Below are 115,343 nucleotides of genomic sequence, written 5' to 3'. Positions count from 1 at the left end.
GGTGACGGTGTTGTCGTTCGCGTGGTAGGAGGCGGCGAGCCCTGTGGGCGCGTTGATGGTGTGAGTGCGGGCGGTGGCGGTGTAGGTGGCGGTGACGTGCTGGGCGAAATTGAAGGTACCGCCGGGGTTGTAGTTGTTGTAGTTGATGGTCCACCCGTCGAAGACGGTGTGCGCGGGGCAGGACGGCGTGCCGGCGAGGGTGGTGTTGCTGTAGTTGCCGCTGTCGGCGGTCTGGTTGCCGGGCATGCTGCAGCCGGAGCCGTTGTCTTGGTAGTGTATCGTGACCGTGTCTGGGCGTACGTGCCATCGCGCGGTGACGGTGTGGGTGCTCTCGTCGTGGATGCCGACGCTGTAGGTCTGGCCGGGGGTCATGTTATTCCAACCGTCGACGGTCCATCCGTCGAAGATCTGCCAGTCAGGATGCGAGGGCGGGTAGGCCAGGGTGATCGAGCCGCCGTTGTTGGTGGTATTGACCTGCTGGGAGCCGGGCGTGCTGCCGGACATGCCGTTGAGGTTGTAATTGAATTTGACGCTGGTGGGCTTGACATGCCAACGAGGCGTAACCGTATATATGCCGTCGGTGCCAGCAGGGAAGGTTATGGCTTGACCGGCATTGTAGTTGGTGCCTTTGAGGGACCAACCGTCAAAGATCTGCCATGAAGGGTGACTCGGTTCGCTAGCAAAAGTGGTGCTGAAGTCGAAGTAGCTGGTGTCCTTTTCCTGTGATCCAGGTGTTGACGCGTTAGGCATACCTGACATATCGTAGGTGAGTGTGACTCTTTTTCTTCCTGATTGAGAGCAGTAGTAGTCATTAGATGCATCTGCAAAATCATAGTGATTCCAGTTGGCGTCAGTGTTATAAATCCAGATGTCATAAGCATGAGAATGGTCAGGGGTGGTTTTGAAATCGCTGTCTCGAGTGGTCCAAATGGGGTCGCGACCTACGCTGCCAGGACCCCAATTTAAGGTGCCTCCATCTCCATAACCACCAGTATGACCGTCGGTGTAGGTCTCGATATCGGTGCATCGGCTATCGACGTGGCCTGGGCGGCCTGTGACGGCCTTGTCTCTGACCTCTCTGGGGCAGACGACTATGTGGACCCAGGTCTTGGGATGGTAGAGTTGCTCGTTGTGGCCTTCGATTTGGATGTGTCCGTCATCGTTGGGGTCGACGTAGAAGCGGGTTACGTTTTCATTGTTAATGTACTGTGGACCGACCGTAGGTTTGCTTCGTGTCAATGGAGAGCTGGTTTTGGGGCCGATCGTGCTCTGCTTGGCAGGCAGCGTGGCAGTGACGTTAGGCAGTGTGACTGCGGCGCGTGGCAAGCTGCCTGCAGGTGTGGTCTGTTGGTTATTGTCGCTGGTGTGGGGTGCCGATTTTATTCTTTGCAGGAAGACGGCGAGAGTCTTAGGCGCGTCGGTGAAGTCTTTTGCTGCGAGGGTGCGTAGGGTCTTTGGTTTGGCTGTGGGGGTGGCGGCGGCGTTGGTGTGGGTGAGGGCAGTCGCGGGCGTGGTTTTGGCGTCTTTGCCTGCGGTGCGCTTGCTGTTTTGGGTGTTTTTGAGTTGGTCTGCGGTTGTGTTGGGGGTGCCTGGGGCGTGGCCGGCGGCGTTGCCGGTTTGGCCGTTGGCGGCCGGGGCGGAAAGTGCCTTGGGCGCGGCGGTCGAGGGAGCTGAAAGCGAAGAAGTGGCGGGAGCGGTAGTAGCGGAAGTGGAAAGTGCGGGGGAATTGGATACGGAGGAACCGTGGGCCTGGACGGTGGACGGAGTCGATACGGAAACGGGGACGGCCGGTGCGGTCTGGCTGGAGGCGGCGGCCGGGGAGGAATTGTTCGGATTGTTTAATGACGGTTCATTTTGCGGGGGGGGGGTACGATTCCCGTGGCTATGCACAACGCGAGTGCAACGAGACTGTGAACGACACTCATAAGGTACCCACCCTTTTACTTCAAAACTTCTGACTCTTCTAAACGCGACTCTATGTAATACGCCGCAGTTTCACACAACACCTAAACTATTGATTAAACATTAGGGGCACTTCCGACCAAATTCAAACCGGGGTTGTATGGCGAATCGGGGTTTCCGTCGTCGTTGCCGGGGGCGTGTGGAACGTTTGCCGTCCTACTTTGCCTTACATTTTGTGGGCCTTTGGAAGGATTTGACGTGGCCTCAAAACACAGCGAAACCGCACCATCCTTCGGCGTGTCGCGGTTCGTGCACCGTCTTCCGTCCGCGTGAGCCGATCCGTGAGTGTCAGGTTTGCCCTTGCTCGGTGCTTTCTTCCATGCGGACGGTTGGTGGATGACGTTGGCGGCGGAAGGTTTCGTAAGCGTCCTGTACGGCTGGCGGATGACGCAAGCAAGCGACCAAGTAGCCGCATGAATTGCGAACTTGGCAGGTACTTTGCATAAGTTGCACAAGTAAGTGACCAAGTTGCCAAGTAATTGCCAAGTAAATGACTAAGCTTCATTAAACCTTCACATATGGTGTCAGTCGCTTATGTGGTCAGTCATCGTACCGTACTTCGGGTCAGTACTCAGTTTTTGATAACGCGATAGGCGCGTTTCGGACTGTTTTTTGCCCCAATCGCTTCTACAAGCCCTTCCTTGCGCAGGTCGTTGAGGTGCTGCGCTGCCGTCCTTCTGGAGATATCGAATCTTGATGCCACCTCCGCCGTGCCCGCACTGGATTGGTTGGCAAGGAAAGTGAGGATCTGATGCTTCATGTCGGTGGCGGAATCCGTTGCCCCGTCTTGTGTTTGCCGCCTTCGAAATACGATTCTGAATTCATCCAAATCGCTTTCGACGAACGGTGGAGCCATGTTGGCCTGGGCCAGCGAACCGGCGATGATCGGATAGCCGGTGCCGCGGTTCTCCACCACTTTCCCCTCGGAGCCGTCCGTGTCCGTGTATGGCGTGTCTTCGAGGATGCGGGCAAGGAACTGGTTGCGCGATTGGGTGCGCTCCTTGCGTTCGAGCGCCTCGACGGTAAGCGGCCCGAAAAGCCCTCCGGGGTTGATGATTTCAAGCCGATCCGGATACAGCTCCACCCTTACCGGCGCGCCTTGGGCCTCCGGTGAATAATCCCTGTGCATGAGGGCGTTCGCGATGGCTTCGCGCACTGCCGGCAATGGGTAATCCGGAATGTCTTTGCGCAACGCGCCCACCACCACGGCGCCGGTTCTGGTGTTGCGGGAGACGGCTCGCAGCGCGCCGGAGATCATGGCAGGAATCGGGCCGTCGATGTTTTCGGCGTCGAGATAGCGCTGTGTCGCCAGAATGTCGCCCTTGCGGGAGGTCGGGAACGAGGTGAAGACCACATTGAGGCGCGGGAAGAATTTCTGCGGGAAGCTGCCAAGTGCGCAGATGCCGGCGATGGTGGGGCGCGGCGTGCCGTTGCCGTCGTCTGCCAACACCCTGCGATTGATGAGAATCTGCTCGTCGCTCATCGCGGTGGAGCGTTCAAATGAGCCCGCGCGTTGCATCCGCATCCATTGGTGCAGCAGATCGGGGTCTAGGTCGTCGATGGTGGCATCGGGCACGGCCACGAGATCGTTGCGGGCCACGCGGTATTGGTTCTCCATGAACCGGTCGATCTCGTAGAGCGTCAGCAGATGGTCGCCGTCGCCGGTACGCAGATAGGACCCGTCCATCTTGCCTCGTTTTTTGACATAACAGGGCTTCTGCATGATGTCCAGCTCTGGCACGTTGGCTACCAGAACGGGTGATTGCCGGTAATGCAGCACTTGTATGTCGATCTGCACCGCGGGCTGGAGGCGTTCCCGCGCCGCTTGGGCCAGCTGCGATTGCAGTTTTCTCACATCGAGGTCCGTCACCGGGGCAAACGTTTTTTCATTGATGCCGAGTATGACGACGCCACCGTTGGTGTTGGCAAAGGCGGCGATTGACTCGACCGCCGATGACGGGAAACCGCCTTTGGCTTCCTTAAGCTCGTAATCCTTCAGGTCGGTGCCGGCCTCTCGCATGAGAGCGATGGCGTCTGCAAGTTCTTGATCGGTGGTGATGCTTTCGGCCATTGCAGTCCCTCCTATTTCCTGATTTCCGTGCCGGCTCCGGCAGTTGCGGGATCAGTCACCGCCCCTCGAGATACGTGAATACGTGTGTGCTAGGCCTTTGCCAGGTTGCGGATAAGTATTGTTAGTGTAACAGTTCATGCCATATTTGCACAAGTAGTCGCATAAATTGCCAAGTTGGCAAGTACTTTGCACAAGTTGCACAAGTAAACGACTAAGTTGCCGAGTAATTGCACAAGTAAATGACTAAGCTTCATGGAACCTTCACATATTGGGATAGTGAAGGCGAAGCGGGGAACTTGATGTGGGGCACGGTTTCCCGCCACTTTGCCGCCGCGTCAATCTAAACGGTATCTGTTATTCCCAGCCCTGTAATTTGCGATATAAATCATCGGTCGAGAAGAACAGCAGGCCGGGGGCGTCCCTTCCGATTTTCGTGCGGACGGTTTTCGCGACGGGCCTCTTGCTGAACAGCGCCAGACGTGTCGATGCGGGCTTGAACCCGGGCACCAGGCCGACCCGTCCCTGCAGTTTGTCGATCGCCTCGGTGACGTCGAAGGTGTTGCGCCATTTGCATTCGCCGATCAGAAGCTGCCCGCGCCCGTTGGCCGCCACCACGTCGATGTCGGTTTGCTCGTGCGCGACGGGGTTGTTGCCCCACCATTTGCCGAATCTCGTCACGGGGAACGGCAGGTCGAGGGCCCCGCTGTGCCTCGCCACCCACTGCAGGCAGATGTTTTCGAACTGCTGGCCCACATACGTCGAGAACGCTTCGCCGGAAGTCGTCTCCTCCGCCGTTTCGAGGCCCTTTCCGTTTTCGATCACGTCCACGTTCGTGCCCACGAAGCGGAACCAGAAGGCGAAGAAGGGGTCCGCGATGACGTACATGCCCTTATGTGATTTCTGCGGGTTGTCGCCGAACGGAAGCTTGCGCTCCACCAGCCCCAGGTCGACGAGCGAGTTGAGGTATCTGGCGACGCTCGAGGCCTCGACGCCCGCGTGTTCGGCGATGCGCTTCGGCGTGGAGCTGCCGTTCGCCACGGCCTGCAACACGGAAAAGTACGAGGCCGGCTCGCGCGTCTCCTCGCGCAGGAGCATCATCGGTTCCTCGTACAGCAGTCCGGACTTGCGGAACATCAGGTCCGCCACGTTGCGCTTGAACCCCCGTGAGGGCCGCAACCGCGCCAGATAGTACGGCGTCCCGCCGAACGTCGCGTAATATTGCACGCGTTCCTCGTCGGAGACGTCCGGGAGGAATTTCGCGGCGTCGTAGTAATCGAACGGCTCGAGCCTGATCTGCCCGGTCCTCCTTCCGTACAGCGGGCTTTTGCCGCCCAGCACCTCGCTTTCCATGAACCCCTGATTGCTGCCGGACAGGATCATCATGACGCTGGTGTCTTTGAAGCCGTGGTCGATGGCCGTCTGCAGGGTCGAGGGCAGCGTCGGGTCGGCCTGGGCGGCGTACGGGAATTCATCGAAGACGAACACGAAATGCCCGTTGCCGGTGCTTTGGCTGTTGCGCGTCAGGCCGACGAAAAATTCAAATGCGTTCCGCCAGTCTGTGAACGCGGGCAATTCCGGCATGTTGAAAAAGCTGGACATCTGCCTCGAGAAGACCTCGAGGTTCAGCTTGGTGCTCTTTTGCGAGGCGGTGAAATAGAAGGTCCGCTTGTCTTTGGAGAACTCGTCGATCAGTGACGTCTTGCCCACGCGGCGACGGCCGTAGAGCACCATCATCTCGAACCGGCCGCTGCTGTACATGTCTTCCAGGGCCTCGAGTTCTTCTGTGCGTCCTACGAACATCGCGTGCCTCCTTTTGGGTTGCGTTTTTGGGTTGGCGTCGCCTTTTTGCGGTTCCGGTTGCGCTTTTGGGGTCGGCGTCGCCGTTCTGCGGTTTTGTTGCTTCTGCGCTGCGGTTCTGGGCTGCATTTTTGGGGCCGCCGGTTCCGTGTTGCCGTTCTGTGCCGCAGTTCCGGGCGTTTGGTTCCGTGCGTTCGGGATTCCGAGCGTTCGGCGACGTGCGTTCAGTGACAAGCGTTCGGTGACGGACGAGTTTCCATCTTGATTATAGCAACTTTGATATACCAAGCTTACTCATACCGAACTTCGGTATACCGAAGTTCTTCATACCGAAGTTTTGGAATCGGGCTATGGTGCCCGTTCTCATATTTTGGTTGTTGGTGGGGTGTGGGTGCCGGCGCGGGGTTGGTTGTTGGTGTGTTGGTCCCGTGCCGGCACCCTGTTGGTTCCCGTCCTTGGCCGGTTGGTTGGATGCGGCCGGGCGGGAAGTCTTTGTTTATTGATGGTGCCAGCGTCTGCGGTTGCGTGCGAGCTGGCTTCCTGCGGTGAGGATGACGCCGAGCAGGGCGAGGGCGATGATCAGCATGGTGCGTTGCCCGCCGGTCAGCGGCAGGGCGTGCTGGTGGTGGCCGGGGACGCGTAGCCCGGGGCCCGGGTCCGTGTCGGGGCTGGTGACCGTGCGGGGCGATGGGGATCCGCGCCAGGCGCCGTCCTCGCCGGTGGCGAGCGTGGCCACGATCTGGTAGCGTCCGCCTTGGGGCAGTCCGGCGGCGGGTATGGTGAGCGTCCAGTGGTGGGCGGTCAGGCCGTCCCAGCTGTTGGATGTGTCGCCGATTGTGGCCGTCAGGGGTGTGCCCAGGGAGGTGCCGGCCTGCCCGTCGAGGGCGGTGACGGCGACGCTGAGGGTGTCCGTGGCCGTCTGTGGGACCGTGGTGCCGGTGATGGTGACGGTGTTGTCGGTCGCGGCGCGCGTCATGCCGGTGACCGTGGGCGCGGCCGGCTGTTTCCATACGGCGTACAGGGTGAGGGGGGTCTCGGTGTCGGTGCCGTGCTGGGTGACCGTGATGGCGCGGCTGGCGGGGTCGCCCATGCCGGTGTCCGGGCTGGTGGCCATGGCGGTGGAGGCCCATCCGGTGAACGCGGCGTGCGCGGGTTTCATCGTGTTCCCGGGCAGGGGCAGGGTGGTGTGCGCCTTGCCGTCCGTGGTGTCGATGAGCCGTTTGATTTCGGCGGGCGGGGTGCCGTCTCCGCCGTACGCGTTGTTGGCGTCGAAGGTGAGGGTCGCGTAGGGCAGGGTGCCGGCCAGTTGTGTGGCGTGGCCGGGGTTGGGAGTGACGGTGTTGCCGGTGGCGGTGTCGGCGGCGTCGGGGTCGGTGTAGGCGGCGTCGATGGTGTATGCCTGGCCGCAGGAGGCCTGCAGGACCGTGACTGGTTGCCCGGTGAGGGATGCGTCGCCTCCGGTGCCGTCGGACGTGTAAGTGTGGACAGGGGCGGTCCACCGGTTGGTGGTGATGGCGAGCTTGCCGCCGGTCTTGTACGTGGCGGGGTTGCCGACCTTGAGATCCACGGTGGGCGTGGCCCCGGCTGCGGCATGCACGACGGGCGCGGAAAGCGTCGGCGCGGGCGAGTCGAGGGCGGCCCACTTGGCGGTGAGCTTGATGGCGCCGGCGGCGCCTTTGGGAGCGTCGACTAGTCCCGCGTTCAGGGTGGGTTTGCCGGCGGAGGTCACTTCGGTGGTGTCGAGGGCCCAGCCGTTGAACAGGCTGTGGGCTTTGTTGGCGGTGATGGCCTTGGGGTCGGCTGTCAGGGTGCCGTCGGTAAAGGTGGTGTCGATGGCCGCGTTGGGTGTGGTCCCGGGCCCGATGCCGGTGGGGAACGTGGCGGCGGGCCCGGAACCGCCGGCAAGATCGTAGGCGACGTCGACCCATGTGGGGGTGACGTCCGAGCGAATGTACACGCCCGCCGGGTTGTTGGCGGCTCGTGCCCTTAGCGTGGCGGGGGTGCCGTCGCCGCGTGTTGTGGTGTTCGGGCCGACGAGGCCGAGGTTGCTGGGGTGTTGGCCTTTGGGCCAGTCCCATTCGTGCCAGGTGTGGGTGGCGTCGAGATTGACGAAGGGGTCGTCGTAGCCGCTGCCGGAGGCGAGTTTGGTGTCGGGGCCCAGGCGGAGGCGTTTGAGGTTGGCTGGGATGATCTGGGCTATGCCGTAGTTGTTGAGCTGGCTGGTCTTCCAATGGCTGAGGTCAAGGTCGACCAGGCTGTCGCAGTTCTTGAACACGTAGATCATGTTGTTCGCGTGGCCGGTGTCCCAGTTCTCCGTGCCGGCGGCGTTTTCCAGGCTGGTGTCGCCTTGGAAGATGCGGGACATGTCGTCGATTTGGCTGGTGTCCCAGTGTTCCAGTCCGGTGACCTCCTTGAGGCCGGTGTCGTAGCTGAACATGCTGCTGATGGTGGTGGCGGCGGTCATGTCGAAGCGGCTGGCGTCGAGGCGTTCCAGCGACGGGTTGTTGCTGAACAGGTCTCCGGCGGTGTTGTAGGCGGGGCGGAGCTTTCCCTCCGGGGCGATGTCGACGTGTCCGAGATGGGGCATGTAGTTGAAAGGTGTGCTGCTGTAGTTGGCGATGGCGAGGGTGAGGTTGCCCTCGATGTGGATGTCGGTGATGGCGCTCTTGCTGGCGTTCCAGGGGAAGTTGTTTTGGTAGACGGGGCTGGTGCCGCCGGTCAGGCGCAGGGTCGAGCCCTCGACGGCCCAGCACACTGCCCCGGTGTCTTGGCCTGTGACGCCGCTGAGCGCGCCGGCGCTGGTGCCCCACTGGGCCCAGCCGGTTACGCTCGCGCACGGCTGCCCGCGGGCCGGCGCCTGAGTGGTCGGCTTCCAGCGGGCGTACAGGGTCAGCAGGATGGTGCCGTCGCTTCCGACCACGCCCATGCTGGTGGGGATGGCGGTGTCGCCGGAGTTGTAGGAGTTGCCCGAACCATCCGCGCGGACGGTCCACCCGCCCGATGACTGGAAGGCCATGCCTGCGGGCGCGGTGCCCACACCGGCGGGCAGGCTCACATACCCTTTGCGTTCGGCCTGGTCGACCAAGCCCTTGGCTTGTGCCGATGCGGTGTCGCCGGGCTGTTGGTCGCCTGGTTTGAGGGTGATGTCCATGTACGGCAGGATGCCGGACGAGCTGGCGCTCCACTCGCTCGACAGGTGGCCTGGGTAGATGGCGTAGGCGCGGGCCTGCCATGTGGCGCCCGGTGTGAAGTCTGAGACCGTGTAATAGTAGGAGCGGCCGCGCGTCGACGTGCTTGACGTGTATTGCCAGTCTCCTGTTCCGGCGGGTTTGACCTGTACGCTCCAGCCGGTGGCGTTGGGGTCCAGGCCGGTCACGTCCAGGTAGATTCGGCTGTCCGCATGGCTGTACCAGGCGGTCACGCCGGTCGGCGCGACGGTGTCCTTGTAGACGGCGTACAGGGCGAATGTGGTGTGCTGGCCCTGTACGAACGTGACCGTGGCGCCGAGCGCGCGGCGGTCGCCGGTGCCGGATGCGCTGGTGTCCCAGCCGATGAGCACCTTGCCTGTCGGCGGTGTCACGCCCGTGCCGTCCGACAGGGTGACCGACGCGGCGCCGTATGTCGTATCCACACTCCGCGAACCTGGCGCCGTGCCCGTCCCGCCGTTGAGGTTGTAGGTGACTGTCGAGTATGTGTTGCCCACGTGCCATCGTGCGGTGGCGGTGTGCGAGCCCGACGCGTGGATCGCGACCGCGTAGCTGCTGCCGGGGGCCTGTGTGCCGCCGCCGTCGACGCTCCACCCGTCGAACACCTGCCAGGAGGGGTGGGATGGGGGCGAGGCGAGGGTGAATGTCCCGGCGTAGTTGGTCGTGTCGATGGTCTGTGTGGCCGGCGCCGTGCCGTCCATGCCGTTCATGTTGTAGGCCATCGACACGCTGGTGGGCAGGGCGTGGTAGCGGGGCGTGACGGTGTATGTGCCCGTGGCTCGCCAGGGTAGCTGAGCGGTCGCGCCCGCGTTGTAGTTCCTGCCGTTGAAGGTCCATCCGTCGAACATGGCCCATGAGGGGCCGCTGGGTGTGCCGGCCAGGATTACCGACGTGTCGCTGGCGCTTGTGTCCACGCGTGAAGAAGCGGGTGTGGACCAGCCCGCAGGCATGTTGTACGATATTGTCGCTTGCGTGGAGGGCGCGTGGCTGCAGTAGTAGTAGGAGCGGATGATGTTGCCTTGGTATTGGGCCCAGCCATAGCTTCTGTTGTAGGCCCAGATGTTGTAGTAGCCGGGCCCGGTCTTGAAGTCGCTGTCTTGGGTGGTCCAGGTGTGGTCGTTGCGACTTTCGTTGCCGTCCCAGTGGAACGTGCCTCCGTCTCTGTAGCCGCCAATGTCTCCGTTGGTGTAAGTCTCGATATTGGTGCACCGGTTGTCGAAATAGCCATCATAGTTGCCGGAGCCGGTGACGGGGACGGATACGTTGACGGGGCAGATTTCCACGTGGACCCAGTTGTCGGAATAGACCTGGTCGGCTTCGCCGCTGATTTGGAGGTGTCCGTCGTCGTTTGGGTCGGCGTAGAGGCGGGTGAGTCGCGGGTTGTTGGACTGCGGGCCGACCATGGGTTCGTCCTGTGTGCTCACTGATGGTGCTTCGCGTGTCAGTGGGGATGGGGTTTGGGGGCCGACCGGGCTCTGCTTGACGGTCAGTGTGGCGGCGTCATGTGGCAGTGTGCCGATTGCCGATGATTGGGAGTCAATGGTGTCGGCCGGTGTAGTCTGACGGCTATTTGCGGTATGGGATGTCGATTTTTTCATCCGTTGCAGGAACGTGGCGAGGGTCTTGGACGCGTCGGAGAAGTCTTTTGTCGCGAGGGCACTGAGGGTTTTGGGTTTGGCTGTGGGGGTGGCGGCGGCGTTAGTGTGGGTGAGGCCGGTCGCGTGCGTGGTTTTGGCGTCTTTGCCTGTGGTGCGTTTACTGTTTTGGGTGTTTTTGTGTTGATTTGCGTTTGTGTTGGAGGTGCCGGCGACGTTGCCGGTGGGAGCGGAAGTGGAAAATGTTGTGGACGAGGATGCGGAGGAGCCGTGGGTCTGGATCGTCGATGATGCGGAGACGGCGGCGGAGGTGGCCGATACGGTCTGGCTGGAGGCGGCCGGGTTGAGATTGTTTGACTGGTTTACTGAAGGTTCATTTTGCGGGGGGGTACGATTCCCGTGGCTATGCACAACACAAGTGCAGCGAGACTGTTGATGACGCTCATAAGGTACCCACCCTTTATTACTTCAGACTCTTCTAAATTTCAAAACGCAACGCCGTGTAATACGTCGCGTTTCCACACAACACCTAAACTATTGATTAAACATTAGGGTGTCTTACGCCCAAATTCAACACGGGGCTGTATGGCGAATCATGCTTCTCGGCGTCGTTGCCGGGGGTCGTGTGGAACGTTTGCCGTCCTCTTTTGCCTTACAATTCGTGGGCTTGTGGAGGGATTTGACGCTGCTTTAAAACGTAGTGAAACCGCGGTGTCTTTCGGCGTGTCGCGATTTGGGCATAAAAGCTTGGCCCCTTGTGCCTGTATTAGGGGTTTGGATTTGCGTGTGGCCCGGTCGATCGGGATGAGTAGCGGCGTTCGCTGGCTGGGTGTGGCCGGGTTTGTGATGCCGGCGGTCGGGTGGGTGCCGCTGTCCGTTCGTCCGATGACATGGGCTGTGGTGACGGCTGGTGCGGCCGGCCTTCGCGGAGTTGTGGGGTTTGCTGTCTGGCGGTTCCTTTCATGGGGTGGTTGGTGTTGGTTGTGAGTTGTTTGGTGGTCTTTTGCTTTTCTGGCGTCTCCTTTAATGAAGTGGTTGTTTTGCTCGTTGGTTGTGTTGGTGGGTGTGGGTGCCGGCGCGGGGTTGGTTGTTGGTGTGTTGGTCCCGTGCCGGCACCCGGTTTGTTGTTCCCGCCCTGGCCGGTTGGTTGGGTACGGCATGGGCGGGAAGTCTTATTGGTTGGCGTGGGCAGTGCTGTCGCCGCTGGCCCGTGCGGGTTGTTACGTGTGTGTTTGTTTGTTGCTGTTCATTGGTTTGCCTGTGCTTTCTATTGGTATTGGTGGTGCCAGCGTCTGCGGTTGCGGGCGACCTGGCTTCCTGCGGTGAACAGTACGCCTAGGAGGGCCAGAGCGATAATGAGCATGGTGCGTTGCCCGCCGGTGAGGGGCAGGGCGTGCTGGTGGTGTCCGGGGAGGTTGGATTGTGTACTGGCGACGGCGCTGTGCGGGTGGAGGTCGGCGTTGGTGTCGCGCCATTGGTAATCGTGGGCCTCGAGCTTGGCGTCGGTGCGGTATCGGCCTCGTGTGGGCAGCTCGTTCTCCGGCAGGGTGAGCGTCCATGGGTGTTCGGTGTGCCCGTCGTAGGCGAGCGCGTGTCCTTGGCCGTCGGTGGTGCTGATGGTCGCGTGGCGTGTGCCTGCGGGTGTGAGGCCTGTTTGCCCGTCGAGGGGTGTGAGGTCGACGGTGATGTCGTCCTCGCCGGTCCAGGGGATTGCGGTGCCGGTGATGGTGACGGTGTTGGCCAGGGCGCTGCGTTTGATGCCGGTGACGGTGGGCGCGCCTAGCTTGTGCCAGACGGCGTAGAGGGTGGTCCGGGTCTCGGTGGCTCCCGTGGTGGCGGGCAGCTGGACGTTGCGATTGGCGTGGTCGCCCATGCCGGCGTCGGGGTCGGTGGCGCTCGCGGTGGTGGCCCAGCCGGCGAAGACGGCGTTGCCGGGTTTCATGGTGCCGGTGGCGTTGGGCAGGGAGGCCCAGGCCTTGCCGGTGGCGGTGTCGACGAACGACTGGAGCGCTGTGGGTGGGGTGCCGTTGCCGCCGTGGGTGTCGTTGGTGTCGAAGGTCAGGTTGAGCCATGGCAGGGTGCCGGTGGCGATCCCGCCGCCGTTCTGGGAGGCCAGGGATTCGATCTGGTTGCGGGTCTGTGGGTCGTGGGTGGTGTAGGTGGCGGCCAGTGTGTACTCCTCGCCGGGTGCGGGGAAGGTGGTGTCTTGTCCTCCGGTCAGGGAACCGGGCAGTGTGAACGGGTCGGGGGTGATGGTCTGGCTGCCGGCGGTGGTGCTTGTCTTGGCCTGGCATTGGCCGGGCGTGTAGTCGGCGGTCTGGCTGCTGGGTTTGACGCATACGTTCATGGTGCCTCCGGCCGCTATGGCGGGCTTGGCCGGGTCGGTGATCGCGTCCATGGCCGTGTTGAACGTGGCGGTGGCGCCTACGCCGGCGGAACCCTGGTCCGTGGTGCGCGGGGTGACCGTCACTTGGGGTGTGCCGGGTGTGGCTTCCGGGACGGGGGTCCATTGCGCGGTGACGGTGGCGGTGCCGCCGGCGCCCTTGGATGCGGTGATGGTGTGGTTGCTGATGGTGGCTGTGCCGCCGGTCATGCCGCTGGTGTCGATGGTCCATCCGTTGAACAGCTGGTAGGGCTTGTTGCCCGTGATGTGGGTGGGGGCGGCGGTGGTGTAAGCACCGTCTTTGAAGGTGGTGTCGATGGCGAGCCCGTCGCGCTTGGGCTGTCCGCTGTTGGCGGCCTGGCCTATCTGGGCGGGCAGGCTGGTGTCGCCGGTGCCGCCGTTGAGGTTGTAGGTGAGGTCGGTCCAGGTGGGGTTGACGTCGTCGCGGATGTAGACGCCTTCGGGGTGGTTGTCGGCTCGTGTCTTGAGGGTGGCCAGAGTGCCGTCGCCGGGTGTCCCTGACGTTGGGCCGACGGGTCCGAGGTCGCTGGGGTGGTGGCCTTTAGCCCAGTCCCATTCGCGCCAGGTGTGGGTGGCGTCCACGTTTGTGAAGGGGTCGTCGGAGTCTTTGGTGAAGAGCCTGGCGTTGGGGCCGAGGCGGAGGCGTTTGACGTTGCGGGGCAGCAGGCCGCCCATGCCGCCATAGTAGGAGTCGTGGAGCGTTTGGGTGTTCCAGCCGGTCAGGTCGATGTCCGCCATGGAGTCGCAGCCTTCGAACATGTAGCTCATCTCGGTGACGTGGCTGGTGTCCCAGCCGCTGAGATCCAGGTCCGTGAGCCGGCCGTCGTAGTCGAACATGTTCCATGTGCTGGTGACGTGGCTGGTGTCCCAGTGGTCAAGGCCGGTCAGGGTCTTGAGGCCGGAGCAGCCCGAGAACATGTTGGCCATGGTGGTGGCGGTGCCGGTCTTCCAGCCGGACAGGTAGAGGCTGGTGAGCCGTGAGTCGTTCCAGAAGAGGCTTCCGGCGGCTGTTTTGTCGAGGGTGACGGTGTGGTGGTTGTCGGTGAGGCTGGTGAGGTTGCCCATCAGTTCGAAGGGTCCGTCGTTGCCGTAGTTGTTGCTGATGAGGGTGAGGTCGCCTTCAATGGAGATCTTGGCGATGGTGTCCTTCTGTGTGGTCCAGGGGAAGGTTCTGCTGGTGTATTGGGGGCTGGTGCCGCCGGAGAGGCGGAGGGTGTCGCCGTTGTCGATGGTCCAGCACACGGCACGCGAGTCGGCCGGGGTCAGTCCCGGTGTTGGGGTGCCGGGTGCGCCCCAGGTGTTCCATCCGCCGGCGGTGCAGTTGCCTGGTGTGGCGGTGGGGGTGCTTTGTTTCCACTGGGCGTAGAGTGTCACGTTGGTGGCTTGTCCGTTTGGGGTGCCGAGGCTGGTGGGGATGGCGGCCTGCCCCATGGGGTAGGCGGTGCCGGTGCCGTCGGCGCGGGTGTCCCAACGGTCGAAGTTCATGGCCGCCGGCGGGCTGATGCCCTGGTCGGTGGCCTTGGGCAGGGTGAGGTAGGCGTTGTGGTCGCTTGAGTCGACGAGGCCTTTGGTGTGCGCGTCGGCGCCGGTGCCGTCGCCGGGTTTCAGCGTGACGTCCATGTAGGGCAGGACACCGGTGTATTCGGTGCTCCAGTCGCTGCTGACGGTATGGCCGGAGGAATCGGTGTAGATGGCGCGGGCTCGGGCCATCCATGTGTCGCCGGGCGTGAAATCTGAACCGTCATAGTAGGACTGGCCGGTCGTGGACGTGTTCCACGCGGACCGGTAGTAGCTGGTGGCGGTGGGTTTGACCTGGATATCCCAGTCGGTGATGCCGGCTTGGAGGCCGGTGGCGGTCAGATAGACGCGGTTGTAGTCCGCGTGGCTGTAGCGTGCGGTGATGCCAGTGGGTGCGGTGACGGTGCGCCATTGGGCGGTGAGGGTGAGGGTGGTGTGCTCGTCGGGTCCTGTGGTGGCGCCGTCGGTGTTGGTGGGGATGTCCCTGCTGCCGGGCTGCCAGACGGGGCCGCCGGTGGTGTTCTGCCAGCCGGTGAGCCACATGTGGGGGTGGGTGAGTCCGTCGGGGCCGGGGATGGTGATGGTGGCTTTGCCGGTGGCCGTGTCGGTCAGGGCGTTGGTGTCGGGTGTGGTGCCAGTGGCACCTTCGCCATGCTGGTAGCTGATGGTCATCCAGGGCAGAGTGCCTTGCAGATCGGTGGTGGCGCTGTCGGCGTTGTTTTCGGTGAGTTTGGCGGTGAAGTGGTGTTGGTGGCCGTAGCCGTACCTGTCGGTGTACTCGTTGGACGGGAAGGTGACGGTCCACTGCCATGCGCTGTTGGTGCCGGGTGCAGTGATGGCTGGCTGGCAGGCGGTGTCGCCGGTGCCTTCGGTCATGCAGGCGGTGATCTTGTCGCCGGAGGCGACGTCGGATGTGCCGGTGAGGACGATCTTGTCGTCGGTGTGCCGGTAGACGGCCGTGAGGCCGGTGGGCGCGGTGACGGTGTGCCATTGGGCGGTGAGGGTGAGGGTGGTGTGCCCGTCGGGTCCGGTGGTGGCGCCGTCAACGTTGGTGGGGATGTCGGTGGGGCCGGGCTGCCAGGTGAGGGTGCCTGTTTTGTTCTTCCAGCCGGTGAAGTCAGGCCAGGCATGGTTGGGTGCAGTCATGCTTCCTTGGCCGGGGATGGTGAGTGTGGCCTTGTTGGTGGATGTGTCGACCAGGGCGTTTTTGTCGCTAGGGGCTGTACCGGTGGCGGTGCCTTTGTCGAAGCTGACGGTCATCCATGGCAGGGTGCCGGTAAAGTCACTGCTCCATGAGCTGGTGCCGTCGGGGTAGATGGCTTGGGCTTGGACAGTCCATGCTGTGCCGGGGTCGGTAGGGTTGGTGCTGTAGGTCTCTCCCCGTGTGGAGGTGTTGGTGGTCCCGAGCCAGGAGCTGGTTGGGTCGGGTTTGTAACGGATGTTCCAGCTGGTGGCGCGGTAGTCGAGTCCGGTGGTGGTGAGGTATATGCGGTTGTCGGTGTGGCTGTATCGTGCGGTGACACCGGTGGGGACGGGAGCCACGATCCAGCGGGCGTAGAGGGTGAGTGCAGTGTGGTTGTTGGCGTCGGTGGTACCAGTGGAGGTGGAGACGTCGGTGGTGCCGGCGTATTGGGTGCCGCCATCCGCGGCGGTCTGCCATCCGTCGAGCATCTTGCCTGCCGGTGGTGTCATGCCGGCGAGATGGGGCATGGTGAGATGGCCGGTGTTGTAGGATGTGTCGACGAACATGGACTGGGTGCCTGGTGACGAGCCGGTTGCACCGTTTTTGTCGTAGCTGACGGTCATCCAGGGCAGGATGCCTTTGCCGTTGTCGGTGCTGCTTTCGGGGCTGTAGGTGTAGTTGCCGGTGATGGGGTCTTGGACTTGTGCCTGTACCCGTGCCTGCCATTGTTTGCCGGGTGTCCATCCGGTGTCGCTGACTTGGGCGGATGCGCCGGATATCCATCCGGTGTCGAAGGCCGTGCCTGCGTTGCTGTCGGGCCAGTAGCGGAAATTGATTTTTTGGGTGTAGGCGGGCAGGCCTGTTCCGGAGAGTGTGACTTTGCCGGTGGCGTGCGACCAGGCGGCGGTCACGCCACCGGGTGTGGGCACGTCGCCCCATATGGCGTAGAGCGAGTATGTGCTGTTGTCGCCGGAGTTCAGATAGTAGCCGCCTGACCCGTAGGCCTGCGGGCCGTTGCTGCTTCTGCTCCAGTATCGGAAGAGGCCGCCGTATCTGTTGGAGGAGAGGCGGTTGGAGGCGTAGAGGTCCATGTACCCGGACTGGTTGGCTGTGTCCACGTGGAGCACGGAGGGGTGGTTGGCTGTGCCCCCATTCGCGTAGATGTTGACCGTCGCGCACGATATCTGACCGTTGGTGTTGGTGAATGTTCCACCCTCCCACGGGTAGTGCTGTGCGCTGAGGTCGGCCAGCTGGCTGCTTGTCATGCCGCCGGTAGCGTAGGCGCATTGGTTGTTTCCTGGGTGGGCTATGGTGCCGTTCCACCGGGTCCCTGAAGGCATGTTCGCGAACATATCGGTGTGCAGTGCTGGAACCGTATCGTGGTTGTAAGCGGATCGTGTCAAGTTAAGGGTCTTGAGATTAGGAGGCAGCATGCCATAAGTAGATTTGTTGTACTGATTACCACTTAGATCACTGAAATCGATAGAGGTGAGGTTCTCACATCCCGCGAACATGTTCGATACGTCTCCGCCGTAGTTGAAAACATCTTGCAGGCTGACTGATGTGAGGGCATGGTCATTCGCGAACAAGGAAGCAGCCGAATCCCATTCTATACGATTATACATATTATCAAAATCAGTATCACTGTCATTATGAGGGGATTTGGGGCCTGAACTGTAAACACGTTGCAATGAAGGCCAGCCACTGAACATCCTATCCATGTTCTCAAAAATGAGCATACTGATAAGCGTGGTACCGATTGTATCATGGAAGGGATGGTAGCCACGTTGGAAGTTTATAGAGGTGGTGTCGTGTGCAACAGTGCCGGGTGTGGAAGGGTCGCCGAACACGGGTCTATTAGGTCTATTATGCTCAGAAGGATCATATTGGGATTTGTACGTATGTGCGGCGAGGGTGAGGGTACAGTCCGATCCCAGGTTCCAATCCACCGAGTACCATCCGCCGTTTTGTGGAGTGCATGAGGATTGCGGGCCCACAGTACGACCGACTTGAATACCTGCTTCAGACGCTTCTCGTGTCAGCGGGGAAGCGGTTTTGGGACCGACCGGGCTCTGCTTGGCGGGCAGGGGTGTTGTGGCCCGAAGGATGCTGGTTGTAGATGACTTAGATTCTGTGATACCGATTGGCTTGATCTGGTGGCTATCAGTGGTTTGACGGGCTGGTTGCTTCATTCTTTGTAGGAATGTGGCGAGGGTTTTGGATGCGTTGGTGAAGTCTTTTGTTGCGAGGGTGCCTAGGGTTTTGGGTTTGGCTGTGGGGGTGGCGGCCGCGTTGGTGTGGGTGAGGCCGGCGGTAGTTGAAGAGGTGGCGGAAGAAGATGAAGATGTTAAAGAAGCTTGGGTCTGGATCGTCGATGATGCGGAGACGGAAGTGGAAGTGGCTGCGGTAGCCGAATTGGAGGTGACGGTCTGGCTGGAGGTCGCAACCGAATTTGAATTGTTTGACTGATTTAGTGACGGTTCATTTTGCGGGGGGGGGGTACGATTCCCGTGGCTATGCACAATGTCAGTGCAATGAGACTGTTGATGACACTCATAAGGAACCCACCCTTTTTACTTCAGACTCTTCTAAACTTCAAAACGCGACGTCGTGTAATGCATCACGATTTCTATACAACACCGCAACTATCTATTAAACATTAGGGGCCCTTCCGCCCAAACTCAACCCGGTATTGTATGGCGGATCGGGGTTCCCGGCGTCGCTGTCGTGAATCGCGTGGAACGTTTGCCGTCTTACTTTGCCTTACATTTTGTAGGGCGGTGGAAGGATTTGACGCGGATCAAAAACGTAGCGAAACCGCACCATCTATCGGCGTGTCGCGGTTTGTACTCGGGGCCTCTGTGCACCGGTCTGATGAAGCTGGTAATCAATGGCCGGATTGTTGATGCAACTTCGCCTCTGTCCGCTAGGTTGGTGGTGTCTTGATGGTGCCGTCGGTTCGGTGTCGTGGCTCACCGGCTTGCGCGCGTGGTGTGGTTGTGATGGTTACCGGGCGTAAGAGGCTGAGTTGCAAGGGAGTAGTGCTGTCTGGTGTCCCCTTTCAGCCAGGTGTTGGTTGGCGATCGGTGCGCGACATTGCGCAGTTGGTTGTGTGGTGGATGCCGGCGCGGGGTTGGTTTGGTGTTGTTTGAGTCCGTACCGGCATCCGATTGTTTCCTGCCCGGCCGGGTGGGGCGCAGGGCAGGAAGTCTCTACTGGTGGTGCCAGCGTCTGCGGTTGCGGACGAACTGGCTGCCGGCGATGAGCAGGACGCCGACCAGAACGAGGGCGACGATCAGCTGCGTGCGTTGCCCGCCGGTGAGTGGCAGGGCGTGCTGGTAGTGGCCGGCGATGGGCGGATTGGCGCGCAGTTCCGACTCGCTGTAGATGTAGGTGGCGTCGTTGACGTCTCGCCAGGCGTGGTCGTAGGCCTCGAGCATGGTGCGGGTGCGGAATCTGCCGCCTGCGGGCATCTGATCTTCGGGGATTTCGGCTTTCCACGGGTGTGCGGTGTGCCCGTCGTAGGGCAGCCCGTGGCCTTGCCCGTCCGCGGCGCTGATGCGGGCGTTTAAGGAGCCCAGGGTGAACCCGGCCTGTCCGTCGAGAGGGTTGATTTCGACGTATATGTCATCATCCCTGGTCCAGGGGGCGGCGGTGCCGGTGATGATGACCCTGTTGTGGAAGACGTCGCGTTTCAAGCTGGTGACGGTGGGGACGGTGAGTTTGTGCCAGACGGCGTAGAGGACGGTCTGGGTCTCGATGGCGCCGGTGGTGGCGGGCAGCTGGACGTTGCGGTTGGCGGGGTCGCCCATGCCGGTATCGGGGTTGGTGGCGCTCGCGGTGGCGGTCCATCCGGCGAAGACGAAGTGGTTGGGTTTCATGGTGGCGGTGGCGTTGGGCAGGGCGATCCACGCCTTGCCGCTGGCGGTGTCGACGAAGGAGCTGAGGCTTGCGGGCGCGGTGCCGTTGCCGCCGTGGGCGTCGTTGGTGTCGAACGAGGCGTTGAGCCAGGCCAAAGTGCCGGAAACGGACCCGCCGCCGGACTGCGTGGCCGGGGCTTCGATCTGGTTGCGGGTGACGGGGTCGGTGAGCGTGTAGGTGGCGGCCATCGTGTACTGCTGGCCGAAAGTCGGGAAGGAGGCCGTGTTGGAGTGCTGTCGGGCGCTGCCGGGCAGCTCCAAAGCGTCGGGGGTGATGGTCTGGCTGCCGGCGGTGGTGCTGGCTTTGGCCTGGCATTGCACGCCGTAGTAGTCGTCGTTCTGGCTGGCGGGTTTGGCGCAGATCTTGACGGTGCCGCCGGCGGATACGGCGGGTTTGGCCGGGTCGCCGTTGACCGCGTCGATGGCCGGCATGGCTTGGTCGAGTGTGGCACTGACGCTGACGCTGACGCCGCCCTGGTCGGTGGTGTCCGGGGTGACGGACACGGCCGGGGTGCCGGGCATGGCCTGTGGGGCCGGGGTCCATTGGGCGGTGATGGTGGCCGTGCCGCCGGCGCCCTTGGCCGCGGTGATGGTGTGGTTGCTGACCGTGGCGGTGCCGCCGGACGCGTTGGCGGTGACGTTGCCGGTGTCGATGGTCCAGCCTTGGAAGAGGTTCTGTGGCTTGTTGCCGGTGATGTGGTGGGCGGCGTTGCCAGTGTCTGCCGTGCCGTCGGGGATCGTGTATTCGCCGTCCTTGAAGGTGGTGTCGATGGCGAGCCCGTCGCGCTTGGGTGTCGAGCCTGTGGCCGCCGCGCCGGGCTGGGTGAACAGGCTGGCGTCGCCTGTGCCGCCGTTGAGGTTGTAGGTGAGGTCGGTCCAGGTGGGGGTGACGTCATCGCGAATATAGACGCCGGTGGGGTTGCTGTCGGCGCGGGCCTCGAGGGTGGCTAGTGTTCCGTCGCCGCGTGTCTGGCTATTCAGGCCGAGAAGCCCGAGGTCACTGGGGTGGTGGCCTTTAGGCCAGTCCCATTCGTGCCAGGTGTGGGTGGCGTCCACCATGGCGAATATCTGGGAGGAAGATCCGCCGGCATCGTGTTCGGGCAGCCTGGCGTGGGGCCCGAGGCGGAGGCGTTTCAGGCCCGAGGGCAGCATGTCCTGGATGTGGTAGAAATAGGCATAGCAGATGTGGGTTGTGTCCCAGCCGGAGAGGTCGAGGTCGGTGATGCCGGTGCCATAGAACATGTCGCCGACGTCACTGAGCCGCGCGGTTTTCCAGCCGGAGAGGTCGAGGCCGGTCAGGGCGGAACAGTTGCTGAACATGCCCTCGGTGGACGTGACGTAGCCGGTGTCCCAGTCGTCGAGGCCTTTCAGACTGGCCAGGCGCGTGCAATACATGAACATGTTCCTCAGACTGACATAACGGTTGGCGCTGTCGTTGATCTGCCAGCCGGTCAGGTCGAGGCTGGTCAGGCTGGTATCGTCGGAGAACGCCCAGTAGCCGCCGTTGCCGTCGATGGTGACCCGGTGGCCGCCGCTGTCGAGGGCGGTCAGTGCAGACATTTCGTTGAAAGGGTTTTGCCTGGGGTCGTAATTGCTGCTGGTGAGGGTGAGGTCGCCTTCGATCGAGATTTTGGTGATGTTTCGTTTCTGGGCGTTCCAGGGGATGTCGGCCGCGGATTGCCAGTCGGGGCTGGTGCCTCCGGTCAGGCGCAGGGTGGTGCCTTCGTCGACGATGGTGTAGCACACGGCGCCCGTATTCTGATGGTCGATGCCGGGTATGGCGGGCTGGGTGGCGCTGGTGCCCCATTGGCTCCAGCCGGTGGAATCGCTGCAGTGGCCGGGTGCCGGCGGGCGTCCGATGTAGATCCATTGGGCGTAGAGGGTCAGCCGGGTCTCGCCGTTCGCTCCGGGGGTGCCGGAGGCGACGGGTATGGCGGTGCCGGGGTTGGCCTGATAGGTGTCGCCGGTGCCGTCGGCGTGGGTGGCCCATTTGGCGAAGTCCATGCCTGTGGGCTTGGTGCCGGTGCCCGAGGGCAGGTTTACGTAGGCGTTGGAGTCACCGGTGCCGATGAGGGCCTTGGCTGTGGTGTCGCCGCCGGGTGCCTGTTGGCTGCCGGGTTTGAGGATGACGTTCATATAGGGCAGGATGCCGGTGGACTCGGTGCTCCAGTCGCTGGTCACGCTGTTGCCGCTAGGGTCGGTGTAGGTGGCTCTGGCCTGGGCCGTCCATGTGGTGCCAGGTGTGAAATATGAACTGTAATAGTAGGACTGGCCGGTCGTGGACGTGTTATACGCAGACTGGTAATAGTAGTTGGCTGGGGTGGGTTTGACCTGTATTTGCCAGCCGGTGACGCCGGCTTGCAGGCCGGTGGCGGTCAGGTAGACGTAGCCATCCGTGTGGCTGTAGCGTGCGGTGACGCCGGTGGGTGCGGGGACAACGTGCCATTGGGCGGTGAGGGTGAGGGTGGTGTGCCCGTCGGGTCCGGTGGTGGCGCCGCTGGTGTTGGTGGGGATGGAGGCGGTGCCGGCCTGCCAGGTGAGGGTGCCGTCCGGGTTCTTCCAGCCTTCGAACCATGCGCCGGTGGGGGCGGTCATGCCGCTCTGGGCAGGGACGGCGATTGTGGCTTTGCCGGCGGCGGTGTCGACAAGGGCGTTGGTGTTGTGGGGGGTGGTGCCGGTGGCGGTGCCTTTGTCGTAGGTGACGGTCATCCAGGGAAGCGTGCCCTTGAGGTCGGCGATGGCGCTGTCGGCGGTGCCGCTGGTGAGTTTGGCGGTGAAGTGGTGCTGGTGGCCGTAGCCGTATCTAGTGGCGTAGTCGCTGGCGGTGAAGGTGGCGGTCCATTGCCAGGCGCTGTTGGCGGATGGTGCGGTGATGGCGGGCAGGCAGGGGGTGGTGCCGTCGTTGGTGTCGGTCATGCAGGCGGTGATTTTGTCGCCGGCTTGGGCGTTTGCGCTGCCGGACAGGGTTACGGTGTCGCCGGCTATGTGGTAGGTGGCCGTAAGGCCTGTGGGCGTGTTGACTGTGCGGGTTCGCGCGGTGGCGGTGTAGGTATCGGTGGAATGCTGGGGGAACGTGAACGTGCCGCCGGGGGCGTAGTCGGTGCCGTTGATGGTCCAGCCCACGAAGGCGGTATGGGCGGCGCAGGTGCCAGGCGGGGTGCCGGCCAACGTGCCGCTGGTGTGGGTGGTGCTGTCGAGGTGCTGGTCGGCGGGTGTGGCGCAGCCGGTGGTGCCCATGTTGTAAGTGACGGTGACATTGGTGGTGATGACGTGCCATTCGGCGTACAGGTGGCAGGTGCCGTCGTTCTGCTGGACGAAAGAGAGGTCGCTGTCCGCTTCGTTGGAACCGCTGCCTGGGGCGTTGAAGTACCAGCCGTCGAACGCGACCCAGGAGGGCATGCCGGTCGGGGCGCCGGCGGTATGGACGATGCCGGAAGAATAGGTGGTGTTGACGGACTGGGTGGCGGGTTGGTTGGCCGGCAGGCCGTTGAGGTGATAGACCACGTAGGTTGTCGTGTAGTTGATGTGGGTGCGCGCGGTGGCGGTGTACGTTCCAGTGGTGTGCTGGGGGAAGTTGAACGTGCCGTAGGTGCTGTAGTCGGTGTAGTTAATGGTCCAGCCGTCGAAGCGAATGTACGCCGGGCAGGAGTACGGGCCGGAGAGGGTGGTGCTGCTGTAGTTAGCGCTGTCGACGGTCTGGTTGCCGGGCATGCCGCAGCCGGAGCCGGTATTGTCCTGGTATTTGATGGTGACTGTGTCGGGCCGGACGTGCCAGCGGGCCCTGACGGTGTGGGTTTCGTTGGCACGCGCACCGTATGTATAGGTCTTGCCGGGGCTCACGTTATCCCAGCCGTCGAAGGTCCAGCCGTCGAAGACCTGCCAGTCCGGGTGCGAAGGCGGGTCGACCAGGGTGATCGAGCCGCCGGTATAGGTGGTGTCGATCTGCTGGTAGCCGTTCCAGCTGCCGGACATGCCGTTCAGGTCGTAGTTGAACCTGACGCTGGTGGCCGAAGGGGCAGGCGGCGGGACGTAGCCGGTGGAGGTGCTGGGCAGCGGGGTGCCGTAGGAGCCGTAGGTGCCGCCGCTGTAATAGCTGGTGAGCACGGGCACGGGCGCGGTGCTATTGTAGCCAGAGCTGTTCTGGGCCCAGGCCCAGATGTCGTAGTAGCCGATGCCCTGCGAGAAGTCGTTAGGGCCCAGCGTGTGGCCGTTGCCGCCGCCGAATTCGTAGCCGGTGCCCCAGATGAAGTGGGACGGGGAGCTGTTTCCGCCGCCGTGGTTTTCGGTGAGCATTTCGGTTTTCCGGCAGGCGCTGTTGCTTCCTAGCTGGTTGGCGGAGGTGTGCGGGGTGCCCGCGGGGCAGGTCACTAGGGCGACCCAGGTGGCTTGGCCGTATATGGTGTCGGCGTGGCCGGCGACGTCGATGACCTCGGGGCTGAAGATGTGTACGTACTCGGGCTGCGGGTTGGTTGACTGCGGGCCTACTGGTTGCTGGGCTACTGGTTGCTGGGCTACTGGTTGCTGGGCCACTGCGGGTGCGGGTGTTTTGCGGGTCTGCGGGGAGTTGCGTTTGTTGAGGTTGGGGGCGGGGCCGATTGGACTTGGGCTGGCGGGCAGAGCGGCTTTGGCGAGCAACGTGGGGGTGGTGGTTGATAGCAAGGGGTGCTTGGATTGCGTGGATCGTGCGGATTGCCGAGGTTGCCTGTATTTTGGAGATTTCTCGGCTTTTAGAGACCGTGTGGACTGCGTAGTTTGTGGAGCATCAGTTGTGATGCCACCAACCGTCCTAAGCATGCGATGTGTGCCATGGCGTTTGTTGGCTGATCTATGGCTTCTATGGTTTCCGTGGCTGGGCGACTTTATCCTTCGAATGAAGTCGCTGAGCGTTTCTGGCATGGCCGTGGGTGTGCCAGCGGCGTTGGTATGGGTGAGGCCTGGCTTGGCGGCCCTGGTGTTGGTGCGGGTGCCAAGCTTGGGTGTACTAAGCGTGCTGGCATGGGATAGGCTGGTGTTGGTAGCCTTGGCAGCGTTTACTTTTGCCGTTGTAATTTGCGATGGCGTGGTTGGTATGGCTTGTGTTGGCGAGGCTTTTCCCGGCAGGTTTGCTGAACGGATTGTCGGGATTGGGAGGCTGCTAGCGGTTGCGGTGTCGGTTGGGGCAGACGATTTTTCACGTGCTGTGCCTGCAGGGGCAATGAACGATAAAGTAATACATAATGTAAATGAGACAAGAACATTAATGACACTCATTCCCCAACGGACCTTTTATAGACTATTTCCCCCAAAACCCATGGCATGCTGTGACATGGGGCCACCAGTCAAATGACGAAGTAATTATACAATATATTACATTTTGCGCAAATTACTTGTTGCGCGTTTCTGGTGGGTTTCATGCGACTGGTTGATTGTGATTTCGGGTTATTGGCCAGAATTGAAATGCTTTCTGGCCAATAACCCGTGATTTGTTAGGTGTGCTGGTCCGTTGGGGTGTCGGGTTTGCTGGGTTTGTCGTTCTGTTGGCGACAATCCGGAAATATGTTGGCAGCGCCGCCAATTTTATAGCGTTTTATAGCACTGTGTCCTGTGGCGCACCGTGTTGATACGGCGTCACAGGACACAGTTGTTGCTATTTAATTATCGCCTATTGGTGGTGCCAGCGTCTGCGGTTGCGGGCGAGCTGGCTCATGCCGATGAGGAATACTCCCAGCAGGGCGAGGGCGATGATGAGCATGGTGCGTTGCCCGCCGGTGAGGGGAAGTGCGTGCGCGTAGGGCTCCTGCAAGTGAACTGCGGGCACGGGATCCGGATCTGGACTGGTGACCACGCGAGGCGTGGTCACTCCGTGCCAGGCGCCGTCCTCGCCCATATTGAGCACGGCCACCACCTGGTAGCGGCCGCCCTGGGGTAGGTCTGTGGCCTGCATGGTAAGCGTCCACGGGTGGGCAGCGGCCCCGTCGTAGGGCAGGGTCGCGCCCGATGATGCATCCGTCGGGCTAATGGCGGCCAGGAACGGGACGCCGAGCGCCGGACCTTCTTGCCCGTCCAAGGCGGCGAGACGGACCAGCATCGTGTCCGTGTCGCTCTGTGGAACGACAGTGCCACTCAGCGTGACGGTATTGTCCACATGACGCTCCACGGAGTCCACTACGGGCGTAGCGGGTCTCCTCCACACCGCGTAGAGGCTGAGATCGGTTTCGGTGTCGTCGTCGTGCTGGTTGACCGTGATGGCGCGGTTGGCGGGGTCGCCCATACCCGTGTCGGGGCCTGTGGCTCCTTTACTGGTGGCCCAGCCCCTGAAAGCCGCGTGGTCGGGAGTCATTGTGGCGGTGGGCAGGGGCAGCGTGGGCCACGCCTTGCCCGACGTCGAATCCACCAGGGCCAGCATATTTGCCGGAGGTGTGCCTTGCCCGCCGTGCGCCGCGTCCACATCGAACAGCGTTCTCACGTAGGGCAGGACGCCTGCGGTGATGCCGCCGCCGGCCTCGGTCGCCTCACTATCGACATCGTTGTCGGTCGCAGGGTCTTTGACCGTGTACATGGCCGCCATCGTGTAGGCCGAGCCAGGTGCAGGGAAGGTCGTGGATTGGTTGGCCGCGAGTGATCCGGGCAGTGTGAACGCAGGCACACTCGCGATCTGTTGGCCGCTGGCACTGCTCGCCACGCTCTGGCATTGGTTGCTGGCATAGTCGTCGGTCTGGTTGCCGGGTTTCACGCAAGCCTTGAGATTGCCACTACTCACAGGAAGGACCGCGGCCACATTCACCGTCACTGTGCCCTTGTCGGCGGTGTTCGTGGCCACACTCACCTTGCCGACCGTAGCCGAGGCCTCGCCCTCCAACGCGTTCCAAGACGCGTCGACGGTGGCGACACCGCCGGTCCCCTTGGGCGCGGTGATTGTGTGGTTGCTGACCACGGGCGTGCCACTGGCGACGCCGCTGGTGTCGTATCTCCAGCCTTGGAACAGGCTGTGAATCTTGTTGGCGGTGATGTGGGTGGCGGCATCATCGGGAATGGTGTACGACCCGTCGGCGAAGGTGGTATCGATGGCGAGGCCAGCGCTATCGGTGGTGCTGACGGCGGTGGGCAGGCTGGTGTCTCCGGTGGCGCCGTTCAAGTCGTATTTGAGGTCGGTCCAGGTGGGGTTGACGTCGTCACGGATGTAGGTGCCGGCCGGGGTGGCTGAGGCGGCTCGTGCCTCGAGGGCGTCGAGGGTGCCGGCGGTGGCCGTGCCCGTGGGGTCGGTGACGGCACCGTTGTCGATGGGGTGGTGGCCCGCCGGCCAGTCCCATTGGTGCCAGGTGTGGGTGCTGTCGAAGCCCATGAAGGGGTTGCCGCTCTGACCGACGATGTAACGGTTGAAAAGGATGGTCTTGGGGCCCAGCCGGAGGCGTTTGAGGTTGTTGGGAAGCATGCTGGCCAAGTTCGAGTAGTCGGCCTGGTAGACGCCGCTGGTGTCCCAGCCGCTGATGTCGAGGTCCACGAGGCGGTCACACCACAAGAAAACACTATCCATGCGTTCGACGTTGCTGGTGTCCCACCGGGAGAGGTCTAGCATGGTGAGGCGCTTGTTTTCGTAGAACATGTAGTCGAGTTCGGTGACCTGGCCGGTCTGCCAGCCGCTTATGCCTTTCAGCTCGCCCAGCTTGTCGCAGTTGTAGAACATCTGCGACAAGCTGGTGGCGGTGTCGGTCCTCCAATTGGACAGGTCGAGGCCGGCCAGGGACGTGTCATCGCTGAACATCCTTCCACCGGCTTGCTTGGCAAGGTGGATGGCATGGTTGCCGTTGTCGAGCGAGGTCAGGGCCGTCATGCCCTGGAAGGCGCCATAGTTGGTGCTCCGGCTGATGAGGGTGAGGTCGCCCTCGATGCTGACGTGGGCGATGGAGGCACGACGCCCCCACCAGGGGATTCTGCTGTTGCTATAGCTAAAGTCGAGGGGCCCGGTGCCGCCGGTCAGTCGCAAGGTCGAGCCCTCGATGGCCCAGCACACTGCGCCCGTATCCTGCGGGTGGGCCGTGTCTCCCACACCCGCTATTGCCCCGGCCGATGTGCCCCACTGCTGCCAGCCGGACACGCTCGTGCACGCCCGCCCGCGCGCGGGCGCCGACGTGCTCATCTGCCACCGCGCGTACAGGGTCAGCAGGACTGCGTTGCCGTTTGCCGTGCCCACGTTGGTGGGGATGGCGATATCGCCAGAATTGTAGGCGACGCCGGATCCGTCCGCACGGGTCGTCCACCCGCCTATGGATTGGAACACCGTGCCCGCAGGCGTCGCGCCCACGCCCTCGGGCACGGTCACATACCCCTTGCGTTCGGTCTGGTCGACCAGACCCTTGGCGTGGGCGACAGCAGTGTCGCCGGGCTGCTGGCCGCCTGGCAGAAGAGTGACGTCCATGTAGGGCAGGACGCCCGACGACGTGTCGCTCCACACGCTCGATATTCCATCCCCGTATAGTGCCTGGGCCCGCGCCTGCCACGTGGCGCCCACCGTGAAGTAAGAGAGCGTGGAGCAGTAAGACCGTCCGCGCGTGGGCAGGGACTGCGTGTACTCCCAGTATTCGGTGCCGGTGGGCTTGACCTGTATGACCCAGCCGGTGGCGTTCGGATCCAAGCCGGTCACGTCCAGGTAGATTCGGCTGTCCGCATGGCTGTACCAGGCGGACACGCCGGTCGGCGCGGGCGGGTCGCCCCACACCGCGTACAGGGTGACGGTGGTGTGGGCGTCCGTGGTCGTGCCGGCGGAGGTGGGGACGGCCTGCGCACCGGACGGGAACGCGCTGCCGGTGCCGTCCGGTGCGGTGGTCCAATTATGAAAGAACTTGCGGGCGGGCGCTGTCATGCCCGTGCCGTCGGGCAGAGTGAAGTAGGCCTTGCCGCTCGCGGCGTCGACCAGCGCGGACGAGCTAGCGGGCGCTGAACCGGTGGCCCCGTTTTTGTCGTAGCTCACGCTCATCCAGGGCAGTGTGCCCGTGCCGGACGCGCCAGAAGCCCACGAGGTGGTGACTGACACGCCGTGGCCGGTGTACGGGTCTTGGACGGTCACGGAAACGCTCAGCGAGTATGTGGCGCCCATCGTCGGCTGGAATGTGGACACCGGCCAGCCCGATACCCAGCAGGAGGAGGGACTAGAGCAGGATCGCGACCCGTAGGCGGTCGACAGCACAGTCGACCCGGAGTAGCCGCCCAACCCAGACGTTGATACGCTCACCGACACCGTTGGCGAGGACGATTGCGGCGCGCTCACACTGACTGACGGCGCGTTCACTGTTGCGGCGGGCACGGCTCGCCATTGGGCGTAGAGGGTCACGCTCCTGGTGTCATGCTGGGGTACGTAGGCAGTGCCAGATCCGGGGCTCCATGTGGAGCCGGAGCCGCTGGACGTGGTGGCCCAACCGGTGAACACACAGCCCGGTTTGTTGGCTGAAAGGCGCGTTGAGGCGGTCAGGTCGAACGAGCCACTTCCATCGGTCGTGTCCGTCGACAGACTCGACGGGTAAGCCGCCGAACCACCGTTGGCATTGATTGACACATACGCATAGGTCACCCTGCGTGCGCCCACATAATAGTAGTACGACTCGAAATTGACCATATCGCTCGTATGACTATCGCCCCAGGTCTGCGTGTATGCATAGAAGTTATAGTAACCGGCATCATTCACGAAGTCTGAACCGTTCGGACCATGGCCGCCGAAACTTGTATACACGCCCGACCAGTGGATGTTGTCACCCGTTGCTCCGCCGACATGCCCCTCCGTCATCATTTCCGAATCCGAGCATTGGGAGGGAACATTGTTCGTACCCGAGGTACCGGGACTCACACCCACGGGGCAGACGCGGATATGCGGAAAGATGGCCTGGCCGTAATAATCCGAAGCGACGCCCGAAGCCGTCACTACTCCATTCGCCCCTACACTCCACGAAGAGACACTGATTTGCCCATAACCCTGCGGGCCAACCACCATGTCCGGGTCGTCTTGCACACCCACCGACGAGCCGCTTCGCGCCAGCGGAGAAACGGCTCTACCTCCGACGGGACCAGGGCCGACTGGCAGGGTCGCCGTGGCGATTCGCAGGGTTCTGGCCGTCGATGACTGGAAACCTGTGCTACCGGCCGACTTGGCTTGGCGCTTGTTGATGCTGTGGCGGCTCGGTTGTTTCAGGCGTTGGAGGAAGTTGCCGAGGGTCTTGGGAGCATCGGCAAAATCTTTTCTTGCGAAGGTGCTTAGGGTTCTGGGTTTGGTTATGGAAGTGCCGGCGGCGTTGGTGTGGGTGAGGCCGGTAGAGTTGGTATGAGTGGTGTTTTTGCCTTTGGCGCGCTTGCCTTCTTTGGTATTGATGGTTTGGTTGGAGTTTTGGGTTTGGTTTGTGTGCGATGGTTGCGCAGGCTGGTTGGATGCCTGTGCATTGACAGTGTTTTGGGTTTGATCAGCGGCGACGTTGCCGGTTTGACCGTTGCTGGCCTGGGCGGTGCCAGCGGAGGTAGTGCTAGCAGAAGCGGAAGGTGCCGTCGTGGTGACGGTCGAGGAAGCGGAGATCGAAGAAGTGGTGGCGGAAGACGCCGAAGACGCAGAAGTCTGAATCGTGGAAGACACAGAGGCGGAAGTGGCCGATGCGGTCTGACTAGTCGCGGCCTGGCTCGATGTCGTCTGGGTGGACGGCCCCACCGGGTCATTGGACGCTCCAGAAGACATCGGAGCCATGATTGTCATGGCTAAACATAGCAATGAAGCGACAAAACCGTCAATAACACCCATTTCCCAACCAACTTTTCTATTTCTCTGATCACAACTCCGTGATCCAACACATCACAGAACTGTGATCTAACCAACACACCAAGTATTACTATATGCAATTTGTTGTACAAATTCTTCTTGTTTGTTCGGAATGGATGAATTCTATTGACTGATAAATACGACACAGGTCAAAGTTTTGTCATTGCTTTTGTACTGCGTTTTGTTGGTTTCTTGGAGAGTTTCGGGATGATTTAAAAGGTATGAAAACCCGCTTTTTCTGTGTCTTGCTTCGGCGTGTCGCGGATTAGGTAGGGGTGGTGTGTAGGTGCTGGCGCGGGCATGGGTTTGGGGCTGGCCATCCCGAGTCGTGTTCTTGCAATGGTTGTTTCGTGGTCTTTGTCTGCATCGTGCTCGATCGGTGGAGTTCGCCCGGTTTGCCCTGCTTCCAGATTGCCTACTTGTTGACGAACGTGTACAATGCGTATTGTTTACGTTCGTGGACAAAAGGTGGCTGAAAGCATGCAAATCCGGACAATGTTTGACGTAGGTATGGCGATTAAGGAGGGGCGCGAGGACCTGGGGCTCACCCAGCAGCAGCTCGCGAATCGCTCGGCGGTCTCGCGCAGCTGGATAGCCCAGGTCGAGACGGGCAAGCCCTCCTTTGACATGTATAAGGTGCTGCAGGTTTTCTCGGCGCTGGGGCTGCGGCTGGACGCGGAACGTGAGCCGCGAACGGTGGAGCCTCGCCGGTTCGCCCGCAGTGCCAAGGAGGTCGGATGATGGCTTTGGATGTTGAACGCACATTGGATGTCTATATGGATGGTGTCTTCGTTGGTTTGCTGGCCATGTCCGTCGAAGGGCGTCTGACGTTCGATTATGATGAGCGATACCGCGTTTTGCCAGGAGCGACGCCGCTTTCGCTTTCGATGCCGCTGTCGAAGACGCATTTTGAGAATAGGACGGTTCTGCCTTTCCTGCAGGGGCTGCTTCCCGACAACCCGGTGGCGTTGGAATCTATGGCTTCGACGTACCAGGTATCGGCCGCATCGCCATTTTCACTTTTACGCTATGTCGGGCACGAGGTGGCTGGGGCTTTGCAAATAGTAAGGCCGGGCGAGATTTCAGAGGATGCACGGGCCGATCGCTTCCGTGCCGCCGAGCCGATGGACGACGCACAGCTGGCGCGGTTACTGAAAGACACTGTTGCCATGTACGAACACGGTGAGCAGGCACATAACCGGCAGAGGATGAGCCTGGCTGGTGCGCAGGCCAAGGTCGCTGTCACCCGCGTGGATGGCGGAGGATGGTGCGTGCCTGATAGGGGCGTGCCTACTACCCATATCTTTAAGCCTCTGCTTTCCGGCGACATGCTGTTGCCAGACATGGATATCGTGGAGTTCTTTTGCCAGAAGGTTGTCGAGGCGGCCGGCGTCCCTGCGGCGAAAACCGATTTGTGGCAGTCGGCTGACGGCAGCGTACGCGCGCTGGTCTCCACTAGGTACGACCGACGGCGCAACGCAGACGGATCTTGGTCTCGTCTGCATCAGGAGGACCTGTGTCAGGCGATGTCCGTTCCGCCCGTCAAGAAGTATCAGCGTAACGACGGAGGCCCCGGTGTGGGTCAGGTCGCGCGTCTGCTACGTACCGGTATGGCGCCAAAGTACGGGCTGCAGGTGGCTGACGATTTCCTCCGGGCGCTGAGCGTGAATGTGGCGTTGTTGAATACGGACGCGCATGCCAAGAATTATTCGTTGCTTTTGCAGGGTGATTCGGTGCGTCTGGCGCCTTTGTACGATGTGCTTTCGATAGCACCGTTTCTGGATGAGGGAGCGCCGCCGCTGTTCTCCATGAAAATCGGCAAGACCTATGACATGAGGCAGATGTTTCCTGAGACGCTGGTGCGGGAAGGGGTTCGGCTGGGCATCCCGGCTCAACGCGGCGAGGGCATCGTCAACGGCGTTGTTGACGGGTTGCGGGGCGCGCTGCCACAGGTGGCCGAGCGGTATTCGGCCATGGACCGGGACGGTATCATCACTCGGACGGTGGAAGGCATTGTGGAGAACTCGGCGTTGCTGCGGCAATGATGCCGGAGCGGGGGATTGGGATAATCGCTTGGCGTGGCTTGTGACGTGATTGGCTGCGATTGTTTTGCTTGTTGGTTGCTTGGTTGGGTGGGTGTGGGTGCCGGCGCGGGGTTGGTTGTTGGTGTGTTGGTCCCGTGCCGGCACCCTGTTGGTTCCCGTCCTGGCCGGTTGGTTGGATGCGGCCGAGGGCGGGAAGTCTTTTATTGTTCGTGTGGGCCGTGCTGTTGGTGCTGGCCCGCGCACGTGTGTTTTCGTCCTTGTTCGTGGCTGTTCATTGGTTTGCCTGTGCTTTCTATTGGTATTGGTGGTGCCAGCGTCGGCGGTTGCGGGCGAGCTGGCTCATGCCGATGAGGAACACTCCCAGCAAGGTGAGGGTGATGATTAGCATGGTGCGTTGCCCGCCGGTCAGGGGCAGGGCGTGGTGGAAGTAGCCGTCGATGGCGGGTTGGTTCTGCTGGTCGGGTTCGCTGTAGACGTGGAGGTCGGCGTTGGTGTCGCGCCAGGCGCGGTCGTGGGCCTCGAGCTTGGCCACGGTGCGGTATCGGCCGCCCTTGGGCAGTTCGTCTGCGGTGAGGGTCAGGGTCCAGGGGTGTGCGGTGTGCCCGTCGTAGGCGAGCATGGTTCCGTGCTGGTCGGTGGGGCTGATAACGACGTGCCGCGCGCCGGCGGGTGTGAGGCCTGTTTGCCCGTCGAGTGGTGTGAGGTCGAGGGTGATGTCGTCCTCGCTGGTCCAGGGTGTGCTGGTGCCGGTGATGGTGACCGTGTTGTTCATATGGTCGCGTGTGATGCCGGTGACGGTGGGCACGCCGAGCTTGTGCCAGACCGCGTAGAGGGTGGTCTGGGTCTCTGTGGCGCCGTCGGCGTCGAGCTGGATGACTCGGCTGGCGGGGTCGCCCATGCCTTGGTCGGGGTTGGCGGCGCTCGCGGTGGCGGACCATCCGGCGAACACGAAGTGGCCGGGTTTCATGGTGGTGGTGGCGTTGGGCAGGGTGGCCCAGGCCTTGCCGCTGGCGGTGTCGACGAACGACTTGAGGCTGGTTGGTGCGGTGCCGGTTCCGCCGTGGGAGTCGTTGGTGTCGAAGGTGGTGTCGGCCCAGGGCAGGGTGCCGGTGGTGAGGCCGCCGCCGGCTTGGGTGGCGGTGGAGTCGATCTGGTTGCGGGTCTGGGGGTCGGTGAGCGTGTACATGGCCGCTAGCGTGTACTGTTCGCCGGGGTCGGGGAAGGCTGGCGCGTTGCCGGAGATGGCGGAGCTGCCGGGCAGTTGCAGCGCCTCGGGGGTGATGGTTTGGCTGCCGGCGGTGGTGCTGGTCTTGGGGCTGCACTGCACCGGGTAGAAGTCGTCGTTCTGGCTGCTGGGTTTGGCGCAGACCTTGACCGTGCCGCCGGCATTTACGGCCGGCTTGGCCGGGTCGCCGCCGGTGGCGTCGATGGCGGGCATGGCCTGGTCGAGCGTGGCGCTGACGCTGACGCTGACACCTCCTTGGTCCGTGGTGTGCGGGGTGACGCCCACCTGCGGTGTGCCGGGCATGGCCTCGGGTGTCGGGGCCCATTGCGCGGTGACGGCGGCTGTGCCGCCGGCGCCCTTTGCCGCGGTGATGGTGTGGTTGCTGACGGTGGCCGTGCCTCCGGACGCGTTTGCTGTGACGTTGCCGGTGTCGATGGTCCAGCCGTTGAAGAGGCTGTGGGGTTTGTTGGTGGTGATGTGGTGGGTGGCGTTGCCGGTGTCGCCAGTGCCGTCGGGGATGGTGTAGGTTCCGTCTTTGAAGGTGGTGTCGATGGCGAGCCCGTCGCGCTTCGGTGTGGAGCTGGTGGCGGCCGCGCCGACTTGTGTGGGCAGGCTGGTGTCGCCGGTGCCGCCGTTGAGGTTGTAGGTGAGGTCGGTCCAGGTGGGGGTGAGGTCGTCGCGGATGTAGACGCCTTGGGGTGTGGTTGATTCGCAGCGTTTTCTGAGGGTGTCGGCCGTGCCGTCGCCGGCGGTGAGTGGCGTGGTGCCGACGGGCCCGCTGTCGGCGGGGTGGTGGCCTTTGGGCCAGTCCCATTCGTGCCAGGTGTGGCCGGCGCGCACCACGTACTTGAAGGGGTCGTAGAAGTTGCTGCCGCCGACGGCGACGGGGTCGGGCAGGCGTGTTTGGGGTCCGAGGCGGAGGCGTTGCAGGCTGGCGGGGAACATGCCAATGGTGTTGGCGTACCAGAGCTGGGTGGTAATCCAGCCGTCGAGGTCGATGTCGGCGAGATGTCCCGACCTGAACATGTTGGAGGTGTTGTTGAGTTTGCGGGTGTCCCAGCCGGACAGGTCGAGGCTGGTCAGGTTGCTGGCCCCCTCGAACATGCTTTCCATGGTGGTCACGTTGCCGGTCTTCCATCCGGACAGGTCCAAGGAGGTGGCTGTGGTGTGGAACATGTAGCTGAGGTCGGTGGCCTGGCTGACGTCCCAGCCGGACGGGTCGATGTCCGCCAGCTTGTAGGCGTAGTCGAAGAGGTTTCTGCCGGCCTGGTTGGCGATGCGCAGCTTGCCGCCGTCGCGGGTGGTGAGCGTGGTGAATTTGTGGTAGTAGTTGCCGTAGCCGAACAGGCCGCTGAAGCTGTTGTTGGTCTTGTTGAGGGTGAGGTCGCCCTCGATGGAGACCTTGGTGATGCTGCCGGCCTGGCTGGCCCAGGGGATGTCCGAGCTGGATTGGTAGTCGGGGCTGGTGCCTCCGGATAGGCGCAGGACGGTGCCGTCGATGACCCAGCAGGCGGCCGCAGTGTTCTGCCCGGCCAGTCCGGCGACGGGGCCGGCGGGTGTGCCCCATTGCGCCCAGCCGCCTGCGCCGGCCTGCCCGTCGGTGCAGTGGCCGGCCGCTGGGGCGGGCGATTGGGGTTTCCATTGGGCGTAGAGGGTGAGCCTGATGGCCTGCCCGTCGGGTGTGCCCTCGCTGGCGGGGATGGTTACGCCGTAGCCTCCTGAGGCGTGGCTGGTGCCGGACCCGTCGCTGCTGGTGTTCCATTGGTTGGCGAAGATCCTGCCGTCGGGCCCGCTCATGCCCTTGTCGGCCGCGGTGGGCAGGGCCAGGTGGGCGTTGTGGTCGTCCGGGTCGACCAGGCTTTTCACGTGGGGGTCGGTGACCGGCCCGGTGCCTTCGCCGGGTTTGAGGGTGATGTCCATGTAGGGCAGGATGCCGGTGACCTCCTGGCTCCAGTCGCTGGTGACGGTGTGGCCGGAGCCGTCGTCGGCGGTGGCGCGCACCTGTGCGGTCCACGTGTCGCCGATTGTGAAATCAGAGTAATACGTATGGTAGGTGTCGGTGGGTGTCATCGTGTCGTTGGGCGAGGTCCACCAGGACTGATCGCTATTGGTCTTGTATCGTATCTGCCAGCTGGTCGTCCCCGTCGGCAGGCCTGACGCCTTGAACGAGACTTGATCTGTGGTGTGTGACCATGTGGCGGTGACGCCGCTGGGGGCGGTGACAACGTGCCATTGGGCGGTGAGGGTGAGAGTGGTGTGCCCGCTCGCATCTGTCGATGCGCCGTCAATGGTGGTGGGGATGTCCCTGCTGCCGGGCTGCCAGAGGGTGGTGCCGTCGCTCCAGCCGGTGAAGTCGGGCCATGCGTTGGCGGGTGCGGTCATGCTTCCTTGGCCTGGCAGGGTGAATGTGGCCTTGTTGGAGGTGGTGTCGGTCAGGGCGTCCTTGCTGGCGGGTGCGGTGCCGCCGCTGGTCCCTTTGTCGAAGCTGAGAGTGGTCCAGGGCAGGATGCCCTTGAGGTCGGCTTGGGTGCTGTCGACGTTTTTGCTGGTGAGTTTGGCGGTGAAGTGGTGAGAGTGTCCGATGCCGTAGCGTGTGGTGTAGTCGGTGGCGGGGAAGGTGGCGGTCCATTGCCATGCGCTGTTGGTGCTGGTGGCGGTGATGGCTGGTTGGCAGGCGGTGTCGCCGGTGCCTTCGGTCATGCAGGCGGTGACCTTGTCGCCGGAGACCACGTTGCTGGTGCCGGACAGGGTGACGGTGCCGGCGATGTGGTAGGCGGCGGTCAGTCCGGTGGGCGCCTGGACGGCGTGTGTTCGTGCGGTGGCGGTGTAGGTGGCGGTGACGTGTTGGGCGAAGCTGAAGGTGCCGCTGGGGTTGTAGTTGTTGCCGTTGATGGTCCAGCCGTCGAAGGCGGTGTGTGCGGGGCAGGTGGCGGGGGTTCCTGCGAGGGTGGTGTTGGTGTAGTAGGTGCTGTCCACGGACTGGTCTGGCGGCTTGTTGCAGCCGGTGGCGCCCATGTCGTAGTGGATGGTGACGGTGTCGTAGCGGGTGTGCCAGCGTGCGGTGATGGTGTGGGTCCCGTTGTCGTGGGCGGCGTAGGTGTAGGTCTGGCCGGGGTTCATGGTGCTGGAGCCGTCGATGCTCCATCCTTCGAAGATCTGCCAGTCTGGGTGCGAGGGTGGATTCGGGAGGGTGAACGAGCCGCCGGAGTAGCTGGTGTTGAACTGCAGGGAACCCGGTGTGCTGCCGGACATGCCGTTGAGATTATAGTTGAACGTCACGGTGGTGGACCAGTGCCAGCGGGGCGTGACGGTGTACGTGGCGTTGGTGCGCCAGCCGAAGGTCACGGTCTGGCCGGCGTTGTAGTTGGAGTAGTTGAGATACCATCCGTCGAATATCTCGTTTGAGGGGTGGCTGGGCTCGTAGGCGAGTTGGATGCTAGCCTGTCCCGCGCTTGTGTTTGCTGTCGTGTAGCTTGGCGTGGATGCGCCCGGCATGCCTGACATGTTGTAGGTGAGTGTGACCTTCGTGGTTGGCGCGTGGCTGCAGTAGTAATAGGAGCGGACTGAAACTGGTGTGGTGCTGTTGGCGCCGGCGCTGTTCTGGGCCCAGACCCAGATGTCGTAGTAGCCGGGGCCGGCCTTGAAGTCGCTGTCGACGACGGTCGTTGCTCTCGAGCTCAGGGTGCCGGGTCCCCAGGTGAAGTGCGGGCTGTTATGATTCCCGCCCATCATGCCGTCGGTGAGCAATTCGGGTCCGGAGCATCGCGGGTTGTCGGCCAGTTGCGATGCTGCGGAATGGGGCGTCCCTGCGGGGCAGACCCTGAGCGCCACCCATGTGTTCATGCCGTGGACTTCGTCGGCGTGACCGCTGATATTGATGGCCCCGTCATCGTATGGGTCTACCGATACGTTCTCGACTTGTGGGTTGGTATAGCGTGGCCCCCATCCCGGCTCGTCCTGCGGGCCGGCTGTTGGCGTGCTTCGTGTCAGTGGGGATGCGGTCTTGGTGCCGATGGGGCTCTGGTCGGCGGGCATAGCGGCTGTGGCGTGTGGCAGGGTGCCGGATGCCGATGACTGGGATTTGATGGTGGCGGCCGGTGTGGTCTGGTGATTGGCGCCGGTGGTGTGTGATGCCGATTTCATTCTTTGCAGGAATGCGGCGAGGGTCTTGGACGCGTTGGAGAAGTCTTCTGCTGCGATGGTGCTTAGGGTTTTGGGTTTGGCTGTGGGGGTGCCGGCGGCGTTGGTGTGGGTGAGACCGGCTGCGGACTTGTTGGATGCTTGCGCGTTGACGCTGCTTTGGACCTGATTGGCGGCAGGATTACCGGCGGCGTTGCCGGTTTGGCTTTTGCTGTTTTGGGTGGCAGCAGCGGAAGTGGAAGATGCCGTAGTGCCTGCAGAGGCGGCTGAGATCGAAGAAGTAGTAGTGGAAGATGTTGAGGGGCCGTTGGCCGGGATGGTGGCCGAGGCTGAAGAAGCAGACGGGGCCGTGACAACTTGGCTGGAGGCGGCCGGGTTGGAATTGTTCGGATTGTTTAATGACGGTTCATTTTGCGGGGGGGGGGTACGATTCCCGTGGCTATGCACAATGTCAGTGCAACGAGACTGTGAATGACACTCATAAGGAACCCACCCTTTTACTTCAAAACTTCAAACTCTTCTAGACGCGACTTCGTATTACGCCGCGATTTCACACAACACCTAAACTATTGATTAAACATTAGGGTGTCTTACGCCCAAATTCAACCCAAGACCATGACGGGTACGAGCTTTCTGGCACCGTTGCCGGAAGCCGTGTGGAACGTTTGCCGTCCTACTTTGCCTTACATTTCATGACCGTTTGGAAGGATTTGACGCGTCCTCAAAACCCAGTGAATTCGTCACTTCATCGGCGTGTCGCGCTCCAGCTGCAGGGCGGATATGTTAGTTGTGGCTCAGATTGTCGTCGGTTTTGTGCTGATGGTTTGATTTAGCATTTCACATCCTGCCCAATTTTGGCTTGTACCTTTATATACGCCGCATGGTGTCGCCCTTGCTATCGGTCGCGTATCGGTCGCACTCGGGTCAAGCGACCGATAACGCGACCGATATATGGAATAAACAAGGCTTTTACCGGTCACGCGCGACCGATAATGCTCGTATCGGTCGTGCTATCGGTCGCGTTGGCTTATCCGAGACTGGTTGCGGTGAGCTGGGTTTGAAAGCGTCCGCATGGCAGCTTCCATGCTGGTTGCGCCGGTGAAACGTAATAGGTCAGCGTTGGCCTGTCGTTGTGCTTCTTCGCCGGTGTACATGACGGCTTTGCTGTCGTCCCAGTGCCATTCCCGGTCTTTTTTGTATTTCTTGATTTGTTCGAACATCGTTTCTATGCCGAGGGATTCGATTTGGCAAGGTGTGCGCGGAGCCAGGCCGGCATCTTGACCCGTGTGCGGCGTGCATTTTTGGGGCGTTTGGTTTGCCATGGGAAGCGTCCTTCGTACGTCACGTTCGACAATAGTATTTTTTCGGCGGTATCTACATCGGGTGCGCCAGTAAGGTCCATTAATAATTGGTTGACATGTTGCTGCCCTTCTTCGCCGGTGTATTCGACGGCTTTGCTGTCGTCCCAATGCCATTCGTGGTTTTTTTGTATTGTCTAATTCGCTTGAACATCGTTTCTTCTCAGTCCGGGGTTCTATGCCGAAGGATTCGGTTTGGCAAGGCGTGTGCGTAGCCAAGTCGGTAGCTTAAATTGTGTATGGCGTACATTTTTGGAGCGTTTGCTGGACTTTTTGCCATCCTCTTCCAACAGCATCTGTACCGCAGTGTCCGCGTCAGGAGCACCGGTGATGTACATCAGCACTGCGTTGGCTTGCTTTTGTGCTTCTTCGCCGGTGTACATGACGGCTTTGCTGTCGTCCCAGTGCCATTCTCGGTCTTTTTTGTATTTCTTGATTCGTTCGAACATTTTTCTTCTTTCAGTCTTTGTCCCAAAAATTGCCTTGTTCTGCGTTGATATGGAATATCACTAATTGTCTATCGTCATTCACTTTCATTACAACTTCGATGGATGTGACGAGAGGATCGCCGCTATGTGCGCCGGTGAACTTAATATATAGTTCACCATTACGCTGGAATATTAGGTTTCCCGTTACATGGCCATATGCATATGCCACATCTTTCAACGTGTAATCCGTGCTTTTTGGCCGAATCGGTGAGTATTACTCGTTTCGGCCGAACGTTCCAAGGTAACACCATTTGACCTCGATTCCAAATCGCTCCTGAACTTCGCTGTTGATGTCTGTTGGTATCCGTTGCTATCCAGTGAACACGAAAAAGCGCGATTAGCGCGGGAAAACAGGGCACTGTGGTCGAATGCTCAGGGTTATGCACATCCCGGGCGTGTCGCAAAAGTTATCCACAATAAATGTGGATGGTTGCAGATGACTTAGATTCGATGGTGCCAGCCGGTGAGATCTGGCGGCTGGTTGTCGTTTGGTGGCCCGGTTGCTTCAGTCGTTGCAGGAATGTGGCGAGGGTCTTACGCTTCGCTGTAGGGTGCCGGCGGCGTTGGTGCGGGTGAGGCCTACTGCTGGCTTGTTGGATGTCTGTGCATTGACGCTGCTTTGGGCTTGCTTCCCGGCGGCGTTGCCGGAAGTCGTGTGGAACGTTTGCCGTCCTACTTTGCCTTACATTTCATGACCATTTGGAAGGATTTGACGTGTCCTCAAACCCCAGTAAATTCGTCACTTCATCGGCGTGTCGCGCTCTGGTTGCAGGGTGGGTGTGTAGGTGCGTGTCTTAAATCGTCGCTATTCGTGTGCCTGTAGTGCCGGGATGGTTTGGGCCCATTTCACTCGTCGTCACGGTGAACGTCTAGTGCTCCGCGAACGGCACTATTGTCATTGGGATGACTTGAAAATATTTGATCATACGAATCTTTGTACGACCTGACTCCCGATATGTCCCACATTTTTTCGGATTTTTCGGGCGAATGAATGTATGTATCGTGACGAACATAGAGATAGACACCGAGCCATATACCTAAAACAAGCCATAACAATGCGCCAATGACGAATATCGTCCATGCTATGGAAGCCCAGGTTATCGTGATTTGCCCTATTGAGATTTGTGCTGATTGCCAATTGCTGCTGTTGCACCGTTTACCTATGGAAAGGAATAGCATCACAGCGTTGACTATCACTGCCTGTACGGGCACCAACACGCGGGGCGTTATGAGGATGCTGGTTGCCATCGAGCTTTCTTTACGGTCTGCGATAAGCCAAGTCAAGATGAATTGTGCCAATATTGCGTTGCCGAATATAGGCACTGCGGTTTCCGTGCATTCATTGTTTAATAGGATAAAACAGAAGCCAATGAGTAGCATGAATTCCACGGCAAAGAACACCAGAATCGGAGCTACGACTCGTAGTCTTGGAATCACAACGGCTATCAGACGGTCATGAGTATGCGTTTCAGGATTGTCCTCGAGCGTTTTCTTGCCTGCAGTTGCAGGAGTTGCCGAGTCGCTTTCGTTCTTCTTTCCTTCACTGCGTATGCTCATGGGCGAAAATAGCGTATTTCCACTGAACAGGCTACGTTGGTTGATCAGGCCTCGATCAAAGATTAATGCCGGGCGACAGTCTCTGGGAAAGACCACCTCGAGAAATGATGACTGACGTAACCACTGTCGTCTCAGACCAACTTGCCGAAATCGGCAAAGCGTGAAAAGATACCGGGCCCAAAATCGATGGCGGTAGAAAGGCAGATACTTTTCTTGCTCCTCTTCATTTTTCCATTTTGCCTTGATATCGGTTTGATCGTCTTCCCAATCTTCCTTTACATAGCGCAACATGCGTGAGCGTTTCCAGGCAGGAGCGTGTCGTTCGACTCGGATTGTAAAGATTTCATGCCCTGATTCTTTTACCTTTGTGTAAAGCAGAACAGGATATTCCTTGGTATATGAATCTATGATTTTTGTCGCTGATACGAAATGGTCAAGCTCTATCGGAGAGACGTTCTCGGAGTTGTGTTCCGTAAGACATTGCTTGTATGTTTTCCAAAGGTCGGCGATATCTTTTCTTTGTCGCGCTACAGAACTGTCGAGAGCTTCTTCACTGAGGCTGCATCCGTAGTTGAATGCCGCGCATGCGTTTTCATAACATTGCTGCAAGAGGGGATCCGAAAGATCTGGAGTTTTACCGAAAATAGCTCTGATAGTCATCAGAGTCGCGAAACGGTCATTGGTGTGGCGGTGCGTCATGTACGCTTCTGGGTGACTGGTGCATTCATATTTGGTCGGGACAAAACGGCGGAATCCGAGTATCGGTAACGGTATGAAACTACCCGGTGTGAGCGTTAAACCATGGGCTTTTGCTATTTCATGTAGTGTTGTCCAGCTGATTTCGAAAGTCCACGTTTCTTTCTGATGGTCTGATTCAGAAAGGTCTACTTTACGATGCTCTTGGCATATCCAAGATTCTGGTTCGCCGATGGCTAGGCTCCATAAAAAATCTACTTCAGGACTGTGCTCTTGAGAATATTTACAAATCCGACTGTTTTGATATTCCTCCGCATCATCGTCAGAGGAGTCTAACCCATTAAATTCTGCTGCTTTGCTGACATTCTTCACGGGTATGTGCTTTCTCCGTGTTCTTAGGGCTCTCCGTATAAACCGTGTTGACGGCGAGTTTCCATTCGACCTTGTTCTCTTTTGTATTTGCTGTACTTGCTCAATAGGTTCGCTGGCACAGATTTTGCAAATGGCCAAGCGATTGGCATGACCATTCGCAAAATCTGTGCGATGCCGTCAGTTGCGACCTGAACCTGAATTCATCGGGTCAAAAACACGTGGTCCATGCTTTGGATCTTGCAGATCCGCAATTTTCCCATCTATAAAACGTACAAGATCATTAATACTAGCGGATTTATTTTTGAAGCGGGGGTCATTGAGACCAGTTTCGCTCCTGTCCAACATCAGTCTGTTCGGCATTTGCTCTCTTCTCCGCGAATTTGTGATATTCGTTCTATGTATTACACTACAGATTCCAATAGTCCGCCTACCAGAAACTGTAGTGTAAATAATAACAAGACAGACTATAAGATATTCCCAAAGACAATTAAGTCATAAACCTATTTACCGGTGTAATCTTTCCGATGATAAGTAGAATCGTGTGACGGGAAACTAAAACTCGTGTAGCCCCTTTTGATAAAGCCTTCAGGATAACGTTGTTTGCCTTTGATTTGCAATGGCTCCCGAACCTCGCCTTTGCTGTCCAGTGAACACGAGTGCAGTCAGCGAGGGGAAACTGAGTACTTTGGTCGTACGCTTATAGTTATCCACATTCCGGGCGTGTCGCGAAAATTCACCGCAATCAATGTGGATACCTTGTACACGGTTTCGCGTGAGTTTCGGCGGTCGTTTTGACTTGAGACTAGGGGTAGGAGTAACTTGGTAGAGCTTGACTCATGAGGAGCCGTGCTTTTGCATGGCTGAAAAGAAAACCGGGAGCATATTATGAAGAGGACATTCCAACCGAATAACCGCCGTCGCCACATGAAGCACGGATTCCGCGCTCGCATGCGCACCCGCGCCGGTCGCGCGGTGCTCAACCGCCGTCGCGCCAAGGGCCGCAAGAACCTGGCTGTCTGATTAATCGGCGGCAAGGGCATGGATCGGCTGAAAAGCCATCGTGATTTTGTCCGGGTGCTGAAGCGTCGCAGAAAAGTCACTGAAAAGGATATCGTCGTGCATTTCTTGGTGTACGACGATTCTTCTTGCATTGACGCCGATGGCCGTCACGCCGCCGCAGCACAGGCAGAATCGACCGGCAAGGCTATGGAAGCAATGGCTAAGGAAGCTACGAGTGGTTCCGTATCCGCAGACGCGATCCGGCAGAAGATGTCGGAGCGACGCCTTGGGCTTGCTGTGTCAAAAAACGTCGGTAACGCCGTTGCACGCAATCACGTCAAGCGCCGTTTTCGCGTTTTGGCCCGCGTATATGAAGACCGTTTGCCGGAGCATTGCGATATTGTCATGCGCGCCAAGCCGAGCGCCGCACGCGCAGATTTCTCGTCCTTGGATACCCAAGTAGGGGAGCTGTTCGCTGCGGTAAGCCGAAAGGCGGCAGGTCAGGCGCAGACTCAGGGGCGTAAGAGCCGCGCAAATCGTGATGGTATAAACCTCCAAACCAGCAGCCGCCAAGGTGACCGATCATGACTGCCGAAAGCGTATCGGAAGCGACGAATATCGCTGTTGTCGCGGGAACGAGGATGCCGGTTTCTCAATCCGGTAAGTCCTTACGTTCTAAGTCTTCTCGTTCCGTTTTCGCGCGCGCGATGCTTGCCGCCGTACGCTGGTATCAAGTCCATATTTCCGCCGGAAACCCGCCTTGCTGCAAGTATTATCCGTCCTGCTCCAACTACGCGATTCAGGCGGTAAGCCGTTACGGCGCCGCACGCGGGGGATTGCTTGCGCTGCTGCGGCTGCTGCGCTGCCGGCCATGGAGCAACGGCGGCATCGACGACGTGCCCCAGCATTATTCGATTTTCTATAGATTTTCCTGGTCCAAAGCTCACGAAGAGCCGCGACTGACCCCATTGGCCTCAGACGTGAAGGAGACGGCCTAATGAACTTTACCAATCCTGATTACAACCACTTCCTTTTGGATAATGGCGTATTCGGCTGGGTCTACAAGATCCTGACGCCTATCGAATGGCTCATGAGCGAGATCATGTACTGGTTCCACAAGCTCATGACCCTAATCGGCCTGCCGTCGCGTGGGCTTTCGTGGATTCTCGCCATCGTCTTCCTTGTGCTCGTCGTCCACGCCATCATCCTGCCGATGTACATCAAGCAGATGAAGGCCATGGCCAGGATGCAGGCGCTGCAGCCCAAGATGATGCACATCCAGAAGAAGTACAAGGGCAAAACGGACCAGGCCAGCAAAGAGGCCATGAGCCGCGAGACCATGAAGCTTTACCAAGATAATAAGGTCAACCCAATGGGTTCCTGCCTGCCTATGGTCATTCAGGGCCCCGTTTTCATGTGTATGTTCTATATGCTTTCTGCTATACCGTATATCGCGCACGGTTCGCGCGGAACGCTCGGCGCCTTCGACAAAGCGACGGCCTCGGAATTTGCCGACACCTACCTCTTCGGGCTCAAGATTTCGAACACTTTTGGCATGGCCAACGCTTCCGGCAAGGTCGTTATCGGCATCTTTACCGTGCTGATGTGCCTGGCGATGTGGTATATGCAGTTCAACAACATGCGTAAGAACCTGCCGCCGGCCCAGATGGAGGGATCGCAGTACAAGATGCAGCAGGCGATGACCTGGGTCTTCCCGCTGATGTACATCTTCTCCGCCATTTCCATGCCGTTCGCTGTGCTCGTTTACTGGTTGACCAACAACATCTGCAACATGCTGCGTTCGCTCTGGCAGGTCCGTGAGTTCCCGACGCCGGGTTCCCGCGCGGACGACGAGAAGAAGAAGCGCGACCATATCAACGAGAACAAGCGTCGTGAGAAGACCGGCCAGATATCGCTCGAGGAAGAGGCTTTGCAGAAGGCCCAAGAGGAAGCGAAATTCCGTGAGGAGCACGGTTTCCAGCGTGAGCAGCCGAAGCGCAAGCGCAAGAAAAAGAAGTAAGGCTTTGCTTGGCCCTGTTCGGTAATGTATTACATTTACCGTATGGGGTCGGGTATGGTTTAAACTTAAGGACAATAAATCGGGTTAAGGAGTTGAATATGTCACGTGATGAAGAAAAGACGGTTGAGCAGCTCAATGACGAAGCTGACATTGCCGCCGACTATCTTGAAGGGCTATTGGATATCGCCGATTATGAGGGTGATATCGAGATGGGTGTGCGCAACGGGCGACCCACCGTTCAGATTGTCGCTGATGACGACGAGGACATCAAGAACCTGATTGGGCACAAGGGCGAAGTCGTTGATGCACTACAATTACTGACCCGCTTGGCTGTGCAGCAGAAGACAGGGGACCGTTCCCGGCTGATTCTTGACGTTGACGGTTACTTGAAGAAGCGTCGTCAGCACCTGCGCGACTTGGCGTTGGACGTCATTGATGAGGTGCGTGAGACCGGAGAACCGGCTAATCTCGACCCGATGAATTCCTTCGAGCGCAAGGTCGTTCATGATCTGGTGCGCGAGGAAGGGCTTAAGTCCCGTTCGCATGGTGAGGAACCACATCGTTACGTTACCATCTATTTGAAGGCTCGTACCGCTGATGACGACCTTGAAGACGATGAGGATTTGGATGAGGACATTCCTCAGAATGTTTCACGTGAAACAATCGAAGATGATGATGTTCGTGATTCTGATGATGGCGACGAAGCCGATTCGGACGAAGAGCGCTGATTCCGTTTTTGTTGTTTTAGCACAACGCTTTTGATGTTGTGCAATGAAGAGGCCACGGTTTTATTGCTGTGGTCTCTTCATTTTTGTTTGTTTCAAACTTTACGAAGCCAAATTAGAATATTTCCTGTCATTCGTACTGTTTCTTTTGTCAATGCGTTAATATGCACTTTTGGGTTTTAATGTTATATGTGCAAAGTCTCTGGTAGATTGGGTAGTTGTTCTTAATAGATAGGGTAGAGATGGACACAGAGATTCATACTGACGAAGAGCTCGAGAAGTCGATGCTTTTGCAAGATGTATTTGGTGACGTATTTGCGAAGATGAAGGTCTTTAAAGAAAAGCTTGCCAAGGAAGGCGAAGAGCGCGGTATTATCGGTCCTCGCGATGTAGACATTATCTGGGAGCGGCATATCCTCAATTCCGCTGCCATTGTTCCGTTTATTGAGTCTTCGACTGAGGGTGAGCGGTTCAAGACAGTTGCTGACGTTGGCAGTGGTGGCGGTTTCCCTGGAATTGTAGTAGCGGCTTGCTTGCCAGACCACGAAGTCACACTTATCGAGCCAATGGAGCGACGAGTAGAATGGCTCGACGAGTGTGTTGACGAGCTTGAGCTTGGGAATGTTCACGTTATTCGCGCCAGAGCAGAGGAGTATGGTAAATCTCTGAAGCACGATAAGAGTATGCATCCCTTTGCTGTGGTTACTTGCCGAGCTGTTGCACCGATGACAAAGCTTAGCGGGTGGACGCTCCCTTTGCTTAAGCATGGTGGCCAACTGATTGCGCTGAAAGGACGTTCTGCGCCTGCAGAAGTTCGCAAGGCTGCTAAAGAGATTCAAAAGAACGGTGGTCGTAATCCTCAGGTCCTCGAAGCTCCCATAGCGGACGGTTTCGAACCAACTCATGTAGTCATTGTCGACAAGAAATAGTCTTAACCGTTCGATCCCTTGGGGAATGTTTCACGTGAAACATTCCCCAATTTGTTTTCAATACGGGATTTATTGTTCAACTAGTTGCTTGTATATTTTTCGTTCGGTTACATTACACAGTCAATAGCACAATTTGTTGTTCTAGCATTGTTTCACGTGAAACATTTTCGAATTGTATTTGTTGTGGGACATATGTTTAAGCCATTGTTTGATTTTCTTAAATTCGGTCACAATGATAGCAACGGTATAATTCGTTCTTCTAGCATTGTTTCACGTGAAACAATCCTTCAAGTTTTGGTAAAAATAAGTCTTTAATACTTCTTCTATTCATTTTCAATAGATCAGACTTTGAATTAATAAGATGGAGCCCAATTGTTTCACGTGAAACAATTTTTGGGTTATGCCTTCTAAAATTCGTTGCTGATATTGAGTGTTAATGTTTTCATTGTTGAAGACTTCGATTTATTTCTCCTCGTCGATTGTTTCAAGTGAAACATTTTGACACTTAAACCTAATCTTGATTGATAAAAATATTCCTTCTTCAACCTATTTGACCTTTCGCTTCTGTGATTTCTATATGCAGATTATGCAACGTAAGTAGTAGCATTGAACCGAGTTATCCACATTTTCCACAACGCGGAAAGTTATCCACATTTTTAGTTGTATTTCACAGGGTTCTCATAAAGCCTCGAATTCCAACGATTAGCCGACTATTTTTTGATGTCTTTGAACTTGTCCACAAAAGTTACGCACACTTATCCACAAGGTTGTGGATAAGTCGGTCAACTCAAAATCTGTCCATACGAATGACGAAACTAGAAGAAATAGAACAATAATATACTGTGCTGATCCCACAGTCTGTGATTCACGGCGGATCGTCGTAGGGAGTTGATTGATATGGAATCTGCCTCGGAAACAATCAGACGTATCTTCGGCGGTAAAAGCAATTCTCTAGGCTCAGAGATGGCTGAAGTTTCGTCACGATATGAGGCATTGAATAAAGTTCGTTTTCCGAAGCCTAAAAAAACTCGCTACATTGCAGTAGCCAATCAAAAAGGTGGAGTAGGGAAGACGACCACAACGGTGAATCTTTCTGCTGCATTGGCACAGGCCAAGGAACAAGTACTTGTTATCGACATGGATCCACAGGGGAATGCTTCGACTGCTCTAGGTGTGAAACACAATACTGGTGAACCTTCTATATATGATGTTCTCGAAGCTCGTAAGTCCATCGATGATGTGAAGAAGACTTCCGCTTCATTCCCGACGTTGGACGTTATTCCTTCTTCGATAGACCTGAGCGGTGCAGAACTCGAAGTTGCGGATTTGACTAACAGAAATGATCTGTTGAAAGAAGCGTTGGAACGTTTCGCGCTGACGTCGCGAAAACATTATGATTTCGTGATTATTGACTGCCCTCCCAGCCTTGGTCTTTTGGTGATCAATGCGATGTGCGCGGTCAATGAGGTGTTGATTCCGATTCAAGCGGAATATTATGCTCTTGAAGGTTTAGGCCAGCTCATTCAGACAATCGGCCTGGTTCAGGAACACTATAATCCCTCACTATTGGTTTCCACGATGTTGGTTACCATGTTCGACAGACGTACGTTGCTGAGCAAAGAAGTCTTTGATCAGGTAAAAGGGCATTATCCCAATATTGTTTTGCAGACAACAATTCCGAGGTCGGTGAAGATTTCAGAGGCTCCGAGTTTTGGTAAGACCGTTATCGAGTATGACCCTCGTGGAACAGGTGCGGTGTCGTACCGAGAAGCTGCGTTGGAAATAACCAGAAGGTCGCCTCAAGTATTGAAGACGTTAGAAGAAAGAAAGCAGAGGAGTAACTGATATGGCATCTAAGTCACGATTAGGAAAAGGCCTTGGTGCCCTATTCCCTGCTTTGCCCGGAGAGTCTGAAAAGACAGATGAGGACACGTCTGACGGATCTGCAATTTCTAAGAAGCCAGCGAATACGAAATCGGCGCAAAATGTTTCACGTGAAACACCTGCGAACAATCAAAAACCATCAGTAGGTAAAACCACGAATGCTGCATCCAAAAAAGTAGCTGGTAATGAAACGAAAAATGTTTCACGTGAAACATCGACAAAGAAAGCTGCTGGAACGGTAAGGCTGGAAAAGACAGCAAAGTCTACCAAGGCTGCATCCACAACAACATCACCGGCTAAAAGTGGCGGTCAGCGAAACAAAACAGAGAAAAAGAATGTTTCACGTGAAACATCGTCACCTTCTTCGAGAAGACGCTTGGCTATGCCGTCTTTGAAAGAAGGGGTAGCGCATCCCAGTGATTTGTTCTTTGGCAGTACTGTAGGAAATAAAAAAACCAATACGGCAGATAAATCAGTTATCGAGGACAAACCGAATCGGATCAAGGTGGCGAAAGGCGAGAACAAAGAAGTCAAGCCTTCGGTCAAGGAAGTCCCTGAAGAAAAGGAAACAAATCAGCCTGATACGAAGAACTTGAAGCCGGTCGAAGGTGGGTACCTCGTCGAGCTTGACCTCGACAAGATAGGGCCTAACGCCAATCAGCCAAGAACAATCTTTGATGAGGACGAGTTGAAAGAACTTGCGGCTTCATTGAAGGAAGTTGGGGTTCTACAGCCAGTTGTAGTTCGCAAGCGTCCGGCGAATCAGAAAGTCGCAAATACTGCCGAGTCCGATAGCAGCGTTATTAACAGGCACCCGCAACAAAACATGGACAGTGAGTATGAGCTGATCATGGGGGAGAGGCGCTGGCGTGCTGCCCACCTTGCGGGGTTGAAATCAATTCCTGCAATCGTAAAGACGACCAGCGATAACCAGATGCTTCGCGATGCCTTGCTTGAGAATCTACATCGTGTGGCATTAAATCCTTTGGAAGAGTCTGCTGCCTATCAGCAGATGATGGAGGACTTCGGTCTTACTCAGGAGCAGCTTTCGAAGTCCGTTTCGAAGTCACGCTCACAGATTGCCAACACTCTTCGCCTGCTTAATCTTCCCCCTTCCGTACAGAAGAAGGTCGCGGCTGGTGTGCTTTCCGCTGGCCATGCCAGGGCTCTGCTCGGCCTTCCCAACGAGGAGGAAATGGAGAAGCTGGCGAACCGTATTATCGCCGAGGGTCTTTCGGTGCGTAGCACTGAGGAAATCGTGGCGATGAAAACCAACGGCAAAGACGGCGGTAAAAAGCAAAAGTCCCAGCAAAACAATCCCTGGGCGCAGTCGCCAATCCAGCACACATTGGAGAACCATTTCGACACCAAGGTTGCGATCAAAGGCAGTAAAGACCGTGGACGTATCGAAATCGTCTTCTCGTCGCAGGAAGACATGGATCGCATCATGAAACTGTTGGTCCCGCCGCAAAGCGAGAAGAAACAAAACGGCTGGGTATAAAGCCGACTTGTAAAATATAAAGTAACGTAACAAAAATCCTGCTGAGTAACAATTTGACGCGATGGCCAAATTATTCAGCAGGATTTCGTTTATTTTGGCTAGATTCTTATCGGCAAGTTCAGCTAAGAAGTGGTGAGTTGCCAAATTTAAATTATACAAAAATAACAGTATTACACAATTTTGGGAAAGTTAATTTATTCAGAAGTTAAGTCATCAAATCGAGGACATTTAAAATTAAAGCCTTTCGATTCTTCTGAAAGTTGATTTCTCCGTTGTGAACATTGAAAAGTTAAAGCCTTTCAACACTTTTTGACCTGATAACCCCAATGATTTTGAAAGTTGATTTCGCGATTGCGAAAGTTCAAAGTTAAAGCCTCCCGATTCGTTTGAAATCGAAATCGGAAGGCTTCGTTTAGAATGTTCTGGTCACATTCAAGACAAAAAGCTAATTTACTTGAGGCTGTCTTAGTTGTCTAGACTGTCCAGATAATCCTGAGCGTCGAGGGCAGCGCGGCAGCCCATGCCTGCGGCAGAAACGGCCTGGCGGTAAACGCTGTCGACCACGTCTCCTGCGGCGAAGACACCTGGCAGGGAAGTGCGGGTGGAGGCACCGTCGACGCTGATATAGCCCTTCTCGTCGAGCTTCAGGGCCCCGCCAAGAAATCCGGTGGCAGGGGTGTTGCCGATGGCTACAAAGACGCCGGAAGCCGGCACCTCGGTGGTTTCTCCGGTTTTGACATTGCGCACGGTGACAGACTTGGCGCTGCCGTCTTCGCCGTTGACCTTGTCGACCACCGAATCGAGGATGAACGACATCTTGTCGTTGGCTTTGGCGCGGTTCACAAGAATCTTGGCTGCGCGGAATTCGTCACGACGGTGGATCAGCGTTACTGAAGAACCGAAGCGGGTCAGGAACTCAGCGTCGGTGAAGGCGCTGTCACCACCGCCGACCACAACGATCGGCTTGTCACGGAAGAAGAAACCGTCGCAGGTGGCGCAGTAGGAAACACCCTTGCCGGAGTATTCCTTCTCGCCGGGCACGCCGAGCTTGCGCACGTTGGAACCGGTGGTCACCACGATGGCCGGAGCCTTAAAGACGTCGCCCTGGTCGCAGGTCACGCTTTTAAGCGCACCAGCGTCCGAGCCGTCGCCGAAGTCAACCGACACCACATCGTCGAAGACGATTTCAGCGCCGAACTTTTCGGCCTGCTTCTGCATGCTGTCCATAAGGTCTGGGCCCATCACGCCGTCGGGGAAGCCGGGGTAGTTCTCAACTTCGGTGGTGTTGACGAGCTGGCCTCCGGGCGTCAAAGCTCCGGCAATCACCAGCGGCTTGTAGCCCGCGCGACCGAGATAGATGGCTGCGGTGTAACCCGCAGGCCCGGAACCGACGATGATGACGTCTCGTACGCTGTTCTGTGTGTTTTGGTTATTGCTGCCCTGAGTATCATTCTGCAGGCTGTTTCCGGTATCGCCTTGAATGCCGTTTCCGGTATTCTGCGCGCTGTCGCCGGAGAGATTTATGGCGTTGCCTGCCTTGAAATTCAAAAGGTTGATCTGCTGTGCGTTTTCTTGAGTCATAAAATCACTTTAACATTGCACGGAGGTAATGGGAACCTCACGCCGCGTGCATTGATTCTAGGGCGGAAAATCGCACTACGAGCCGCAATCAACCGGTCAGCAACCGCAAATTGCCGTTAGTTGCCGTTAGTTGCCGTTAGTTGCCGTCAGTTGTTCACCGCAACGTAGTTCGACATCTGGTGCAGAATCGGTATGTTGCTCGCTGCCCACGGGCAAGCCCATTGCATGATGGCAAGCGCCACCGCAACCAGCAACAGCAGCACCAGCAGTATGCGGATTCCCTTGATGCCGGGCTGAAGCCTCATCAGACCGCCATAAATGCTCGGGTCCGGCTTCTTGACTTCACCGTTGCGAATGGCGCGGCGAAGGGGCCAGCGCCAGGCGAGCGCGGCGGCGATGAACAACACGACATAGATTACGAGCAGCGCGGTGATAATCGGAACCAGCGAGGGAAGTTTGGCGAACACAGACTCCCGCTGGTTGTTGATGAACTGAACTTTGCCGTTCTGCCCAAGGTGAGTGAGCTCCTGCGGCACACCGTCTGAGACCTTCGCCCAATACTTGAACTTGCCATAGGTGATCCAGCGGTGCGTTGGGGTGGAGTATTTCGGCTCGCAGGTCGTCAGCGTGATCATGCGTTGCGTTGCCGGAGCCGTGGGATCGTCGGGATTCGGCGCGACGACTTCCACATGGTCTGGCGTCACGATTTTATAGCTGGTGTAGGTATAGACGTACCAGTAATCCTTCGTGCGCAGCACAATCGGGTCGCCAGTCTTGAGCTTGTCGACGTCGCCAAGCGGCTGCCCGTAACCGTTGCGATGGCCCGCAGCAGCGAAATTGCCGATCTGCCCAGGCATTTGGGAATCGGTATAATGCCCCATGCCATGTTTGTTGAGCGAGGTCATATCGGTGCCCTGCACGATGTTGCGTTGCCATTGGTCGCCGAAGCGCGGGATATAAATCTGCGCGACGATATCGCCGGTATCGGCGGATTTCGGCTGGACCGGGGGAGTGCCGTTCTGTGCTTTCGCGATGCTGACGCCCTTGGACGAGCCCGCGGATTTGCTCGGGTCGCTCCATGACACCGATTGGCGTTGATTGTATTGCGTATGTTCGGATTGCACACCGGTCCACCACATCTGCCAAACGATGTATAGTGCACAAATCGCGGCTACCGTAAAGAGGATTTCAGCGAAGATTCCCAGCACGGTCCACAGGCGTCTCGATTTCGAGCGCGGCGTCTTGGCATTGCCATTTCGGCCATTTCCGCCGTTACTGCCGTTATTGCCCGTGCTGCGGCCGTTATGCCGACCATGGCCCGCGTTGCCGATATTCCCTGCATTACCTGCGTTGCCGTTGCCGCCGATGCTTTGTGCCATATATCCGGCTTGCCCTGCAAAGTTCTCCTGCCCCGCAAAGCCGCCTTGCGCTGCGGTTTGCACAGCCTGGATAGGCTGGAACACTTCCGTTTGAGCTTGGTCGGTTGCACCACTCGGGTTCACTGCGGTCCGAGGGAAAGGTATCTGCCCGCCAGCCGAAGCCCAATTCTGGGTCGGAGCTGAAGAGGAATCAGGAAGCGGAATCGCACTCGTGGCTGCGCTCGCAGCGGCATTCGGGAGTGGAATTGAGCCCGCGACGGAACTTGCATCAGAAGCCGAACCCGCGCCCGACGGCGGATCCGGAACGCCGAAATCTTCGAAGGCCTTGTCCAAGTCTGTCGGTTCAACGGCATCCTTGCGCCGCCCGCCGCCGTTAAACCCGCCGTTATCAGCCATGAAATCCATCTCTCGTTCCTTGTAACTCACCACATCAATCCGTCATTGCCGTGCAATAGTTGCGGGTTTGAATTGCCGCATTACTTTATCGGCCAATATGCACAATTGTATCCGTCTGTGTGCCCTTTGCGCTCTTAGTCCTTATTAGTCCTTATTTATTATTGGTAGCGCCTGTTTTGCCGTCGCCGGCCTTCGCATCCCCGGCTTTGTCGTCGTTTTTCATCACGGTGGCATACTTCAGCGTCTGCAGCACCGGCGCCTCGGGGAACTTCAGGTTGTCTTTGTCTTCGACCTTCCAGCCCAGCCCGAACGCGCTGACGTATTCCTGATAGGTCTGGATTGCCTTCGAATCGTTGAGCGCATCGCGCATGGCTCCGCTCGGCCCGATGGCGGAAATGGTGTAAGGCGGCGAATACTGCTTACCCTGCAGCATCAGGATGTTGCCCTTGCAAATGATCGCCGAGTTGTATAGCACGCGTTGGTCTTGAATCATCATCGCTTCGGCGCCGCCCCGCCAAAGCGCGTTGACCACGGATTCGATGTCTTGCTGGTGGATGACGTAATCGTTGATATTCGTGGCCGTCCCGGTCGCGGAATCCGAGACCATATGCTGCCAAAGCGGCGAATCGTTGAGCGTCACGGTTAAGCCGGGCCCGGTGACGGCCGGAAGCATGGTCCCGGCCCCTGGATCTTCGCTGGAATTGCCGGTCTTTGTACTGTCTTTGCCCGCGTATTTGTTGAGAGTATTGACTTGCGAGCCCAGCGATTTGACCTGTTTCTGCAGTTTGTCGACCTGGCCGACGCGTTGCTCCACCAGTTGCGCGGTATCGGAAGAAACGACGCTGGTTTTGTTGACGCGAATATTGGTCATCAGAAGGTACCCGGTAAGCGCCACCACCAGAAATACGGCTATCCCACCAAGCCGCGAATGTTTCGCTTTGTGCCTGCCCGGATTTTCCTTCATTGTTCCAGATTCCTTGACTTACAATCTCTTGCTTCGAGTGTACACTAATGTATGTTTAGGCTATTGAATGGAGACTACGCTTATGGCTGACGAAGAGCTGGACAAGGGCACCGATGCCGCCGCTAAGAAGGATGAGGCGCAGAAGGCATGGGATGAGCCGGAAACGCAGGCCGATGACGATGCTGCTGGAGCTGTTGAGAGTGACGTCAAGGTGACGGATAAAAAGGATGCCGACGAAGACGAGGCAAAACCGTCCGACAAGGATTCTGACGACGTTGCCGATGCCGCCGGCAAGAAGGACACCGACACCAAGTCGGATAGCGACGATTCCTCTGACTCTGACGAAAGCGGGCAGGAGGATGATGATGACGACGATCTCGATCTGCCGATGGACAAGATTGATGCGTTGCTGAGTGCCACGAGCACCGATAAGAAGTCGATGACTCCACAGATGCGCCGCGTCGCCCAGCGCCAGGCGGAGAACAGCAAGCGCGTTGAGGAGACCATCAAGGGCACCAAGGCGAACCCGAGCTGGTTCGTGCCGCTGTTCTGCTTCCTCATGATTCTCGGGCTTGCGTGGGCTGTGGTCTATTACCTCACCAGCAAGTACCCGATTCCTGGCATCGGCGCTTGGAATCTGCTCATCGCCTTCTGCATCGTGATGGTTGGTTTCATCATGACCATGTGGTGGCGTTAATCGCTTTTCCCATAGCGGGTAAGTCCCGCGCGTTGGCGGCTGACGGTTGAGGCTGGCTAGCGTCGAGGAAAACTGTAAGCGTGTCTCCTGATTATCGGGAGACACGCTTTTTGTATGTTCTATGGGTTGTGGCGGGCTGCTCTTGGTTTCGTAGTTATAGGCCAGAAGCTTTGGTTTGAGAATCTGGTTTCGATGGCGATTTGGCTAGCAAAGAGGCTCGTCCAAGTGCTATTGAGATGATTGAAGTGTCCGTTTAGGGGAGCACCCAAGCAATATTTGTCACCAAAGTTATCCACAAAATGTGAATAAGTACTGTAGATAAGTGTGGATAACCGGCAGTATATTTAGTGTGTTTTAGCAGTTTTAGAGTTATGTGCATAACTGTTGTTCACATATTCCACAGTGACGAATGGTTGAAAAATCAGGGATTGTAAAGGTGCTCGTGGATAAGTGCGTGGGTTTTCCTCAAGTAACGCCCAAGTTGTCCACAATCTTTTCCACATCGGTGGAAAACTACAGCGGTGTGGTTTGTAATTTCCAGCAACTCTTGGCTCTCTACCAAATAGTCAAACAAGAGCGCATACATGAACCAGATTAAGGCAATAGGGAGGGGAGGGGAAGAAGCCGTGTTTGAAGAAAGTAGCTCATGTTTGGCTTCTTCCCCTCTATCTGCGTTTAAGGAAATTACTTGGGTTTGTGGGTAGTACGTTGCCGATGACGCTTTTTGGAGTGGGCAGGGACTTGACCCATAGGCGGTAGTCCTCGCTGGTCGGGGCGACGTGGCATTAGGCGCCAACGCGGAATCGGGGTGCCATCATAATGCCATGGCGGCGGTACGAGTACGCGGTAGTTGCGCATAAGTACAAATGCAAGGCCGACAAGCAGGACGCCTGCGAAAGCGAAACCGGCGACGAGCTTCGGGTCAGGCTTGTCATCCAGTTCAGGCACTTCTTTGGGTATATTGCCGCGTGTAGCAGTGATGACCAGACGTTGTGTGTTGACGCCGTACGGAGTGCAGGTCATGAGTGTGACCAGATCTTTGTTAGGGACAACAGTGTAAAGGTGAGTGTCATCGGGGTTGACAACGTGAATGGCTGTCACTCGGTAGCCCATCGTGCGGTTGAGAGTCTGTATATAAAGGTCATCGCCGGTTTTGAGCTCATCAAGCCGGGTGAAAAGTGTGGCTTCGGGCAAGCCGCGATGGCCTGTGAGCACGGCGTTGCTTGATTTGCCGCCGACTGGCAGGCTGCTGCCGTGCAAATGCCCGACGCCTGAGGATAGTGTACCTGCTGCCGTGCCATGGTAGATGGGTAAACGCAATGAAATCTTAGGGATGCGGATGGTGCCCATCACTCCGTTTGCGGAGTTGAGCATTGATTGATATTCCTTATCGCCGGCTGACGACGAATCATCATTGATGTCGTTCTGGAAGGGATCGACGAGTTCTCCTAAGGAGAATTGGCCAGAAGTGGAAATTTTTTGGTTATAGCCGAGGGCGTCGTGGTATTCCTTGATTACACGTCCACGCGGCCATTTGGCCATTTCCTGCGCGGCTTTGATAGAGGCGATGGATTCCTGTCGGGCATTTACCGCGCGGTTCAGCGGAACCCAAAGAATCAAGGCGACCGTGAGGAGAACGAAAAGGTCGTGAACACCCTCGATGATGAGGCTGATGATGAACTGCCTGGTATGGTGCACTGGCTTGATAAGCTCAGCGAAGCTTTGTTCTCCAGGCTTCTCGGCAACTGTGTTGCGAGTTCGCTTGCCATGCGTCTTTTGTGAGAAAATACGCTTCGACAATCCGTTCACCTCCACGAAATGGATGTATGTAAAGAATAGCTGATGCGTTGATGAAAAATTGAGTTAGAAACACAAAGGGGTCCATTTGGATGTGAAATCCAAACGGACCCCTTTTAATGTTCATCCATTCTTTTATTCAAAATCAAACATCGAATTAAATGAATGGATGAGGGAACATTGCAAAGCCTACTTCACTTGGTTTTCCATGTTCTTGCGACGCATCACCGAGGTGGCAGCGGCGATGGAACCACACAGCACCACCAAAGCTGCGATGAGGATGACGCCGGCGCCACCAGTCAACGGCAGCTGAGCGACGGAATCGACATCCTTCACACTGATGTCCTTGGTCGTAGCCAAGTCTGACGCAGCGGAGTCAGGGCTGATGTCAACAGGAGAACCGCTGACACCCGGATTAACCAAGCCCCAGAAATCAGAAGCTGTGACCTGGGCCGAAACCCAGTTATCCTTAGATGTATCGGGCACAAAGTTTGGACTACCTTCGGTGCCGGTGTCCCCTGCAGTGTAACGCTGGTTGGCGAGTTTGATAGTGAAGCTCGGCTTCCCTGCAGCCATATGGTGCCCTTCAGCTGCTCCGGTCTGGCTGATACGGTAAGTGCCGCTAGGCATACCTAGGAGAAGCAACACGCCAGCTTCGTTTGTTCCGCCCTTGACTACGTTGCTTGTTCCTGCCGAATCTGGCGTCCATTCGCCATCCTTGCTAGAATCGGTGCTGTCGGAAAGCGACATATTGAACGCCGCAAAAGTACCAGGAGTGGTGCTCTCCTTCTCCACGGTGAAGGTAGCACCCTTGAGCTGTTCCGGAGTAGTCACGCCTGTGAAGGAACGCATGACGTTCTTCACGCTGACGTTAAAGGAATCAGTGTACTGATGGTTGCTAGCTGGAGCAGGCGGTTCCGGAGTTTCACCCGGAGCCGGAGGATGCGGGGCGTCATTAACGTTTACTGCTTCGCTTGTTTTGGTTCCGAATGAATCCGGATGATTCACATCGTTCGACCAGGAAACTTGTATCGAGTTCTTCGAATTGCCGCCGGTAACTTTCATCTTATAGCTGATGGTGATTTGCGTGCCTTGCGCAAGCTGCATGACCTTGAGGACGTTGAGCTTGAACCCATGAACGGCAGTGGTCTGATAGGCGTAGCCAGAGGGGGCAGTTGCCATTGTGGCCGTGTCGACATCAGGGACGGTATCAGGGGTAATTGAGACAGGGACCGGGTCAGTCGGCTGTTTTACCGTGAACGTCGGAGTGGTGTTCAACGACATGTTTGACGGTACATCTTCAAGCTTGTAAACGAAACTATCCGGTGCAAACCCTACCATATTGGGCACAACCGCAACTACTTTGTAAGTAATGATATCATTCTTACTGACTGCGGGAACTGCATGGCCTACAATAGCGTTGCCGTTCTTTTCAGTGAATGCCTTGCTGATGAATGGCGTTTCAGACTTAATGACTGCAGAGCCCAGATATGTGTTGCCGTTGGTGAATTTGGCGAGGTGATTCGGCCCAAGAGTCGTACCGACGATCATCGGGATGCTGCCGGCACCGTCGACGCCATCTGCTACAGACTGGACAAGATAAATGCCTTCGGGAAGACCGGTGAAGGCCTCTTCGGTGTCTCCGTCTGCAACATCTTTAGTGTAGATTCCATCAGCGTCCGCACCACTTGAGAACAACGCTTTGATTTTGGCGTTGCTTTGCACTTTTGTGGCGAACTTACGAAGCTCGGCATTCTTATACATGTCTTTCGACGTGGTATCGGTGTTATCTGCATCCGAGGTATCGGAATAGCCCAGCCAGTGACGGGAAACATAACCCAGTGGGTTGGCTTTTTCAGCATCGGTCAGTTGATGAGCGGGAGCCGAGCCCAGAACGGCCTGAACTGCATCCGCCAAGGCGCTGTCCAAGTTGAACGTGCCGGAACCGGTTTCATAATCATTTACTGCTGTTTTGCCAGTCTCTTTGATTTCCACACCGTCGATGGTTTCGTTTGAGCCTGTGCCTGTTGAAGCCGCATGGCCATAGGCGCCAATACGAAGAGCTTTGATGGATGATCCAGTACCGCCCAAAGCATGGCCTGATTCAGATTTGATAGTGAGATTGCCATCTGAAGCACTAGTGACAATGGAATCATCGGCGTTTGCCGAAGTGACTCCAACTAGCCCGAAGGCCAGCATCGTCGCTGCGGACAATGTAATGCCCACAACGGAACGTAATGATTGTTTTAGTTTCATATCTGCATCCTTGTACTCTTCTTGACATTGTATATTTTCGATACTTCTCGAAACGTCCACCCTGCCCTGAAGACGTAACACAGAGAGAATAAACGTTTGTCAGACATTATCATACAACACCACCGGACTAATTGTTGGTTTTCTCACATTTTTAATATGGCATCGTTGTAATTTCAGTCTGAATAATTGTGGTGATGCATGTCACAACGTCTGAATACTATGAATTACATACGTATTGCTTTTTTGTGAGAGGAGAGATTAATGAAGGAATCTGGTACCGCAATCCGGAGGATCTTGGCACTGGTGACGGCATTGTTGGCGTCACTTGCCATGGTCATCACGCCTCAGGCGGCGCAGGCAGGTGAACCTCACGTGGGTACGCAGGGAGATCCGCCGACCACTGAGGTGCCGGGTCATTCGTGTCCGACCGTGTCGTCTCTTACTAACTGGAGGTCAATGGGGCCTTTCAATACTGACGCAGCTTCTAAACCGAATGTTTCTTTCCGATACACGACTAGCTCTCCTAGTTCGCCTGGGATTTGCGTATTACAGATAGGTCTTAAGCGTCCTGATTGGACCACAAAGAACAAGTGGAAGTTGATATCTGGCATAGCAAATCCGTTCGATCCGACACCTGGAAAAGGAGATGAACACCATCCCTGGATAAGGTGGCTTAATTATGAGGATGAACAGGCTATACAGAAAATCGAATTCACCGATCCCATTGTTATGAGCGGAGATATTGGCGGATTGTTTGGTGGCTTGCCGAATTTATGGAAAATCGATTTGACAAATGCGACCTTTGAAGACATTACTAATACTCAAATGCTGTTTTATGACGACCGGCATTTGGAGAGCGCCGATGTAAGCAAGATTGATTTCACAAGCATCCCCAGCAACAGTATGAAGAGTATGTTTGAGACTTGCGAGAGGTTGGAATCCATCAACTTCGGCAGTAACTGGTCGACGAGCGGCGTGACCAGCATGGAGGGCATGTTTGCGGGAACAGAGATGATGCGATACCCCCGAGATATGTTCACAGCGAGCAATGGATGGCATACGGAGTCGGTGACGAACATGTCGTTCATGTTCCAAAACACGAATGCTTCGGAGCTGAATCTTTCGAACTTGAACACACCGGCGCTGACTAATACCTCATATATGTTTGCCGGTTGTGGTGGTCTCCAAAGGCTTGATATTTCGAATTTCTCTACTGATTCGCCGGGGTTCAACGCGACACTCATGTTCCAGGATTCACCAATCAAAATGTTGAAGCTTGGGCCGCACACGAGGCTACCAAGTGGCAATGGACTACACCGTGGCCCGTATACGATGGATTTAATTTCGTCGTCGCCAGTAGTTTGGCACTGGCACGATCTAGGGACAGGATATTGGAGTTCCGAGGACAGTGTCGTCACCAACATTATTCCCGATAACGGCATAGCAGCGCCAACGCCCACAGCCAAATGGTATGGCAGTGCGCCGAATATGTCGCTTGATTCGATGACGTCGGGTGTGGGACCGGGTGACCCGGACCAGCCTACCGGCATGCCTAGTTTTACGGCTGCTTCGCATAACGGTTGCTGGCCAAGTACCCATACCTGTGATGTCACGTTGCCGACTGCCGAACCGCATCGCAACAACTTCACCTTTGCTGGTTGGAAAGATACGGAGGACGGTGCCAATGTGGGTGTGAACCCCCCGAAGCTTTACCACGGAGGTGATACGTTCAGCTTCGACTGGGAGCGGTGGAACAATTGGTATGACATCATGAGCAGTCATAACGATGGAAACCATCCTGCGGATCCAGATACTCATGGCACTTTGGTGGCGCAGTGGACACCGCTGAGTTTCACCAATACCGAACCGACTATCACCGGCATCACGCAGAAGCCTCATGTGAACGGCGATGCGGGTCTCACTTCGAGCACGGTTACCGTTTCGGGCACGGCTCCTGATGCGACTTTGGGTACGTCGGTCACCGATAGCAACCGCGATAAGATTGAGGTTGACCTCATGAACACCGCCGGGAGCACTTCCACCGCTCCAGGTGACGGTGTCGCCGCAACGAGTGTTTCGCTTGATATGGATGGCAAGTGGACGGCCACGTTCCCGACTTCGGCGTTCACTCTCGACGATGTCGGCACGGGCACAGATTATTCGTTCCGTGTTCGTCGAGTGAACCATGACGATACGCAGGAAACGAACTATGCCTTCAAGCATGGCAACACTCTCGATATCGTGGCTCCGGCGTTCGGCGTGGGCTCGGAGAAACTGGATTACCAGACTCCTGAGGAAACCGGTTCCAATGGTACGCTTTCTGGTACGCTTTATACTTCCGGCGACGCTGTAGCCCAGTCTAATCGCACGAAGCTTGTAGGCGCTACGGTCACCATTCATTGGCAAAATGCTTCAGGCGGTACGGCAGATCCGGATGATACTGCGACCACCGATGGTAGCGGTACGTTCACCATCAACTGGCCCACGGCGGTACGGCCTAGCAAGGCCGAAGTCGTCGTCACCGATGACGCGGGCAACAAGTTGGACAAGACCATCACGTTCTCAGCTCATACCCCAGCGACGCCTACGGGTCTTGCACTTGATACGCCTCTGCCTCACGCTGCACTTGGTGTTACCCCATCCGGCGACATCGTGCTTAAAGGCGCTGCGTCAGGCCATGTCCCGACCGGTGACGTCATCACCGCGACGGCTACCCGTGGCGGTGTGACCATCAACTCGTATGGCTCAACTGCATGGAGTGGCAGCAATTGGTCGGTAACCTTCCATGCTTCTGATTTCGCAACTAATTCGGCGGATTCCGTTGGTAAGGGGCAGACGTATACCTTCACTGCATCGCGTTCGATTTCAGGAAGCCCTGCCTCCACAGCTGACCTCACTGGTCAGACCATCGATGTCGTGGCACCTGAGGTGTATGACCTCGCCGTGGATACAGCGACACATCACACCACAGTGACCGGCAAGGTTCGTTCATCTGCGAATGCGACGGCACAGTCCAGTCGTGAGGCGGAATCTGGCACCAACAATGTCACTCTGAAATGGCTTGACTCCGCAGGCGCGGCCATCGGCGGTGTCGCTGACACCACCGCTTCAAGCGATGCCAGCGGCAATTTCTCTGCCACCATACCTACTGGTCACACGAATATCGCCAAGGTGAAAGTCCAGGTCAAGGATGCGGCGGGCAACACTTCCGCATATGTCACCCAAACCGGCATTGTCTATAGTCCTTCGGCCCCCACTGGATTGGAATTGGCTTCTCCGATGCCTCATGCGACTTTGGGCGCCGCTGTCACCGGTGACATCGTGCTGAAAGGCACTGTCTCCGACCATGCGATCTCCGGCGATGTTATTACCGCCACTGCCACGCGTGCAGGCATGAGCAGTCCTATCAATTCGTACGGTTCCACAACATGGTCCGGCAATAACTGGTCCGTGACGTTCCACGCCTCCGATTTTGCGGCTGCCGCTGCAGATCCGGTAGGTTCCGGTGAGCATTACACCTTCACTGCCTCGCGCAGCATTTCAGGTGGTTCTGCGTCTACGGCAACCTTGACGAATGCGTTTGTCGATGTGATTGCTCCGGATCTGACGACTCTGACGGTCAATAATGCCGCACATACCGTAACCGGCAAAGTGATTGCGCAGACTGGTTCCAGTACTTCCGAGTCGGGTACGAATAACGTCATTTTGCAATGGCTTGATTCCTCCAATACTCAGGTGGGTCTCGATGCGACGGTGTCCAGTGATGCGGCAGGCAACTTCACCGCAACAGTTCCTTCGTCCAGAGATGTCACGAAGGTGAGGGTCCAGGTCAAGGATGCTGCAGGCAACACTTCCGCGAAGCAGACCAAGAGCGGGATTATCCATGTCGCTTCTGATCCGACCCATATGGCTTTGGAAACGCTACCGAAGTCGCTCAATGGCGCGCCTGTTACCGCTCCTGTGATACTTGATGCCACTATCGATCCCACTACCATCGCAGGTGGCACTATATCTGCCAGCGTGAAGAATGCGAGCGGTACCGTGATTGATACGCTAACGCCTGTTGTCTCGGGCAGCAGCGTGACGGCAAGTTTCCCAGCGGCGACATTCACTAATGCCACGGCTAAGAATTACACATTTGTTGTGACTATAAGGAATGCTGCCGGTGATGCGACTGCCACTTTGGCCGACCAGTCCATTGACTTGGTCGCGCCGGATGTGGTGCCTGCTAAGCCGATGCAAACCGCGGGCAAGGTAAATGGTGTCGTGTGGTCCTCGACTGCAAAGCTTGCCAAAGAAGCCAGTGTCCGACTCGATTTCAACTGGATGAAGGCTGATGGAACATCGTTGGCAACCTCCACCACCTCCAGTGAATCAGGGGATGCTTTGGGCAACTTCAGCGCTTTGACCCCGGCTGCAGCGAAGGAAGCTCGTAAGGTCAGTGTGCAGGCCACGGATGCCGCGGGTAATACTTCGGCAACCCAGACGGTGAACTTCACATTGCCTGACCCGACATTGAACACGACTATCGACATCCCGCATGTTAATGGTTCTTCGCTTACCGGTTTCGTCAAGCTCTCTGGTATCATCGCCGACTACAACTACAATGCGGGAGATACTCTCGAAGCTGTGGTTGTCAAGGGTGATCTCTCCACAAGCGATCCGACCACGCCGAATACACGTGCTACTTCCTTCACGATTAATCCGGATGGAAGCTGGAGCGCTCAGTTCGCTACCTCAGCTTTCACCACCCCGGTTGATAGCGTCGGTAAGGGGCGTGATTATACCTTCTATGTCCGTCTCGTTCGTGGAGACATGAATTCGGGATATGCACATGAGCCGGCACTTATCGATCTTGTGGCACCATCGTTGCCGAAGGCGGGTATGGAGTACAGGCTCCCCAATAACGGCAAGGCCGGAAAGGTATTCGGAAAGGTCTACACTTCGAGTGACGTGACTGCGCGCCAGCCTGAAGTAGGAGCCAAGGTGGTTGTCAGCTATACGCCATTGTCTGCCCAGGCTCAGGATCTCACTGAGGCCCCGAAAGTTCAGGGTGCGGCTGATGTCAACATGGATGAGCCCTCTGCAGACGTGCGTTCCGTCTCTTATACCGATACCGGTGTTGGTGACAATTCGTTGTTGCGTGGATTCGCCAAACAAGTCGATCAGGTTTCGCCATTGGTAAAGGACGGTGTCTCATCGGCTTCTGGAACCGTGGATTCCGATGGTACGTTCAGTATTGATTGGGATCCGTCATGGGAGCAAGGCGGTACCGTTTCCGTAGTCGCCTATGATGCCGCAGGCAACTCCTCGATTCCTGTGGAGATGCAGCTCGGCAAGGCGAAGAAATCTGCGCCACTTGCCCATAAGGATGGGAACACATCCGCTGTCGGCAAGAAGAAGTTGGTGGCGACGGGTGTCGGTGTTACGGCAATCGCATTGTTTGCGGCACTGATGCTTGTAGGAGCGCAAACGGCCTTCTGGCTGAGCCGCAAGTACGCGAACAATGCGCACCATGCACAGTCGAAGCGCTGACTGCAGTTCAGCTTGAAAATCTGAGCTGATTCATTGTTTGGGGCCTGCCAATCTGTCGATTGGTAGGCCCCAAACATGTTTAACGGTTCAATCTGTTTGTATATCAATTACTGGGACACAGGCAAGGAAGAATATATAGAGTTATGTCCATCGCAAATTGCCGCCATGCCACCGCCCGTGCAGCTGCCCTGGCACTACGATGGCACGCCGATTCCGCGTTGGCGTCTGCTGCCTCATCGCCCGGATCGCCGTGGCCTGCCGCCGATGGGCGAAATTCCCGCTCATCCCAAGCACGTCACTCAAACGCATAGCAGCGGTCCGAAGTAGTGAAGATGTATAAGCGACGTGCGGGCAAAGCGTAGGTAAAGCGCGCATATGAAATGGCCTTCCCGAAATCGTAACGTTTCGAGAAGGCCATTTCTGTTAGTGCAGTCTGACTGTTTGTTCGCGCCCAACTATCGGTTCGGCTCAACTGTTAGTTCAGGTCGAACGGCTTGTTCAGCCCAACGATAGGTTCAGCCTAACTGCAGATTCAGCTCAACCGTTTGGTCTAGCCCGACTCTGGTTCAGGCTAGACCAAACGGCAAATTCGCCTAGTTGGTTGGCTTTGTGGCATTGCCATTGGTGCTGCCAGTGCCGGTATTGTTGCTGGTGGTCGGGGCCGGAGCCTGCGTGCTCAGGGTGATGGTGTCGCCCTTCGTGGCCTGTGAACCGGCGGAAGGCGAGATGCCAATCACCTTCAATTCGTCGTTGCCAGTGGCGGGATTGACGTTGAAGCCGGCGGCCTTAAGTTGCTCACGCACTTGGGCGACCGTGGAATTACCACTGGTGTCGACGTTCGGCACATTCACCTTTGGCTTGCCGGAGGAGACGTAGACAGTGATGTTGCTGCGCTGTGCGAGGCTGGTGCCGGCTGCAGGGTCGGTGCGGGTGACGAGGCCTTGGTTGACGGTGTCGGAAGCCTCCTGCTGCACGACGACGGTGAACGCCTTGAGCTGGTTGAGCGCCTGATCCTGCTGCTGGCCGGTGACGTCAGGGACCTTGGCCAGACCGGAGGAGACGTAGAGCATCAGCGACGTGCCCTTGTCTGCGGCTGAGCCGGCTGCCGGATCGGTGCGCGTGACCATACCTTGGGCCACGTCGGGGCTGTCTTCGGTCTGCGTGGCCGGAGAGACCTTGAAACCGGCCTTTCTCAAGACCGCCTTGGCCTCTTCCACCGATTTGCCCTTGACATTGGGCACCTGGCCTGCCTGCGGGCCGGCGGAGAACCAGACCTTGACGGTGGAACCCTTGGGAGCCTTGGCGTTGCCGGACGGGCTTTGCTTGGTGAACGTGCCCTTGGGCTCGCTCGAGTCCGTATCCTGCTCCACCTTCATCTTGAGCCCGACCTCGTCGAGCTGTTCCTCGGCGCGGGCCTGGGTGGTGGTGGAATTGAAGGTCGGAACGGTCACCATCTCCGGCTTCTTCATGTGGGTGACGCCGTAAGCGATGCCTGCGATGGCGAGGATGGCCACAACGGCGCCGATGATCGAGCCGATGATGATTTTCTTTTTCTTTTTCGCCTTTTCCTCGGCCGCCTTTTCGGCGCGGGATTTAAGCGCGGTGTTGCCGCCTTGCGAAAGTTCGCCCGCAGGGCCTCCGTAGGTGCCGGTCAGCGGGTCGAAGGCCTGCGTTGCGGTGGTTTCGATGGGGTTCATCGCCTCGGTGGCGGCGGTCTGCTCGGCCTGCTTGCGTTCCTTCATATTGGCGAGGTCGGTAAGCGGGTTGAACGCTGCGGCGACAGGGATGCCACCGTTCATGTAAGTCAGAATATCGTTGCGGAACTCGGAAGCCGTGGCGTAACGGTTCTGCCGGTCCTTGGCCATTGCCTTCGCGCAGATCTGATCCCACATCTTGGGCAGGCCAGGCACAATGGCGCTGGGCGGGGTGGCGACTTCCGAAACGTGCTGATAGGCGATGGCCACAGCCGAATCACCGGTGAAGGGCGCACGTCCGGTGAGCATTTCGTAGAGCACGCAACCGGCGGAATAAAGGTCGGAACGCATATCGACGGACTCGCCGCGAGCCTGCTCGGGGGAGAGGTATTGCGCGGTGCCGACCACACCTTGCGACTGGGTCATCGTGGCCACGGAATCGTCGAGCGCGCGGGCAATGCCGAAGTCCATGACCTTGACCATGCCCTGTTCACTGATCATGATGTTGCCAGGCTTGATATCGCGGTGGATGATTCCCATCCGATGTGAATAATCAAGCGCGTTGAGGACGCCTAGCATCACCTGTTCGGCGTCGCGCTGGCTCAGCGGCCCGTTCGCCTTGATGATGTCGCGCAGGGTCTGACCCTTGACGTACTCCATGACGATGTACGGCACGCGCTCGGTGTTGCCGTCTTCGGTGGTGATGGCCTCTTCGCCGGAATCGTAGATGTTGACGATGTTGACGTTGTTCATCTGCGCGACGGAATGCGCCTCACGCGCGAACCGCTTGAGGAAGATGTCGTCGTTGGCCAGGTCGGAGCGCATGATCTTGATTGCGACAACGCGTCCCAGACGGGTATCTTGGGCGATGTGGACCTCGGCCATGCCGCCGCGTCCGATTAGTTGCCCCAGCTGATAACGGCCATCTGCCAGTGATGTTGGCATATTGGTGCTCATTGCTGCTCCTTCCGGTTTTCAGTGTTCGCTGCTCGGCCGTTGGCTTCGGTGGCCGGAACATTCGTCTCGGCAGCGTCTGAAGAGGATTTTGACGAATCGCTTGCGGCGGCCGTGTGCTCGGCGGAGTCGCTGCTTGGATTCGTGGTATCTGTGTTTGAAGTTATAGGTTTGTCTTGCGGAGGCGATTGAGGCGGCTTGTCTTCTATGGAAACGCTGCCGTCGGTTCGTATGGCGGGAATCTGATAATCCGTGATTGCCCGCAACGTCTGTGTCATCGTCTGTATAGCAGCTTGGGCCGCCGGTGAAAATTCGCTCATGATATCGTTGCTGATTTTCGCTTCGGTCCCGGTGCCGTTTTCAGGTGCAGATTCGGCTTTCGCTTCAGCGTCTGCTTCATCTTTGGCACCTGTGCCGGTATCGGCTTGATTGCGCGATTTTTCGCCGGTTTCGCTAACGGTATCGGTTTCGTCGGTGGTCTCGGTGATGGTGCCAGAAGTATTCTCGGAAGTGCCTTTGGAAGCGTTGCTTGAAGTGTCGCTGGTATCGACTTTGTTGACGTCGTCGGTTTCAGTTTCGGCCTGTTTCGCGGATTCGGCATTTTCATCGGTGGCGGCGCCGTTGATGATGACATTGCGGGTTTTGCTGCCCAACGTGCTGTCGTCTATTTCGTCGTTGTCGATATCGACATGGTGAGTGCTTTCGACAACGCGTGCCCGGCTACCGTTCTTTTTCTCTACTGCCGTCTCGTGTAGCGGCGTGACGGCGGGACTTGCCGACACCGAACCGTCGGAAGCATACGGGGCACTGACCACGCGGCGCGCGATGCGGCCGTCGCGGGAGACCATCGTGGTCTCGCTGAACGATGCCTCCTGGTCGAAAAGGCGGCGTTCGATATGCGAAAGCGTACGGGAGACGACCAGCGCATCTTTCGGCCGGTCGCGCGGGTCCTTGGCGAGCATCGACATCACGAACTGCTTGAGCTGCACGTCGATGGTGTCCGGCATCGGAGGCACGGCATCGTTGACGTGAGCGGCGGCGATGTCAACCGGCGTGGTCCCAGTGAACGGGCGTTCCCCACACAGGCCTTCGTAGGCCACCACGCCCAGCGAATAGATGTCGGACTGCGGCGTCGCCTTCTTGCCCTGCGCCTGCTCCGGCGAAATGTATTGAGCGGTGCCCACGACCATGCCGTCCTGCGTAATCTGCGCCTGGTTGGTGGAATAAGAGACGCCGAAATCAGTGATCTTGACTTGGCCGTCCTTGGAGACCATGATATTGGCGGGTTTCACGTCACGATGTATTACTCCATGGGAATGTGCCACGTAAAGACCGCGTGCCACCTGCACCAGAATCGGCAGCAGCTCAAGCGGGTCCATCGCGCCTTTTTCGTGGTAAAGATCGGCCAACGACTCGCTGTCGACGAACTCCATAATCAAAAAGCCGATGCCGTCGTGCTCGTAGTAATCGAACAATGCGGCGATGTTCGGGTGGGCCAGATCTGCGGAATTATGCGCTTCGATGCGCAGCCTGCGCCGCTTGGCCTCCACGTCGGTGAGGTCGCCGCGCAACGCCTTGATGGCGACCACGCGGTTGAGCTGGATATCGTAACCCTTCCAGACTTCGCCCATTCCGCCTTGTGCGAGCCGGCGATCGAGACGGTACCGGTTATGAATCAGTTGACCCTCAACGAGCTTCATTTGCCCAGTGCCTCCCTCATTATCGCCTTCATGATTGGTCCGGCTGCGTCGCCGCCTGCCATATCAGTATTATGAACGACCACGGCGACCGCGATTTTCGGGTCTTCGGCAGGTGCGAAGCCCATGATCCAGCCGTCGTTGGCCTGATTGCCCACGCCGATCTGCGCGGTTCCGGTTTTTGCCGCGACGGAGACCCCGGGAATCGCAAGTTGCGGGTCTTCCTTGGTGATGACGGCCTTCATCATTTCGGTGAGTTTATTGGCCGTATCCTTGCTCATCGGCTGGCTCATCACGCTCGGCGTGGTCTGCGAGATGACCGTGAGGTCGCTGGAACGCACGCGGTCGACCAGCGTTGGGCGCATCAACGTTCCGCCGTTGGCGACGGTCGAGGCGATCATCGCGTTCTGCAGCGGGGTCTCCTGAGTGTCTCCCTGGCCAATTGAAGCCAGCGCAAGGCGGTCGGGGGCCGGGTTGTCCGGGAACTTCGAGGCGATGGCCTGCATGGGGTCGCCGGTCGAATTGGAGCCGTCGATGGGAATCGAGGAGCCGAAGCCGAACTTCTTGGCCGTGTCCTGGATGGCCTGCGAGCCGAGTGCCCCGCCAAGCTGGGCGAATGCGGTATTGGAGGAATAGGCGAACGCGTCTTCCAACGATATCTTGCCGTCCGGGCCGCCGTTGCCGGAGAAAGTGGCGTTGGTCAGCTGGGTGTTGGTGTTGGGCAGCGTATAGCTCGCGCCGGCCGGAACCTCGCTGTTGGTCTGGTATTTGCCGCTTTCCAAAGCTGCGGTGGCCACGACGGTCTTGAAGCTGGACCCTGGCGGGTAGAGCTCGGAAATCGCGCGGTTCAACATCGGGTTCGAGTTATCGCTGGTCAAATTCGAATAAGCCTTATTGACTTTCGCCGTGTCGTGGCTGGCGAGCACATTCGGGTCGTAACTTGGGGTCGAAACCATGGCCAGAATGCGGTTGGTCTTGGGCTCAAGAACGACCACAGAACCACTGTTATTGCCTAATTGTTCATAGGCGGTGGCCTGCAGCTTCGGGTCGATGGAGGTCTCGATGGACGCGCCCTTGTTGGCCGAACCGGTGAAGAGCGACTTGAATTGTTGCCAGAAAAGCTGATTGGATTCCCCAGTCAAAAGCTTGTTGCGCGAGTCCTCGATGCCGCGGTCAGCGCGTTGGCTGATGGAGAAGTAACCGGTTACGGGCGCGTATAGCGGGCCGTTGGAGTACGAGCGCTGGTAGGCGAACGGGTCGTTGACCGGGTCGGATTTGGCCATTACGGTGCCGTCGGAGGCGAGAATCGAGCCGCGTGGGGCGTTGAACTCGTGGTAGAGGCCGCGTTGGTTGCGCGGGTCGTTGTTGAGTTTGTTGGCGTTGATGGCGGTGATCATCGTGCTGGAAAGGCCGAGAATCGCGAAAAGGACGACGACGGCGGTGAACAGCTGACGGAGGTATTTGTTCATTGTTTGCCTCCCATCAGGTCGTCAAAGCTTAGATTCGGGATTTCCGGATTATCCAAATTCGTGGAATTACCGGCAAAGTTGGTATCAGTACCGCCTGAGGCTGGGCCGGGTGTTTGCGTCGAGGGGCTTGCATCGTTAGGGCCATAGTCTGGGCTCGGCGTTTGCGGCAGCATTCCCGAAGTCGAGCTGGAAGCTACGCGCGGACCGGATTGGGCATTTGGCGGTTGTTGTGTGGGCTGCAAAATCGAAGCGGTCTCCTGCGACATGGAATCTGATAGAGGATTTGACGATGCCTGTGAAGGTGAATAATCGATTTCGGGGCCTGTTTGTGTGGCCGAAGCCGTGGATCGTGGCGAAGATGGCGATGGCATGGGTGGCATGGTTGCCGGGAAGCTGGAAGTTGCGGGCTCGGTGTTGGCCGTACGGAAACGGGTGCGGGCGCGGGAATGTTCGGCTTCGCTGCGCTTTTTCTGCGCACTGCGTTGGTTGAGTGCCTCCATCGCCTCATATTGCATTGTGTTGGAAAGTTTGCCGTCGGGCTCGGGCTTGTTGGCTTCGTTGGAAATGACGATGAGAAGCGCCGCAAGGATATAGTTCGCCACCAGCGACGAACCGCCTGCCGCCATATAAGGCATCGTCAGGCCTGTCATCGGAATGACCAGCGTCAGGCCGCCGACCACCGTGAAAACTTGGAAGGCCATGGTGAAAACAAGGCCGGAAGCGAGAAGTTTGCCGAAACCGTCCTTGATTTTCATAGCCGTAAGTAAGCCGGAAGTAATGATGATCAGGTAAAGCATCAGAATTGCCAACAGGCCGGTCAGGCCAAGTTCCTCGCCGAGCGACGAATAGATGAAATCGGAATTGCCAAGCGGGGTCAGCCCCGGATGTCCCTGGCCGATGCCGGTGCCAAGCAGGCCGCCGGAAGCCAGGCCGAAGAGGCCGGTGACCAACTGGTAGGAGCTGCCGTATTTGCGGTTGTAGACCGCCGCATCGAAGGGGTGGAGCCAACCGTCGACGCGATAGCCGACGTGCGCGAAGACCTTGACCGAGAAGACCGCCGCGACGACGAAGGCGATGCCGCCGATAATCAGCCAGCTGCCGCGGCCGGTGGCAACGTATAGCATCGAGACGAACATGGCGAAGAACATCAGCGAGGTGCCGAGGTCGTGCTGGACCACCAAGACGCCGATGGATGCGAACCAGATGAGGATCAACGGACCCATGTCGCGCATCCGCGGCAGCTGCAGGCCGACCACTTTTTTGCCGCCGACGGCCAGCTGGTCGCGGTGGTTGAAGAGATAGGCCGCGAAGAAGAAGGCGAGGAAGAGCTTAGCGAATTCGCCGGGCTGCAGGGTGTGCGAGCCAAAGCCAATCCAGATGCGTGCGCCGCCTATTTCTTTGCCGATGCCTGGAACCATGGGGGAGAGCAGCAGTGCCAGGCCAACCACCATGCTCACATACGAAAAGCGACGTAATACACGGTAATCGCGTAAGGCGATGATGAAAATACAGGTCAAAACCAGCGCCACGCATGCCCAGATCAGCTGGCGGAAAGCCACGTCGGTGTTTTTGGCGTAATCGATGCGCGCGATCATCATGGTGCCGATTGCCGTCAGCAACATTACGCAGGGCAGGATTTCCTGGCTGGCGTAGGGCTGGAATTTCAAAAGCAGCGCCCATAGCACGATGAAGAGTACGGCGACCACCACGAGGACGGTGACGAGGTTGGCCGGAAAACCGTTGTAGACGCGCGCGAAAAGCTGGAAAAAGGCAATGCCGCTGATCGCGATGGCGAACAGCAGCAGGCCGATCTGACGGAAGCGAGTGGCGATCATGCGCTCGCCACCTTGCGGTAGACGGTCGTTATCGTTTTCGGTGTCGCACTTGAGCCAGGGCTGCTGGAGCTGGGGCTAGCGGAACTGGGGCTAGCGGAACTGGGGCCGGAGCCGACTGCCGCGTCCGCGACGTTTACATCGTTTGCAGCACCCGCGGCGCTTGGCGCAGGCGATGCAGAGCCGTCCGAAGCCTCGCTCGACCAAGGCCAAGGTGCGTCCTTACTCTTGGATTTGTCGAGGTTTCTGGCCTCTTTCTTGATGATCGCGACATGGCTTTCCGCTTCCTCGAACGAGTCCACGGTGATGCCTTGGTCCAGCTCGTCGTTCCAGGACTGTGGCAGCTGCGAAGTCTCGATGTCGGTGGATTCGACTTTGTGCGAAAGTGCGTAACCGAAAAGATTGGTGTTGACACCTTGGTAAATGGCCACGGACCCGTCGCTGGTACCAATGTAATACTTCGACTGGCTCCAGCGATACGCTCCGAACCCGACGCCGAACAAAGCGCCCAGAGCGATCACGAGGGCGACGATAACTGCTATACGGCCACGATTGTGTTTACGGTGCTCTTCCTTGCGACGGCGCTGGTGCTCACGGCGGATGGCCCGGGCCACTTCGGGGTCGTTGGGGTCGGCGGAAATGCGACCGTTCTTTTTCTTGACCACCGGAATCTCGCCGGTGTCCATATTGGCATTGCTGTCGTTCTCGTCGCGCACGGCCGAGGGCTGGGCGACATGGACGATATTGCCGGTGTTACTAGTTGCGTCATCTTCGGCGGCCGAATCGGCTTGCGCGGCATCGTCGATATGCTTGTTCTTTCGATGGCGACTTTTCTGACCGGACTGGTCGGACGGGTCGTCTGCGACGGAGGCTAAATCGCCGATGCTGTCCGCCGTATAGGTGTTGTCTGAAATCGCGGTATCGGTGCTCGGAGGGTATTGGCTCTTGGCGTTCGCAGTGCCTTCATTGTTGCCACCATCTTCGCTGTAATCGCTGTGGGTCAAGGCGGCGGCTCGTTGCGCGGGCGACTGCTTGCCCAAGCGCAGGACGGGCGAGGAAGCGACTGGTTCCTTGATGATGTCGGCGATGGCTTCGAGGTTCGAGCTCGCCGCGCCGCCGATCAGCGGGGTCTGATGAGGTAGGTCGAAGGAATCGGCGTCGAGCGCAAGCGTGGCATCGGCGATAACCGCCGTGACGTTGTCGGTGCTGCCGGCTTTGAGCGCCATCGCTACCAGCTGTTGGGCGCATTCCTCTTCGTCGGAAACCGTGGCGAGCATCTGCTCGAGCGTGTCATCTTCCAGCACGCCGCAGAGTCCGTCGGAGCACAGCAGCCAACGGTCGGTCGGTTTTGCTTGGAATACCGCGATATCAGGGTGCGGATCGATGTCAAAATCACCCAGCACGCGCATCACGACATTACGCTGAGGATGGTTGCGGGCTTCCGCTTCTGTAATACGTCCGGTGTCGATTAGGTGTTGAACGTAGCTGTGATCTTGCGTCATGCGGCGAATCTTGCCGTCGCGCAGCAGGTAAGCGCGCGAATCGCCGATATGAGTGATGACCCAGTGACCCGAAACGAGGGCGACGGCGGTGACCGTGGTGCCCATACCCGCCAAACCGCGCTCGCGCTTGGCCTTGCCGACGATGGCGTCGTGTGCGGCCATCACGCTGGTTTCCATCATTGAGGCGATGGAGGCCACGTCGCTTTTGGCGTCGCTCTGCTCGATATGCGCCAGCGAGCGAATGGCGATGGTGGAGGCGGTGTCGCCGCCCGCATGGCCGCCCATGCCGTCGCAGATGGCGATAAGGCGCTCGCCGGCGAACGACGAATCCTGGTTGTTCTGGCGTACCGTGCCCACATCGGAAACCGTTGTGGAGTAAAGGAAAAGCTGATTACTGTCCGCTTTGCCGGCAGGGTCCGCAGCGGCCGACGTGATTTGAGCCATTTGCCCCGTATTTCCTGGAGCGATGGCAATGCGTTGCGTATTCGACGTGCTTGTGATGTTTCTGGTGTTTTTGCCGCTTCCGTTTGGTGACGTCACGGGAATCGAAGGTGGCATCGCAGAATCGGAATTATCCCCTTGTGTTGAAGGGTATTGAGCTGAAAGATGCTCTGCCGAAGGACGCTGTTCTGAAGGATATTGCTGCGCGGAATGGTCTGCGGAATTTGAAATATCTGAGGTATCTGGCATATGGCGGTCACCTCAATTCGAACGTCGTGGCGCCGATACGCACGGGAACGCGCGCGGGCAGGACCACGGGCGAGGTGATGCGGCGGTGATTGACGATGGTGCCGTTTGTGCTGCCGAGATCTTCGATGGCCCACGAACCGGAGGCCGGGTCGGCATAAACGCGTGCATGCTGGGAAGAGACAAACTCGTCGTCAAGCACGACAGTATTCGAGCTGGAACGGCCGAGCGTGATGGTGCCGTTGCTCAACGGGACGGAAGAACCGGCAAGCGGCCCGTCGATAATGGTCAGAAGCGTCGGCTTAGTGTTGATATTGACCCCGCCAGCGCTGCCCATCTGCATGCCGGGGTTGCCGCGATGCGAAATGGCTACGGGCGCATTGGCTGCGGCCGGCATCGGGCTGGATTCGGCGGCCTTGCGCGCGCGGCGGGCGCTCTTGCGGTGCGACCACGATTTGTGCGGGCTCAGCGTGTCGACGTCGCGCTTAAGCGAACGGACCGCAAGCCATACGAAAACCCAGAGCAGGGCGAGAAAGCCATACTTGAGAATCGCAAAGGTAAGTTCGGTGATCATAAAGGATGTACCTGGCGTCTGGCCGTTATTCCTGATCCTGCGGTGAAGCCCAATAGAGGATGCGGGTATGACCGATGGTGATGGTGTTGCCGTCGAGCAAAGTCGCGGCCGGCACTTGGTGCCCTTCCACGTAGGTTCCGTTGGTGGAGCCCAAATCGCGGGCGATGGTGCCGTTCGGAGTGATGTCGATTTCAAGGTGGTTACGGGAGATGCCAGGGTCGTCGATGACAATGTCGCAGCCTGAGCCGCGGCCGACGATGGTCTTCTCTTTGGTCAGAAGGTATTGGTTGCCGTTGATTTCGAGCATCGGGCTGTCTTCGGACTGGTTCTCGGTGGTCACCGGAACGGCGTTGCCCTGCACGGATTCGCTGGTGAGCTTGAAGTTGCCCTTGCTTAGGTCGAGGTCTTCCTCGAAAATCACGACGACGGGGCCGACGAAAGCGTAATGCTGGCTTTTGGCGTATTGCGTGAGGTTGTCCGCGAGCTCGTTGGCAAGCGTCTCGCTGCCCCACTGCTCAATGCGGTCGAAATCAGGCGTGCTCAGCTTGAAGCGGTATTCGTTCGGGGCGACGGTGCGGTCGCGGCCGACCGGCATGGCCTCGTTGTCGATTTCGCGTTCAAGCGCGCTTGAGAGGTCGACCGGCTGAAGGTCTTTCGAGCCGAATTTCGAGAATACGCCGTTCACGGCTCCCTCAACGCTTTTCTCAAAACGATCAAAAACGCTCATCGTAGCCCCTTTCTTATCAGGCACCATCTTACGCGAGGCCGCAAACGAGTTGCGATTTTTCCCTCAATCCGTGCAATTTCTTCATTGTGGGGGATTGGAAAGGTGAGAAGCGGCAAAGTCCATGTTTCTTACGCCAGTGCCAGAATAGTGCATTTTGAGAGTGGCAAAGTGCACTTTTGTGATGGTGGCGTCAAAATTGTGCACTTTGGGTGAGTTAGCTTGCATGTTTTTGACGGTAGTGCCAAAAACATGCACTTTAGTCGATGATCTGCTGCAGGTCGTGCAGGGAGAGCAGCCGGCCCCATTTGGTGTTGAATGATTGGTCGCCGCCGTAGACCACGATGCGGTGGTCCCTGTCGACGCCGAGGTCGTCTGCGAGCTTGGCGATATTGGCGAATGCGTGTGAATCATAAGTGGCGGAGGCTTTGATTTCTATGGCGTATTCGATCTCCCCGCCCTTTTCGGTGATGAGGTCGATTTCGGTGCGCGAATAGTCCCGCCAATAATAGAGCATCGGCGTGCGGCCGATTGCGTAGTAGCGTTTGAGGATTTCGCTGACCACCGCATTTTCGAACAAGGCGCCCCGCCGTTGGCTCAGCAGCAATGCACCAGGGCTGTCGATATTGAGCAGATAAGCGGCCAGCCCGCTGTCGTAGAAGTAGAGTTTAGGCGTCTTGACGAGCCGCTTGCCGTAATTTTTATAATACGGATACAGACGGAAGGCGATGAAGCTCGATTCCAGAATCGAAAGCCAATCCTGCGTCGTTTTGTAGTCGATTCCGGAGTCCGTGGCAAGCGAGTTGACGCTCAGCATCTCACCGGCTCGTGAAGCGCACTGGGTCAGGAACCTGCGGAACGCGGAGAGTTTGCGTACTCCGAGTTCGTCGCGCACGTCGCGTTCGACGTAGGTGTCGATATAGCTGGGGAAGTAGTCGGGCGGTTCGATGTTCTTGTCGTAAAGGCGCGGGTATCCGCCTTGCCACGTCCATGCGTCCATGGTTTGGGGGGTGTCCCCGGCGGCAGCGAGTTCGGCGTAGGAGAGAGGGAGCAGGTAAAGCACCGCGACGCGGCCGGCCAATGATTGCGAGATGCTGTTGAGCAGGAGGAAATTCTGCGATCCGGAAAGAATGAATTGCCCGGGGCGTTGCCGTCTGTCGTCTACGATGCCTTGCAGGTATGAGAACAGTTCCGGGGTGCGCTGGGCTTCGTCGAAAATGACGTGGTCGTCGTAAACGTCTAGGAACCCGCGCATGTCTTGCTTGGCCAGACGGTTGACGTCCGGGTCCTCCATGGAGACGTAACGGAAATCAGGGAATAGCTCGCGTAGCAATGTTGTCTTTCCGCTTTGCCTCGTTCCGGTCAGCGAGATAATTGGGAATTTGGTGGCCATGTCGCGGATTTTGTCGCTGATTGTCCGTGGTATCATCGTTTGCCTCGTATTCTGCGGTTTTCCGTATGCTACTCCATAGATTTTGATATCTCTACTCCCGAACTTTAGCAGTATCTACTCCCGAACTTTAGCAGGGTCTATTCCATAGATTTAACATGGTCCATTCCCGAACTTTTGCAGGGTCTACTCCATAAATTTAACAGTGCCTGTTCCTGAACTTTTGCAGAGGTTCGCGCTCTGTCTCCTACGGGCGTTCCGCCGTGGGTTCTAGCGTGCTGTTGGTTTGGAAAGTCCGGTCAATTTAGTGGTTTTGGTTCTGTTTAGAAATCGGGATAAAGACGTAAAGATTGGTTTCGCTCCCATTTATTGGGCTGAATGATTTTTAGCCTTGGAAGTAGTATGCGCCGTCGTCGAACGGGGAAACCGTCATGTGCCAGCCTACCGGATAGATGTACGCTCTGTCGGTCTTGGCCGGCGTTCTGTCGTATCTGTCTGAGTAATTGGGCGTGAATCCTTGAACGGGTGGCGTGGCGTTAGGCGCGTACCAGCTCGATGTGTCGGATCCTTTGAAAACATAGAGGATATGAGCCGGCCACCGGTCGACCTCAGGGGTGGTATGGTAGCTATTTTTACATGCTTGCCCCGAGGTTCCGTTCTTGCAGAGGTAGTCATTGACCGAGCCCCGGAATTCAAGGAACTGCGAGTCCGGCTTGACGTTACGGGCGCTGGTCGCACCCTCGGATGCCGTGGAAAGGGTCAGCTGCGTCGAATCAATTCCCAGCATCGATTCTTGGGCCCCTCCGGTAAGCTGGCCTGTTTTGCTCAGGTCGAGGCAGTGGCCGTCGTTGGTGCAGTATTTGCCGGCGATCAATGAGTCATCGCCCTTTTCGGCGGCTGCGGTGATCTGGTCGGGCGTCGCGTTTTGCGGGGTGACCTGAGGTTGCGCGTCCGCTTTTGACGAGTTCCCTGCATCCGACTTGTCGCTCTTGTTGCCGCTATTTCCGCCATTCTTCTCGATGGTGAATTCCGGCAAACTGTTCCAATCCAGCGGGTCTTCGATCAGGTAATAAGCGGTTTGGTCGCTGGGTGCCGGTTTCATCGGGACCAACGTTCCGTTGTCTTTCTTCAGCGATTCGGGGATGAAGGGGTTGGGAGTCTTGAGATCCGGCACGTTGACGCTTGTCGTCTTGTACAGGCTCTTGTCGCGGCTGATTAGGAATGGGCGTGAGGTGTACACGGGCTTCTGTTTGCCGGCTTCGGCCACGTAATCTTTGTCGAAATAGCCGGAATCGACCACGTTTTTGATTTTCGCATTGACCGGGAAATAGGCGTATAACGGGCCCATGTTGTAAGTAGCGCCGCTCATTGAGGTGTCGCCCGAACCGTCGAGCTGGACGACCTGGCCGTTGACGCATCTTTCGTCTCCAGCCGAGCGCCCCACGGAATCTGTGCCGCAGGTGATGGCATTCATCGCCGTCGAATCCATCAGCTCGAATGCGCCAAGATGCTTGTAATAGAGTTCGCCGCGCTCGCCGTATTGGGAGCCGGTCGGGCAGCCCGGGTCTCCGCCGCTATGGCAAAAAGCGAGGAAGCTGTACTGGTCTGAGATTTCTGAGCTGGTCACGGTGGTGTATCCGCGGCCTCCCGATACGTCGACTTTTTCGTTGAAAGTAATGCATTTTCCTGAGTTCGTGCAATATTTTCCACCGACGGGTGCGTTGGTAGCGAACAGTGTGGGCGGGACTCCTGATGAGGTGTAATCCGCACGGTCAATCGCGGCATCGTCCATGCCGCTGGCGTCGATGCCGTAGAACAGCACGAGGTTGCCGCCGTTTGCTGGAGTGCCTGGCTTTGGATCGGAGTCCACGATTTTGCCGAGCATTTTCTTGCTGGAGAATCGCGGCATCATGATGACATTGAAGCCCTTACCGGCGTATTGTTGCTGGGCTTGATTTTTCTCAAGACCGACGATGTCATAGCCGATACCGTCCTCGCCGTGTTCGGCGACGCCGACGTTGATGCCGGCATTGGTGTCGGTGACGGCTTGGCCATCGGTGGGGTAGGAGGCGACGACGGTGCCCTCTTTGGGGCCTTTGTCGGAGACTATCACTTTGCGATAATGGACGGGGACGCCCATTGATTCTAGGCTAGCGGTGACGTTTTGTGCGGGCTGGCCGCTGGTGCCTTTGGGTATGCCGGGGCCGAGCGAGGCGATGATGGTCACCGGATTGTTGTTCGTTCCGTAGCGTTTGCCGGGGTCGATGCCACGGTAGTTGAGGAAGCTGCCTTGCGGTTTGGCAGAGAACGTTTGTTTGGTGATGGTTTTGAAGCCGCGTTTGTGCAGTGATGCCTCGACGTCGGCGGCGGTGAATTCGTGGGTCTTGTTTGACTTGGCGATGCCAAGGTCGGCCGGGTTCGGCACGGTTTTACCGCCCCAGAGCTGGGCTTTGTAAGTGCCGAAGCCGATTCCTGTGGCGACCAGCGCAACGGCGACGATGGAGGCGATGATGATAATCAAGGTTTTCTTAGCGTGGACTTGTGCTGCGGTCGCCACGGCAGTGTTAGCGGTTGTGGCGGCTGACGCATTGAATGGTGATTCGCCTTGCCCGTTAGGTAGGGGTACGGAGGAAGTTGAACCTTGTGCGGGTTGCGGAGGTGCCGGTTGCAAAGGTGCCGGTTGGGTGGGGCTCCCGCACTCGGGGCAGAACACATCGTCGTCGTCCATGCGGTGCCCGCAGCTGTTGCAGAATTTCATGTTCGCTCCTCGTTAGGCCAATTCCTGTCTGGTGATATGAAGCCGTGCCTTGTGCGTCCCAAGCGGATCAACGATGAATCGGTTGAGATTCGCAGGCACGGCTGGGGTCGTCATTGTTGCAGATAGAAGACGCCTTCCTTTGAAGGTGGGGTTATCAACGTGGTGCTATGGCCGTTGAGGAAGGTCAGGTACGGCCTGTCGGTGGGCGCAGGGGTGATACCGTCGGCCGCGTTGTAGTTGAAGTCCGGATTCGGTATCGACGATTCGCCTTCCGTGTACCACCCGGACGTGTCCGAACCTTTGAAGACGTAGATGATGTTGGTCGGAGTAGAACCCACCGCTTCGCTGTCTGACCCGTGGAAGTGCACGAAGGGCGCATTGGGCTTGGCCGGGTACGCATACGATCCCCAGGTGTTATTGGTGTTTTCCGGGGTCGAAAGAATGAGCTGACTCTTGCCGTTGGGGATTTTTTCATTTTGGTTGCCGGTGAGTAACCCGGTTTTATCTAATGCAATGCATTCGTTGCTTTCGTTGCAATAGTTGCCGGCAATCGGCGAAAAGTCGCCCTTGGTCGTGGCTGCCACAATGTCGTCAGGCGTCGGGTCTTTGGTGGTGGGTTGAGCGGCTTTGTCGTTATCGTTGCCTTTCGCTGTGTCTTTACTGCTGTTGTCACCGCCGATGACATACTCCGGCAACGAGCCCCAGTCAAGCTGAGGGCCCTCGACTAGATAATACGCAGTCTCGTCGCTGGGTGCGGGTTTGAATGGTTCCAGCTTCTGACTGCTGAGAGCGGCAAACGTCGGAGCGAAGGGATTGAGTGTGCTGAACGAGGTCATCGGTATGCTGGTCTTGTCGTAGAGCTTTTTATCGCGTCTGATGAAGAACGGGCGTGAGGTGTCGACGGCTTTCTTTTTCTGCGCTTGTGCAAGCGCATCCTTATCGAAATAATTTGCGCCGGTTACTTTGGACATATCGGAACCGACTGGGAAGTAGATGTATAGCGGGCCCATATCATAGGTGGCCCCAGACATTTGGCCTAGACCGCCTGGCTCGTCCAATCCGACGAATTTGCCGTTGACGCATCCGCCGTCCTCTTGCCAAACGCCGCCGCATTCGTATCCGATAGCCGTCTGATAAGGTGCGAGCTCAATCGCGCCGGAACCCTTCGTGTAAAGGGATTGAAGCCGGCCATCTTCTGTTGGGCAGTACGCCTGTTGTGTTGACCCGCAGAATAGCAACGTTTTACCGAAATCTTTGCTTTTCTGAGCGGGGAATTCGGAGCTTACGGTGGTCGGCATTTCCCCGGGGCTGCTGGAGTTGTCGGTGAAGTCAATGCAATCGCTGCCGGTGGTGCAGTATTTTCCTGTCACGGGTGCTGCTGATCCCACGAGGCCGTCGGCTGGAGCGTATGAGTCATTCGGGTATGCGTTTTTACCGCTCACAGCGTCCTTGAAGCCGCTGGCGTCGATGCCGTAGTAGAGGGTGAGGTTGCCGCCGTTGGCCTCGCTGCCGGGCTTGGGGTTGGAGTCTACGATTTTGCCGATTCGTGCCTTTGATGAGAATCGGGGCTTCAACGTGACATTGAAGCCGGCGCTCGCATACTGCTGTTGGGCCTGGTTCTTGTCCTGACCCACGATGTCGTAGCCCACGCCGTTGCCTTGCTCGGCGACGCCGATGTTGATGCCGGTTTTGGTGTCGGAGACGGCTTGGCCGTCGGCAGGGTAGGAGGCGATGACGGTGTCGGCCGGGGTCTTCTGATCGGTGACTATCACTTTATAATAATGAACGGGAACACCCATGCTGGCGACGGATTTTTGGATTTTGCGTACGGACTGGCCGTGGGTCCCTTGCGGTACGCCGGGGCCGTTTGAGGCGAAGACGGTGATCGGATTGCCGGTGCTGTAGCGCTTGTTCGCCTGGATATTGTTATATCCGATGAAACTGCCTTTGGGCTTTGCCGAGAAGGTCTGCTTGATGGTGGTCTTGAAACCGCGTTTATGTAATGAAGCTTCGACGTCGGCGGCGGTGAATTCGTGGGTTTTGCTGGACTTGACTACTCCGAGATCGGCTGGGTTTGGGACGGTTTTGCCACCCCAAAGTTGGGCTTTGTATGTGCCGAAGCCCGCCCCTACCGCTACCAGCGCGACCGCTACGATGGCCGCGATGATAATGATGAGACGCTTTTTGCTAGTTGTTTTGACGGCTGTGGTTGCTGCTGTCGGAGCTGTTGTTGTTACCTCTGGCGGTGCCGGGATTGCAGCATTTGTGTCTGGCACTGCCGGCGTTCCTGAGTTCGCTGTACTTCCCTGTGGTTGCGGCACATTTTGCGGCATTGGTACGTGGACCGTGTCGGAGGGTTGCGGTGCATTGTTGCGCGGGGGTATGTGCACGTCGCTGCCTGCACTCGCAGAAGGCGTAGGTGCCCCGCATTTGGTGCAGAATTTCTGATCGTCATCGAGCTTATGCCCACATTTGTTGCAGAACTTCATCGTTTTCTCTTTTTCGTTTTCTCTCCAAAACAGCTCTGTTACATATATATGGTACGACTCCCCATACCAAAAATGTCACACAGTTATGTGCGTTGTAAAGATTGCTGTTGAAAAATCGGCGAGGTTCTCCCTCGTCACTTCGGTGGACCCGCAGGTCCATATGCAAATTCGCAAATGATAATGAAGGAATATTCTTATTTTTAAACAAGCGGATTGCTTACAATGGTTCTTGATAATAGCCTGTAGGTGAAGGTGTTGGAAGAACGAACATACTATGGACTTTGTTGAATTCTACGGCTAATTTGTCTTCGGTCTTAGCCTTTTTGCCTTTGAAAAAGGTTTTGTCCGAATTGGTAAGCAAGTTTTCGCTCAGTTTCAAATTTAATAAGGATAAGGTGCAAACCATGTCTGCAGCTTGGAACAGCTTATAATTTTCTGGTTTGACATGTGCCTTAAAAAGGACGATGCTCGCGCTCAGCTCTTGTTCAAAGACATCGTGAATAATGCTACCAAGGTTTCGTTGGCCAAAATCGTAGTAAATTTTTATTTGCTGGAAATTAGAAAAATATTCACGATTTTCGCGGATAAAGTTAGTGAGATGGTTGGCAACCGCATCTCGGATAGCGTTCTTGTTTAGGTAATTTGAGCCACCTTTTGGAGTAGAGCAATATAGTCGTTTGTCGACATTGATACTTCGGGCTTTTACTCCAGCCAATCCGCAGCAGTGCATAAAATTGAGCATAGCGTCGAAAAGCTGTCTGCGTCGCTTCATTGCAATCTGATTGAATATTTCATCTCCTCTGATCAACGGTGCGGAATGAATGGCCCAGCTCGCCTCAACTGGGGCTATTCCGGAAAGAGTATCGATTGATTCTTCGAGCTTTGTTATATACGGGTTTATATTGATGGCTTGATCATGGAAGACAAGAGCAACAATGTAATGGGCATTAGTAAAGAGACGAACCCCCTGTGGCAAATCTTCATTGCCTGATTCGTCAATAAATATGCTCAATTCACGTTGCATAGCCTAATTATATATAACAAGGAGAAAAGAATTGAGGCGGGGACGAACCCCGCCTCAGGGTGGACCAAACTACTTAATAGTCCATTGATAGTCAGTTTAGCACCTCTGTGGACGAGAACGGGACCTAAATTTCAAAAGTGTTGTGTAAATAGGCTCATTGCCGCACAAGTTCATGGTTACTAAAAGATACCGCACAAAGCTCAAGTGGTTACTTTTGGTAACCATGCATTCGTGTGAGGCTCATTCTTTATACTGGAAACATGACTTTGGGCAAGACTGAAAATAACATGGATTTGGATGCGCAGGCAAAGGCGGTTGCGGAGTTTCCGGGGCGGAAGGCGCGGACGTTGCGGTTTACGGGTGGGGCGCCGCGGGCCGTACAGGTGATTGGCGACGGGTCGCGGGCGCTGTTTCTGCGTTCGGACGGATCGGAGGATCTGGTTACTTCGCTTTGGATGAGCGTTATCGATTCGAGCAAAATTGGCAAAGACAACGTCGAGAATGGGCTGAGTGTTAAGGAAGACGAGGGTAACGATTCGCATCGCGAAGTACTGTTGGCAGATCCTCGAGAGCTCCTCGCCGATGCCGACAACGAGGACGTGCCGGCGGAGGAGAAGGCGCGGCGTGAACGTGCGCGCGAAGGCGGACAGGGAATCGTTTCGTATTCCGTGGATTTGGCTGGGCGACGTGTGGCCTTTACGATTAACGGCCAGCTATTTGTCAGCGAGATTGACGAGGACGGCGACGGCGCTCGTACGCGGCAGATTGCGATTGGGGGTGCTGATGATGGCGGCGAAAATCATCTCAGCGATGTTACAAATTCTCATGATGGCGGCGATGGAACGGTTGCCGATTCGAAGGCTTCATCGTCTAGCAGCAAGTGGTTGCCGGTGCTGAATCCGCGGATTTCGCCGGATGGGCGGCATATTGTTTATACGACGGGTACCCGGCTGGTGATGGTGGATATCGCTGATTGGGATGATACAGGATTTGATGATGCGGCTCGTCGGTCTCATAATCATGCGCATCCGCACACTTGTGCGGCCGAGATGCAAGACGCTTACGAAGCTACTGGAGATGTCAACGATACCAACGCTTCCGGCGACAGGTTCAGCACGGTCTGGAGCGTTGGCAATGACCCGAGCGAGACGCTCAAAATCGGATTGGCCGAATTTGTAGCGGGTGAGGAAATGGACCGCTACGACGGCTTCTGGTGGGCTCCGGATTCGCGTGGCCTGCTGTTTGAAATGTACGACAGTTCGCCGGAACCAATGTGGTATATCAGCGATCCGGCCAATCCAACCAAGTCCGCAACTGGCCGCCGTTACGCGCGGGCGCTCACTAAGAACGCCATCGTGCGGCTCATGTTGGCCCATCTTGAATTCGAGGAACCGAATGATATTGCGGGTAATGGAATTGGCAACGGCGATGACGGTTATAACGATAACTGCGACAATGACGGGAATTGCGGAAATGGCTATAGCGACGAAAGCGCCAATGCCAGCGAACAAGCCAAAAGTGGCGACAAAACTGGCGCAACGCATTACGTCGGTTGCGATGTGCAGAACGTTTCGTGGGACCGCGAAGGTTACGAATATGTGGCGGCAGTGAGCTGGAAGGCGGGTCACAGGCCGTTGGTGCTGGTGCAGAACCGTCGGCAGACGCGCGATCAGGTGTTGGAAGTTCAGTCTGACGGGCGCACCCACGTTCTGGAAGAGCATGCCAACGACCAGTGGATTGATCTCGTGCTTGGTACTCCGGCCTTCACGCCGGACGGCCGCTTGGTCTGCGCTTTGAACGATATGGATGCTGATACCAACCGGTTGACCGTTGACGGGAAGCCGTTTACGCCAGTCGATTGGCAGGTACGAACTGTGCTCGACGTCAGTGATGAGAACGTGCTTGCGGTCGTGCAACGCACGCCGCACGAGGTTTCTGGCTCGGCAAATGAAAGCACGGTGGCGGACTCTAGATGTGCAGCTATGGAGATTGCTTCGGAACGCGGCTCGCTTCCGGCTGTTCCCGCGGCTTGGCAGGGTGGCGAAGCGCTGCACGACGCCCGCAGCTATGATGTGGTGACTATTGATTTTGACGGAAACATCACGCCAGTGACCGCTGGTCCGGGTGTGTGGACGGCCAGCCGCGCTGGCAATGGCATCGTCATCTCCGGTCACGATATGGTTCATCCCGGTTCGGTAATGGTGCACGCGTTGACCAATATATCCGAAAATAATCGTGCTGACAACGTACTCACGAAAGACTCCGGTTACGTTACGGAAGCTGCTATCGCCAGCTATGCCGAAACCCCCGGTTTCACGCCGAATACCGAGTTTGTACGGCTGGGCGAGCATCGCATGTTTACCGCCATTACAAGGCCGAGCGCTTCGAGTAAGTTCGCCGGAGCGGCCAAGCTGCCAGTGTTGCTGAAGCCGTACGGCGGTCCCGGGTTTCAGCAGGTCACTTTCTCTCAGGCCGGTTACGCCGAATCGCAATGGTGGGCCGATCAAGGCTTCATCGTGGTCACAGCGGATGGTCGTGGCACCACCGGTCGCGGGCCGAAGTGGGATCGCGAGATTTTCGAAAACATGAAGGATGTGACCTTGGCCGACCAGGTCGAAGCGGTGCGTGCGTTGCCAAGCGTCGTGCCAGACGCCGACCTCAATCGCGTGGCGATGATCGGTTGGTCGTACGGCGGGTTCCTTTCGGCGCTCGCGGTGCTCGATGCTCCTGACGTCATCCATGTGGCCTGCGCCGGTGCGCCGCCGACGGAATGGACGCTTTACGATACGCATTATACCGAGCGTTACCTCGGCCTCGATCCGGCGGTCTATGAACGCAACTCCATCGTTGCCGATGCCCCGAAGCTCACCCGCCCGCTCATGCTCATCCACGGGTTTGCCGACGACAACGTCAGCATCGCCAATTCGCTCCGCCTCTCCAAGGCCTTGATGGAGGCCGGCCGCCCTCACACCTACCTGCCGCTCACGGGCATCACCCACATGACCAATGACCCCAAGGTCGCTGAAAATCTGCTTACTCTCCAGCGCGACTTCCTCTACGATGCACTGGGAATGAAGAAATAATTGGAATTTCACCGTGTGCTTTCTTCCTGAGCTTGAACGCTTAAATTAGTTGCGCCGTTTGGTCGGACAGTAATAAGCTAAAAAGCGAGGTTCTTTTCTCGGAACCTCGCTCATGGCTCTTTTGTATGAAATATTAGGAAGTAAACCGCGTGTTGTTGGTGGTTCGCTAGTTGCTATTGTTATAAAGCGATAAATATTATCGGAAATTTGATTTGCTTGACAAAGCATATTAGTCTAAAAGCAATATATATAGTCTTTTTTGAGGGGAAAGTCTTTGTCGGGTTTGGGGAATAAGCCGAAGCGTTCTGAACGCATTTCGCATATAAAAGTGTCTGCAAAGAAACTGTTCGTTTCGCTGGCTGCCATGCTGGCGGGGACGGCACTGTTGCTGTCTGGCGGCGGCATGGCTATTGCTGGTGAGCACCAGTCGCAAGCCCCCACAGCTCAGCGTCAGTCGCAAGCGGCCGCAAGTCATGGCAAGGCAGCGGCTCAGCCAGTGCCGCTCATGCCCCGTATTAATCCGAGTGCTGCTCAGGCTGGCCATACTCCTGCACCGGCTCCACAGGGCGGCGGCATCGCGCCCCGTTCCGGATGCATAGTCGGCTCGACCACCATATCGGCCTGTTTCCCGGACCCGGTGTTGGCCCAGCTCGTCGCGTCCGCGAACTCGACCACGGTAGGTGCTTTGCTTACTCCGGCCATGGTCACCAATACCACGTCCTTGCAGGCCATTGGCTCGGATAAGATGACCAGCACCGCGCCCAGGATTACCGACCTGACTGGTTTGGAGGTACTCACCAATCTCAACTCTCTGGTATTGCACAACCAGAGCATCACTGATGTGACGCCGCTGGCCAATCTCAACAATCTCACTAGGATTGACTTGGCTCACGACAGGAGCGTTGCCGGTTTGCCTAGCATCTCAAGCATCGCTTCTCTTTCCTCGCTTCCCAACGTGAGCACAATCCTGATGGATTACAACAGAGTCAGTGATTTGTCGCCGATCAGCAGCTGGCATTCTCTTCAGGTCATCGGAATGGATGGCAATGGCATTTCGAGCGTAGGGTTTTTCAGCACATCAAGTTTTCTGAATCTTCAAGCACTTTATATTATGGACAACCAGATTAGCGACGTATCTGCGCTGTCGACGCTACGGACGAATCCGAATTTCCTTCACCTGGATCTCGGCGGCAACCGAATCACCAATCTATCTCCGCTAAGCGTACTTACGCAGGTGAAGTTTTTGGATGTTCAGTTCAATCCAATCACCGATATCTCAGCGCTCGCGCCGTTGACGAATCTCCTGTTCCTGAGCATACGAGCGGATCATCTGACCAATTTCTCGACCTTATCGCTTTTCACTCACTTGACCGTTCTGGATATTGCCGATTGCGGCATATCGGATCTTACTCCGATATCGGGTTTGACTGAGATGCAGACGTTGTATGCCTGCGATAACAATATTTCCTCTCTTGCGCTGCTGTCGGGCATGACCCAACTTTATGAGCTGCATGCAGGCAACGAATGGTATACCAATAGCGGTGGCAACACGTGCACGAACCTCAACCAATTGCTTCCCTTCACGCATCTTGGGGTACTGCATATGGAGAATCTACACACGCTCACGGACCTCACGCCGTTACAAAGCCTGCCGACTCTGACCGAGCTGTATCTGACAAATGACGGCCTCACCAATACCCAGCTCGGCAAGCTCAGTGTGCTGAACAACCTGAATGTTCTCAAGGCCGACCGCAATGCGCAGATTTCCAATCTCACCCCGCTCAGCGGCCTGGTAAGGCTCACGACGCTGAACCTCGACTACGACAACATTTCCGATATCTCGGCTTTAAGACCGCTGACCGCCATGAATTCGCTTCATCTGGTCAACAACCACGTCGCCGACCTGACTCCGATGTCTGGTATGACAAATCTTCTGTCGAATGTGGAAACCAGCAACGTTGATATCAGCGGCCAGACCTGGCAGCTTGACGACGGGCATTCGCTCCACCATGTCAGAGTGCAGACCGGCAAATTGCCGGACGGTTCGTACGCTCCGCTCGACACCGCGGCGGGATCGGTGGTGCCGGCGAGCGGGTACACGTTCGATGCGCCGAGCGGCACGGTGACTTGGGCGAACATCCCTGCGTCGATGTCTTCCGTGAAGGCTGGGTTCTCCGCGCAATCGGTCTCCCTCGGCTCCGCGGCTTTTCCTTACAGCGGCAAGGTGACCCGCGGCATAGGAACGTTGACCGATCACGAGGTGACTTTCGACACGGACGGTGGTTCGGCCGTGCCGTCCGAAAATCTGAGCGACGGCGATACGTTCAACGAGCCGCAGACCACGAAAGCGGGCTGGCACGTCGACCATTGGATTGAGGTTCCCAGCGGCACCACCTATCCCTTCACCTCGGGCGTCTCGCCGGCCGTTCTCAGGGACTTGAATTTGAAGGTGATCTGGGCGCGAAATATGCATAACGTGACTTACGATCCGCATGGGGTCGCATGGACTGACAGGCCCGCCACACCGGCTCCGGTCGCCTATGATTTGACTATCGCGAACGCGCCTTCGACGGCTGGTTTGGCGGTTCCTGTGAACTACCATCTTTCGGGCTGGGAATATCAAGTAGCCGGCGGCGCGTGGGCTCCGTTCAAGTTCGGCCCTTCGGCTTCCGGCACGCACATGCCTGATGCCGACATCACCGTCCGCCCGGTCTGGACGAGGAGTACGCACCAGCTGACGTATAGCAACAATGGAGGAACCTGGCCGGGTATGCCTGCGCCGGGTACGGTGAACGAAGGCGATACGGTTGCGCAGCCTGCTTCCGTCTCCGGTTTGGTGGCGCCGAGCCATGAACGGCTCTCCGGTTGGGAATACTCGGTTGATGGTACGACTTGGCATGACTTCGAGTTTGCAGGTTCCGCGAACCCGACGGCGGTGCCGGGTTCTGATTTCACCGTGCGTCCGAAGTGGGTGTCGCTCTCGTCGTCTGTGCCGCCTTCGTCTTCCGCATCTTCGTCGTCCGATCCGTCTTCATCACCAGCTCCGAACACGGGCTCCAAGCCCGCTTCGCAGACCTTGTCAAAGACCGGCGTTGGCATCGAGCCTGTTGCAATCGCGATGATAGCGGCGTTGGTGCTCTCGGTCGCGCTTGGGTTTGGCCTCATGGTTTTTCGCCGACGCGAAGAATAAGCCATTGATGCGCTAGCCATCTGACGACCCGGCACGGAGCCATATTCTTCTGATGCCGGGTCGTCTTATCTGTATCGAATACCTTTATATTCCTTATCGGCCAATTAAATATGGTGTTTGACGTAAGTGAAACCGATGCTAAACGTGCCAGCGGGTGCAGATAGACTGGCGGTATGCATATGCCGTTGATTGACGAGAACCATTACGCCGAGGTGATGCGCGATACCGTGCTGCCGGCGCTCGCGAAATGTCGCGAGGAAGGCTGGATGTCGCCTGCCGGCGTGGCCGATACCGCTGCTGCTTCAGCTCCAGCGCAAGGTTTGGCGCCAGCGGCTAGCGCAGATGTAGCCAATGGTGGTAACAGCGTCAATGTCAATTCCCGTTCTACAGATTCGGCTTCTGCGAATATCGCAAGCGGCGCCACCCACGTCGGTATGGGTGACGCAGGAATCGGCATCAGCGGAGCCGGCATCGACACCGGACCGGACGACGAGGACGAGCAGCGGATCATGCGCAGCAAGCTCTTTGGCATCTCGTCGCTGGCAGCTCCGCCCACGCCCGGCAAATTGCATTACGTTTGTTTTGATGCGCACAAGTTCGACGCCCTTAATATCGATGGTGCCAGCGCCAAGTTCCGTGGGGCCATCGTTTTCTCGTTCGGGTTCACGGAATTCGCGGCCAAGCACGCCGAGATGACATGGTATTTCCTGCTTGCGGGCTACTCCGTTTGTATTCTGGAGCATCGCGGACACGGCTATTCGGTGCGTGACGTCTCGAATCCCTCGCTGGTTTGGATTGACGATTGGCGGCGATATGTCGCGGATCTGGCCAAATTCTCGCAGACCATCGGGCGGCAGTACGCGGGCGACCAGCCAATGCACCTGTATTCGCATTCGATGGGCGGCGGCATCGGGGCGGCGATGCTCGAAAGTTTCCCGATGCTCTTCAACCGTGCCGTACTGTCTTCGCCGATGATTGAGCCGGTGACGGGCATGCCCAATTCCATCGCCGGCCCCGCCACCGCGCTCGCCAGCGCCGTCGGGCTTTCGCGGCATCGTGCGCCCGGCCAGACGGAGTTCTCACCGACCATGAAACTCAAGGGTTACGAGGGTGCCGAGCAGTCGCGCGTGCAATGGTATTTCAGTCTTCGCAAAAAGGACGTGCACTACCAGACGAACGCCGCCACTTTCGGTTGGGTGAACCAAGCGCTCAAGATGTCGCACGCGATTCTTTCGCGCGAGGCCTGCTCGCGCATCGAGACGCCGATCCTGCTCTTCCAGGCCGGCCGCGACACGTGGGTGCACAATTCGGCCCAGAACCGTTTCGTCGAGCGCGTCCGCGTCGAAAGCGGGGACGTGGTGCTGGAACGCGTCGAGCCCGCCGTCCACGAGATCTTCAGCATGCCGAACGCTATCCTCGGTCCTTATGTCGATCGCATCATCGACTTCTACGGCGAATCCGTGGAGGACATGGTCGCCGAAGAAGAGGAATAGCGCGGGGACTGTGGCCGTAGCATAACAACGTTGCTGTTGTATCCATGGTGCGGCTGTGTGGGGGTGAGGTACCCATCGTGTGACTTGTGTGTTCTGCTTATGGGTGTGCACCTATGCGTGTTGTGTGCATGGTGTGTGCCTGTATGCGTTCTGCCTGTGTCGTACCTGCTATGTGGCAGGTTCTTGATTGCGTTGTTTGTGGCGCTACTGATGCGGTTTGACGGCACTGATAACCTGTGAGCCATGTGCGATTCGGGGTCGGCGTCCCATGAGTTTTGTGTAATTGATGATAAATGCGACTTTCCCCGCACTAAGTGGGATATAGGTGCGGGAAACAACCCATTTAGCGTTTCTATTTGCGACTTTTCCCGCATAAATGTGTGTGGAGTGCGGGGAAAGTCGCATTCCCGCGGGTTTGGTGAGGCGGATCCTGTCGCTTGTGCAGGAAAGTCGCATTCCCGCGGGTTTGGTGAGGTAGATCCTTCCGTTAGTACAGGAAGCAACGCATTCCTGCAGGTTCGAGATACCGGTGCTGGAATGCCGACAAACTCGAGTTATCCACAACACGCCGAAACCCCGGGCATTCGACCACATAACCCGTTTCGGCTGGACTTTCCGCGAAAAGCGGTTTTGACTGGATACATGGGAACCTATCGAGATGTCGCCGGGGTGATTGCCCAAGCCGAAGCCGCGAAATGTTGCGCAGTGCCGACCGGCCGTGCTCAACGCGATGCCATGCGCCGTCGCCGGGTTTCTGGTGAACTGGTGTGTCCATACCATCGTACGTATGCGAGGGGCGACTATTGGCGCGCGCTCAATCCCGAGCAGCAATCGATGCATGTGATTAGGGCTTTGGCACGTATCGAGCCCACTTGGACTTTCGCCGGTGTCAGCGCGGCGGTGGTTTGGGAGCTTGACCATTCGTGGAATCTGCATCGCGACGGGCTGGTCTGGATTGCCACTTCCGGATCCGTTCATACTTCGGGCGATTCACATTTGCGGCGAATATTTGTCGCCCACTTAGAGACGTGGGCCATACATGGTGTGAAGGTGACCAGCGTTGCAAGGACGTTGGTCGATTGTGCCCTGCGATATTCTTTCCGTGCGGTTTTGCCGATGTTTGACGCGGCTTTTCGCAAATACTCAATCAGCCAGGATTCCGTGCTGGAAGTTTGCGATACGGTGCGTGCCGACGTTGGACCGGTGCTTAAGCTCATGCATTATGCCAATGCTGCCAGCGAGAATGGCGGCGAGTCGCTTTGCAGGGCAGTGATTATCGAGCATGGGTTTGCGATTCCGCAATTGCAGAGGGTTTTCGTTGATCCCACGAACCCGCAGAATGAATATCGGGCGGATTTTACGTGGCGGTTTGCAGATGGGCGCGTGATTGTCCTTGAATTCGATGGCAACGAGAAGTATGTCAACCCCGTAATGACGCGGATGCAGAGCACTGAGCAGGTTGTTTACGAGGAGCGGCTGCGCGAATCAGCCTTGCGGCGAGCCGGCGTTACGGATTTGATTCGCACGAACTATCGTGAGGTGCTTGGGCAATCGGTTTTGGTGCATAAGCTTCTGGCTGCGGGTATACCGCTTGCGGATAGCGGGTCTCGGCTGCTTGAATCGTGATCACCGGCTTGTGCGTGGTGGTGTGTCTCGAATGGCCTTCAGCACACTTCCTACTCGACTCGGGACAGTACTGTGCGCTGTTTGTTGCACTTGTGCACCGCCGCTTACTTTCCATTCGACTCGGAGCGCCACCACGCGTTGTCTTTTAGGCTCATGCTCAGAGAGTTGGGAGTCTGTCACTGACAAATGCGTCTTTTCCCGCACTAAATGGGGTATAGGTGCGGGAAAAGTTGCATTTAAAATTGCAGAATGCGCTTTTACCCGCACAATAACCCCACTTACTGCGGGGAAAGACGTATTTTACTTAGCTGCTTGATAGGAATGGGACGATCGAAGGCGGCGTGCGATCCTATGTTTTGAGAATCGGCTAAGCGGGCTGCCAAAACACCATGAATAATCGATTATCTGTCTCATGAACATAAGATTGTGGCATTTCATGGCAATTGGCAGTTGTAGAGTGGCAGCATACCAATGTAATGACGCGTATGGCACGGTACCGCAATGGGACGTTGTGCAGAAGGAGCAGAAATGAAGTACGATTTCACGTCGATTATGGATCGGCACGGCAAGGATGCGATTGCGGTTGATGGACTTGGCGCAGCGCCAGGATTTGCGCCGGATCCGCCGAAGGATGGGTTTGACGTCATCCCGATGTGGGTGGCCGACATGAATTTCCCCACCGTTCCCACGATTCAGGACGCGATTATCGAGCGCGCCAAGCACCCTGCGTTCGGCTATTTCCGCCCGACTGACGAGTACTTCAATTCGATTATCGACTGGCAGAAAACGCGTAACGGCGTAACTAACTTGAAGCCGGAAGATATCGGTTATGAAAACGGCGTTTTGGGCGGGGTTGTTTCCACTGTTACTTCGTTCGCGGCGCCCGGTGATTCCGTGTTGCTGCATAGCCCGACCTATGTCGGCTTCACCAATGCCATCGAATCCAACGGCTACCACATCGTTCACTCGCTGCTCAAGCGCGACGAAAACGGTGTATGGCGCATGGATTTCGAGGATATGGATAAAAAGCTCAAGGAAAACAACATCCACGTCGCCGTCTTCTGCAGCCCGCACAACCCCTGCGGCCGCGTCTGGGAGCGTTGGGAGATCGAAAAGGCGATGGAGGTTTACCGCGAAAACGATTGCATAGTCATTTCCGATGAAATTTGGTCTGATATCATTCTTGGCGATCACAAGCACATCCCGACTCAGTCGGTGAGCGAGGACGCGCGCAACCGTGTCGCCGCGATGTATGCGCCGAGCAAGACCTTCAATCTGGCCGGACTCGTGGGTTCGTACCATATCATCTACAACAAGTACCTGCGCGACCGCGTCACGTCGAAGGGCGCGAAGCCCGAGTACAACGCCATGAACGTGCTCTCGATGCATGCGCTGATCGGCGCCTACAAGCCTGAAGGCCACGAGTGGGTGGACGAGCTGCGGCAGGTGCTCACCGGCAACATCGATTACGTCTGCGACTACTTCACCGAGCATTTCCCGGAGGTCACGTTCGGTCATCCCGAAGGCACCTACATGATCTTCCTCGACTGCTCCGCTTGGTGCGAGGCGCACAACGTCACGCTCGACGAGCTCCTGAAACGAGCATGGAACGTCGGCGTCGCCGTGCAGGACGGCCGCCAGTTCAAGGCTCCGTGCGCGATCCGCATGAACGTCGCCCTCCCGCTTTCCCGCGTTCAAGAGGCGATGGAGCGCCTGTCGAAGTACGTTTTCGTCGACTGAACGCTCGGGATGGGATGGCTTTTGAGCGCCTGAGGGCGTTCTAAGCTACCCATCTGGAAGCAATTTCCATATTGATAATCCGCCAATTTCAGACCGATTTTGGTGGATTATTTATACGCTGTGTTCTGATCGGCAAAGTTTGAATCGACTCGTGTTATCACAAAAGACTTATCGCAGTTGGTGAATGGGTGAATGCTAAAAATGATAAGTGTGGAATCCCGTTAATTCCTTATGGCAGAAGGGTTACGAAGGGTTTTCAGTTGTTGGGAATTTTGTTATACTTCACAGGTTTTGGCAACTTTGTCACAGAAAACGATAGAGCTGAATTTTCGATTACGATAGCATGGAACGCATGGAATTGCTGAAACATATCCTCATCGTGCTCGACATCGTGATGAGCGTGGCCATCCTTTTGGTACACGCCTACTGGGGCTGCGGCGGGACGAAACTGACCGAATACGTGCTGCCGGCCTACAAGCACAATTACAAGCCGCATCTGATGCATGTCAAGGCAGGCGACCAGCCGCCGGCATGGGCCGCGTGGGGAGTGGTCTTCTGCTTTGTTGTGCAGATTGCGCTGCTTGTGTGGGACTGGGCGAGTCCCAACATTGTGGTGCGCGTGCTGCTCGGCGTCGCGACGCTTGTGTTCTTCGTCCGTTTCATCGGTGAAACGAACGTGGTCGGCATCTTCAAGCGCGAGCGCGACACGGTTTTCGCCTACTGGGACACGAGGCTATACACACCAGTTTGCCTCGTTTTCGCCCTGAGCCTTGGCGCTTTGGTCTTTATTGGCTAAAAGCCTGCGTCGCTAAATCGTAAAAGTTGTTTAGGTCTTCTCTTGTGGATATAAAAAAGTACGTTGAAAGTGGTGTTTTGAGAATCTCAATCGCCATTTTCAACGTGCAAGCAGGTTTAATCAAACTTTAACCGATTTAACTGCCGTCTATCGAAACAAATTACTTGGCGGCGGCCTTTTCGGCGGCTTCCTTCTTGTGAATCTGGAAGGCGAGTTCGGCGACGTGGACGCCGTTGGTTACGAATTCGTGCACGCGGCAGGGGCAGTCGTTCTCGCGGCCGACGCGAGCAATGTAACCATTGATGTAGTCAACTTCGGTCTTGCGACCGGCGACCATGTCCTGATACATCGACGGATAGTGCAGCGGCATGACGACCTTGCTGGAATTCTCGACTTCGTGAATGGCCTCGGCGCGAGTCTGGATCGGCTGGATTCCGCCGCGTTCCAGCGCGTCGTAAGCCTCGTTGACCAGTTGCGTGGTCATGTCCATCGCGCCTGGGTAGGAAATGAACTGGCCCATGCGAATCTGATACATCGTGCACAGCGAGTTGACCACGGAATTGAAGATGATTTTTGCCAGGCAGGTGCCTTGCAGGTCGTGCGAAATTATCGGGTTGAAATGGGCCTTTTCGAAGTCATCGACCAGCTCTTGCTCCACCGGCGTCACCTCGCCGCTCATCGAGCAGATATGCATGCTGCCGCCGCCGAGCTTGCCTTGGAAATCGACTTCGCCGGGTCCGATGAAGGAGCTTCCGAGCATTGCGGTGCCGCCATAGACGCGGTCTTTGGGGAAGTATTTGAGGATCTTTTCGAAGTGGCCCCAGCCGTTCATCGCGCTGAAGACGACCTGATGGTCTTTGAAAAGGCCGGCGTCGGCGCAGCGGGTGAGGTAGTCCTGCAGCTGCATCTGCTTGACCATGATGATCCACATGTCCGGGTCGCCGCCCTTGGCCGCGTATTCTTCTGGCGTGTAGACGTTGACTTTCTCCAGATGACGGTTTTCGTAATCGCGGGAAACGTAGACGCCGCCCTGCTCCTTGATTGCCTTCAGATTCGGCTCCCAGATATCGATGTAATCGACGTCGCGGCCCACCAGGTTGTGGAATAGTACCCCAAACCTGAAGCCCATAGATCCTGCGCCAATAATCCCGTATTTCATAATCATTCTTTCCGTCTTGGAATTCTGTTGTCTCTACGCCTTTTGGGTACAAGGGTGTGTCGCTAAATCTTGTGGATATGTAAGCGATTTTCCCCCAGATATAGATTTAAACGAGAAAGCTTGGACCGGGTACTAAATGGTCAGATAGCGGACAAAATACTAGCGTTTTTTGAGACAAAAATAAGGCGGTTATGGACAGGCAAAGTTGTGACAATGCGTGATTTCGGTCGGGGCTTTCAGTGCACTGAGAGCCCCGACCGGCCTTGAGATAGGCTGATTGGCTAACCAAAGGTTAGCGATTGGTTATCGGAATCGGTTACTTGGCTATGGCGACCTCAGCTTTGGCTTTTTCCTCGGCTTCCTTCTTGTGGACTTGGAAGGCGAGTTCGGCGACATGGACACCGTGGGTCAGGAATTCCTGAACGCGGCAGGGGCAGTCGTTCTCGCGGCCGACCTTGGCGAGGTAGCCGTTGATGTAGTCGACCTCGGTCTTGCGGCCCTTCGACATGTCCTGATACATCGACGGATAGTGCAGTGGGTTGGCGACGCGGCTGACGTAATCGATTTCCTCGATGGCTTTGGCGCGGGTCTGAATCGGCTGGAAACCGGAGCGTTCGAGCGCATCGTAGGCCTCGTTGATCAGCTGCGTGGCCATGTCTTTGTAGCCGGGGTAGGAAACGAACTGGCCCATCGTGATCTGGTACATTGTGCACAGCGAATTAATGACTGAATTGAAAATGACCTTGGCCATGCAGGTGCCGCGGAAGTTCTGCGTGATCTGCGGATTGAAACCGGTCTTGTCGAGGTCGGCGACGAATTCCTTCTCGACTGGCGTGACCTCTTCGGTCATCGCGCAGATGTGCATCGTGCCGGCGCCCGGCTTACCGATGAAATCGACGTCACCCGGGCCGTTGAAGGCGCTCGCGACCATCGCGGTACCGCCGTAGATGCGTTCCTTGGGGAAGTATTTGAGGATCTTTTCGAAGTGGCCCCAGCCGTTCATGGCGCTGAAGACGACCTGGTGATCCTTGAAGAGGCCCGCGTCGGCGCAGCGGGTGAGGTAATTCTGCAGATCCATTTGCTTGACCATGATGATCCACAGGTCTGGGTCACCACCCTTGGCCGCGTACTCTTCCGGCGAGTAGATATCGGCCTTGACGAGGTGACGGCCTTCGTGGTCGCGGGAAACGTAGACGCCGCCCTGCTCCTTGACTTTCTTGAGGTTCGGCTCCCAAATCTCAACGTAATCCACCGGCTGGTGCGCCAACTCCTGCAGCAGCACGCCGTATCTGAATCCCATGGCTCCGGCGCCGATGATTCCGTATTTCATGATGTTTCCCTTCTTTTTGTCCCTTGTGGGTGGCGCGGCGAGTGCCGCAACAATCTTGTGGACAACATCATGCGGCATTGCCGGTAAGTTGCAGTATGCTTGACGGCAGTAGGGTTTCACAAGGTTTGTTCCGTAATGTGGACGATTTTTGTCGTGTTTTTGAGATAATTCGTTAAATAAGTATTAAAAATAATAATGTCTAATTTTATCCATCTATCGTCGTGATATTGGCTTGTTTCCACTTCGACCAATGCCAGTTGATATCGGGAATTTTAAAGTTTTTCAATGATGCGTCAGGTGTTTGAAACGGCTGCTTTTATCCGGTTTCCGGGAATGTGATAGCCGCAATTATCGGTATGCCGATATAGTGAGATTTAAGTTTATCGGTATGTGCGAGCGAACAGGTACAAAGGAGAACGGCATGAAGATCACGGTGTATTGCGGCGCGGCGAGTGGGGACGATCCGAAGTATGCGGCTGCGGCGAAGCGGCTCGGGGAATGGATTGCGGCGAACGACGACGAGCTGGTCTACGGTGGTGGCGGTGTCGGGCTGATGGGCATCGTTGCGCAGGCAGTGCTCGATGGCGGCGGCAGGGTGCACGGCATCATGCCGCAGATGCTGATTGACCGCAATGCCGCCGCGAAGGGTCTCACCACTATGGAGGTCGTCGACGATATGGACGAGCGCAAGCGCCGGATGATGGAACTCGGCGACGTGCTCATCGCGTTCCCTGGTGGTCCTGGCACGTTGGAGGAGATTGCGGAAGCCTTCTCGTGGGCGCGAATCGGCCTAAACAACAAACCTTGTGTTTTCTTTGATTTCGACGGTTACTGGCAACCGATGGCCCAGATGTTCGACAGCATGACCGCCGCCGGCTTCCTCACCGCTCCGGACCGTGCCAAGCTTCTCTTCACCGATTCCTACGACGAAATCACTCGCTGGGCTGCCACCTACCAGCCCCCAAAGATTCGCACCTTCCCCGAGCGGAAGTAAATTCACGTAGCTCCGAATGTGTTTCGAGCATCGAATCCAATGGTATCGACGCGGGATGCCATAGAAGGCGCCCCGGCCCTGTCCATTGCAACTTGGATTCTATGGCAGTGGTTTGTGTCGTTGCCTTTTTGGTTTGTGTGGCGTTCTCAGCCCAGTCGTTCACGCGTCAACATCTTCGCGTTCCAGTCCGAGGCGATCCAAGGTCTCGTTGAGGTTATAGGTGGGTATCTCACCTTTGCGTGCTTGTTCCGCTTCGGCGGCGATAGCGTACTCGTATTCGGGCAGGGCGAGGCGTTTCTCCGTCGGAATGCGTCTCATGACTGCGTGGCGAGATAGCGGTTCAGCGCGGCACGGTAGATGTTCGAGGGTTTCACGCCCCTCTCGCGGGCGAGAGCGGCCACCCGTTGGGTGTCGCTGGCGTCGTAGACGACGGTGACCCGCTTCTTGCCCACCGCGTCGAGATGCGACCCGCCGTGCACGGGGGCGTCGGAATGTGCCTGCTTGCCGTGTTCGTAGACGTCCGCCATGGCGTCCAGCGCCTTGTCGGTGAGGTGGTGCTTGTTCATGTATTCGTTGATGTCCATGTTCATTGCTCCAATCCAAGTTCCTTGTATGTCCTGCCGGTCGGCGGGGTCATGCCGTGGTACACGAAAAAGTAGTCCTCGTCCTCGTCGTACTGGTAGACCAGTTCCACCAGCCGGTTCCTGCCGTCCACCCCGACCGCGAGCCACTCGCCGGTGGGCCGCTGCTGGTAGCGGATCATCCCCCGCATGGCCGCGACCACGTCGGCCTCGGTCACCTCGGGGTGCCGTTGCATGATCCTGGGATGTATACCGATGGCGCTCATCCGACCTCCTTCTATATGATATGAATCATATCATATCCGATAATCCGGGTCCGCTGACTTCAGCGTTCGGCGTCGTCTCCCGCCCAACGCTTTACAAAGCACTCAAGGTGGCATGACGCCGTGAACATTTGCCCGTCTTCTAAGTCCGCGCGTGTGCTTGGGAGGGGATGCACTGCCCGTTATCTCAGGTAACCACCGGAATAGTGGAGGCGATAAACGGGCAATGCGTCGGCATATATCATTTCCTCACCATTGAAATCTGTTATGTCGCCTGCGTATTGGTTTGTATAGCGGTATTGGCCGGACACAAATGATTTCGGCCCCCGATAAGGTGCTTCTGGATCTACCTTCCGAAGCGCAAGTTTCAAGAACCGATAAATTTCTGTCGCATTGTCATCTTCGGTGTTTTGGCTCATGTTATTTTCCAGTATTCCGCCCGAATAAACCATTGACCAGATTACGTGCGATTCGTCTACTACGATTTCCTGACCGGCAAAACGGAGACTACCGAAGTAAACATCACGGTAATGCAGATTGTCTTTCGCGAACCTGAACTCGTGCGATCCCGGGAATGTGGGTTCGAAGGCGACCGGTCTCTCTGCGGCGTAGGTGGCGGCTTTTGCGGCGACTAAGAACGACGACAACGATGTTGGCAGCATGGGACCAGTTTAGCAAGGACGTAATGGTTGGCTGTGAATACTACGTCGTATAAACACAAAATTCGACTATCGGCGGAGTGTTTTCGTGCAGGTTGGCTGCGGATATGGGGCCATATGAATGCAAATTGTTATATACGTCGTTATATTTTGAGATTTGCATAAAACTTGAGGTTCTAGAATCGTTGCAATTTAACGTTTTCAGAACCTCAAGTTGATGGTGCGAGTAGGGGGAGTTGAACCCCCACGAGCATACGCTCACTGCCACCTGAAGACAGCGCGTCTACCATTCCGCCATACTCGCAGACAAATAATAAGGTTACTGCTCAGTGGCGACGAGCGCAAGGGGTTCGCGGCAATGCGTGTTGCCCCGTATCGTTCTTGGTTATCTGGCCCACTTGAAATTGCTGGTGCCGGCGCCGATTTCGAAGTTGCGCTTGGCACAGCCTAGGCCGACGTGAGCGAATAACCCTGGGGTTACCTGGGCACTAACGGTGGGTAATGGTTTTGCACAAGTTATTTCGGAACCGTCTGAGACGCCTGAACTGTCCGATCCGTCTGAGCTGTTTGTGTCATTGGCATTCTGCGTAGTGTTGATTTGAGTGTCTTCGAGTGTGAAGTGGAACGGCTGCTGGCTGAGCGATGTTGGGGCAAGGGAAGCCGCGGCGATTCCGCGCTGGAACCAATCGGGGGCATCGGTAAGTGTTGCGTCTGGGCTGAGGGCCGCGGGCAATGAGCAAAACGAATCCAAGGGTTTGCTGTGGTGCTTGGCGCCGGGCCGGGCGGGATGCCCGAAGGCGAGAATCCACACCACGCGTTCGCCGGGTTCGAGCTTCCACCAGCCGGCCGCAGCATCGTCGAGCACGGCCCACGAGGTCACAAGCCCGAGTTGTACGAGTTTTAGCGCCAACTGCTCGCCGTAATAACCAACTTTTTCCTCGATTTCGGCTTCCTCAGGTGGAATCGGGTCGGCAGCCGGGATGTTTGTATTCGGAGATTTCTTAGCTGGATGCAAATCGTAAGGTTTGTCGATTGGGGTAATCAACGCAATGGCATTGTGTACGCCGCTGAACCTTCCATAATGCGTTTTGTAGCCGCAGAAAGCGTCTTCAAGCCCAGAGGTTATCTGGAAATGCAGACTTGAGGCGGCGTTGCAGCGTTCGACTTCGGCGGCGATGTCATCGAGCAGGGTCTTGCTGACCGGTTCGTCGGTATATATACGCACGGAATGGCGCTCCGTCATCGCCTCGTTCAGATTCATCTTGCCCCTCTGCCTGTCTTCAATGAACATTTCCATCATACCGATTGGCTAAGGATTGTGTGGTCACACGCACTTCGTAGACCCTGGAAAGTGACGAATGACACTATTTTTAGGTCTGCTCATCCTTTGGAACCGTGGGCGTAGTAACGGGCTAGGGTCTCGTTGCGGAACTCGTCGAAGTAGCCGCCGTCGATGGAGGAGCGGATGTCGTCGAGCAAGCGGATGAAGAAGCGCTCGTTGTGGATGGTGGCCAGCGTCGCGCCGTTGATTTCGTGGGCGCGAAGCATGTGGTCGACGTAGGCGCGCGAATAGTGCGTGCACGTATAGCAGTCGCAGCCAACCTCCAGCGGACCAAAGTCGTGCTTGTTGGCGGCGCGCTTGATGTTGTATCGGCCATCACGCGTGTAGATGGCACCGTTGCGGGCGCAGCGGGCGGGGGCCACGCAATCGAAGGTGTCGCCGCCGTTTTCGACGCACGCGAAGATGTCATCGACGGCTGCAATCCCCAAGACGTGTCGTGGCCGTGATTCCGGCATCTCGTCGCAGATCCATGCGCAGGTGTCGCCGATGACTCGCTTTTCGATGGCCCCGCCGATACCGACGCCGTCGAAGTCGAGCGAGGCGATCTCGGAGGCCGCGCGTCGCCGCAAATCTTCATAGTTCGCGCCCTGCACCACGCCGTATAGCGCCTGATACGGTTTGCCGACCCGCGCCTCGGTAAGCCGCTTGTGCTCGGCAACGCAGCGCTTCGCCCAGCGGAAGGTGCGTTCGACGGAGCGTTCCTGATAGCCGCGCGTATTCATCAGCGTGGTCAGCTCGTCGAAGGAGAACATGATGTCAGCGCCGATCTTGTGCTGGATTCCCATGGAGATTTCGGCTGAGAAGCGGTGTTTGGAGCCGTCGAGCGGGGACTTGAAGGTGACGCCGTCCTCGTCGACGAAGGCCTTGCGCTCGCGGCCGGGCGCGATGACGTCGTCCGATTTCATGCCGGTGACGTCCATCGCCAGTGTCTTCTTGAACCCGGCACCAAGCGAAAGTACCTGGAACCCGCCGGAGTCGGTAAAAGTCGGCCCGTCCCAGTTCTCGAAGCGTGCAAGTCCGCCGGCTTCGTCAAGCACATCTTCGCCGGGGCGTTCAAACAAGTGGAACGCGTTGGAAAGCAGGCATTGTGCGCCGAGCGATTTCATGGTCTCGGGCAGCACGCCCTTCATGGCCGCTTGTGTAGCGACGGGAACGAAAGCCGGAGTACGAATATCTCCATGTGGAGTATGTATGACCCCGGTCCGGCCGTAACGTGCACCGCCGTGCCCCAAGCCGCGCGCTGAATCCGAAAGCCGCGTACGCTGCTCGAAGTAGAACTTGCTGCGGTCGCCGGGCTTGCCGGCCTCGGCCCCGAGAGGGTGTTCCAAGAGTCCGGACGCGCTCGCGGCCAGCTGCGAAATCGTTGTCGCAGAACGGGTCTGTGCATATGCAGTGGCTTCCGAAGCGACGTCCTTCTGACCGGGGATGTGATTCTGCGTGTTCCCATGGGTAGAGGGTTCATTTTGGTTTTGGCGTTCGGAGCTTTTGTTACGAATGCTGGCTGTGTGGCCTGAAGCGGCGTCGCTCTGTTTGGGTGTGTTTGAGGTCTTGCCTGAAGCTGCGTTGCCGTGGTTTGGCGTGGGTGGCGCTGTAGTTGCTGACTCTGTTGGCTTGTCTGAAGAAATATTCATATCCGTTTCCGTTACCGCAATTCCGTAGTGTCTGCTTCGCTGCACCGTGCTGATGCCGGTGCGCGACGAAGGCCGTTATGCCTCCGATTTTAGAGGGAGCCCTAGTTCATTCATGAGGCGGATGTGCCCTGTGTATCTTGCGCCCATCCGCGGAGTTCCCACCCTGCAGTCGGTTGGCGAATGTTTGATGAGGTTCGGCGGTCTTGAGGTGAACTTTCCTGCTTACGCCCAGTTTGTATTCAGGAATTGTTCAAAAACGTCTTACAATCCTCTGACAATGGCGTTAAAAGATGCCTTTATAAGAACGTTTGAATTGATATTTTATAAAGGGATAATTAATAGTAATTATTGACAGGAAATGATCATTATTCAGTCAACAATTCCCTATAATTCCAGAGTTTTGGGCAGATTTATGCAATAGGGAAAACCGGCGAAAAAGCGATGAGAAATCACGTCAAAAGATAAAAGCACAGCAAGAAACGCGACTCGTTTCATTCGTTATTAAGCCAGTAGAAGAATTTCAGAACTTTTTTAACCTCTTTTGAGAGTTTATTTCCTTATGTAAAAATCCTGCTTTTCAAAGCTTGAAAATGCCACGTTTTGTGAGACGTTTCGCGAAAAAATCGTGGCTTGGGGAAGTTTACTTTTCGCCGCTAAACCCTGTCGTTTTCAAGAGCGTTGCGCGGGCTCAAAGCACGGAGCGCAACTCGTTTTCTACTAGACTGATAATTATTGTGTTTTACAACACATGAATGGCGATTCGCTGTTGGGTTTGAAAGCGACTGTCGTTTCGCACGTCTTTGAAAGAGGGGGTGCGGGTCGTATGCGAATGAATAAATCGCATACGGGTAGATAAGCGGCTAGAGACAAGACCGTAACGCCGGTGAGAGGATTCTTGCCGGGGCTGGTGGAGTTCCTGGTCGGGACACGTTTTCTGCGGAATTTGTGTGGTTGCGCAATCCGCAGGCGAAAGGAGAGAATAGATAATGGAAGTACATACTTCTTTACGCAAGGCTTTGGGGGTTGCGATATCCGCAGCCACTCTGCTTGCGTTTATGCCGCTTGGCGCTTCGATGGCCAATGCGGATAGCGTTCCGGATAGCTCGCATGTTGCGCTTGAGGACGACAGCACCTTCTCTGGTGCTTCGCTGACCATTCACGCGAGCGCCAACAGCTACATCAAGGGTCATAAGTTCGCGGCTGTTCGCCTCGGCACCTACGACAAGGCTGCGAAGACGACAAGCGCTGCCACCGCTTCTGATTATCATATGCTGACTGGCCTTGCCGTCGGCACGGTTGATCACAGTGGCACGGGCAGCATTTATGACGCAGTTGATTCTGCGTATAAGTCTGTTTCAGGCAATAATTCGCTGAGCACCGAGTACACCGGCAATCCTGTCGGCCAGGTCGCTGCCACGATGCTTGGTCTCACTTCTACTGATCCCGATGCTGATATTGCAGCTCAGAATACGGATACGACGTCCGGCAACAAGCCGTACACCGGCGCTCTGCGCAACTTCGCTCAGAAGCTCGGAAACAATACGGACGGTACCCTGAATTCCAAGTTCGCCGACTCCGCAACGCCTACGGCAACGGGTGCTTCGGACGGTTCCAGCACGACGGTCAGCTTCACCGGTCTGAAGCAGGGCCTCTACATCATCAAGGATATGAGCCCCGCTGATACCATTCCGGCGAATTCGCAGCTGGCCATTCCTATGATCGTTGGCACCGGCGTTTACGCGTCCGGCGATTCGACTCCTTACACTCGCTTCTCCAACAACCAGTCCGGCGTTGAGCTCGGCAATGTTGATGTGAAGGACGATGTGCTGAGCCTCACCAAGACGCTCGCGGAGAGCTCCATACCTGACGGTCAGTGGGGTCACTTCACTCTGCGGACCAACGTGCCGTTGACCACTGGTTATGCGCAGTATCCTTTCAAGATCGTTGATAACCCGACCAAGGGCTACACCGTGCCGACGGCCAGCGATCCCGACAATGCTGTGAAGGTTTATGTCAAGGAGAATGCAAGCACTGCGAACAGCAGCTCCAACAAGCTCTCGTCGGATTACTACACTGCGACCTACACGCAAAGCACCGACGAAGCTGGCGGCAAGATTGTTGTTGATTTCGGCAACAACCTTGTTGAGCACCCGACTGCATTCCCGCTTGGTTACACGATTGAAATCACTTACGGCTTGCAGAAGAACGCCCGTGAGGATACCCCGTCCAACACCGCAGACCTGACTCATCCTACGGTTCCTGGTACGACCCCTTGCGATCCGACCACTGATCCGAACTGCCATACCACCGGTGTCGTTCCTTCCAACACCGTCAAGCTGCACAGCTTCGGCTTCACGATCAAGAACGTCCTTCGCGGCCAGAGCACTCGTCTGCAGGGCTCCACCTTCACCATCGCGCCTCTTAACGCTGATGGCACTGCCGGCGCTAAGATTAACTTCACTGGCTCCAATGGCGTCTATTCGGCCGTCAACGGAACCAATCCCACGCTGAAGGTTGCCGACTCGACCGGTGATCCGGGCACCATCACTGTCACTGGTTTGCCGCTGGGCACCTATGACGTCGTTCAGACCGGCGCTGCTTCCACCCCGAACCTTCGTGGTGTGATGCTGCCTCACTTCCATGTCACCCTTGCCGCCAGCGGCCCGATCGCTGCTGATGGCACCGCTAGCGCTGCTACCGTCAGCGTCAAGCAGGATGCTTGGGGCTTGGTTGATGGCACGGTGAGCAATGCAGTCGTCACCGTCAACAACGTGGCGTCCGTTGTTCAGCTGCCTCTTACCGGTGGCATGGGCATCATCCTGGCCGTCGCTGTGGTCCTCGTTCTCGCTCTTGCATTCGGCGGAACCGTGGTCCTCAAGCGTCGTCACGAGACGACCCGTCGCCATGCGTGATTCATAGATCGCATTTGGGGAGGGACTAATTAAGCAGTAAGCAAGTTCCTCCCCAGGTGCAATCTCCGAAGGTTTCCGGTGCTCGTTGAAAGGCGTTGCGTCGGAAACCTTTAAAAAAGACTTTTTGTCGTCAAAGATCGACTAGACGAAACGTCGGAAACTTGGCTTAAACCTTCCGCAGAATTGTTATGTTGGCCTTGCATCGGTTGAGTTCATGAGGAGTGTGCAGGCATGGAGAAGAGCGTTGAAGAAACCCTTAATGCGGATTTCTATTCGTTCTTCGAGCATGATGGCCCATCGCAAAAGCACGATTTCTATGGCGTGGCAATCCACGTCATCCACAATCTGCTTGCAGTGGCATTGCTGATAGCTCTGTTGTGGATTCCTGCGATACAGACATACAACATGCAACAGGAAGCGAAGGTCACGGATTCCGTCGCTAGGACGGTCGACGATTGGTCGCCTGCGCGAATAAGCAGTGAAATCAGTGCGGCGCGGCAATATAACGTAGCCATTGCTCAATCCGGGCAGAACGATTTGGGTGAGTTAAGTGATCCGTTCGGTTCGGGTGGCAAGGCTAGCGGCGACAAAGACGAAGATGCAGAGAATGAAGATTATGTTCCGCCCATACTGCGCAACAGCACGTACGAGCGGTTGCTGAATGTCGAAGACGGCATCATGGGGAGCATAACTATCCCCAAGATATCGGTGAACCTGCCAATCTACCACGGCACGTCACAGAATGTGCTTGCCAAGGGAGTTGGGCATTTGCGGGGAACGAGCCTTCCAGTGGGAGGGGCCTCGACGAATGTGGTGCTTTCAGGGCATCGCGGGCTTCCATCGGCTTTGCTGTTTACACGTCTCGACAGGATGCACAAGGGTGATGTCTTCTTTCTCAACGTTTTAAAACAAAAGATGGCATATCGGGTTGTTGGCATCCATGTCATTAACCCGTCCGATACCCATTTGTACCGGGTGGTTCCTGGCCGTGACCTGGTGACGTTGATGACCTGTACGCCGTACGGGATCAACACCAGTCGCCTGATATTGACGGCCGAGCGCACCACGGTTTCACCAGATGAGGAACATCAGCGGGATGGTCTCTTCCCAGGGGTTTTGGCATTTGTCATCGCGGTTATTTTAGGTGGGTTGTTGCTCCAGATACGGTATTACCGCCATCGTATCTACCCATGGCCATGGCATTCGGATGGAACATTCCGTAGCCAAGGTGGCGGGCGACATATTATTTGAAAATTTTTGCAATGTTAAGTCATAAAACAAACGATTGAGGATGAGGCAACATGAACAAGTCAGACCAAGGAAATCGGTCTCCGCGTGGTGGTCGTCGCCTGCTTCTTGTAGCGGGTGTTGCCTTGACTGCGGTGCTGATGGTTGTCCCGATGATTACGACGGCTGACACCGTGCAGCCCCAGTCAGGCGAGAACAACGCTCAGGCGCAGTCAAGCGTTCAGGCGAGCACGGACCAAGGCTCCGCTCAGATCAACGGCAATCAGAGTTCCGGCCAATCAGGGCAGTCGAACAGTGTGAACCCGCAGAACCCTTCGCAGACGTTGGGTGGCGGCAGTAGCGCAGGCGCGACTAATCAGGGATCTGTCGGTTCGCAAGGCGCCGCAGGCAATGAAGCTGCGCCTCAGCCGGGCACGTCGGGCACTAAGGGCGACAGTAGCAACAAGGCTGTGACCCCGCAGGACTCCGGCGTAGGCCCGCAAGGCGATGACGATGTTCATAAGCCGCAGCTGCAGGCCATGCTGAGCGACAACGATCGCGTCGACAGTGTCACCGACGAGCTGCGTATGGACTTCGTGTTACGTGTCGGCCATGGCGATGTCAGACCCGATTGCGTACCGCTGGCAAAGCCGTATAACAATGCCAACAACAGGAACACCGCCAAAAACGCGGGTCGTGACGGCACCGGTCAGTGCGGACTCCAGTTCTTCTACACTTACAGCTTTGACGGTAACCACAACGCTTCCAGCCTTCGGCGTCTTTCCTATATGAACACGCAGTTCGGCAATGCCAGTTCCAAGCCTTCCGACTACAAGGCCGCGGCTACCGAATGGGCCTGGAACGTCGATGAGTATTTCACCATCGAGAATCTCAAGACCTCGGACGATGGCAAGTATGATTATCTGACCATCTCCTTGGAAGGCGACCAGGACTACCCGGATAACCCCAGCGGTTCCAACCAGCTCGGTGGCCTTAAGTATGCGCGTGGCGTCTACGCCGTGGTGAACCCGAAGAAGGCCGTCGATCTCGGCTGGTGCTCCAACAGTCTCAACAACGGATGCTATACGAATACGCAGGCGCTTGTTCAAGACACTGCACACGTGACGAATATCGCTGCGGATTATCCGGTATACCTTTACAACACCGGTTGCCCTGGCGGCAGTTGTTCCGGGCCCATCGCCTACGTCGGCTACGACGATACCGCGAAGCTCTGGACCAGAGGCCAAGCCAATTGGGGCCTGCGTCCCGACAACGGTTTCAACGGGCAGGATTTTGTCAATAAGACCCCTGCGGGCACGGCTCCGAAGCAATCGTTCTTTACGATGTGGAACAACCCCGGGCCAAACAATGATCCTTGCGCCTATACCGCCAGCTTCTATTACGAATGGTTCGGCCTCAAGGACGGCAAGTGGGTGCCCGCGACCTCCATCACCTCGCACGCGCTAGCCTCGAACGGTCAGAATCCAACGAACCCCGGCACTTCTCCCAACAGCTATAAGTACGATCCGAATACCGGCCAGTTCAGGAGCGGTTCAGACCAGAATTACGCTTCGTACAACGATCCGGATGGCGACAACGCGGACCGTACGATCATGGGTGATGGTCCTGCCCAAAACGCGGACGGTTCCATCAACTTCGCCAAAGCCAAGGCGGACCAAGGTCTTGACGGCTACTTCAAGCTCGTCACTTGGCCTACCAGCGGTGACGGCAGCGGCAATATCTCCTCCTGCCTTTCCACTAAAAAGCAAGGCCCGAACGGACTGAGCATGCGCGAGGTCTACAACCCGCTTTACGGCGGCGGCAACGAGAACCTTGGTGTCACCCAAGACATGGCCGACAACCATCCTGACAACGCCCAGTACCTGATGAACCTCGGCTGGACCGTCGACACGGCTTACGAAGGCTATGACTACAAGGGCTTCAACCCGACCACTCCGGTCGCCACCACTCCCACGAATCCGGCTGATACTTCCGGCGGAATCGTGCCTGCGGCCAACGACCCGGCACATACTCCGAAAATCGAAAAGATGCTTGGCTACAACAACAAGGTCAGTGCAGATGACGACGAGTTGCGCGCCGACTTCGTACTGCGTGTAGCGCATGGAGACGTCGATCCTGGCTGCACGGCCATGACGAATTACTGGGATAAGGGCACGATGCTCTGGACTGTTGACGGCGTTGTGCAAGGCATTGACAAGCAGGATAACTGCGGGTTGAAGCTGAGCTATAGCTATAACGGTGCCGGCACGCAGAGGCCGCTTCACTACCTCAATACGTGGAAGAGCGACAACCAGGCCCAGAACACCAAGACCGCCCAGTCCATCGCCGCCTATTGGTGGGCGAGGGACGTCGGCGACGGCGAGTTCAACTACTACACCATCCGTGACGTAACGACGAAAGGTGCCTACGATTACCTGACGGTTTCGGTCGAAGCCGATGTCGATTATCCGAATAGTGGCGATTGGGGAACATCCAACCGACTTGGCGGCACCCCTCAGCCCCTGTATATTTACGCGAAGACACGCAATAAGTCCACGGGCAATGACGGTGCTCAGGTCGAAGTCAGCTCCAAGAACTACCCGTTGCGCACCTATCGCAGGGGATGCAACGGAAGGAACGATTCCAGCCAATGCGATGGCCCGTTCGCCTTCGTCGGTTACGATGAGACGCACCCACACCTGTGGAGCAATGGCCAGGCCAACTGGGGTCTGATAACCGATACCGGTGCACCTGCCTATTCCGGCCTGCCGAATTACGGGCAGAACAAGTCCCCGGACAATGTCACGCAGACGGCTCCGAAGGATTCGTTCTTCCTGCGTTGGGTCAACCCGGATCTCGGCAGGGCCAACAGTAATGTCTGCAGCAAGGTCACGAAGTATTACTTCCAGTGGTTCGGGCTTGTCAACGGACGCGATTGGAAGCCAGTGACGTCGCTGACGCCTCAGGCGCAATCCACGAATCAGGCTGCCGACGGTACCATTATTCCGCTGTGGGCTCCGAACGCGAAGCTCAACGAACCCGGTGGATTGATGGCCAGGAACGCCGATGGAAGCCTTGCGGCTGCCCAGAATCAGGATGGGTCGATTGATTTCGGCAAGGTGAAGGCAGACCAGCCTGAATTTGACGGTTACTACAAGTTGGTCACTTGGCCTGTCTCGACGACTTCGTCCGGCAACCCTGCCGCGGCGTCGTGCTCCGCAACCCAGGCGTTGAAGGATGTCTACAATCCGCTGATTGATCAGGCGAATGATGCCAAGGGCGTCAGCACCAACATGGCCGCCACCGACCAGTCTAACGCGCAATCGCTGATTGACAAGGGTTGGACCGTCGACACGGTATATGACAACTTCACCTACAAGTCAGGTCTCGAGTCGCCGGCGGTTTCCGTCGATGGCATCGATATTCCTCACACCAAGAAGGAAGCGAACGGCGAGCTTACCGATGGCGACAATGCCAAGGTCAAGGTCAGCGGCACCGCGAAGACCGTTGGTTATGGCACCGCGAGCGTCCAGCTATACATGAAGTTCAAGGATCCTTCGGCATCCACCTCCGGCGACATCGTTGCGGACACCACCAAGATTGGCGCACCCATTTCGGTGGTGTCACCTGGCGACACTCCCTGGAGCGTGGATATCCCGATTTCCAACTTCAAGGTTCCGGCAAACGTGGCGAAGGGTGATACCTATACCTTTGAAGCCGTGCTCACCAGTACTCAGGGTCAGGCAACCGCCGGCCCGAAGGATTGGTCCGTCGATGTTACTTCCCCTGCGCTGACCTTTGACACGACCACTTACCGCAAGGTAAGCGGCAAGCTGACGGCCCGTGATTCGCACACCGACCTCACCGGTACCAAGGTGACGGTGATTTGGGATTCGAGCGATACGTCCGGTACCTGCCGGATTCCGGTGACTGGTGATCCCACGGCCGGAGCGGCTGGCGATTGCAAGACCTCCGAGACCACGGCTGATGCTGCCGGCAATTGGTCGCTGGTTCCGCCTTCGGACGTTCACAGCGGCATCGTAAGGGCCTTTGCCACCGACCAAGCCACCAATGAATCTGCTATTGTAAAGGCCAAGGTTCCGCTCGCACCGATGGTTCGGCAGCTGCCGATAACCGGTTCCTGGTTACTGTGGTTGCTGCTGGCGATTGCTGTGCTTGCAACGGCTGATTTCGTCTACCGTCGCTACAAGAAGAATGCGCAGCTGCAAAGCGCGTCGGCTGGTCGTCACAGCATTTCCAACAGTGGCCCGAGGCACACGATCTAATGGCTTGTGGCCAGATGGCATCAGCTAGTCGCTATGTGGTAGCGGTCTGATAGCTATCTGGTAACAGCAAGAAGGTTCAATAATAAGGACGGTTACTCTGCACAAGCAGGGTGGCCGTCCTTATTTGTTGCGTTGGTTGTGTGGGGCCCATAGGGGCGCGGCTATAAGTCTGGTGGGTCCTTGCTGTTGTGTGTTTAGGTCGATGTGGACCTGGGTGATCGAAGATTCAATGGTGATGAAGCAGATAGACAGGTTGATCTGTCATCTATGATGTTTTATAACATACTGTGTCATAAACTAACGTCTCAGACGCACATAAAGGACTATATATAAGGACTTATCTACTGAGCTTAACAAGTCTATAGATCTATGCGTGAAGGCGGGCTACGCGGCTTTTTGGTAGATGGAACGATAGCAGAGGAACGATATAGCTGGGGTCGGTATTGCTCTGGAGCGGTTCTCTGAAAACAAACTGTTATATATATCTTTTCGTGGAAAGTTGTTGTTAGCAAAGCTCTTGAACAAGGTTGTGCGGGGCTATACAACGGTGTAAAGCCTGGAGGCGATCGAAGTAAACAATGGGGCAACATGAGTGGGGAAGGAAGTAAGTCCCCTGATGGCCTCAAGACTCATCAAACGTAAAGCTGCTGAAGCGCTCCGAAATGAAATGGCCAGAAACTGGCGGAAAGCACGACATTCGAAATTCGCAAAAGGCACGGCTGCAAAGGTCCGAAACGCATTGACGCCCTCCAACCCGTAAAGGTCGGAGGGCGTCAATTTCGGTGAGCAGTCGCTAGTTTCAGCGCCTGCAGGGCTTACTTGTAGATCTCTGCAGACTTGTGCTGGCCGATATTCGGCAAGTGGTCACGGGAGAAGAGCAGCAGCGGCAGAAGCAGGAACACGAGGAGCAGCAACCAGAGCCAGCCGAGATTCGAGTGATGCTCAACCCCAGCGGCAGCCGGCGCGGTTGCCACGCACTGTGCGTCGTAATCGGCGATGGACTGGACGCTGCCGAATGTACCGTCGTTGCGCATGGAGGACGGGGTCGTCGTGCTGATGGTGTTGGCCTTGCAGACCTTCTGGCCACCTTGCCTGCCCGGTGTCGTCTGTTTCTTTGAATCGTTCGCGCTTCCGTTGCTACGCAGGAAGTTGAAGCCGTTGCCATTGGGCGCCATCGTGTCCTTGCCGCTGCCGATTGCGTTACCGGCGTTCGCAGCGCGTGCATTGCCTGCGTTGTTAGCAGCGTAGTTCTGAATGGTCACATAGCGGTTGACAATCTGGCTTGAAGGGGAGGAGGGCGCCGGTGTGGTGACCTGTGCCGAGCTGGAGCTCTTTGGCGTCCACAGGGCGTAGAGCACCAAGTCCGAGTTGACGGAGTTTTCGAAGTTATAGGCGGTACCTTCGTCTGGCGTGGTGGACCAGCCCTTGAAATCGAAGCCTGCCCTTACCGGGGTAGACGGCTGTTTGACCGTGTTGCCGGCTGGAACGTTTTCCTGCGTGCCAGGCTGACCGTTGCGATGGTCGAAGTAGACCATATATTTCGTTGCGAGGTTCTCGGGTGCAGAACCGTCCGGCCCCCAATGAGCATAAAGGCTGAAGTTATGGTCAATCTCGTGTCCGAACTCGTATAACTCTCCTCCACTAGGATTCGTGTACCATCCCAAGAAAGCATGGCCTGGATTTCTTGGCTGCCTCACCGGCCTTTCGAGAGTGGTGCCGACAGGTACGCTAACGGTCCATGTGGCTTGGTTGCCACCGGGGTTGAATATGACGTCATGTTCGTTATCGCTTTGCCAGAAGGCATAGATTGTCATGTCATCAGTAATCAGGTCAGTATCGAGATAGAATTTCGGCGCATTGTTGAAAGTGCAGTGGGTGGAGCTTTGATTACTGGTTCCGGTGATGCAGGCTCTCCAGCCTCGGAAGGTGTCGCCGTTACGCATACCATCGTGCATACCCTTCAACGAACTGCCGTAGACCATCTGCCTGGCTGGGGGGTTGGGATTTCCATCGAGTGTGCCACCGCGCATGTCAATCACCACTCGTGGCGCGCGCACTATGGGAGCGAAAAGCCCATTGAAATTGCCGATTAACCGGCCACTGGCATCAGTGATGGGTGCCGAGAAGGGGATGGCGACAAGGCCGTCGCGCAGCTGGTTGTTTACTACGTTGCCGAGCTCGGAAGCAGGTAAATCGCTAGGGACATCCACATGGGGGTCGGTCAGCTTGACCGAGTCGCCGCTGATGGACACGCTGCCCGGGTCGAGGCAAGCCGGCTTCGTTTCGTTCTTGTAATAGAAGCACGCCGACCTGCCGAACGTGATGGACGGGGACTGGCGGGTGTTGGCGACGGTTCCGGAAGGAATGGTCACGTCCGGATTCGCGACGTAATCGCCGGTTTTCATCTGCTGGTCATTGGCGTCCAGCTTGGTGAGGTTCGTCAGCGTGGAAAGCGGGCTGATGTCATCGAGGCCGTTCCAGCCCAGATCGAGTGTGGTCAGGTTGGTAAGACCTGCAAGGCTTGTCACGTCACTGAGCCGGTCATCATGCATCTTGAGAATGTGAAGTTGCGTCATGTGTGCAATACCTGCGGGGATCTTGCCGTGGATACCGATGCCGATACCGCTCGCGTCGAGGTCGGTCAGATGCGGCAAAAGCGTCAGTACATCGAAATTGGTGTCTTCGTGCAGCGCTTCGTCATTGCCGACGTCGAGTTGCTGCAGGTTCGGGAACATCGTGTTGAAGTTCCTGAACGCGCCCTTGTCGTCGGGGGCTCCGGCGGTGGCGCCGCTCCTGCCGAACAGATTCCTGTTGAGATTGAGGCTGGTGAGATTTGAAAGGCCTGCGAGCTGGGAGGCGTCCCAGAAGGAGGATTCCTCGAGGTTCAGCGAAGTCAGAGCAGGCATGTTTGCTGAAGTCCAGGTCGAAAGCTTGGCGTTGTTGACGTCACCAGGAACGTTATTGCCGATATAGGCGAGATTGACCGTGGTGAGATTGGCCAGGTGCGACATGGGGGAGTAGTCGGTAACGGCCGAGAACCCATGGTCTACGCGGCTTGCGGCGGTGAATGTACGAAGGTTGGTGAACAGCTGGATGCCACGGATGTCGCTGATCTGGGTTGCTCCGCCGAGTCCGTACGCGCCGAGGCCACTGCCGTCGATCTTGTTCACTCTGCCGGCCCAAGCCGCCGTTACGACAGAGTTATCGAATTTATTGCCTGGATTATTGCTGTTCGACGAGTTGCTGTCGAATGGATACGCCCTGGC

Annotated in this window: 59 protein-coding genes, 1 tRNA gene and 3 pseudogenes (2 of these 63 only partly in view); 26 read left to right on the top strand and 37 right to left on the bottom strand. The window is 57.1% G+C overall.

The features are described from left to right. From OZX72_RS09450 to OZX72_RS09435, 4 genes are all read right to left on the bottom strand, one after another. Positions 1-1,890: the 5' portion of a BspA family leucine-rich repeat surface protein gene (locus OZX72_RS09450; RefSeq protein ID WP_277158435.1), read on the bottom strand. The gene continues 4,599 nt to the left of window position 1, outside the view; only the first 1,890 of its 6,489 coding nucleotides appear in the window; its start codon is at positions 1,888-1,890; the stop codon falls past the left edge of the window. Positions 1,891-2,533: 643 nt separating this feature from the next. Next, a complete protein-coding gene (locus tag OZX72_RS09445; RefSeq protein WP_277158434.1) occupies positions 2,534-4,033 on the bottom strand; it encodes an ATP-binding protein in 1,500 nt (499 codons plus the stop codon). Positions 4,034-4,387: 354 nt separating this feature from the next. Then, positions 4,388-5,833, bottom strand: coding sequence for an ATP-binding protein (locus tag OZX72_RS09440; protein WP_277158433.1), 1,446 nt, complete (start codon positions 5,831-5,833; stop codon positions 4,388-4,390). A gap of 493 nt (positions 5,834-6,326) precedes the next feature. Beyond that, entirely contained in the window at positions 6,327-11,042 is a 4,716-nt protein-coding gene (locus tag OZX72_RS09435) for a BspA family leucine-rich repeat surface protein (protein WP_277158432.1), read from the bottom strand. Positions 11,043-11,435: 393 nt separating this feature from the next. Here OZX72_RS09435 and OZX72_RS09430 point away from each other — a divergent pair, with 393 nt between their 5' ends. Further along, positions 11,436-11,618 carry a hypothetical protein gene (locus OZX72_RS09430; protein WP_277158431.1) on the top strand — a complete coding sequence of 61 codons (183 nt, stop codon included), beginning with the start codon at positions 11,436-11,438 and terminating at the stop codon, positions 11,616-11,618. Positions 11,619-11,898: 280 nt separating this feature from the next. Here the strand turns inward: OZX72_RS09430 and OZX72_RS09425 are convergent, their stop codons facing one another. Then, complete coding sequence (locus tag OZX72_RS09425; RefSeq protein ID WP_277158430.1) at positions 11,899-17,361, bottom strand: BspA family leucine-rich repeat surface protein; 5,463 nt, start codon at positions 17,359-17,361, stop codon at positions 11,899-11,901. Positions 17,362-17,998: 637 nt separating this feature from the next. On the opposite strand from OZX72_RS09425, the gene OZX72_RS09420 reads away from it, so the two are divergent. Then, positions 17,999-18,205: a hypothetical protein gene (locus OZX72_RS09420; protein WP_277158429.1), complete on the top strand. Its 207-nt coding sequence runs from the start codon at positions 17,999-18,001 to the stop codon at positions 18,203-18,205. Positions 18,206-18,948: 743 nt separating this feature from the next. Here the strand turns inward: OZX72_RS09420 and OZX72_RS09415 are convergent. After that, positions 18,949-24,315 carry a BspA family leucine-rich repeat surface protein gene (locus tag OZX72_RS09415; protein WP_277158428.1) on the bottom strand — a complete coding sequence of 1,789 codons (5,367 nt, stop codon included), beginning with the start codon at positions 24,313-24,315 and terminating at the stop codon, positions 18,949-18,951. A 168-nt stretch (positions 24,316-24,483) separates the two neighbouring features. Here OZX72_RS09415 and OZX72_RS09410 point away from each other — a divergent pair, with 168 nt between their 5' ends. Continuing rightward, positions 24,484-24,660, top strand: a complete 177-nt coding sequence (locus tag OZX72_RS09410) for a hypothetical protein (RefSeq protein WP_277158427.1) — start codon at positions 24,484-24,486, stop codon at positions 24,658-24,660. 637 nt (positions 24,661-25,297) lie between these two features. Here OZX72_RS09410 and OZX72_RS09405 read toward each other — a convergent pair. Then, positions 25,298-30,346, bottom strand: a complete 5,049-nt coding sequence (locus tag OZX72_RS09405; protein WP_277158426.1) for a BspA family leucine-rich repeat surface protein — start codon at positions 30,344-30,346, stop codon at positions 25,298-25,300. Positions 30,347-30,937: 591 nt separating this feature from the next. On the opposite strand from OZX72_RS09405, the gene OZX72_RS09400 reads away from it, so the two are divergent. Beyond that, entirely contained in the window at positions 30,938-31,168 is a 231-nt protein-coding gene (locus OZX72_RS09400; protein WP_277158425.1) for a helix-turn-helix domain-containing protein, read from the top strand. After that, complete coding sequence (locus OZX72_RS09395) at positions 31,165-32,472, top strand: HipA domain-containing protein (RefSeq protein WP_277158424.1); 1,308 nt, start codon at positions 31,165-31,167, stop codon at positions 32,470-32,472. The genes OZX72_RS09400 and OZX72_RS09395 overlap by 4 nt, the downstream gene beginning before the upstream one ends. Positions 32,473-32,764: 292 nt before the next feature. On the opposite strand, the gene OZX72_RS09390 is transcribed toward OZX72_RS09395, so the two are convergent. The 4 genes from OZX72_RS09390 to OZX72_RS09375 all read right to left on the bottom strand — a co-directional run bounded on the left by OZX72_RS09390 (position 32,765) and on the right by OZX72_RS09375 (position 42,308). Beyond that, positions 32,765-38,284 (bottom strand): BspA family leucine-rich repeat surface protein, encoded by a 5,520-nt coding sequence (locus tag OZX72_RS09390; RefSeq protein ID WP_277158423.1) that lies wholly within the window; start codon positions 38,282-38,284, stop codon positions 32,765-32,767. Positions 38,285-38,847: 563 nt separating this feature from the next. Beyond that, on the bottom strand, positions 38,848-39,159 hold the full coding sequence (locus OZX72_RS09385; protein ID WP_277158422.1) for a hypothetical protein: 312 nt from the start codon (positions 39,157-39,159) through the stop codon (positions 38,848-38,850). A 212-nt stretch (positions 39,160-39,371) separates the two neighbouring features. Then, positions 39,372-39,644 (bottom strand): hypothetical protein, encoded by a 273-nt coding sequence (locus tag OZX72_RS09380; RefSeq protein ID WP_277158421.1) that lies wholly within the window; start codon positions 39,642-39,644, stop codon positions 39,372-39,374. Between the two features lie 885 nt (positions 39,645-40,529). Then, positions 40,530-42,308, bottom strand: a complete 1,779-nt coding sequence (locus OZX72_RS09375) for a hypothetical protein (protein ID WP_277158420.1) — start codon at positions 42,306-42,308, stop codon at positions 40,530-40,532. Between the two features lie 885 nt (positions 42,309-43,193). Here OZX72_RS09375 and rpmH point away from each other — a divergent pair. The 8 genes from rpmH to OZX72_RS09335 all read left to right on the top strand — a co-directional run bounded on the left by rpmH (position 43,194) and on the right by OZX72_RS09335 (position 50,366). Then, a complete protein-coding gene (gene rpmH / locus OZX72_RS09370; protein ID WP_277145976.1) occupies positions 43,194-43,328 on the top strand; it encodes a 50S ribosomal protein L34 in 135 nt (44 codons plus the stop codon). Between the two features lie 18 nt (positions 43,329-43,346). Further along, the gene (gene rnpA / locus OZX72_RS09365; protein ID WP_277158419.1) at positions 43,347-43,895 is read left to right on the top strand and encodes a ribonuclease P protein component; all 549 of its coding nucleotides are present in this window, start codon (positions 43,347-43,349) and stop codon (positions 43,893-43,895) included. A 119-nt stretch (positions 43,896-44,014) separates the two neighbouring features. Beyond that, positions 44,015-44,305, top strand: a complete 291-nt coding sequence (gene yidD / locus OZX72_RS09360; RefSeq protein ID WP_277159430.1) for a membrane protein insertion efficiency factor YidD — start codon at positions 44,015-44,017, stop codon at positions 44,303-44,305. Beyond that, positions 44,305-45,327, top strand: coding sequence for a membrane protein insertase YidC (gene yidC / locus OZX72_RS09355; protein WP_277158418.1), 1,023 nt, complete (start codon positions 44,305-44,307; stop codon positions 45,325-45,327). Before yidD ends, yidC begins: the two co-directional genes overlap by 1 nt. Before the next feature lie 98 nt (positions 45,328-45,425). Next, entirely contained in the window at positions 45,426-46,055 is a 630-nt protein-coding gene (locus OZX72_RS09350) for a R3H domain-containing nucleic acid-binding protein (RefSeq protein ID WP_277158417.1), read from the top strand. A gap of 239 nt (positions 46,056-46,294) precedes the next feature. Further along, a complete protein-coding gene (gene rsmG, locus OZX72_RS09345; protein WP_277158416.1) occupies positions 46,295-46,981 on the top strand; it encodes a 16S rRNA (guanine(527)-N(7))-methyltransferase RsmG in 687 nt (228 codons plus the stop codon). A gap of 897 nt (positions 46,982-47,878) precedes the next feature. Then, positions 47,879-48,826 (top strand): AAA family ATPase, encoded by a 948-nt coding sequence (locus OZX72_RS09340; protein ID WP_277158415.1) that lies wholly within the window; start codon positions 47,879-47,881, stop codon positions 48,824-48,826. Between the two features lies 1 nt (position 48,827). Beyond that, positions 48,828-50,366 (top strand): ParB/RepB/Spo0J family partition protein, encoded by a 1,539-nt coding sequence (locus OZX72_RS09335; protein WP_277158414.1) that lies wholly within the window; start codon positions 48,828-48,830, stop codon positions 50,364-50,366. A gap of 465 nt (positions 50,367-50,831) precedes the next feature. On the opposite strand, the gene trxB is transcribed toward OZX72_RS09335, so the two are convergent. The 3 genes from trxB to OZX72_RS09320 all read right to left on the bottom strand — a co-directional run bounded on the left by trxB (position 50,832) and on the right by OZX72_RS09320 (position 54,686). Continuing rightward, positions 50,832-51,947: a thioredoxin-disulfide reductase gene (gene trxB, locus OZX72_RS09330; protein WP_277158413.1), complete on the bottom strand. Its 1,116-nt coding sequence runs from the start codon at positions 51,945-51,947 to the stop codon at positions 50,832-50,834. A 146-nt stretch (positions 51,948-52,093) separates the two neighbouring features. Continuing rightward, positions 52,094-53,164, bottom strand: a complete 1,071-nt coding sequence (locus OZX72_RS09325; RefSeq protein WP_277159429.1) for a class E sortase — start codon at positions 53,162-53,164, stop codon at positions 52,094-52,096. Between the two features lie 709 nt (positions 53,165-53,873). Continuing rightward, entirely contained in the window at positions 53,874-54,686 is an 813-nt protein-coding gene (locus OZX72_RS09320; protein ID WP_277158412.1) for a DUF881 domain-containing protein, read from the bottom strand. A gap of 211 nt (positions 54,687-54,897) precedes the next feature. Between OZX72_RS09320 and crgA the strand changes: the two genes are divergently transcribed. After that, positions 54,898-55,383 carry a cell division protein CrgA gene (crgA, locus tag OZX72_RS09315; RefSeq protein WP_277159428.1) on the top strand — a complete coding sequence of 162 codons (486 nt, stop codon included), beginning with the start codon at positions 54,898-54,900 and terminating at the stop codon, positions 55,381-55,383. Positions 55,384-56,067: 684 nt separating this feature from the next. Here the strand turns inward: crgA and OZX72_RS09310 are convergent. Together OZX72_RS09310 and OZX72_RS09305 are read right to left on the bottom strand one after the other, a co-directional pair. Beyond that, positions 56,068-57,183, bottom strand: a complete 1,116-nt coding sequence (locus OZX72_RS09310; RefSeq protein ID WP_277158411.1) for a class C sortase — start codon at positions 57,181-57,183, stop codon at positions 56,068-56,070. A 186-nt stretch (positions 57,184-57,369) separates the two neighbouring features. Further along, positions 57,370-59,436 carry a SpaA isopeptide-forming pilin-related protein gene (locus OZX72_RS09305; protein ID WP_277158410.1) on the bottom strand — a complete coding sequence of 689 codons (2,067 nt, stop codon included), beginning with the start codon at positions 59,434-59,436 and terminating at the stop codon, positions 57,370-57,372. A 261-nt stretch (positions 59,437-59,697) separates the two neighbouring features. On the opposite strand from OZX72_RS09305, the gene OZX72_RS09300 reads away from it, so the two are divergent. Both OZX72_RS09300 and OZX72_RS09295 read left to right on the top strand, forming a co-directional pair. Then, positions 59,698-64,971 (top strand): Ig-like domain-containing protein, encoded by a 5,274-nt coding sequence (locus OZX72_RS09300; protein WP_348519666.1) that lies wholly within the window; start codon positions 59,698-59,700, stop codon positions 64,969-64,971. Positions 64,972-65,136: 165 nt separating this feature from the next. Continuing rightward, on the top strand, positions 65,137-65,298 hold the full coding sequence (locus tag OZX72_RS09295) for a hypothetical protein (RefSeq protein ID WP_277158408.1): 162 nt from the start codon (positions 65,137-65,139) through the stop codon (positions 65,296-65,298). A 266-nt stretch (positions 65,299-65,564) separates the two neighbouring features. Here the strand turns inward: OZX72_RS09295 and pknB are convergent, their stop codons facing one another. The 11 genes and pseudogenes from pknB to OZX72_RS09240 all read right to left on the bottom strand — a co-directional run bounded on the left by pknB (position 65,565) and on the right by OZX72_RS09240 (position 83,765). Next, complete coding sequence (gene pknB, locus OZX72_RS09290) at positions 65,565-67,622, bottom strand: Stk1 family PASTA domain-containing Ser/Thr kinase (protein ID WP_277158407.1); 2,058 nt, start codon at positions 67,620-67,622, stop codon at positions 65,565-65,567. 797 nt (positions 67,623-68,419) lie between these two features. Then, a pseudogene (locus tag OZX72_RS09285) lies at positions 68,420-69,319 on the bottom strand (serine/threonine-protein kinase); the annotation flags it as partial. Beyond that, positions 69,316-70,785 carry a penicillin-binding protein 2 gene (locus OZX72_RS09280; protein WP_277158406.1) on the bottom strand — a complete coding sequence of 490 codons (1,470 nt, stop codon included), beginning with the start codon at positions 70,783-70,785 and terminating at the stop codon, positions 69,316-69,318. The pseudogene OZX72_RS09285 and the gene OZX72_RS09280, both read right to left, overlap by 4 nt. Before the next feature lie 488 nt (positions 70,786-71,273). Next, positions 71,274-72,620 (bottom strand): annotated as a pseudogene (locus OZX72_RS09275) (FtsW/RodA/SpoVE family cell cycle protein); the annotation flags it as partial. A 998-nt stretch (positions 72,621-73,618) separates the two neighbouring features. Continuing rightward, a pseudogene (locus OZX72_RS09270) lies at positions 73,619-74,563 on the bottom strand (Stp1/IreP family PP2C-type Ser/Thr phosphatase); the annotation flags it as partial. 253 nt (positions 74,564-74,816) lie between these two features. Continuing rightward, complete coding sequence (locus OZX72_RS09265; RefSeq protein WP_277158404.1) at positions 74,817-75,380, bottom strand: FHA domain-containing protein; 564 nt, start codon at positions 75,378-75,380, stop codon at positions 74,817-74,819. A gap of 25 nt (positions 75,381-75,405) precedes the next feature. Next, complete coding sequence (locus tag OZX72_RS09260) at positions 75,406-76,107, bottom strand: DUF3662 and FHA domain-containing protein (RefSeq protein WP_277158403.1); 702 nt, start codon at positions 76,105-76,107, stop codon at positions 75,406-75,408. Between the two features lie 256 nt (positions 76,108-76,363). Then, positions 76,364-77,533: an ATP-binding protein gene (locus OZX72_RS09255; RefSeq protein WP_277158402.1), complete on the bottom strand. Its 1,170-nt coding sequence runs from the start codon at positions 77,531-77,533 to the stop codon at positions 76,364-76,366. Between the two features lie 346 nt (positions 77,534-77,879). Beyond that, entirely contained in the window at positions 77,880-80,252 is a 2,373-nt protein-coding gene (locus OZX72_RS09250) for a zinc-ribbon domain-containing protein (protein WP_277158401.1), read from the bottom strand. 110 nt (positions 80,253-80,362) lie between these two features. Further along, positions 80,363-82,741 (bottom strand): PASTA domain-containing protein, encoded by a 2,379-nt coding sequence (locus tag OZX72_RS09245; RefSeq protein ID WP_277158400.1) that lies wholly within the window; start codon positions 82,739-82,741, stop codon positions 80,363-80,365. 217 nt (positions 82,742-82,958) lie between these two features. Then, positions 82,959-83,765 (bottom strand): DUF3800 domain-containing protein, encoded by an 807-nt coding sequence (locus OZX72_RS09240; RefSeq protein ID WP_277158399.1) that lies wholly within the window; start codon positions 83,763-83,765, stop codon positions 82,959-82,961. A gap of 260 nt (positions 83,766-84,025) precedes the next feature. Here OZX72_RS09240 and OZX72_RS09235 point away from each other — a divergent pair, with 260 nt between their 5' ends. From OZX72_RS09235 to OZX72_RS09210, 6 genes are all read left to right on the top strand, one after another. Further along, positions 84,026-86,848: a prolyl oligopeptidase family serine peptidase gene (locus tag OZX72_RS09235; protein WP_277158398.1), complete on the top strand. Its 2,823-nt coding sequence runs from the start codon at positions 84,026-84,028 to the stop codon at positions 86,846-86,848. Between the two features lie 328 nt (positions 86,849-87,176). Next, complete coding sequence (locus OZX72_RS09230) at positions 87,177-90,038, top strand: leucine-rich repeat domain-containing protein (RefSeq protein WP_277158397.1); 2,862 nt, start codon at positions 87,177-87,179, stop codon at positions 90,036-90,038. Between the two features lie 173 nt (positions 90,039-90,211). Next, positions 90,212-91,531 carry an alpha/beta hydrolase gene (locus OZX72_RS09225; protein WP_277158396.1) on the top strand — a complete coding sequence of 440 codons (1,320 nt, stop codon included), beginning with the start codon at positions 90,212-90,214 and terminating at the stop codon, positions 91,529-91,531. A gap of 642 nt (positions 91,532-92,173) precedes the next feature. After that, a complete protein-coding gene (locus OZX72_RS09220; protein WP_277158395.1) occupies positions 92,174-93,157 on the top strand; it encodes a CTP synthase in 984 nt (327 codons plus the stop codon). A 528-nt stretch (positions 93,158-93,685) separates the two neighbouring features. Then, the gene (locus OZX72_RS09215) at positions 93,686-94,897 is read left to right on the top strand and encodes an aminotransferase class I/II-fold pyridoxal phosphate-dependent enzyme (RefSeq protein ID WP_277158394.1); all 1,212 of its coding nucleotides are present in this window, start codon (positions 93,686-93,688) and stop codon (positions 94,895-94,897) included. A 352-nt stretch (positions 94,898-95,249) separates the two neighbouring features. Then, positions 95,250-95,693 (top strand): DUF3995 domain-containing protein, encoded by a 444-nt coding sequence (locus OZX72_RS09210; RefSeq protein WP_277158393.1) that lies wholly within the window; start codon positions 95,250-95,252, stop codon positions 95,691-95,693. A gap of 160 nt (positions 95,694-95,853) precedes the next feature. Here OZX72_RS09210 and OZX72_RS09205 read toward each other — a convergent pair whose 3' ends face one another. After that, entirely contained in the window at positions 95,854-96,852 is a 999-nt protein-coding gene (locus OZX72_RS09205) for a 2-dehydropantoate 2-reductase (protein WP_277158392.1), read from the bottom strand. Positions 96,853-97,168: 316 nt separating this feature from the next. Continuing rightward, a complete protein-coding gene (locus OZX72_RS09200; protein WP_277158391.1) occupies positions 97,169-98,182 on the bottom strand; it encodes a ketopantoate reductase family protein in 1,014 nt (337 codons plus the stop codon). Between the two features lie 421 nt (positions 98,183-98,603). Between OZX72_RS09200 and OZX72_RS09195 the strand changes: the two genes are divergently transcribed. Next, complete coding sequence (locus OZX72_RS09195; RefSeq protein ID WP_277158390.1) at positions 98,604-99,176, top strand: TIGR00730 family Rossman fold protein; 573 nt, start codon at positions 98,604-98,606, stop codon at positions 99,174-99,176. A 159-nt stretch (positions 99,177-99,335) separates the two neighbouring features. On the opposite strand, the gene OZX72_RS09190 is transcribed toward OZX72_RS09195, so the two are convergent. From OZX72_RS09190 to tgt, 7 genes are all read right to left on the bottom strand, one after another. Continuing rightward, entirely contained in the window at positions 99,336-99,494 is a 159-nt protein-coding gene (locus OZX72_RS09190) for a hypothetical protein (RefSeq protein WP_277158389.1), read from the bottom strand. Then, a complete protein-coding gene (locus tag OZX72_RS09185) occupies positions 99,491-99,760 on the bottom strand; it encodes a CopG family transcriptional regulator (RefSeq protein ID WP_277158388.1) in 270 nt (89 codons plus the stop codon). The genes OZX72_RS09190 and OZX72_RS09185 overlap by 4 nt, the downstream gene beginning before the upstream one ends. Positions 99,761-99,762: 2 nt before the next feature. Further along, a complete protein-coding gene (locus tag OZX72_RS09180) occupies positions 99,763-100,023 on the bottom strand; it encodes a hypothetical protein (RefSeq protein ID WP_277158387.1) in 261 nt (86 codons plus the stop codon). Between the two features lie 179 nt (positions 100,024-100,202). Further along, a complete protein-coding gene (locus OZX72_RS09175; protein WP_277158386.1) occupies positions 100,203-100,682 on the bottom strand; it encodes a DUF5680 domain-containing protein in 480 nt (159 codons plus the stop codon). 215 nt (positions 100,683-100,897) lie between these two features. Then, positions 100,898-100,983 (bottom strand) — tRNA-Leu (locus tag OZX72_RS09170). An 81-nt stretch (positions 100,984-101,064) separates the two neighbouring features. Beyond that, the gene (locus OZX72_RS09165) at positions 101,065-101,979 is read right to left on the bottom strand and encodes a nitroreductase family protein (protein WP_277158385.1); all 915 of its coding nucleotides are present in this window, start codon (positions 101,977-101,979) and stop codon (positions 101,065-101,067) included. 80 nt (positions 101,980-102,059) lie between these two features. Beyond that, the gene (gene tgt, locus OZX72_RS09160) at positions 102,060-103,652 is read right to left on the bottom strand and encodes a tRNA guanosine(34) transglycosylase Tgt (RefSeq protein WP_277158384.1); all 1,593 of its coding nucleotides are present in this window, start codon (positions 103,650-103,652) and stop codon (positions 102,060-102,062) included. Between the two features lie 986 nt (positions 103,653-104,638). Here tgt and OZX72_RS09155 point away from each other — a divergent pair. The 3 genes from OZX72_RS09155 to OZX72_RS09145 all read left to right on the top strand — a co-directional run bounded on the left by OZX72_RS09155 (position 104,639) and on the right by OZX72_RS09145 (position 112,077). Then, on the top strand, positions 104,639-106,564 hold the full coding sequence (locus OZX72_RS09155; protein ID WP_277158383.1) for a hypothetical protein: 1,926 nt from the start codon (positions 104,639-104,641) through the stop codon (positions 106,562-106,564). Positions 106,565-106,795: 231 nt separating this feature from the next. Beyond that, positions 106,796-107,815 carry a class C sortase gene (locus OZX72_RS09150; RefSeq protein ID WP_277158382.1) on the top strand — a complete coding sequence of 340 codons (1,020 nt, stop codon included), beginning with the start codon at positions 106,796-106,798 and terminating at the stop codon, positions 107,813-107,815. Between the two features lie 50 nt (positions 107,816-107,865). Next, the gene (locus OZX72_RS09145) at positions 107,866-112,077 is read left to right on the top strand and encodes a hypothetical protein (RefSeq protein WP_277158381.1); all 4,212 of its coding nucleotides are present in this window, start codon (positions 107,866-107,868) and stop codon (positions 112,075-112,077) included. An 815-nt stretch (positions 112,078-112,892) separates the two neighbouring features. Here OZX72_RS09145 and OZX72_RS09140 read toward each other — a convergent pair. Further along, a protein-coding gene (locus OZX72_RS09140) for an InlB B-repeat-containing protein (RefSeq protein WP_277158380.1) crosses the window boundary here: on the bottom strand, positions 112,893-115,343 show its 3' portion. It continues 270 nt past the right edge of the window; only the last 2,451 of its 2,721 coding nucleotides appear in the window; its start codon lies off the right edge, out of view; it ends in the stop codon at positions 112,893-112,895.

The organism is Bifidobacterium sp. ESL0769 (genome assembly GCF_029395495.1).
GTDB lineage: Bacteria > Actinomycetota > Actinomycetes > Actinomycetales > Bifidobacteriaceae > Bifidobacterium.
The sequence above is the reverse complement of the archived record's forward strand: the minus strand, read 5'-3'. Positions and strand labels throughout refer to the sequence as shown.

Bases quoted from the DNA above. Each gene is read 5' to 3' on its own strand.
- OZX72_RS09210 (WP_277158393.1), top strand. From the start codon at position 95,250: ATGGAATTGCTGAAACATATCCTCATCGTGCTCGACATCGTGATGAGC.
- OZX72_RS09250 (WP_277158401.1), bottom strand. From the start codon at position 80,252: ATGAAATTCTGCAACAGCTGCGGGCACCGCATGGACGACGACGATGTG.
- OZX72_RS09220 (WP_277158395.1), top strand. From the start codon at position 92,174: ATGGGAACCTATCGAGATGTCGCCGGGGTGATTGCCCAAGCCGAAGCC.
- rnpA (WP_277158419.1), top strand. From the start codon at position 43,347: ATGGATCGGCTGAAAAGCCATCGTGATTTTGTCCGGGTGCTGAAGCGT.
- OZX72_RS09175 (WP_277158386.1), bottom strand. From the start codon at position 100,682: ATGCTGCCAACATCGTTGTCGTCGTTCTTAGTCGCCGCAAAAGCCGCC.
- OZX72_RS09190 (WP_277158389.1), bottom strand. From the start codon at position 99,494: ATGAGACGCATTCCGACGGAGAAACGCCTCGCCCTGCCCGAATACGAG.
- OZX72_RS09215 (WP_277158394.1), top strand. From the start codon at position 93,686: ATGAAGTACGATTTCACGTCGATTATGGATCGGCACGGCAAGGATGCG.
- OZX72_RS09305 (WP_277158410.1), bottom strand. From the start codon at position 59,436: ATGAAACTAAAACAATCATTACGTTCCGTTGTGGGCATTACATTGTCC.
- OZX72_RS09260 (WP_277158403.1), bottom strand. From the start codon at position 76,107: ATGAGCGTTTTTGATCGTTTTGAGAAAAGCGTTGAGGGAGCCGTGAAC.
- pknB (WP_277158407.1), bottom strand. From the start codon at position 67,622: ATGAGCACCAATATGCCAACATCACTGGCAGATGGCCGTTATCAGCTG.
- OZX72_RS09235 (WP_277158398.1), top strand. From the start codon at position 84,026: ATGACTTTGGGCAAGACTGAAAATAACATGGATTTGGATGCGCAGGCA.
- OZX72_RS09255 (WP_277158402.1), bottom strand. From the start codon at position 77,533: ATGATACCACGGACAATCAGCGACAAAATCCGCGACATGGCCACCAAA.
- OZX72_RS09225 (WP_277158396.1), top strand. From the start codon at position 90,212: ATGCATATGCCGTTGATTGACGAGAACCATTACGCCGAGGTGATGCGC.
- OZX72_RS09335 (WP_277158414.1), top strand. From the start codon at position 48,828: ATGGCATCTAAGTCACGATTAGGAAAAGGCCTTGGTGCCCTATTCCCT.
- OZX72_RS09280 (WP_277158406.1), bottom strand. From the start codon at position 70,785: ATGAACAAATACCTCCGTCAGCTGTTCACCGCCGTCGTCGTCCTTTTC.
- OZX72_RS09185 (WP_277158388.1), bottom strand. From the start codon at position 99,760: ATGGACATCAACGAATACATGAACAAGCACCACCTCACCGACAAGGCG.
- OZX72_RS09180 (WP_277158387.1), bottom strand. From the start codon at position 100,023: ATGAGCGCCATCGGTATACATCCCAGGATCATGCAACGGCACCCCGAG.
- OZX72_RS09205 (WP_277158392.1), bottom strand. From the start codon at position 96,852: ATGAAATACGGGATTATTGGCGCAGGATCTATGGGCTTCAGGTTTGGG.
- OZX72_RS09300 (WP_348519666.1), top strand. From the start codon at position 59,698: ATGAAGGAATCTGGTACCGCAATCCGGAGGATCTTGGCACTGGTGACG.
- OZX72_RS09445 (WP_277158434.1), bottom strand. From the start codon at position 4,033: ATGGCCGAAAGCATCACCACCGATCAAGAACTTGCAGACGCCATCGCT.
- OZX72_RS09440 (WP_277158433.1), bottom strand. From the start codon at position 5,833: ATGTTCGTAGGACGCACAGAAGAACTCGAGGCCCTGGAAGACATGTAC.
- OZX72_RS09410 (WP_277158427.1), top strand. From the start codon at position 24,484: ATGGCTTCTATGGTTTCCGTGGCTGGGCGACTTTATCCTTCGAATGAA.
- OZX72_RS09430 (WP_277158431.1), top strand. From the start codon at position 11,436: ATGAGTAGCGGCGTTCGCTGGCTGGGTGTGGCCGGGTTTGTGATGCCG.
- OZX72_RS09265 (WP_277158404.1), bottom strand. From the start codon at position 75,380: ATGATCACCGAACTTACCTTTGCGATTCTCAAGTATGGCTTTCTCGCC.
- trxB (WP_277158413.1), bottom strand. From the start codon at position 51,947: ATGACTCAAGAAAACGCACAGCAGATCAACCTTTTGAATTTCAAGGCA.
- OZX72_RS09400 (WP_277158425.1), top strand. From the start codon at position 30,938: ATGGCGATTAAGGAGGGGCGCGAGGACCTGGGGCTCACCCAGCAGCAG.
- OZX72_RS09195 (WP_277158390.1), top strand. From the start codon at position 98,604: ATGAAGATCACGGTGTATTGCGGCGCGGCGAGTGGGGACGATCCGAAG.
- rpmH (WP_277145976.1), top strand. From the start codon at position 43,194: ATGAAGAGGACATTCCAACCGAATAACCGCCGTCGCCACATGAAGCAC.
- OZX72_RS09320 (WP_277158412.1), bottom strand. From the start codon at position 54,686: ATGAAGGAAAATCCGGGCAGGCACAAAGCGAAACATTCGCGGCTTGGT.
- OZX72_RS09155 (WP_277158383.1), top strand. From the start codon at position 104,639: ATGGAAGTACATACTTCTTTACGCAAGGCTTTGGGGGTTGCGATATCC.
- OZX72_RS09380 (WP_277158421.1), bottom strand. From the start codon at position 39,644: ATGTTCGAACGAATCAAGAAATACAAAAAAGACCGAGAATGGCACTGG.
- OZX72_RS09295 (WP_277158408.1), top strand. From the start codon at position 65,137: ATGCCACCGCCCGTGCAGCTGCCCTGGCACTACGATGGCACGCCGATT.
- OZX72_RS09385 (WP_277158422.1), bottom strand. From the start codon at position 39,159: ATGGCAAACCAAACGCCCCAAAAATGCACGCCGCACACGGGTCAAGAT.
- OZX72_RS09350 (WP_277158417.1), top strand. From the start codon at position 45,426: ATGTCACGTGATGAAGAAAAGACGGTTGAGCAGCTCAATGACGAAGCT.
- tgt (WP_277158384.1), bottom strand. From the start codon at position 103,652: ATGAATATTTCTTCAGACAAGCCAACAGAGTCAGCAACTACAGCGCCA.
- OZX72_RS09240 (WP_277158399.1), bottom strand. From the start codon at position 83,765: ATGCAACGTGAATTGAGCATATTTATTGACGAATCAGGCAATGAAGAT.
- OZX72_RS09425 (WP_277158430.1), bottom strand. From the start codon at position 17,361: ATGTATAATCGTATAGAATGGGATTCGGCTGCTTCCTTGTTCGCGAAT.
- OZX72_RS09245 (WP_277158400.1), bottom strand. From the start codon at position 82,741: ATGAAGTTCTGCAACAAATGTGGGCATAAGCTCGATGACGATCAGAAA.
- rsmG (WP_277158416.1), top strand. From the start codon at position 46,295: ATGGACACAGAGATTCATACTGACGAAGAGCTCGAGAAGTCGATGCTT.
- OZX72_RS09145 (WP_277158381.1), top strand. From the start codon at position 107,866: ATGAACAAGTCAGACCAAGGAAATCGGTCTCCGCGTGGTGGTCGTCGC.
- yidC (WP_277158418.1), top strand. From the start codon at position 44,305: ATGAACTTTACCAATCCTGATTACAACCACTTCCTTTTGGATAATGGC.
- yidD (WP_277159430.1), top strand. From the start codon at position 44,015: ATGCTTGCCGCCGTACGCTGGTATCAAGTCCATATTTCCGCCGGAAAC.
- OZX72_RS09405 (WP_277158426.1), bottom strand. From the start codon at position 30,346: ATGTCTTCTGGAGCGTCCAATGACCCGGTGGGGCCGTCCACCCAGACG.
- OZX72_RS09340 (WP_277158415.1), top strand. From the start codon at position 47,879: ATGGAATCTGCCTCGGAAACAATCAGACGTATCTTCGGCGGTAAAAGC.
- OZX72_RS09200 (WP_277158391.1), bottom strand. From the start codon at position 98,182: ATGAAATACGGAATCATCGGCGCCGGAGCCATGGGATTCAGATACGGC.
- OZX72_RS09395 (WP_277158424.1), top strand. From the start codon at position 31,165: ATGATGGCTTTGGATGTTGAACGCACATTGGATGTCTATATGGATGGT.
- OZX72_RS09150 (WP_277158382.1), top strand. From the start codon at position 106,796: ATGGAGAAGAGCGTTGAAGAAACCCTTAATGCGGATTTCTATTCGTTC.
- OZX72_RS09165 (WP_277158385.1), bottom strand. From the start codon at position 101,979: ATGATGGAAATGTTCATTGAAGACAGGCAGAGGGGCAAGATGAATCTG.